Origin of the sequence: Microbacterium sp. Bi121, from assembly GCF_918698005.1 — a bacterium.
GTDB lineage: Bacteria > Actinomycetota > Actinomycetes > Actinomycetales > Microbacteriaceae > Microbacterium.
In genome coordinates, this window is sequence record NZ_CAKKLJ010000007.1 from 109,258 (window position 1) to 208,713 (window position 99,456).

Here is a 99,456-nt window from a genome sequence, read left to right on the forward strand (position 1 = left end):
AAGCTACGCCTCAGCCACCCGCTGGTATCGTCTGTGACATGGTGGACGGACTCGAGCAGCTGCTGCAGCTCATGCTGTCTGCGCTCGGGCTGGTCGCGATGCCCGATCTGGCTTCGCTCGACCTCGCCGCCCTCACCCTCGCCCTCGCCCTGCTGACGGTCGCCGCGCTCATCGTCGCGATCACGCTCGGCGTCGTAGGGGCTGGTCAGGGTTCGGCGCCGCATCCGCTCCGCGCCATCGGAGCATCCGTCCTGCTCGCCCAGAGCGATCCGGATGCCGACGGCCACCCTCGTCCGAGGGCGCCGGGAGTCGCGCGCACCGTGTGACCGTCCGTTCGTGACGGGAGCACGGCACACGCCGACCTTCCCGACACTCAGAACGGACTTTCCCTTGGACCTCTATGCCTTCCCGCCCATCGCGGCGATCCTCGACGCCGCATACGGCGCACTGACTGCGCTCTCCGCAGCGCTCGAGCCGATTACCGGCACCGCCGCGGCCGCGGCCGCCGTCATCCTCGTCACCCTCCTGATCCGCGCCGTCCTCATCCCGGTCGGCATCTCCCAGGCCAAAGCCGAGCAGACCCGCGCACGCCTCGCCCCGAAGCTGCGCGAACTGCAGAAGCGTCACAAGAAGAACCCCGAGCGGCTGCAGCGCGAGACGATGCAGCTCTACAAGGACGAGAACACCTCGCCCTTCGCCGGTTGTTTGCCGGTGCTGCTGCAGGCCCCCGTCGTCGGCATCCTGTACACGCTGTTCCTGCGCACCGACATCGCCGGCCACGCGAACGAGCTGCTCACACACGACCTGTTCGGGGCGACGCTGGGCACGAGCCTCGTGCACATGCTCTTCGCCGGCCCCTTCTCGCTGCCGACCCTGCTCGTCTATCTCGCACTCATCGCGATCATGATCGCCGTCGCCGAGGTCACACGCCGCGTCTTCCGCCCGACGCCGGTCGACGACTCCCCGCTCTCGTCCCCCTCGGTGCTGCGCATGATGAGCGCTCTGCACTACCTGACTGCGATGTTCGCGATCTTCGTACCGCTCGCGGCGTCGCTGTATCTGACGGTGACGGTGGCCTGGACGCTCGGGCAGCGGGTGATCCTGCGGCGGCGGTACCCGCTGCCGGTCGCCACCTGATCGCGGAGTCAGTTCGGGACGACGGGAATCGTCCCCGTGAACGGCGGCGGCTCCGCTCCCTTGGCATCACGCCGTGCGCCGAGGGCGGTGCCGACGCTGGCAGCGACGACGAGCCCGATCGCGAGGAGTTTCAACGGCGTCGCCGACTGGCCGAGCACCAGCCAACCCGCAAGCGTGGCGAACGCCGGCTCGAGACTCAGCAGCACGCCGAAGACGCGCTGCGGCAGGCGGCGGAGAGCGGCGAGTTCGAAGCTGTAGGGGATGACGGACGACAGCACCGCGGTCAGGAGCGCGAGCAGCAGCAGGCTCATGTCTCCCGATGCGCCGACAGCGGCGACCGTCGGGATGCCGACGGGGAGCAGGAGGACGGATGCCACGAGCAACCCCACGACGAGGCCACCGCTGCCGGGAATCGCTTCGCCGACGCGGGCGCTCATGCGGATGTAGAAAACCCAGAAGCCCGCAGCGATGAGGATGAAGAAGACGCCGAGGAGGTCGAGCGGCTCGGCACCGAGCATCCCATCGAGCCCGAGGAGCGCCATCCCGATCAGAGCGATCCCGACCCACATGCCGTCCAGGAGTCGGCGCGTGAGGACGGCCGCGAGGATGAGTGGACCGAGGAACTCGATCGCGACGGCCGGCCCGAGCGGCACTCGCTCGATCCCGGCGTAGAAGAAGCCGTTCATTCCAGCGAGCGAGACTCCGAACAGCACGGCCGCTCCCCACTGCCGCCTGGTCCACCCGCGCACCCGTGGGCGCACGAACACGAGCAGCAGCACAGCGGCGAGACCGATGCGCAGCGAGGTCACGCCCCACGCGCCGAGCGCGGGGAACAGCTGCGCGGCGACGGCCGCGCCGAACGGCAGCGACAGGCAGGATCCGACGACGAGCGCCACCCCGACGGCGGGGCGAGAAGACGGATTCGAGGCCACGTGACCAGCGTGCTGCCTACAGGCGTCGCCGTCCAATCGGCGACCCGACAGGCTCAGCGCGGGTTGATCCCCACGCGCAACGGCGCGTCCGGTGCGGAGGCTGCGGTGATCGCGGCATCCACCTCGGCGAGCGGATAGACAGCCCCGACCGCCTCCGTGAACGGATACGCGCGTCCCGTGCCGGTGAGGAAGGCGGCAGCGGCAGCGAGCTCGCGCCCTGTGTAGTTGTGAACGCCGGTGATCGTCAGCAGGCGCCGCACAGCATCTTCGGCGTCGAAGGGTACGGGTTCACCCGGGAAGACGCTCCCGACCAGCACGACCGTGCCTCCGACATCCGCCGCGGCGATCGCCTCGGCGACCGCGTGTCCGGATGCCTCGATCACGATGTCCGCCGGTCCTGTCGACGCCGTCACCGCGGTCCCCCCGAACCGCTGCGCGAACGCTCGTCGCACGGGTGACGGGTCGACGACCGTCACCTCGGCACCGGCATCCGCGGCGATGGCGACGGCCGACAGACCGACCAGGCCTGCGCCGTAGACCAGCACACGCCGCCCCTCCAGAACATGTCCGCCCGCTCCGCGGCTGACCGCGGCCCAGGCTGTCGCCGTCGCACAGGAGGCCGGTGCGAGCACGGTAGCCGGCAGTGCCTCGGGAACGCGCACGATCGAGGTTCCAGCCCGCAGATGCGCATGCGTTGCGAACCCTCCGGTGAGTTCCCATCGCGGGCCGATCCGTTCGTGACCGTACTTCTGCACGGTGCGGCACTTCTGCGTCACCCCCGCCATGCAGCGGTCGCAGTCTCCGCACGAGACGGTGACCGACCAGACGACGCGGTCCCCGATGCGCAGCTCGGTGCCGTCAACGGCCTTCACGCCGTCATCGCCGATTGCGATGATCCGGCCGACGCTCTCGTGCCCGAGCACCAGTGGCGTCGGCGCTGAGCGGTGCCCCGCGACCGTATGGACATCGGAGCCGCAGACCGTTGAGAGTTCGATCGCGATCAGCACGTCGGCATGGCCGAGGGCGACCCCGGGCACGGCGACCGTCTCGTGCTCCTGCCCGACGCCGAGCCACACCTTCGCGGTCGCTGCCGGTCTGAGATTGACGTCGTGCCGCTCTTCGTGCGGCGCAAGGACACGCATCTCACGACGTCCGTGCTGCAAGGACGGTACCGAGCAGACCCCGTTCGGCGAGCGCAGCGGGCAGTTCCGCGACGGTCTCGAGCACCGCATCGGCGCCGTCGAGCGCGGCACGATCATGCGCCCCCGAGAGCACTCCGGCGACGAAGCCCGCGCCGGCACGACGGCCGGTCTCGACATCGCTGCTCGTGTCGCCGGCGACGGCGACGGCCTGCACAGCCGACACTCCGGTGCGCAGCAGCGCCGTGAGCACGAGGTCGGGTGCAGGGCGTCCGCGGCCGGCATCCGCCGGGGACAGCGCGAGGTCGATGAGGTCTCGCCAGCCGAGGGCGTCGATGAGGGCATCGCGTGTGACCGGCGCGAATCCTGTCGTCAGTGCGACCTTGATGCCCGAGTCCCGAAGAACGGCGATCGCGTCGGCGGCCCCGGGGATCTCCTGGGCGCCCTGCTCGGCGATGATCTCGGCGTACGCGCCTTCGAACGCTGCTGTCGCAGCAGCGGCTGCGACCACGTCGCCGTCGGCGAGATGCGTGAAGACATCGATCTTGGAACGCCCCATCGTGTCCCGGACGTACTGCAGGGCTTCCGGCCATGGCATCCGATCAGCGACGCCCGTTCGTTCAGCCGCCCGCTGGAATGCCTGCTCCACGACACCGTCATCGCGGACGGTCGTCCCTGCCATGTCGAGGACGACGAGTTCGATGGCGTTCATGATGCTCCTTCTGCTGCGAGCTGCGGTGCTCGCTCGTATGCGGCTGTGGTCGCGGGGTCCGTGGTCGCGGACTCTGTAGTCGCGGAATCGGCGATCATGCGTTCGGCGAGACCGAGTCCGGTCGTCATGCCGATCCCCGTGGTCGCGGCGATGACGTGCAGGCCGGGCTCCGGTTGTTCGATGAGGAACTCCTCCGGCCCGGAGGCGTACACCCCCTGCCAGCGTTCGATGACCCGAACATCGTCTAGCTCCAGCAGCGCAGCAGCTTCTGCGATGAAAGCATCGAAGGCGGGCTCCGGCTGGAAAGGACCGGGTTGGATGCCGCGGACGTGGGAATCGCCCAGGATCAGCGAGCCGTCCGGCAGCTGCGTGTACATCTGGTTGAGGTCGAGGCCGGCGAGCTCAGGGCGCTCCGCGTACAGACGCTCGCGGAGCGCGACGGTCTCGGGGAATGCGGCGAAACGTCCGTAGCGAAGGAGCGACCAGGCGGTGAGCAACGGGGCGGCCAGCGGGCGAGGCGTCATGGCACTCACGCGCATCATGTCGAGGGCGCACCGGACGACACCGACTCTTTCGGCGATCTCGGGCAGCAGTTGATCGACGTCGTGATTCACGGCGACGACGACGCGTCCGCAGTCGATCGCGCCCCGCGTCGTCTCGACCCGGATGCTGGAGACCGCCGTCACCGCAGTGCGGAAGCGGAACTCCACGCCGAGCGCTACGAGGTGACGGACGATCGCACCCGCAGCCTCGCGCGGATTCGTCTGCAGATCAGTGCGAAGGCGCGCTCCGCCGGCGACTCCGACCCGCACGGGCGCGTGACTCCGGAGTTCTTCTGCCGTGAGGAGTTCGATGTCGCCGTCACGGTCGCCGTCACGCGCGGCGCGTTCGAGGACGGCGAGCTCGGTGGTGTCTCGAGCGGCGACGAGCGTTCCGGATTCGCGAAGCCAGAACCCGGCATCCGTGGCGAGTCGCAGCCAGATGTCACGGGACGCGTCGGCGAACTCGCGGGCGAGTCCGGTCTGCGCGCCGATGCAGATGTGACCGAAGTTCCGCACAGTGGCCCCGACGGGCGACGCCGTCCGGTCGACGACGATCACGCGAAGCCCTCGACGTGCGGCCGCGTATGCCGCACCCAGGCCCACGATGCCCGCGCCGACGACGACGACATCGGCGCGGTCCGAGGCCACAGGGTGACGCGACATGAGGGCCTTTCGCTCCGAGGGATCGAAGACCACTGTGACACTCGGCGTCAGGCGTTCCGCGCCGTTCTCGGAAGAGTTTGCCTCGCGTTTACCCGACCTTCGCCGAGGCGATTCGCGCATGAACGCGCGCTGAACTGGCGCGAATGGCGGCGTCGGAAAGCGTCCGAAACAAGAAATGACCGCGAGCGCGAAGAGTCAGAAATGGTCGCGCCCGCGGTCAGCGCTGGGGACGCTTTCTCTGGGGTAGTTCCGAAACTAGTGACTTGGCATGACAAGTCCAAGTAACGTACGTCGACAATGTGCTGGCCATTCGTCCAGTGCACTCGGCCGGCCCCGGGCAACTCACGTGATCGGCAGCTTCGCCGACACCTGCCAATCGCCGTCCACGGCCTGAGCGCTGAATGCGCCGCTCGCTCCTATTACCCGCTCGGCCATCCGGTTCAGGCCTGTCCCGCTCGAGGGCAGGTCGCGTCGAGGGGTGGCCGGGAGGGGGCTGCGGATCGAGAGGGCTGCGGCTTCGTCATCGACGTCGAGGTCGATGTGGACCGCACCGTGCCCTGCGTGCTTGAGGATGTTGGTGGCGGATTCGCGGACGATGCGCGCGAGGACGATCTCGGCGACGCGCGGCAGGCGCTCATCGCTCGGGTCCCCGGAGCTGACGACCGCGTGTCCAGCGGACTCGATCTCGGAGCGCGCCTCATCGATGGCTTCGGCGAGGTCTCCGGTCTGCACCGCGGAGGCGCGGGGTCCGTCATCGGCGAGTTCGATGACGAACCGGAGGTCGGCCATCGCCTTCTTCGCCGCGGACCGGATGGCCTCCTGCGAATCCTTGCTGATGGTCGGGTCGTCCAGCATCTGGACATGGAGCGCGACCACCGTGAGGTGGTGCGCGATGCTGTCGTGAAGCTCGCCGGCGATCCATCGCCGCTCGGCGAGTACTGCTTCTTTCTCCTGCTCGGCTTGAATGACGAGCTGCTGTTCGAGACGGTGTCCACGGGCCGAGGCGACCCGCAGGGCGAAGCCGATCGCGCCCGAAACGGTTGCGATGACGAGGTAGATACCCACGTTCACTGTCGCGCCACCGTCGGTGTACGCGATGATCGCCGTCGCCACGAGGAAGAACCCCGCGTAGGAGGCGATCAGTGCGGTTCGTCCCAGTCTCATGACTAGGCCGGCCGCGATCGCCGCCGCGACGATCACGTTGAACTGTGTACTGGTTGCGAAAGAGAGTGCGAAAAGAACCGCAAGCGAGGCAGAGGCGACCCAGGGTCGCCACAGGAACAGGGCGAATGACGCCGTGGCTGCGCTGCTGGTCAGGAACGCGATGGGATTGGCGAACGAGGAGGAAGAAATGTAGGTGAAAGTGTCCAGGGCTATGACGCCGCCGATCACCACCAGCATGACGATTCGCTCAAGGCGATTGAGGACTTCGTCACGCGCCAACCGCAACCCGCCTGGGTTGCTCTGGATGGACTGGCTTATTGCCATAGCTTTCGTATCTCCTATTCGCCAGGTACTCTAGCGATAGATACCAAGCGCACGGGCAAGCTGCTCCCAAAAAGTCATAGTTTTCACCACCTAGATTAGGTCTTTTGTCGGATGTCTGTATTCATCTTCTCGGCGATCCCCACGGCGCACATCTGACATCCGTTCACTCTTTGATAGCCAAACGTCTACATACGCCATATGGGCAGTAGTGCCCACCGTTAGGCTTCGTCCATGCCGCAGATCCGCGTTCTCATCGTCGACGACGACCCACTGGTGCGCACCGCGCTGTCCCACTTCGTTTCACGGGATGCCGAGGTCGACGTCATCGGCGAGGCCGAGACCGGGCTTGAGGCGATCGCGTTCGTCGAGAAGGATCGCCCCGACGTCGTGATGATGGACGTGCAGATGCCCGAGATGAACGGAATCGAGGCGACTGCGGCCATCTCCGAGCGCTGGCCAGAGGTGCGGATCCTCGCCGTCACCACGCTCGACGGCAGCGACACCGTGCTGCCGATGCTGAGCGCCGGCGCCTCGGGGTACATGCTCAAGGACTCGAGCGCCGAGAGCATCCTCGCCGCCGTTCGCGAGGTGAACAGCGGCGCGAGCTCGCTCTCACCCTCCATCGCCTCGCTGCTCATCAAGCACGTCCGCGACGAGACACCGTCCGGCGTCGGTGTGGAAGAGCTCGAGACTCTCACCGAGCGCGAGGGCGAGGTGCTCGAGTGCTTGGCACAGGGCATGTCGAATTCCGAGATCGCGCGCACGCTCATCGTGTCGGAGGGCACGGTCAAAGCGCACCTCGGCCGCATCATGTCGAAGTGGCACGTGCGCGATCGCGTGCAGATCCTCGTCACGGCCGCCCAGGCCGGTCTCGTGAACTTCCGCTGACGGCAACCATCAGCGGGCGAGGAGCACGATGCCCGCAACCACGATTCCAGATGCGACCAGTCGCGCGAGGGGTCTGCTCTCCTTGAGCGCGAAGACGCCGAACAGGCTGACCAGCACGACGCTGACCTCGCGCAATGGCGCCACCAGCGCGACGGGTGCGATCGTCACTGCGACGAGGATGAGGATGTAGGACAGCGGCGACAGGACTCCGAACGCGATCACCCGACGCCACTGGAACCGTGCGAATGCGACCGTCTCGCGCCATCTGCGCCGCAGCATGACGGAGTAGACGACGATCTCCACCACGCAGGTTCCGACCATGTACGGCACGGGCGCCAGGTGCCACTCGCGAACGGCATGGGTGTCCCAGATGGTGTACGTCGCGATCGCGAGCCCTGTCAACAGCCCGAACACGATCGACGGATCGACCCCGCTCCGGCCCTCGCCGCGGGGGCGTCGTTCGACGAGCCCGAGCGCGAGCACGCCGACGATGATCGCCAGCACCCCGGCGAGCGCCCAGCCGGACGGCCGCTCGTCGAGCAGCAGGATCGCTGCGAGAACCGACAGGAAGGGTCCGCTGCCGCGCGCCGTCGCATAGACCGTGGAGAGGTTTCCCACCCGGTAGCCCTGCTGCAGCACGAGCATGTACGCGACATGCAGGACGCCGGAGACGCCGACACCGATCATGAATCCCGGCAGATCGCTCCGTTGCATCCCACCGGTGAGCGGAATCGCCGCGCCCCAGATGACGGCGCCGGCGACGGCGCCGCACCAGAGGAACGGGATGCCGGCACGGCTGATGCCGTGAGCGAGGATGTTCCACGCCGCGTGCACGACAGCGGCGGAAAAGACGAGGACCAGAGCGAATGCCGACACGGGAGCCTTCTGTCCGTCAGCGGGCGCGACGAACGGGCTCCTCCGGGCTTTTGTCCTGTCAGATGACGACCGACCTGCGAAGGCCGACCGTGGTGCCGCTCGGACCAGTCGGGCGTGAGCCCCGGAACCCTAGGCACTGTCGCGCGACACCATAACACCCCGTTGTGAACAGGTGGGGGCCAAGCTGCGCGGATACGATCGAAGACATGGCCGTCACCCCCGCAGCTCTCTCCCACGCCGAGGATCTCGCCGACTTCGTCGCCGCCTCTCCCTCCAGCTACCACGCAGCCGCTGAAGTCGCCCGTCGCCTGGAGGAGACCGGATTCGTCCGACTCGACGAGGAGGCGGACTGGCCGGCACAGCCGGGCGGGCGCTTCGTCGTGGTGCGTGACGGCGCCGTGATCGCCTGGGTCGTGCCCGCGGACGCCGCGCCGACGACCCCTGCGCAGATCCTGGGCGCCCACACCGACTCCCCCGGATTCAAGCTGAAGCCGCAGCCGACGACCGGCTCGCGCGGCTGGCTGCAGGCCGGGGTGGAGATCTACGGCGGTCCGCTGCTGAACTCCTGGCTCGACCGCGAGCTGCGACTGGCGGGACGGCTCGCCCTCGCCGACGGCCGCGTCGTGCTCGCCGACACCGGAGCGCTCCTGCGCCTGCCCCAGCTCGCCATCCACCTCGACCGCGAGGCGAACAAGGCGCTGACCCTCGACAAGCAGATGCAGACGCAGCCGGTGTGGGGTCTCGGCGACCCGGTTGAGGAAGACCTGCTCGGTGAGCTCGCATCCTCGGCCGGCGTGAACGCGGCCGATGTGCGCGGCTTCGACGCCGTCGTGGCGGACTCCGCGCGCGGTGCGGTCTTCGGAAGGGACGACGCGTTCTTCGCGAGCGGGCGCCTGGATGACCTGGCATCCGTCCACGCGGGCGTCGTGGCGCTCGCGGCTGCATCGAAGGACACATCCACGAGCGGCAGCATCGCCGTCCTCGCGGCGTTCGATCACGAGGAGCTCGGCTCTGCGTCGCGCTCCGGCGCCGCCGGCCCGTTCCTCGAGGACGTGCTGGCGCGCGTGTACGCCGGCCTCGGGGCGGATGCCACCGAACAGCGCCGCGCGTTCGCGGCATCCTGGCATCTGTCGAGTGACGTCGGCCACTCGGTGCACCCGAACTACGTCTTCAAGCACGACCCGGTCGTCCAGCCGCTGCTCGGCTCCGGTCCGATCCTCAAGATCAACGCGAACCAGCGCTATGCGACGGATGCCGTCGGATCCGCCGCCTGGGCGCAGTGGTGCGATACCGCCGGGGTCGCCTCACAGGAATTCGTCTCGAACAACTCCGTGCCGTGCGGCTCGACGATCGGCCCGATCACAGCCACTCGTCTCGGCATCCGGACGGTCGACGTCGGCATCCCGATCCTGTCGATGCACTCGGCACGCGAGCTCGCCGGCGTCAGCGATCTGCACGACCTGACCCGCGTCGCGGAGGCGTTCTTCCGCGCCTGACGCACTCAAACCGTCCGCGGTGCCAATATGGGGGCATGTCAGACAAGATCGCGGCGGCTCCCGGGCTGATCGAGCGCGCCGGTATCGAGATCATTCCAGAGTCCGACCGGACGGCGAAGCCGCGCGACCTCTTCTGGCCGTGGTTCGCGGCGAACGTGTCGGTGTTCGGCATGTCCTATGGGGCGTTCGTGCTGGGTTTCGGCATCTCGTTCTGGCAGGCCACCCTCGTGTCGATCATCGGCATCGTCGTGTCTTTCGCCCTCTGCGGGCTGATCGCGATCGCAGGCAAACGCGGATCGGCGCCGACCATGGTCCTCTCCCGAGCGGCGTTCGGCGTGCACGGACAGAAGGTCCCTGGCATCGTGTCGTGGCTCACGTCGATCGGCTGGGAGACGTTCCTGTCGATCATGGCCGTGCTCGCCACTGCCACGGTCATCACGCAGCTCGGCGGCGACGGAGACAGCGTCGCACTGAAGATCATCGCCACCGTCGTGGTCGCGGCGCTCATCGTCGCGGCATCCGTTCTCGGGTATCACACGATCATGAAGATGCAGTCGGTGCTGACCTGGATCACGGGAGTCGTCACGATCCTCTACGTCATCCTGACGATCCCGCACATCGACTTCGCGGCCGTCATGGCGCGCCCGAGCGGCGGAATCGGCGCCGTGATCGGAGCCCTCGTCATGGTGATGACCGGCTTCGGACTGGGGTGGATCAACATCGCCGCGGACTGGTCGCGGTATCAGAAGCGCACGGCGTCCGACGGCGCGATCGTGTTCTGGAACACCTTCGGCGGCGCGATCGCCCCGGTTCTCCTCGTCGTGTTCGGCCTGCTGCTGGCGGGCTCGGACGATGCGCTGATGGATGCCGTCGGCGCCGACCCGATCGGCGCCCTCGCGACCCTGCTGCCGATCTGGGTGCTGGTCCCGTTCCTGCTCACCGCGGTTCTCGCGCTCGTCTCCGGCGCGGTGCTCGGTATCTACTCCTCCGGACTCACGCTGATCAGCCTCGGCATCCGCATCCCCCGACCATCGGCCGCGGCGATCGACGGAGTCATCCTTACCCTCGGGACGATCTGGGTGGTGTTCTTCGCCACCGACTTCCTGGGGCCGTTCCAGTCGTTCCTCATCACGCTCGGCGTTCCGCTGGCGTCGTGGGCCGGCATCCTCATCGCCGACATCCTGCGCCGCAAGAAGGACTACGACGAGGACGCCCTGTTCGACGCGAAGGGGCGCTACGGCGCCTGGGACTGGACGTCGATCATCACGATGGTCGTCGCATCGGTCATCGGATGGGGGCTCGTCGTGAATAACTTCGCCGATGCCGCCCCGTGGAACAACTGGCAGGGCTACCTGCTGTTCCTCATCGGAGGCCGTGATGGCGATTGGGCGTTTGCGAACCTCGGTGTCTTCTTCGCTCTGGTGCTGTCGTTCCTCGTGACGTGGTTCGCGCGCGCGTCGAAGATCCGGCAGCAGGAAGCGTGAGCGACGCTTCAACAGGCCCAACGGGCCCGGAGGAGTGGCTGGTCGTCATCGATCCGCAGAACATCTTCGCCTCTCCCGATTCGGCGTGGGGCTCGCCGTTCTTCGCGGAGGCGATGCCGCGCATCCGTGAGCTGGCCGACGCCTTCGGCGAGCGCGTGCTCGTCACTCGATGGATGCCGACCGCCGATCGCTCGACATCATGGGGCGAGTACTTCGCGGCGTGGCCGTTCGCGGATCAGCCTCCGACCGACGAGCTGTTCGACGTCGTGCCGGATGCCGTCGGCCTGGCATCCCGCGCGACCCTCGATCTGCCGACGTTCGGGAAGTGGGGGCCGGAGCTGGAGTCCGTCGTCGGCCACGGCGGCAGATTCGTGCTCGCCGGCGTCTCGACGGACTGCTGCGTGATCTCGACGGCTCTGGCCGCTGCGGACGCCGGCGCACGCGTGACGGTGGCGACCGACGCCTGCGCGGGTTCGACAGCCGAGAACCACGCCGCAGCCGTGCAGGTGATGGGGCTGTACCCGCCGCAGATCTCGCTCGCCACGACCGACGAGGTGCTCGCGAGACGCTGAGCCGCGCCCCGATCTGCGGAGGTTTCCCCGATCTGCGGGCGAGTTCCGACGAAACGTCCGCAGATCGGACGCATGTCCGCAGATCGTTCCCGTCAGGCGGCGCGAACAGCCGCCGCGATGTCTGCCGGCGTTCCGTGCCAGGGCGCCCCATGCCCCGGCAGCACCCAGGATGCCGACACTACGGCGAGCCGGTCGAGGGATGCCAGCGCCTCAGCCGGCTCGTCCGTGAACGGCGCCGGCTGCGCGCCTTCACGGCCGGTGAGGACGTGGCGGGTGGTGAGCGCGTCTCCGACGAAGACGGCATCCACGGCGGGGATGTGCACGGCGATGCTGCCCGGCGAGTGCCCAGGCATCCCGATCACGACCGGTGAACCGGGCAGTCCCAGGACGTCGCCGTCGGCGACCTCCACGACCTCCTGCACGTGACGCGTGCGCACCGCGTTCTTGCGCAGGCCGTAGGCGAAGAATTTCACCAGAGGCCCGAGATGGGCGGGGCCCATCGGCGTCTTCGGCTTCTCCCCCGTTCGCACCCGATGGGCGTCGGCCCGGTGGATGAACACGGGCACACCCGTCTTCTGCCGCAGGCGCTCCGCGAAGCCGATGTGGTCGCTGTCGCCGTGCGTGAGCACGAGACCGCGGACGTCGCTCAGCGGACGACCGATGACCTCGAGCTCGCGCTGCAGGTCTTTCCAGTGACCAGGCAGTCCGGCGTCCACGAGCGTGATGCCGTCCGGCAGGTCGATGAGGTACGAAGCGACGATGTCGTTGCCGAGGCGATGCAGATGCGGTGCGAGCTTCATGGCGTTCCCTTCGGGCTGGTTGCGATGGCTACAATACGTAGCTATCATGGCTAATGTCAATAGCCATGGAGGTTCGGATGCCGACACCCGAGCGCACGTCACTCGCCGAGATCATCGAAGCAGGCCGCGAGATCCTTGAAGATGCAGGGCCCGACGGGCTGACCATGCAGGCGGTCGCGATCCGTGTCGGCGTCCGCGCGCCCTCGCTGTACAAGCGCGTGCGTGGACGGGACGCCCTGCTTTCAGCCGTCGCGGAGGCGACCATCGCCGAGCTCGCCGAGCGACTGGACGCCGCCGGCCACAACCTCCCGGCTCTCGCAGGCGAGTTCCGGGCGTATGCGCACGAGCGCCCGGAGGGATTCCGGCTGATGTTCACGGCATCCGCACCGATCGACGCGCTCGACAGGGCCGCGGAACCGGTGCTTGCAACAGCCCGTGAGCTCGTCGGTGACGAACACGCGCTCGACGCCGCACGTCTGTTCACCGCCTGGGCGACCGGTTTCCTGCAGATGGAGCTGGCGGGGGCCTTCCGCCTCGGCGGTGACGTCGATGCGGCGTTCGCGTACGGACTCGACCACCTCCGTCGGGGCCTGCAGACAGCGGCGTGACCGCGAGCGCACGCCTCTGTCACACTGATTCCCGGAGGGGCATACATGACCGCGCACGAGCACGCCGAAGCACCCATCGATTCTGCATCCGGAGCGAGGAGGCCGCACCACCGGTGGCGGAAGACCCGGATCACCCTCGGGATCATCATCGTCATCGTGCTCGTCGTCGCGATCATCGGCGCGATCACGCCGTGGCCGTCGGCGATGGCCATCCGCGCCGTGTTCACCCAGGGCGGCGACGCGACCGCGGCCGAGATGGATGGACACGTCCCCGACACGAAGCTGACAGAGACCCTCGACGCCCCCTATGACGATGACGGCAGCGACACGACCATGGACGTCTTCACACCGGCATCCGCCACTGGGCCGCTGCCGACGATCGTGTGGATCCACGGCGGAGCGTGGATCTCCGGCTCGAAGGAGAACGTCGACCCTTACATGCGGATCCTCGCGGCCGAGGGCTACACGACAATCGCCGTCAACTACACGATCGGGCCGGAGGGCACCTATCCCACCGCCGTTCATCAGCTCAACACGGCCCTCGCCTACGTCGACGCCCATGCCGGTGAACTGAACGTCGACGCGTCGCAGATCGTGCTCGCCGGCGACTCGGCCGGTGGGCAGCTCGCCAGCCAGATGGCGACGATCATGACCAATCCCGACTACGCGGAGATCATGTCGATCGACCCCGCGCTGGACGCCGACCAGGTCGTCGCGACCGTGCTGAACTGCGGCGTCTACGACCTCGCAGCCCTGGCCGCGCTCCAGGGCGTCGCCGGCTGGGGCCTGAAGTCGGCCATGTGGGCATACGCGGGTTCCAAGAGCTGGGCCGAGAACTCGACGGGCGCGACGATGTCGACTGTCGACTGGGTCACGGCAGACTTCCCGACCACGTACATCTCGGGCGGGAACGGCGACGGGCTCACGTGGCTGCAGTCGATCCCGATGGCGCAGCGACTCGATGAGCTCGGCGTCGATGTCACGACCCTGTTCTGGCCTGCGGCGCACGAGCCGGCGCTGCCGCACGAGTACCAATTCCATCTCGACATGCCCGATGCGCAGACCGCTCTGCAGAAGACCATCGACTTCCTGGATGCGCACACGGACTGAGCCTGACGCCTGACCGATCGTTCAGGATATCCTCGGACATCATGGGCACAGACGCGACGGGCACGGCCGACTCCCCCGATTCCACCGGCAACGAGCGGCAGCTGGAGGAGACGATCGTCACCGATCTCTCCGGACGCATGACGTACGGGTCCTACCTCGAGCTCGACAAGCTGCTGGACGCGCAGCACCCGGTCTCGCGCCCTGAGCACCACGACGAGATGCTGTTCATCATCCAGCATCAGACCACGGAGCTGTGGCTCAAGCAGCTGCTGCATGAGCTGTCCTCCGCGCGCGATCTGCTGGCGAGCGACGACCTGCGCGAGGCGCTCAAGCGGGTCGCGCGCGTCAAGCGCATCCAGGACGTCATGACCCAGCAGTGGTCGGTGCTGGCGACGCTCACCCCGACCGAATACGCGCAGTTCCGCGGATCACTCGGCAACTCGTCCGGCTTCCAGTCCGTGCAGTATCGAGCCGTCGAGTTCGCGCTGGGCAACAAGAACGAGCGGATGCTGTCGGTGTTCCGCGACCACCCGGCGAACCTCGCGCTGCTCACCGCCGAGTTCGAACGGCCGACGCTGTACGACGAGTTCCTGCGCTACGCGTCACGGCGCGGTATCTCCATCCCTGCCGAGATCCTCGAGCGCGACGTGCGCGAGCCGTATCGTCCGCACTCGTCGCTGGTGCCGGCGATCCGCGAGATCTACGAGAACCCGCGCACCCACTGGGATCTGTACGAGGCGTGCGAGGACCTGGTCGATCTGGAGGACAACTTCCAGTTCTGGCGGTTCCGGCACCTGAAGACCGTGACCCGCACGATCGGGATGAAGCCGGGCACCGGCGGATCGAGCGGCGTCGGCTTCCTGCAGAGGGCGCTCGAACTGACCTTCTTCCCGGAGCTCTACACGGTCCGCACCGAGATCGGGGCGTGATGCGCAGGGCGGTCACCTGGTTCGATGGCGGCGACTGGCACGAGGGCGTGGTCGCTGCGGACGCCGACGGTGTTCGGCTGCTGCCGGGCGGGTCGACGGCAGGGCTGCCCCGGCTCGACGGCGTCGTCACGGGCGGCTTCACCGATCACCACGTGCACCTGCAGCTCGTCGATGCCGGGCTGCTCGCGGATTCGACGCTCGGCCGGGTCGTCGACCTCGGCGGGGACCCAGCCGTCCTGGCAGTGATAGCTCTGCACAACTCCGGAGTGTTGACGCGAACATGGCCCGATGCGGCCGAATACGCGCCGATCGGCGGAAAAACTCCGGAGTTACGCAGGTCGGCGGGCGTCGAGATCCTCTTCGCCGGCGCCTTCCTCACCCCGCCAGGGGGCTATCCGGGAGGCCGGGCATGGGCTCCGGCCGGCTCCGTGCGCGAGATCGCCGACGAGGATGCCGCCGAGCGCGGCATCCTCGAGATGAAGGATGCCGGTGCCGCACGCATCAAGGTCGCCAGCAACAGCACCGCGGGGCCCGTCTTCTCCGACGACATGCTCCGAACGATCATCAGGATGGCGGCATCCCACCGCATGCCGATCGTCGCCCATGCGGAGGGGCGGGGCGAAGCACAGCGCGTGGTCCGCCTGGGCGCCCAGCGCCTCGCGCACGCGCCCTTCACCGAGAGGCTTAGCGACGCCGAGACGGCAGCGCAAGTGGCATCCGCGTCCTGGATCTCGACGCTCGCCATCCACGGGGGCGAGGAGTACGACACCGCGGTCGACAACATCCGGAGCTTCCACACTGCCGGCGGCCGCGTGCTCTACGGCACGGACATGGGCAACGGCCCCACCCCCATCGGGCTGAATCCGCACGAGATCGCCGCTCTGCGCGATGCCGGGATCGACGGTTCGGATCTGTTGCAGTGCCTGGACCCGACTGATCCGCGCGACTCCGGATCCCGCCTGCTGTTCTTCCCCGGCGGATCGCCGGATGACGCCGATCCGCTCATCGCGCGCCCCCTCACCACCGCCGATCTGGAGGCATGACGTGTCAGACCTGCTCGCCCTCGCCCGCGACCTCGACGCCCGCGACCCGCTCGCTTCCCACCTCGACGCGTTCGTCGAGGCTCCGGGGGTCGCGGCGTATCTCGATGGGAACTCACTCGGCAGGCCCCTGCGCGAACTGCCCGACCGGCTCGCGGCATTCGTCCGCGAGGACTGGGGCACGCGCCTGATCCGCTCGTGGGACGAGCAGTGGATGGACCTGCCCACCGAGCTCGGCGATCGGATCGGCCGGGTCGCTCTCGGCGCCGCCGCCGGGCAGACGGTCGTCGCCGATTCGACCACGGTGCTGCTGTACAAGCTCATGCGCGCTGCGGTCGACGCACAGGCGGGTCGAGCGGAGATCGTGATCGAGGAGGGCAACTTCCCCACCGATCGGTTCGTCGCCGAGGGCATCGCCGCCGAGCGCGGGATGACGCTGCATTGGATCGCTGCCGACCAGATCGCCGGCGTGCAGGTCGCCGACATCGAGGCGGTCGTGAACGAGAACACCGCGCTCGTCGTGCTCAGTCATGTCGATTACCGCTCGGGTGCGCTGGCGGACATGAGGGCGATCACGGATGCCGTGCACGAGGCAGGGGGCCTGGTGCTATGGGACCTGTGCCACTCGGTCGGCGTCATCCCGACCGAGCTCGACGCATGCGGCGTCGATCTCGCCGTCGGCTGCACGTACAAGTACCTGAACGGCGGGCCGGGCTCCCCCGCATTCGCGTACGTCAACGCGCGCCATCACGGCGTGCTGCGCCAGCCGATCCAGGGCTGGATGGGAGCGGGCGACGTGTTCGCGATGGGCTCCGCCTACGCACCGGCCGGCGGTATCCGCCAGTTCATCAGCGGCACCCCACCGGTGCTCGGGATGCTCGCCATGCAGGGGATGCTCGACCTGATCGAGGCCGCATCGATCGGTGCGGTGCGCGAGAAGTCGAAGACTCTCACCGGCCTCGCCGTGCAGGCATTCGATGAGGAGCTCGCGCCGCTCGGGGTGCGACTGCTCAGCCCTCGGGATGCCGCGCAGCGCGGCGGCCACGTCACGATCGGCCACCCGGACTTCGCCGAGGTGACGAAGACGCTCTGGGCGGACGGCGTGATCCCCGACTTCCGGTTCCCTGACGGTATCCGCCTCGGGCTGTCGCCGCTGAGCACCTCGCATGAAGAGGTACTCAGCGGCGTGCTCGCCGTGCGCGACGCGCTGGGATGAGCGTGTCCGTTTCGACTCGCTGACGCTCGCTCAACGCGTTTCGTCTTCGGGCTTCGCCCTCCGCTCAACGCCCCGCGGAAACAGCTGTTGCGGGCCCTTGAGCTTGCGGGGCGTTGAGCGAGCGGAGCGAGACGAAACGGGCTGAGCGAGCGAAGCGAGTCGAAGCCTTGCCTCACCCGGCGACGGCCCGCAGGAACGCGCGTACGTTCTCTCCGAGCCGCGCGATGCGCTGCTCGCGCGCGGCTTCACGGTCGAAGCCTTCGTACGCCAGCGGCGGCAGCCGCCGGACGTTGTGCGAGCACCCGAACTCCGAGCACGCGAGGGTGCCGACCGTGTCGCCGTTGCGACCGGCTGTGCCGGCCTTGCGCGCCGTGAACATCTGCACATCGTTCCGGAGGGTGACGTCATCGCACCACGAGCACTGCGCTCGGGAGAGGACGCGCTGCTCGGCACGCTGCAGCATGACGCCGGTCAGAACCCCGTCGACCTCGGTGACGACGTACGCACGGCGAGCGAACTTCTGGTCCGACCAGCCGAGGTAGTCGAGCCGGTCGAAGTCGAGCTCGGCGAAGTCGGACGGCAGTGACAGGGACGAGACCTCTTTGCGGGAGGCGTTGATGAAGGATGCGCGGATCTCGCGCTCGGTAAGGGGACGCATGATGATGCTTTCTGTTCAGACGTGAGAGGAATACGGCATCGCTCAGATGGATGCCGGGTACGGCGAACTGCCGGCGACGGGGATCCGCCTCCGGCCGATGCTCAGCCTCTGCCGCCGGCGCGATGAGCGCCTGTGACCGCCTTCCGCGCCCGCGGGGCGCTTTCCGTGAACAGCACCCGGCGAGTTTACCCGTCGGATCGGCGTGTGTCACGGCGGGGAGTGTTGCGCTGTGTTTCGGGCGTCGTTGGCCCTTCGCCTGCGGCTGCGTACCGTGAGGACACAGCATCCGCTGAACTCGGCCGTCCGAACCCGGCCATCCAAGCTCAGGAGTCCCATCGTGTCCACCGCGCACCGCACAGCATCCGCCCTCGAGGTGAGCGGGCGTGCGGCGTGCATGTGCGACCACGGCGATGTCTGCTCATCGTTCGCTCCTGGCCACGCTCTGCACCTGATCCAGGCTCGCCTCGCGTCGGCGACGCCTAGCGAGTGGGTCGACGGGATCGTCGAGCGAGCGGATGCCGCCACCGGCGAAGTGCGCATTCATACACTGAACGGTGAGGAGTGGGCGCTCTGGAGCGCCCAGGGTGCTGCGCTGGAGGCGACCCCGGGAACGCCGGTCGCCCTGCATACGCGGTACCACGTGCTCGCCGTCGGGCGCGTGCGGTTCAACGTCGCCGTCTGAGGGAGTCTCGGCTTCGACTCGCTGCGCTCGCTCAGCCCGTTTCGTCTTCGGCGCTGCGCGCCTCCGCTCAACGACCCGCCCGCCGCCTCCGCTCAACGGCCCGCGGGTTGAGCCCGCGGGGTCAGGCGGCCGCCATCATCATCTTCTTCATGTCCATGCAGGCGTCCATGCAGGCCTTGCAGGACTGAGCGCACATCTTGCAGACCTCGCTGTGGTCGGCGTGCTCCATGCAGGCGTCCATGCACAGCTGACACATGGCGATGCAGGCATCCAGCATCGACATCATCACCGCCGGCGTCATGCCCTGCATCCGCAGCATCGATCGCATCATCGTGTTGCACATGTCGGCGCAGTTCATGCAGGCCGGCGCGCAGTCCATCATCTGCATCGAGCACACGGTGCAGGCCTGTTCGCAGGCCGCGCACGCGTCCATGCACGCCTGCATGACGGCCATGTCAATCATCTCCATGCCGCCGCTCATCGACTTCATGTCCTGGGACATGGCACCCATCATCATCGAGTCCATCCGCACACCTCGCTCCGGATCGTGGCCGAGCCTCCGCACGACTCGCGCCGGGACGGCGGGCCGATCAACCCGCCTGACGCCAGGGTAAACCCCTCGTCGTCGTGCGTCGATGGTGATCTCGTGAAGCCCGACCCTCACCCCTCGGCCAGGGCGTAGTCTCATCCTCGTGCCAGCCTTCTCCGCCCTGCAGCGGCTCGTCATCACGATCGCCGTGCTCGCGTCCTTCGTGACCTTCCTGGACGGCACGGTGGTGACCGTGGCCCTTCCCGCCATCAGGGACGAGCTCGGCGGCGGCATCGCGACGCAGCAGTGGGTGGTCGATGCGTACCTCATCACCCTCAGCGCGCTGATCCTGCTCGCCGGGTCGCTGTCGGACGCCTACGGGCGCGTGCGGATCATGCGCATCGGGCTCATCGCCTTCGGCATCGCATCCATCGCGGTCGCCGCGGCCCCCGAACCGCTCACCCTCATCATCGCCCGCGCGCTTCAGGGCGCAGCGGGTGCGCTGCTGGTGCCGAGTTCGCTCGCGCTCATCATGGCCACGATGCGCGGCGAGCTTCAGTCCCGCGCGATCGGCGTCTGGACAGCGTTCACCACGGGCGCGCAGATCGCCGGCCCGCTGCTGGGCGGACTGTTCGTCGATCTGTTGTCGTGGCGCTTCGTGTTCCTCATCAATGTCATCCCCATCGGCATCACGCTGGTCCTGCTCGCCCGCCTGCAACTGCCGGATCATCCGCGCGGAGTGCGCGTCGACTGGTGGAGCGGGTTGCTGTGCGCCGTCGGTCTCGGAGCTGTGGTGTTCGCACTCATCGAGCAGCCGAATCTCGGGTGGGGCTCGCCGGCGATCTGGATCCCCGCTGTCGCCGGAGTCGCCCTGTTCGTCGGATTCCTGCTGCGCCAGCGCACGTCGGATGCTCCGCTGATGCCGCTGTCGCTCTTCAACGCCCGCAACTTCGCGTGGGGCAACCTCGCGACGCTCTTCATCTATGCGGCGCTCTCGCTCAACGGCTTCGTCATCGGCGTCTACCTGCAGGAGGGTGCGGGCCTTCCCGCGACGGTCGCGGGGCTCGCCAGCCTGCCGATCACGATCTTGATGATCCTGCTCAGCTCGCAGGCCGGAGCGTGGGCGGGCAAGCTCGGGCCGCGCCTGTTCATGACCGTCGGCCCTCTGCTCATGGCGGCCGGGGCCCTGCTGCTCCTGACCGTGGCACCCGACTTCAGCTACTGGTGGCAGGTGCTTCCCGCGATGATCGTGCTCGGCCTCGGTCTCTCACTGACGGTCGCGCCGCTGACCTCGGCCGTCTTGGGAGCGATCGACGAGAATCGCTCCGGCATCGCCTCCGCCGTGAACAACGCCATCTCGCGTGTGGCCGGGCTCATCGTCGTCGCGATGCTGTCGACGATCGTCGGCGGCACGCTCGATCTCGACGGTTTCCACAGTGCGGCCTGGGTGACGGCGGCACTGATGGCTGCCGGCGGGATCGTCTCGTGGATCGGCATCCGCAAGTCCACGCCGGTCGACGTCGACGAGCCTGTCTGACCCGGGCTCGAATTCAACCGGACGCGAAGAAGGGCCGTGAGAGCCGACCTGCGCTCCCACGGCCCTTCCTGCGTCGTTACGGAGTGGCCGCTCCGAGAGTGAACTTCAGGGTCGTCGCGTTGCCTGCGACGTCGTACACCACCAGGGTGTTCTCCCCCTCGGCGGCTCCGAACCGACCCGGTGCGACGAAGTCGAGGTCGGACCAGACGTTGTCCGTGAGGTCCTTGCCCTTTCCGTTGAGCGTGAGACGCGAGACCTTGCCCGCGTCATTCAGCTTGAACGACACCTTGCTGTAGACGCCGTCCGCGCCCACCGTGAACTGCTCACCCTCCTTCACGGTCACCGTCGGCGCCGTCACGTCGAGGGTGAACGTGATCGTCGTGGCGTTGCCGGCGACGTCGTAGACCACCAGGGTGTTCTTGCCTGCCACCGCTCCGAACTGACCCGGGGTGACGGAATTGAGGTCAGACCAGACGTCATCCGTCAGATCCTTCTCGACGCCGTTGAGGGTGAGTCGTGAGACTTTGCCCTCGTCGTGCAGTTTGAACGACACCTTGCTGTAGACGCCGCCGCTGCCCACTGTGAACTCCGCGCCCTCCTTCACGGTCACCGCGGGGGCGGTGGCGTCTTCGAGCGCGGGGGTGACGGTGAGGTTGCGGATCCGTCCGAAGTTGTCGAACGACCCGAAGCCGACCCTCCCCTCGCCGAACGTGTCATCGTTCGCCGTGAACAACGGGGTGTCGAGACCGTCGACGTACACCGCGATGTCTCCGCTGTCCACGCATCTGACGACGCGCACGTCGTGCCACTGCTCGTCCGTGACGGCCGGTGGTGCTCCCACCTTGCCGTCCCATTGGTCGTCGATCCGCTCACGATCCGCGTTGTTGACCTTGAAGATGCCGTTGTGGGCGTAGATCGTGTTGTCCTGGGACAGATGCGTGTAGTAGTACTCCGTGTCGGACTTCCAGCCGAACACCAGGATGACGTCGCGGTTGTTCACGGATGCCGGTTCGTCCAGCCGGACCTGCGCGGAGAGGTCGAAGGAACCGAGCTCGGGCCCCTCGTCGAGGACGGCGTACTCGAACGGACGGCGGATGCCGTCATTCGGGTCGGTGCCCGCTTCTGTGAGAACGACTTCATCCCCGGGGAAGTCCCACTTGGCCGGGGTTCGAGGCGTCCAGTCGTCCGCAGCCATCACGTCGGTGATCGGCGTCCCCGCCGGTGTGCAGGTCGGGGGCACGGGGCCCTCGGTCGGCGGCACGGCGAACAGCGCGTACTGCGCCGCGATCTGCTCGGCCGTGGGGACGGTGTCGAGGATCGCGATGTCGTCCATCCGTCCGTTGAACGGATTGGCCTCACGGTCGTTCTGCGGGAAGCTCCCGCCGATCTTGATTCCAGCGGGGGCCGACGCGGATACCGGGCCCGACCCCCACGGGTTGGATGCCGTATACGTGCCGGCGAGCTCCTCGCCGTTCATGTAGAGCTTCATCTCCCCTGCGGTGAAGTCGAATGTGGCTGCGAGGTGCACCCACTTGCCCTTCTGCAGGATCTCGTCCCAGGGTTTGTCCGCGGCGAACGTCCACGACCCCTGACCGTCCACGCGACGCCCGAGAGCGACGAGTTTGAGCTCGCCGTTCACGGTGATGACCTCGAGCAGCGCACGGACGTCATGTCCGTTCGACGTGCCGGTGAGCACGCCGGCCAGGCCGATCGCGTTGTACACGTCATCCGGATTCTCCGTCCCGGAGTTCGGCGCCGGGTGATCGCCCGTCGGCTTGAACCATCCCATGACGGAGATCTTGTCGGTATCGCCGAGCGCTTTCAGCGAGTCGACTCCTGACGCGTCGTAGACGCCGGCCTTCCAATCGTCGTTCGACGCGGTGCTCGGGCTCATCTGCTGCGTCTGCAGAGCCTCGCCCGCACCGGGGTACGCCCGATCGGCGACGCGCATCTCGACCCCGCCGTTGACGAGCGAGATGTCCGTTCCCGACCGGCCCTGGTCGGTCTCGAATGCGGCCGCGCCGGCGGACGGGTGGTCGAAGTCGTACCGCGTGACGAGGTTCTCGGCGAGCTCAGGGAGCACGAACGGCGACGGGTCGACCGTCTTCGCTCCGGTGACCTTCCAGATCTTTCCGTTCGCCTTGGCGATCAGATAGAGCTCGCCATCGGCATCCGACCCGAATCGCAGGTCGACGCGCTTGTCTCCGACCAGCTCCTGGAACGTCGTCTCCTGCCCGTCGACGAACACGCGCAGTTCCTCGATCGGGGCGAGATCGTCGATGTCTCCGTCGTTGCGCACCATCTCATCGGAGTCTGCGGACAGCACCCATCCGCGCACGAGGTCGGTGAAGAGGTAGCGGCCCTGCAGCTCGGGGATGTCGCCGCGGTAGACGAAGCCGCCGTTGACGGCCACGCCGGCGTCGCCGGTCTGACCGGGGTCGCGATTGTGATCGTACGCGGCGACGGGATACGTGTAGCCGTTCTCGGCGTCGTCAGCCGGCAGCGGATAGATCTGGCGGTTCTCCGCGAGGAACGGGCCCTCACGTTCGGACCAGCCGAAGTTGTCGCCCGGCTCGACGGCGTAGATCGACTCGACCTGCCACTCGCCGATGTGTGCGAGGTACATGGTGTGATCGCCCTCTGGATCCCAGCTGATGCGGTGCGGATCGCGCATGCCGACGGCGTAGATCTCGGGGAGCGCATCGGCGTCGTCCACGAACGGGTTGTCCGTCGGCACACCGTACTCGCCGTTGGCGCTGTTGTCGCCGGAGGGGGTGATCCGCATGATCTTGCCCTGCGGCGTCGCGAGGTCCTGCGGGTTGCCGTTTCCGACACCCGTACCGCCGTCGCCGACGAGCACGTAGAGGTTGCCGTAGTCGGCATCCCCTGGCTTCACCGTCGGGTTGAAGGCGATCTGCTGGACCGTGTGCACCCGGCCGCCGAACGGGATGCGCATGATCTCGCGGTGGCTGCCGGTGAAGGTCGCCGCCGACGGGTCATCCGCCGTCCACTCCGTGATCACGCTGTGGAACTCGGTGTTCCCGAACTCGGGGAAGTCAGGGGTGTCCTCCGTGATGGCGGTCCCGCCCTCGGTGTGGACGGTGTAGAACTTTCCGTTGTCGGCGAAGTCGGGGTCGAACTCCGCTGCGCCGAGCCCGGTGCCGAGGCCCGCGCTGTTGTGGAAGTTGTCGAGGAACTCGTCACGGACGTCGAGGTACGGGACGTAGTCGCCGGTCTTCTTGTCGACCAGGTAGAGCGTGCCGTTGTTGTCCGGGACCATCAGGCGACCGGTTCCGTCCGGCACCTCATCGAGGTGCGTGATCCGGTTGTGGCGCACCAGCCGTTGGTCCTGCGTGGCCGGGGTCGTGTGCGACTCCGGGAGCTGCGCGAGCTCGGTCACCTCGATTCCCAGGTCGGATCGCGGCGGGTCGGGCAGCGGGTTCAGCAGCGGATCGGTCGGAGTCTCGCCGGGGGCGCAGTCGCCGGGGTTGCCCGTCGCGATCGCGAGGTTCTCGCCGGTGGTGTCGACCGCGACGTCGTCGAGCATGAGGCGACCGGTGCTGGACGCGCCGTTCTTCCAGAAGAAGCGGTCCAGCGCACCGTTCACCGCCTGCCGGAATCCGAACTGCTGCTCGGCGCCCTCGGGCAGACGGGTGATCTCCTCATACGGCCCGCCCTGGCTGTAGACGGAGACCTTGTCCGCTGCGTTGTCAGCGACGATCCAAACGCACTGCCAGCTGTCCTTGGACCAGGCGCCGGCCGGTGTGAACTTGCCGCCGTCGCGGACGAGCATGACGTTGTCGTTCTGGTTGTTGATGTATGCGCGGCTGTTCGCGTAGTCGTTCGGAGCATCCACGTCCGTCAGCCCGAAGGACGTGTCAACGCTGCCCGTGCGCATGAACCGGAAGAACAGCGTGCCGGTATCCCCCTCGTCGATCGCCGGGATCGTCCGGTAGGCCTGTTGTCCCCCGCCGACCGATTCGAGCACCTGGTTGTTTCCGTTGAGCGGATCGGCGATGACGCGCAGGGCGCCGGATGCCGTCCAGCCGTCCTGTCCGTCGAGGGCTGTGCGCTCGTACTGCTCGAAGCTGAGCACCTCGGTGAACGACTCTGCTGCAGCCGCGGGCATCGCCGTCAATGCCGATCCGACGACGGCGAGCGCGACGATGCCTGCCGCTGCCCGTCTGCCGGCGGCCCGAGAGTCACCCGGCCCGCTCGTGTCCGTCGTTCTCGTGGTTCGTTCGTACATCAAAGACCTCTCAACGTCCTCGGTGATGGTGATGTGCCGATGCGATGTACTGCCACTCGTCCGGGGTGGCACTGCGACGGGCGAGCCTTACGAAAGCGCTTACGTAAGCGCTTTCGTCACTATAGTGGGGCTTCAAGGACGAAAGCAACGGTCCTCCCTCCGAGAGGAACACACGTGAAGGGTGCTGGTGCTCCACGATTGACCGACGTGGCCGAAGCCGCGGGGGTCTCGCTGGCGAGCGCATCCCGCGCCATCACCGGCCGATCGGGCATCTCGCCCGAGGTCGCAGCTCACGTCCGCCGCGTCGCCGAGCAGCTCGGGTACGAGCCGAACATGCACGCACGAGGACTCGCCGGCGGGCTCGTGCCGACCATCGGGCTCGTCGTGCACGAGATCGGCGACCCGTACTTCGCGGACATCGCCAGTGGCGTGATCCACAGCGCGTCGCTCGAGTCGAGGTCCGTCCAGATCGCCCAGGCCGAGCGCACCCCGGACAGCGAACTCGCCCAGGTGCAGTCCCTCGTGCGCCAGCGGATCGGCTCGATCATCATCGCGGGTTCCGGCTACGCCGATGCCACGCGCGAGCGCACGATGGAGCACGCGCTCGCCGACTTCACGCGCGCTGGAGGACGTGTCGCCGTGATCGGACGCCATCACCTTCCGGTGGATGCCGTGCTCCCGGACAATCACGCTGCCGGCGTCTCGGTGGGGCGCCACCTGGCAGAGCTCGGTCATCGCCGGATCGGCGTCGTCGCGGGCCCCTCGGATCTCAGCACCGTCGCCGATCGCCTGGCAGGGCTGCGCGAGGGCGTCAGCTCGAGCGATGTGGCGCTGACCGTCGTCTCGCAGGAGTTCACGCGCGAGGGCGGCATCGTCGGCACCCGCGAACTGCTCGACACCGACGTCACCGCGATCATCGGCCTGAACGACGCCATGGCCATCGGCATCCTCAGCGAGCTTCGCAGGCACGGCGTCCGAGTCCCGGAGGACCTGTCCGTCGTGGGCTTCGACGACGTCGCCGTCGCGGCGGATGTCGCTCCGGCTCTCACGACCGCGCGCATTCCGATGTTCGACATGGGGCGCGAGGCCGTCGCCCTCATCGTCCGCCCTGCGAGCGATGAGCCGCGGACGATCATCACCACGCATGAGCTGATCGTGCGTCAGTCGTCCGGACCGCCGCCGCGCTGATCAGCGCCCGAGCGCGCCGAGCAGATCCACGAAGTGATCGAGGTCGGCTGCCGACCACGCGTGCAGTCGCTCCTTGATGCGCGTCTCGTATCCTGCCCTGGCGACCGCGATGCGCTCCTGCGCGAGCTCGGTGGCGACCAGTACACGGGCGCGCCGGTCCTCCGGGTCGGGAACGCTCTCGACGAGGCCGAGCTCCTCGAGCTGACGCACATGCCGGCTCACCGCCGACTTGTCGGTCTGCAGGCGCTCGATGATCGCGCCGGCCGACGTCGCCTTGCCGCTCGCGATGGATGTGAGCACCTGGTAGCCGAGCGGCTGGAGGTCGGGATGCACCGTCGCGGCGGCCTCCCGCCAGCTCACGCGGATGCGCGCGAACAGCCGTCCCAGCTCCTGCTCGACCCTCGCGACAGCCATGTCAAGGTCGGGGCCTTCGCCGATGCCGCCGAGGCTGCCGCCGCCGGCATCCTCCGGTGCGGACCCGGTATCCGACCCAGCGGACGACACACTCATGCTCGCCAGTTTAGGGCGAAGCCCCGCCGCTCCCGGCGGCGGGGCTTGCTCAGTCGGCATCAGATCTCGGCGATGAGCCGGAAGACCTTGGACGCGGCGCGGATCTCCTCGGGCGTCAGCTCGGACAGCGTCTGGCGCAGCCGCTCCGCATGGTCTCGTCGCAGATCGGCGAGAGTCTCGCACGCGGCTGGCGTCGCGGTGAGCACGCGCTGGCGTCCATCGGCATCATCGGGGCGGGATTCGAGGAAACCGAGGTCCTCCAGCATCCGCACCTGACGGCTGACGACCGACTTGTCCATCTCGAAGGTGTCGGCCAGCCGATGAGCGTTCGCACTGCCCGCGCGGGCGATGAACGTCAGCAGCTTGTAGCCGGCGGGCTGCAGCTCGGGGTGGAGCCGCGCGGCCGACTCCTTCCAGAGCGTCCGCGCCCTCGCGAAGATCAGGTTCAGATGACCCTGAAACTCTGCGAGCGCGTCATCGACGTCATCCGGCACCGCGGTCTCTGCGGCCGCCATGCTCAGTCGCCTCGTTCCCGATCTTCACGCTCGAGCACCGTCACCGAACTCGTCGACGGGCTCGCGTTCTCGAGGTTCGCGATCCGGATGCTGCCGGTCGCCGTCGTCGCGCCGACCTCGGCCTCGCCGACTGCGATCGCCGATTCCTCGGCCTGATCGCGCAGCTGCTCGGCGGCGTTCTTGGTCGACAGCGGCTTGTTCTTGATGAACGCGATCGCGAGGATCGCGATGACGGCGAGCGGGATGGCGATGATGAACGAATCGGCGATGCCGTGGCCGTACGCGCTCTCGACGACCGTCCGGATGGCATCGGGCAGTTCATTGACCTTCGGCACGTTGCCGGATGCCAGGTGCTTCAGAGCCTCGATCTCCTCAGGACTGGTCGGGGTGAACGTCGACAGGCCACCCTTGACATAGTCCGCGACGCTGGTCGACATGAGCGATCCCATGATCGTCACGCCGATGGTGCCGGCGATGGTGCGGAAGAAGTTGACGTTCGAGGACGCGGCGCCCAGCTGCGTCGGGGGCGTGTCGTTCTGCACGATCAGGGTGAGGTTCTGCATGACCATGCCGAGGCCGGCGCCGAGCACGAACATGTACACGGCGACGAGCGTGAACGGGGTGTCGTAGCGCAGCGTCGCCATGAGGCTGACGCCGACGGTCGTGAGCACGGAGCCCAGGAGCATCCAGCCCTTCCACTTGCCGAACCGGCTCACGAGCTGGCCGATGATGATCGAAGCGCCCATCTGGCCGACGATCATCGGGATGGTCATGAGACCCGACTCGGTGGGCGTGGCGCCACGCGCCAGCTGGAAGTACTGCGCGAGGAACACCGAGGTCGCGAACATCGAGACGCCGATGGCGATCGACGCGACGACGGACAGCGTGAACGTTCGATTGCGGAACAGCGACATCGGCACGATCGGCTCTTTCACGAAGAACTCGACCGCGATGAAGGCGGCGATGGCGGCACCGGCGACGATCGCGAGGGTGATGCTCGTCGACGAGTCCCACTCGAACTGGCTGCCGCCCATCGACACCCAGATCAGCAGCGTGGAGACACCGACCGCGAGGAGTACGATGCCGAAGTAGTCGATCGACACCTTCGCCTTCTGCGGCTTCGGCAGGTGCAGGGTGAACTGCAGCAGGACGAGCGCGACGATCGCGAACGGAACACCGACGAAGAAGTTGGCTCGCCAGCCCCAGGCGTCGGTGAGGAGTCCGCCCAGCAGCGGGCCGCCGATGGTGGCGAGCGCCATGATGCCACCCACGACACCCATGTACTTGCCGCGCTCGCGCGGCGAGATGATGAGGGCCACGGCGATCATGACCAGCGACATGAGGCCGCCGACGCCGATGCCCTGGACGACGCGCACCGCGATGAGCATGTTCGTGTCGGTCGAGAAGCCGGCGATGACCGTGCCGACCGTGAACAGGATGAGCGAGATCTGCACGAGGACCTTGCGGTCGACGAGGTCGGCGAGCTTGCCCCAGATCGGGGTCGAGACGGCCGTCGCCAGCAGGCTCGCGGTGATGACCCAGGTGTACTGCGACTGGGTGCCGCCGAGATCGGCGATGATGACGGGCAACGAAGTCGACACGACGGTGCCCGAGAGCACGGCGACGAACATGCCGACGACGAGGCCGGAGATCGCGGTGAAGACCTCGCGCGCCGAGCGCTGGGTCTCCGGAACGGAGGAGGAAGAGTGAGTCAAAGTGGGAGTGCTCCTGAATAGGAAAGTTGATACCGGTCAACTATAAGGCTTTAGTTGCTTATGGTCAACTGTCGCGTAAAAGCAACTATTCCCCCGATGCCCGGATCGGCTAGATTGTGCGCACCGACGAAAGGGCAACGGATGCCGGACACCACCTGCCACATGTCGATCTCACTCGACGGGTTCGTCGCCGGCCCGAGCCAGAGTCGCGACCATCCCCTCGGTGTCCGAGGGATCGAATTGCATCGCTGGCACATCGGAGACGAGCGAGCGACCGACGCCGACGCCGTCGCGGCGGACTGGCTCATGCGTCCCAGGGGCGCGTACATCATGGGGCGGAACATGTTCGGCCCCATCCGCGGCGAGTGGGATGAGGACTGGCGCGGATGGTGGGGCGATGAACCGCCCTACCATGCCCCGGTGTTCGTGCTCACGAACTACGCGCACGAACCGATCGCGATGGAGGGCGGGACCACGTTCCACTTCGTCACCGACGGCTTCGACGCGGCCTACACTCAGGCGCTCGAGGTCGCGGGCGAGCGCGGCGTCGACATCGCCGGTGGTGCATCCACCGTCCGGCAGGCACTGGATGCCGGGGTCATCGATGAACTCACCCTCGACATCGCTCCTGTGCTGCTGGGGTCGGGCGAGCGCATCTTCGACGGCAGCCGGTTCGACTTCGAGCCCGTCGAAGTGCTGCACTCACCCCTGGCGACGCACATCCGCTACCGGCGGGCGTGAATGCGACGGAGGGGGCCCGGCAGCGCCGAGACCCCCTCCGTGATCGCGAGCGATCAGCTGAACTGGTTCATCGTGTTGTCCTTGCCGCCGGCCTTGAGAGCTGCGTCGCCGGCGAAGTACTCCTTGTGGTTGTCGCCGATGTCGCTGCCTGCCATGTTCTGGTGCTTGACCGTGGCGATGCCCTCACGGATCTCGCGGCGCTGCACGCCCTTCACGTAGGCGAGCATGCCCTGGTCGGCGAAGTAGCCCTTGGCCAGGTCATCCGTCGACAGAGCCGCCGTGTGGTAGGTCGGCAGCGTGATGAGGTGGTGGAAGATGCCGGCGCGCGCCGATCCGTCGCGCTGGAAGGTGCGGATCATCTCGTCAGCGACCTCGGCCAGCTCTGTCTCGTCGTACTCGACGCTCATGAGCGCCTTGCGGTCGTACGCCGAGACGTCCCTGCCCTCCTTCTCGAACAGATCGTACGCCTGCTGGCGGAAGTTGAGGGTCCAGTTGAACGACGGGCTGTTGTTGTAGACCAGCTTCGCGTTCGGGATGACCTCGCGGACCTTGTCCATCATTCCGGCGATCTGCTCGACGTGCGGCTTCTCGGTCTCGATCCACAGCAGGTCGGCGCCGTTCTGCAGCGACGTGATGCTGTCGAGCACGCAGCGCTCCTCGCCGGTGCCGGCGCGGAACTGGAACAGGTTGCTCGCGAGGCGCTTCGGACGCAGCAGCTTGCCGTCGCGCTTGATGATGACGTCGCCGTTGCCCAGCTCGTCCTCTGAGATCTCCTCGACATCGAGGAACGAGTTGTACTGGTCGCCGAGATCGCCGGGCACGTTGGTGACGGCGAGCTTCTGCGTGAGGCCGGCGCCGAGCGAGTCGGTACGGGCGACGATCACGCCGTTCTCGATGCCGAGCTCGAGGAATGCGTAGCGGACCGCGTTGATCTTCGCGACGAAGTCCTCGTGCGGCACGGTGACCTTGCCGTCCTGGTGGCCGCACTGCTTCTCGTCCGAGACCTGGTTCTCGATCTGGATCGCGCACGCACCGGCCTCGATCATCTTCTTGGCCAGCAGGTACGTCGCCTCGGGGTTGCCGAAGCCGGCGTCGATGTCGGCGATGATCGGCACGACGTGCGTCTCGTAGTTGTCGATCTGCGACTGGATGAATTCCGCTGCCGTGTCGTCGCCGGCCGCGCGGGCGTCGTCGAGCTTCGTGAACAGCAGGTCGAGCTCACGGGCATCGGCCTGACGCAGGAACGTGTAGAGCTCTTCGATGAGCGCGGGAACGGCGGTCTTCTCGTGCATCGACTGGTCGGGAAGCGGCCCGAACTCGGAGCGGAGGGCGGCGACCATCCATCCGGACAGGTACAGGTAGCGCTTGTTGGTGGTCTTCAGGTGCTTCTTGATCGAGATGAGCTTCTGCTGACCGATGAAGCCGTGCCAGACACCGAGCGACTGCGTGTAGACCGAGTGGTCGGCGTCGTACTCGCCCATGTCTCGGCGCATGATGTCTGCGGTGTACTGGGCGATCTCGAGCCCGGTCTTGAAGCGGTTCTGTGCACGCATGCGGGCGACCGACTCGGGGTTGATCGCGTCCCAGCTGGACCCGGCCTCTGCCTTGAGAGCCTGGATGGCGTCGATGTCGTCTTGATAGGCGGTCATGATGTTTCCTTTGCTGTGTGGACGGTGGCGATACCTCCACTCTTGGGCAAGAAAACGACGTCCTCGTACCAATCAGCTTGTGAAATTCACGCGATCTTCTGCGCTGGAGAAGAGATCAGCCCTCCAATCTCGCCAGCGACGCGACCAGCTCCTGGGTGTACGGGTGCGCGGGTGCGTGGAAGATCTGGTCGGACTCCCCCTCTTCGACCACGACGCCGTCCTTCATCACCAGCACCCGGTCGCTCATGTGGTGGATGACTCCGAGGTCGTGCGAGATGAAGAGGTAGCTGAGGCCGTACTCGTCCTGCCGGTCGACCAGCAGGTCGAGGATCTGGGCCTGCACGGAGACGTCCAGTGCGGAGACGGCCTCGTCGAGGACGAGGATCTCGGGCGACGTGGCGAGCGCCCGCGCGATCGCGATGCGCTGGCGCTGACCGCCTGACAGCCGCAACGGGAACCTCTCGGCGACGACAGCGGGAAGCGCCACCTGCGCCAGCAGGTCACGCACCCGCTGCACCCGCTGAGCCCGATTCAGTCCGAGATCGGCCGGGATCGCGTCGAGCAGGATCCGCTCGACGTTCCAGCGAGGGTCGAATGAGCTCAGCGGGTCCTGGTAGACGACGCCGATGCGCGGCCGCAGCGCCCGGCGCCGCGGCTCTGATATCGCCGACCACGGCTGTCCGAGCAGCGCGACCTCACCGGCATCCGCCGTCTCGAGGGCGAGCGCGATGCGCGCGGTCGTGCTCTTGCCCGACCCGGACTCCCCCACGATCCCCAGGGTCTCTCCTCGGTGCAGGGTGAACGAGACCTGATCGACCGCACGGGTGAGCCGACCATCCGGCGTGACGAAGTTCTTCACGAGATCGCGCGCCACGAGCACGGGCTCGCCGCGCCCGCCTGCGCCGTGATCGACTGCGCCTTGATCGAAAGCGCCTTGATCGGCGCTGTGCGAGCGGGCGAGGTGCAGGTTCGGCACTGTGCTGGCCTGCGGCGCGAGGCGCTCCCCTCGGGTGTGCCCGCCGGGCACCGCATCGACCAGGCTCTGCGTGTACGGATGCTGAGGAGAGGCCAGGACGGCCGCGGCATCCCCCTGCTCGACGACCTCGCCACCGCGCATCACGAGGATGTCGTCGGCGAGGTTGGCGACCACGGACAGATCGTGGCTGATCAGGATGATCGAGGTGCCGCGCACCTTCGCGTCGTGCAGCAGCGAGAGCACCTGGGCCTGCACTGTGACGTCGAGCGCGGTGGTCGGCTCGTCCGCGATGATGACCTCCGGGTCGAGTGCCAGCGCCGACGCGATCAGCGCCCGCTGGCGCAGGCCGCCGGAGAGCTCTCCAGGCCGCTGGCTGGCACGAAGCTCGGGGTTCGGGACATCGACGCTCGCGAGCAGCTCGACCACCTTGCGTCTGCGGGCGACGCGATCGTTCCAGCCGTGCAGGCGCAGCGCCTCGCCGATCTCCGCACCCACCGGGCGGAGCGGATCGAGAGAGACGAGGGCGTCCTGCTGGACGAATCCGATTCGCCGGCCCCGGATGCCGCGCCAGGTGCGGTCGGTCTGAGCGGTCAGATCGGCATCGCCGAGCATGATCGAAGCCGCCTCCACGACGGCATCCGCGCCCGTCAGCCCCACGAGCGTGCGCGCGGTGACGCTCTTGCCCGATCCGGACTCCCCGACGATCGCGACGCAGCGCCCCGGTCCGAGGTCGAACGTGACCCCGTGCACGACCTGGCGCGTCTGACCGCCCTTGGCGAATCCGACCCGCAGATCGCGCACGCTCAGGCGCGGAGTCGCGGTCTCGACGACGATGGGAGTCTCGACCAGTTGCGTGCTCATGTCATTCGCCCTTCTCGAGGCTGTTCTGGATGTGCTTTCCGAGCGACGTGGCCGTCAGCGCGAGGACGAGGATCACGAGTCCGGGGACGAAGGTGAGCCACGGCGCCTGCAGGATGTATGCGCGTCCGGCGTCGAGCAGGGCGCCCCACTCCGACGACGGCGGTGCGACACCGAGGCCGAGGAACGCGAGACCGGATGCCCAGACGATCGACTGCCCGACGGCCATCGTGAACACCGCCACCAGGGGGCGGACGGCGTTCGGCAGCACATGCCTGGCGAGGATGCGGCGACGACTGTGCCCGAGGGCCCGCGCAGCTTCGACGTATCCGGCGTTCTTGGCGGCGAGGATCTGACCTCGCACCATGCGCGCGTACCCCGGCGCTGTACTGACGCCGACCGCGATGACCTGGGTCCAGGCCGAGGCTCCCAGGATCGACACGAGCAGCAGCGCGAGCAGCAGGATGGGGAAGGCGAAGACGACCTCGATGCCGCGGTTGACGATCGCCGAGGTGAACCGGTCGCCGAGCGCTGCCAGCGAACCGAGGACGAGCGCCACGACCAGAGCGATCCCCGCGGCGCCGATGCCGATCAGCAGCGACTCCCTGGTGCCGAAGATCACCCGGCTGTACAGATCGCGGCCGGACTCGTCCGTTCCGAACCAGTGGTCGAACGATGGCGGCCGCAGGGCGTCGGCGAAGCTCTGCGCCGTGGGCTCGGCGGTTGCCAGCAGCGAAGGGACGATGGCGGCGAGCGCGAAGAACGCGGTCAGCACGATCGCGACGACGAGGCCGGGGTCGACCCGACGGCGCTCGGTGGCCGTCGTGGTCAGAACCGGTGCGGTGTCGGTCATGACTTCTCCAATCGCGGGTCGATCAGCGTGTAGACGACGTCGACGAGCAGGTTCGCCAGTACGTACGCCAGCGCGACCATGATCACGATTCCGGTGACGACAGGAAGGTCCTGCGCCCCTACCGCGGAGACCAGGGTCTTCCCTATTCCCGGCCGGGAGTAGATCTGCTCGACGATCACGGCGCCCGAGATCGTCGCTCCGATCGCCCAGCCGGTCAGCGTCACCGCCGGCAGCGATGCGTGGCGCAGTACGTGCCGAAGCCGGATCTGCAGGTCGCCCATGCCGCGCATCCGCGCGCTCAGCACGAACGGCTGCTCGAGCGCCCGCTCGTACTCGGCGCGCACGGACTGCCCCATGAAGCCCGCGAGCGGAATGGCCAGCGTGAGCGCCGGCAGAACGATGCCGATGATGCCGGTGCCGCCCATCACAGGGAACCAGCGCAGGTTCAGGGCGAAGACGAGCAGCAGCAGAATGCCGAGCCAGTACGGCGGGAGAGCTGCGGCGACCGTGTCGGCGATCGACCCGAATGCGCTCACTCGGCGGCTGCGTCCGGCGGTGAGGGTGACCCAGACGACCATGATCACCCAGGCCAGCGCGATCGCGACCAGGCTGAGGACGAACGTCGCCCCCAGCTGCTCGCCGATCAGGTCCCATACCGGCCGGAACTGCTGGTACGACGTCCCCAGGTCGCCTCGCAGAAGACCGGTGATGTAGTGCAGGTACTGCACGAGGACCGGGTCGTGGAGCCCATAGGCCTCGATGATCGGGGCCAGCTCGTCCGGCGTACGCTCCTGCGCCTGACCGGTGCGGATGTTGAGGATCGCCGTGGCCCTGTCCCCGGGGAGGGCGACCTGGGCGAGGAAGGCGGCGGTCGCCGCACCCCAGAGCACCACCACCGCTCCGATCAGGCGGGAGACGATGCGCCGGGCCTGTTGAGACCGGCGGCGGGCGGCGGTGGCGGCATCCCGTGCCGGTTTGCCCGGAACCGCCGCGGCGCCCCCACCGGATGCCGGGGCCCCCACCCCGGCATCCGGATTCTGAATCACGTCACTCGACGAAGTACGCGTCATAGAACGTCGGTCCTCCCTGTGCGTTCTCCTGCCAGACGTCCCGCAGGTGCGGGCTGACACCGAGAGTGCTGAGCCGGTCGTAGAGGCCGAAGGCCGTGGCGTGCTCGGCGATGTACTCCTGCGCCTGCTCGTAGAGCGCGTTCTGCTCGTCGATGTCAGCGGTCGAGTTGGCATCGAGGATGATCTGCTCCAGCTCCGGGTCGTTGTAGAAGGCGCTGTTGGAGAAGTTCGGGTTGTCCTCGGTGCTCTGACGCCAGTTGATGTAGAGGATGCCGGCGTTGACCGACGTCCAGTACCCCGCCGAGATGTCGTAGGTGTCGGGGCCGGCGTACTTGCCCGCCCAGGTCTCGGACGGCGGCACCGGGATGAGCTTCACCTTGAACCCGGTCGCCTTCGCCTGCTCCTGCACGGCCTGGAAGATCGCTGCGCCGTCGGCGTTGATGATCGTTCCGGCGTTGTAGGGGAAGACGACGTCGAGGGTCTTGCCGTCCTTGACGCGGTATCCGTCGGCGTCGCGGTCGGTCCATCCGGCCTCGTCGAGCAGGCTGTTCGCCTCGTCCGGGTCGTAGTCGTAGAAGTCCGCGGCCTTCTCGCTGTAACCCGGCGTCGCCTGGCTCACGCCGCCGTTGCCCTCGTAAGGGATCACACCGTGGCCGATGGTTTCGACGATCGTCTTGCGGTCGAGGCTGTAGATGAAGGCTTTGCGGAGGCTCTCATCGTCAAACGGCGCGCGCGTCGTGTTGAACGAGATCTGCTGCGGGCGGCCTGGCGTGACGTACTTGAGCAGGTCCCACTCCTCGCTCTCGAGGCCCGCCCATTCCAGGGCGGGGACGTCGTAGATCGCGTCGGCCTCGCCGGAGCGGAGAGCCGAGACACGGGTCACGCCGTCGGCGACGAAGCGCCAGTCGATCGCGTCGACGTATGCAGCGCCGGTGTGCTTGGCGTTGGCCGGCGGCGAGGTGTAGTCGTCGTTGCGGGTGAGCAGGACGTTCTCGCCGCGGTTCCACTCCTTGACCTTGAAAGCACCCGAGCCGATGGGCTGCTCGCAGTTCTCCTCGTCTGTCCTGGTCTCGAGCGCGTGCTGCGACTGGATGCCGAAGTACGACTGGCTGAGGTTCTCGAGGAAACGCGTGTAGGGCTTGCTCAGGTGGATGGCGACCGTCAGGTCGTCGAGCGCCTCGGCCGACTCGTAATATCCGCCGAGCCAGACGGCGGCCGTGCTGTTGCCGCCGGCGACCCAGTAGTCGAAGTTGTAGGCGACGGCCTCGGCATCGACCGGGGTGTCGTCGGTGAACTTCACGCCGTCCTTGAGCTTCAGCGTGTAGGTGAGTCCGTCGGCGGACGCCTCCCAGCTGTCGGCGAGCCACGGGACGACCTCGCCGTCCTCATCGAGCGAGACGAGGTTGTCGATGAACTGGTACGAGATGTACGCCTGCTCGATCCAGCCGCCGAAGAGGCACTGCGGCTCCTGCTGGTGGGCGTAGACGATGGTGCCGCCATCGACCCGCTCGGCGTCTGCCGCCGGGGTGGCAGCCGACGACGTGCCGCAGGCGGTCAGTGCCATCATCGCGGCGGCTGCGATCGCTGCGATCGGAGCGAGTCTGCGGGTGCGGTGAGTGGTCATCGTGCGGATGCCTTTCGTGGATGCCGTATGTCTCAGATGCTGGTGGGCGCTGGATGCTGCCCAACGGAACGAGACCGAGCATGGCGAGGTCTTCGCGCCGTGGGAAGGGGCCGCGTCATGCGACGCCGCGAAGCGTCACAGTTCGTCATGTCGCGGAGCATTTCGTCATGAGACGGGTGCTGCGCCTGCGCGGGCGGCAGTATCGACCTCGGCTCGCATGCGGCGGGCTCGGAAGGAGCATCCCCCGCCATGTCTGATCCGAAGCGTCTCATCCTCAACCTGTTCGAGATGAACTGCGTCAGCCACATCACGCATGGCCTGTGGCGGCTTCCCGGCAACAGCCGCACCCGGTTCAACGACATCGAGTACTGGACCGAGCTGGCGCAGCTGCTCGAGGCGGGCGGGTTCGACGCCGTGTTCCTGGCCGATGTGATCGGCGCGTACGACGTGTTCCGCGGCGGGCCGGAGACGGCGATACGTGAGGGGCTGCAGATCCCCAGCAACGACCCGATGCTCGTAGTGCCGGCGATGGCGGCCGTGACGAAGAACCTCGCCTTCGGCATCACGTTCTCGACGACCTACGAGCCGCCGTTCGCATTCGCCCGGCGGATGTCGACGCTCGATCACCTCACCAAGGGTCGTGTCGGATGGAACATCGTCACCTCGTACCTGCCGAACGCCGCGCGCAACTTCGGGCTGACGGGAGAGGTCGATCACGACACCCGCTACGAGATCGCTGACGAGTACCTGGACGTGCTCTACAAGCTGTGGGAGGGGTCGTGGGATGACGACGCCGTGATCGAGGATCGCGAGCGAGGCGTCTATGCGGATCCGTCGAAGATCCGGTACATCGATCACGAGGGACCGCGGTTCTCGGTCGCCGGCCCGCACCTGTCGTCGCCGTCTCTGCAGCGGACGCCGTTCCTCATCCAGGCGACGCAGTCATCGCGCGGCATCGAGTTCGCCGGCCGCCACGCAGAGCTCATCTTCACCGGCGGAACGTCCTTCGAGCAGGTGAGCGGGACGATCGGTCGCATTCGTGACGAGCTGGAGCGTCAGGGGCGGCCGCGCGATGCGATCAAGTTCGTCGTCGGTGCGACGGTCATCGTGGCTGCGACGCGAGCCGAGGCCGAGCGGAAACTGGCAGAGTACGAGGAGTACGCCAGCATCGACGGCGTCCTCGCGCATGCGAGCCTGCCGTTCGACCCGACCGCCCACGACAGCGACATCACGATCGGCGAGGCGTTGCGAAGGGAGGGCCGGGGTGACGACGTGCAGGCGGCGTTCCTGCCGCAGGATGTGACGATCGCGGACTTCTTGAAGAACATGAAGGGCTTCCACCGCAAACCGTTCATGGCTGTGGGTTCGGCGACTGAGGTCGCCGACGAGATCGAGAGCTGGCTCGACGATCACGACATCGACGGCATCAATCTTGTGCAGTACCACTCGTACGACACCGCGAAGGATTTCATCGAGCACGCGGTGCCCGAACTGCGGCGGCGCGGACGACTGCGCGAGGCGTACACGCCCGGCGAGACGCTGCGCGAGCGCGTGCACGGGGCAGGGCCGCGGGTCGCGGAGTCGCATCCGGCCGCGCGGTTCCGCGGTGGCCGTGGGCTGACGGCGGAGGAGGAGCTCGTCTCGGCTCCGGCATCCGCCGCTCGGTGACGCGCGCCGCGGGCTTGCCGTCGCTGAGGATGCCGTCGTTGAGGATGCCGTATCAGTTGCGTCGGTTCTGAGCGCGGAGAACCGACCGTATCGATACAGCATCTCGCGTTGAGCCGTCCGCCCGGAACGTCGAGGCGCTGATACGGTGACCTTCGATACTGTTGCGCCCGCCGGGGCCGGCCGAGGCGGAGGACACTCGAGATGAAGCGGATGCCCCGTTGGCGTTTCACGGGCCTCGCCATGCTCGCGACGGTGGCCGTCCTCATCGGGATCATCCCCTCGCTCACGACGGCGGTTCCGGCGTCGGCGGCGACGGACGGGCAGATGGTCTACCCGGCATCCGGGACCATCCAGTCCAGGGTGGGGGACGGATGCCGCGGCACGAGCAGACCAGCTCATGACGGCATCGACATCTCGGGTCAGGGCGGCACGCCCATCCTCGCCGCGTACGACGGCGTCATCAAGACGCGCGCGTACAGCAGCGGCTACGGCTACTACGTCGACGTCCAGCACATCGGCGGATACGTCACGCGGTACGCGCACATGGTCTCGCAAGGGACGGTCGCCCCGGGTGTGCGCGTGGTGCGCGGCCAGCAGATCGGAGTCGTCGGGAGCACCGGCAACTCGACGGGCGCCCACCTGCACTTCGAGGTGTGGCGGAACGGATCCGTGTACACCGCGGTCAATAACGGGTTCGTCTGCCTGTCCACCGTCACGCGCGGCAAGCCTCTTCCCCTGGTGTTCCCGGGTCTACGCACTGTGCCGATCTCGCCGGTGTCCTCGGCCGACTTCAACGGTGACGGCAAGGCCGACCTGCTCGGCATCGCCGGCGACAGCGATCTCCAGCTCCTAGCCGGCAACGGCAGCGGGGGTTTGCTTCCTGCCTCGGTCATCACCAGCGGGTGGGGTCTCTACCGCCATCTGACGCACACCGATCTGAACGCCGACGGCAGGGCCGACATGCTCGCTGTGCGCAGCGACGGCCTGCTCGAGTACTACGCCGGAGGCGCCGGCGGCGGCTTCGACCGGTACGACCGCCTCGAACTCGGGTGGTACGACATGCTGCACGTGGCGTCGGGCGCGGACTACTCCGGCGACGGCCTTCAGGATGTGCTCGGCGTATCGGCGAGCGGCGTTCTCACCATCTACAGCGGCGACGGCAGCGGAACGCTCTCCGGGCCGCGCATCACCGTCGGCAGCGGGTGGGACACCATGAAGTTCATCGCCGGCGGCGATTTCAACGGCGACGGCATCGGCGACATCATGGCAGTGTCGAAGGACGGCACGCTCTACTTCTACCGCGGTCTCGGAGGTCGCTTCAGCGCGCGGGTAGCCGTCGGAGCAGGCTGGGGTTCGTTCACCGCATTCACCGGCGGCGTCGACTACAACGGAGACAAGCACGTCGACATCGTCGCGCGCAACGCGGCGGGCAACCTCTACCTGTATCCAGGAGACGGAACGGGCAGGCTCAAGGCCAACACCCTCATCGGCTCCGGCTGGGGCGGATATTCGCAACTGGAGTGACGGCAGAGGCATCCTGTGGCCTGATCTCCCTCAGCTGGGACGGAGAGCACTGATACCGTCGGGGCGTGGGAACGGAAGCGAAGGCGACACCGAGGACCGATGAGGAGCCGATGGCCTTCTCTCGTGCTGAATTCTTTCGCGGAGCGATCGCCTCGTGGTTGTGGTTCATCGTCGTCCATCAGCTCTGCCTGCTCCTCACCATGGGCGGCTACGGCGTCGTAGTCCTGTCGCTCACGCTCCCGTGGTCGTTCGGCGCCCTCCTCATCGGCTCGCCGCTGGCATACCTGATCGGACGCGCGCTGCGCGGCGAGCGCCGCCGATGGGTGCACGAGCTGATCTTCGGATTGTTCGGGCTCGTCGTCGGCGTGCTCACCACGGCGCTCGCCGTGTGGCTGACGGGTGATGGTCTGGGAGACCCGGCAGGGTGGTGGCCGATCGCTGCGATCATGGCTGCATCCGCATGCCCAGCCGTCGTCCTCGGCTGGCGATTCGGCGCACGCGAGACACGCGGACCGGAAACAAGACGAAGGCCGCGTCGGCGCGTGGACCCGGATGCCGAGCACGAGGATTCCGCGACCGCTGAGAACAGCAGGCACTGACCGGGGCGAGATTCTCGCCCCTCAGACTCACCTCACGAGGCAGGTGACGTAGTTCGCCAGGTGCACGACGATCATCTCGCTGAGGTGCGGCCCGGTTTCACGAACGTCCATGAGGCCTCTCGAAGAACCTGTCGGCCTGAGCGCGCTGTTCCGCGATGGTCACCGTCATGCCCGGATCGATCGGTGCGAATGTGTCGACGAGATCCCCTGCGCCTTGGGGAGTCAGGCGATAGGCCCGCAGCCCACCGCCCTGATCGCGAGCCATGCCGCTCGGCCATACGTTCGGGAGCGCACCGGCGACCCCGATGTGCCATCCCAGCGGCTCCAGCTCCTCCCGGATGAGACACAGCGCTTCGAACGCGTCGTCAGCGCTCACCTGCATCGTCCCGAACCCGTCCGAGCGGATCGTGACCGTCCAGACGGGGTACGCGTGACTCCACGACACCGTCGCCTCGCGATGGATGCCCTCACGTGCGACCTGAACGGTCTGCGAGCCCTGCATCATTTCGGCGCTCCGGCTCGTGGCGACTCAAGGATCACGTTGTCCACCCTCCATCGTCCACCTCAGACAGGGTAGTTGTTCGGGTCATCGAATACGGAAAAACCCCCGATCTCTCGGGGGTTTCCATGGCGGTGACGGTGGGATTTGAACCCACGGTAGGGGTGAACCTACACAACATTTCGAGTGTTGCACCTTCGGCCGCTCGGACACGTCACCGCGGAAGAGTTTACGCGACGCCGGCCGCTCGCGCGAATCGAGAGGCGCCCGCCCGAGTCACCAGGCCGCGGCAACCTCGGCGTGGGTGCGGAGGATGCCCTCCGTCGTTCCATCCGGCGCGCGTCCGATGCCGCATTCCGTGGCGACGCCGAAGGATGGCACGACGGCGGATGCCGCGGCGATCCGCCGCTGCGCGCCCTCGGCGCCGTCCTCCCGATGCACGAGCCCGAGATACAGCTCGGCAACGGGCGTCAGGGAAGCCAGCGCCGCGAAGTACGCCGCGTCATCCCGCTCGATCGGCACCGGCAGGTGCAGCCACGACAGCGACCGCGACGCCCCCGCGATCACGGCGTTCGCGAAGCGCACGAGGGTCGCGGCATCCCGCGGTTCGACGAAGTGCTTCTCCCCGGCATCGCCGTAACAGAGATGGATGCCGTCCTCGACATCGCTCGGCACCGCGTCGACCAGCGACACCAGACGAGCGACGAGTCCGTCGAAGGGGTCGCCCTCCCACCAGGCACCCATCACCGCGCCGTATCCCGGCGCCCGCTCGACAATGCCCAGCTCGCTGGCGACATCCCACTGGATGGCCAGATCCTCATGGGGGATCGCGTCCAGGATCCGCGCGAGCTCGTCGACCAGCGCGGTGGTGTACACGGGCTCGATCGCGGCACGATCGTCACCCGAGAAGAACGACGAGATGATCGCGACCGGCGTCGGCAGCGACACCTGGAAACGGATGCTCGCGGGCACCGCTCCCTCGTCACGGAGCCGCGTGAACACCCGGTACGACTCGATCGCGGCATCCGCGTAGCCCAGCGGCGGAAGCGTGATGGATGCCGCATCCACCCCGTCGCCGATGCGAAGGGGGCGCGCATCCAGGCCGGCCGGGAACGGGATCGGCTCATCACCCACCCGTTCGATGCCGTCCGCCTGCCCCAGCACATCGGGTTGGAACATGATCCAATGGAACCGCTTGCCCACCTCGCCGTCGGGGATCCGCTTCAGGTGGCCGCGCAGAAGAGAGGCGGCGGTGCGGATCGTCGTCTCGGCGTCGTCATAGTTCACACTGCCCACGAGGAGGGCACCCTGCGGCTGAGTCATGCGCCCAGAGTAGCCACGCGACCCGCAGCTGAATATCCCCGGCGACACATCCCGTCACGGACCACCGCGCTGGTTAGGATGACCTTACGGAGGTTGTTCCCATGAGCTTCATCACGTCGGCTGCGCTGGCAGAGACCGGCTACGTCGTCCTGTCCCCTCTCGAGCGCCCGATCGATCCGGCCGAATGGCGCGAGCTCGAATACATCGGATGGCGGTCGTCCGGCGTCACCCGTTTCGCCCCGCTGGCGAGTTACGCCGGCGAGATCGAGTGCAACGGCTTCTGGAATCAGACTCCCCCGCGCACCGACAAGGACGGCATCTGGATCCCCTCGCAGGTCGAGAAGGCCCCGACGCTGACCAGGCTCGCTCAGGAGCCGGGCGCGAACGTCGGCCGCTGCCGTGTGATCGAGCTGCAGCCGAACACGTACGCCGACGCGGTCTACAACCTCCACCAGGACGACAACAACCGCCTCAACGACGAAGGCACCGGCTGGGTGGTCCGTTCGTACGTCAACCTCACCGACGACTCGGACTCGCTGCTCATCCTCCGCGAAGACCGCTTCGACCCGGCGACCGAACAGCGGCTCGCCCTTCCCGCCGGCACCCGCATGGTCGTCGACACGCAGCGCTTCTGGCATGCGGTCTGGCACCGCGGCAGCACGCCGCGATACTCGCTGATCACCTCGCTGACATCAGGGCCCGAACTCGATGCGTACATCGCCGCAGGCGGCGGAACGCCGCACGTCGAGAGCGTTCCGCTCGACCCAGCACTGATCGATGAGGCGCAGGTCGAGCAGCATCGCCGCATCGAGGAGCGCCGCCGCGCCTTCGAGGCGCAGGGCATCGTGATGGAGCCGCCGGTCGAGCTGTACTAGGGCTCCCCTACGATGAGGCCATGACCCGCATCCGAACCGTCGCCCTCGTCCCTGCCGCTCTGCTGCTTCTCGTCGGCGGATCGCTCGCGGGGTGCGCACCGGAGCCCTCGCCGACGCCGACCGCGGAGCAGACCACCTCGACACCGACTCCGACGGCGACCACCGGCCGCACGTCCACGCCGACACCCATGACGTCCACGCAGCCCTCCGCTCCGCCGGCGGCATTCACCACGGATGAACTGGTGCAGATCTGTATCGACGTGACCACGTCGGCATACGACACCGATGTCGTATTCGAGCCCGCCGGGGCGCGCATCGAGAAGCGCACCGTGACGCCCGAATGGCTGGTGCTCGTGCCGGCCAAGACCAACGGCTACGACGCGGAATCCGTCTGTACGATCGGCGGGTCGCCGTCCGATCCCGACGTCGAGCTGTCATCAGCATCCGTCCAGCCGCTGCCGGAGGAGCAGATCCAGAGGCTCATCCGCGGGGAGAACGAGGGCGGAACGGAGTAACGAACCACCTGGCGGACGCGCGTCCGCTCAGACCGTGCGCCCCGCCTCGATCCGGACGACGCGGTCGACCGTCCCCTCCGGCGGCGCGACGTGCGAGATGAGCAGCACCGACTGCTCTCCCGCGGCACCCAGCAGATCGCGCAGCAGCGCGTCGGACGCCTCGGGGTCGACGCCGGCCGTCGGCTCGTCGAGCACGAGCACCGGGAAGCCCCGCAGCAGCGCCCTCGCCAGCGCTATGCGCTGCGCCTGACCGCCGGAGACCAGGGCCCCGCGGTCACCCACTCGGGCGTCGAGCCCGCCGCGTTCGCGCACCCATCCGCCGAGGCCCACGCGTTCGAGCACGGCCATCAACTCGTCGTCGCTCGCCGTGTCGCGCGCGAACAGCAGGTTCTGCCGGATGTCCTCGTCGAAGAGCTGCGGATGCTGCTCGCACAGCCCGATCGTGCGCCGGAGCGCCGGGCCGCTGAGGGTCGCAGCATCCGTCCCGCCGATCGTGAACTCCCCTTCGCTTCGGAGGAATCCGACGAGCACCGAAGCGAGTGAGCTCTTGCCTGCGCCGCTGGGGCCGGAGACGAGCACGCGCTCCCCCGGTGCGACATCCAGCGTGACGTCGCGCAGCGCGGGCGCGCCGCCGGGCCACGTCGCACGCACGTCGCGCAGGTGCAGGGCCGTGCCGGACGGCGCCTCTTCGGCGCCGTCATCCGGTCGGAGTTCGTCGGGAACAGATGCGGGCAGCACGTCGACGACCCGCTGCGCACTGGCGCGAACGCTCCGCCAGGACGCCGCGGCGACCGGCACGGCGCCGAAGACCTCGAACACGACCATCGGCACGAGTACGACCACAGCGAGCCATGGGCCGTCGATCGCGCCCGTGTCCAGTCCTGGGGATGCCGCCGCCACCGCCCACGCCGACGCGACTCCCGCGAGCACGGAGACGACGCCGGCAGCGATCGCCTGTGAGACCGAGGCTCGCGTCACGGTGCGGCGGACCGCGGTATCGGCACGCTCGATGCGCTCGCGTGCCGCCGGCTCGGCGCCGTACGCGAGCAGGACGTCGAGGCTGCCGAAGTAGTCGACGAGGGATGCCGAGAGTTCGGCCCTGTCGTGCGAGACCCGAGCTTCGGCGCGAGCGCCGAACACCCACCCGAGCCCGATCGCCAAAGCGGCGGCGACGATCAGGCAGATGGCAAGGGAGAGAGCGGCCGGCGGCGAGATGATGCCGACGAACACGATGGCTCCCACCGCGACGACACCCGCGACGGCGAGGGGCTGAACCACCCGCAGCGGAAGATTCTGCAGATTCTCGACATCATCGACCAGGGCCGACAGCACCGCTCCGCGGTCGGTGCGGCCGAGGCCTGCCGGCGAGAGCGGGATGAGCCGGCGCACCATGTCGGAGCGGGTCGTCGCGAGCTGGCGCAGCGCGGCGTCGTGCCCGGACAGGCGCTCGAGATAGCGGAACACCGCCCGTGACACAGCGAAGAACCGGACGCCGACCACCGCGACCGACAGCGGAACGAGCGAGTCGACGATCGAGGCGCTGACGATCAGCCAGCCGCTGACTGCGAGCAGTGAGACGGCGGCGGTCGCCGAGAACACACCCCAGATGAGCCCGGGGAGGAACCGCCGCAGCGGCGGCTGCGCGAGGCGCAGGATGTCTCGGACGCGGGTGGACTGGACGTTCACGCGCTCACCCCGTCCCTGAATCTGTCGAAAGAGAGACGATCTCGTCGGCGATCTCGCGTGCCGTGCGACGGTGCGAGACCAGCAGGATCGTGGCTCCGGCATCCGCCCGCTGACGCAGCGTCGCCCACAGGCGCGCCTCGGTGCCGGCATCCAGCGCGCTCGACGGCTCGTCGAGCACGAGCACGCGCCGCGGATCTTGGGAATGGCGGTACAGGGCGCGGGCGACGGCGACCCGCTGCGCCTGACCGCCGGAGAGTCCGCTCCCCTGAACGCCGAGCTCATGCTCCGGGTCGAGGTCCTCGGCGCACGCGGCATCCAATGCGCGGCGGATGCCGGCGGCGTCTGCCTCGGCGCCGAGTGAGACGTTCGCCGCGATCGTGCCGCGGATCAGGCCAGGAGCCTGGCCGGCCCAGGCGAGCCAGTCGAGGGTGAGCCGGCCGATATCGGTGTCGCCGAGCGTCGCGGTTCCGTCGAAGGGCGCGGCGCCGCGGAGTGCGGCGATGACGCTGGACTTTCCGGAGCCGCTCGGACCCTCGATCAGGGTGATGGTGCCGGGCTCGGCCGTGAACGAGACCGGAGGGAGGTCGCGGACGCGGAGGTTCTCGACGCATAACTCAGGAGAAACTGCCTCGGGCGAGCGACCGTGACCCGAGAAAACAACGTTCTGAGGAAAAACTCCGGAGTTGTGCGGGGTGGCCCGTGCAGCTGTCGCCTCATCCAGCACGCCGAAAACGTCCTCCGTCGCCGCTACACCTTCTGACGCGGCGTGGAACTGCACTCCGACCTGACGGATCGGCAAGAACGCCTCGGGCGCCAGCAGCAGCACGAACAGCCCGACCTCGAGCGACATGTCCCCCGCAAGCAGCCGGAACCCCACCGCCACCGCGATCAGCGCGACGGCGAGCGACGAGAGCAACTCCATCGCGAAGCCCGACAGGAATGAGAACCGCAGCACCTTCATCGTCTCGCGCCGGTACTGATCAGCGGTCGCCTCGATCTGTGTCGCGGCGCGACGCTCGCGCCCGAACAGCCGCAGCGTCGCCAGCCCCTGCACGGTGTCGGCGAAACGTGCGGCCAGATGCTGCAGCGTCTGCCATTGCTTGCGCTGCACGGTGCGCGTGGCCATGCCGATGAGGATCATGAAGATCGGGATCAGCGGCAGGGTTATGACCGCGGTCAGTCCGCTCGGCCAGTCCTGCCACCACATGACGATGACGATCACGGGCGTCGCGATCACCGTGAGCACCAACTGGGGCAGGTACTTCGCGAAGTACTGATCGAGCGCCTCGAGTCCGTGCCCCGCGGTCACCGCGAGGGATGCCTGGTTGCGCGATGCGAGCCATCCGGGGCCGAGCCGCCGGACAGCGAGGATCAGCGCCCGACGCAGTTGCGTCCCCGTCGCAGCCGCCGCTCGCATCCCCGCGAAATCGGATGCCGCGATGAGCGCGCCGCGCAGCAGCGCGAGTGCCAGCATCCACACCAGCGAAAGGACCACAGAGCGCCCCGCGAGCGCGCCGGACACGGCATCCGTCAGGAACCAGGCGAACGCGATCACGACCGCCGTCTGCAGAACACCGATCGCCGCTGCGAGAACGAAGAATCCTCGCGCGGCGCCGGCGTACTTCAGAAGGCGCGGGTCGACGGGTTTCACGCGTGGACCGGCGCCCCCTCGATCGAGGCACGGGTGACGCGTTTGCGGAAGATCCAGTACGTCCACCCCTGATAGAGCATGACCAGCGGCAGAGCGACCAGCGCCGTCCACGACATGATCGTCAGCGTGTACTGCGTGCTCGAGGCGTTCGCGATCGTGAGGCTGAACGCCGGATCGATCGTCGACGGCAGCACGTTCGGGAACAGCGCGGCGAACAGCGTGACCACGGCGAACAGCGTCGTGGCCGCGCCGAACGTGAACGCCCAGCCCTCGCGACCTCGGAGGTTCGCCCCGATGGACAGCACCAGCGACACCGCGGCGAGCACGGCGAGCACGAGGACGGCGATCGAGAAGTGCGCGACGACCGTCCAGACGAGGAAGACGGCCGCGACCACGAGGGTCACGACTCCGGCGCGGAAGGCGAGGCGACGGGCATCCGACCGCAACTGCCCGTCGGTCTTGAGCGCGATGAACGTGGCGCCGTGCGTGAAGAAGAGGAGCAGCGTCGTGAGTCCGCCGAGCACCCCGTAGCCGTTGAACAGGTCGAACACGGTGCCGATGAAGACGTGGCGCTCGTCCAGTGCGACGCCCTGGACGATGTTGGCGAAGGCGACACCCCAGAGGAACGCCGGCGCGGCTGAGCCGATCACGATCATGCGGTCGAAGCCGGCCTTCCACTTCTCCGACTTGCCCTGGTGGCGGTACTCGAACGAGACGCCGCGCATGATGAGCGTGAGCAGGATGATCAGGAGTGCGAGGTAGAAGCCGCTGAACAGCGAGGCGTACCACTCGGGGAACGACGCGAACAGGCAGGCGCCGGCGACGATGAGCCATGTCTCGTTGAGGTCCCACACAGGGCCGATCGTGTTGATGATCTGCCGCCGTGTCACATCGTCGCGGTTCTTGCCGACGCCGCCGAGGAACGGCAGCGACATGCCGACGCCGAAGTCGAAGCCGTCGAGCACGAAGTAGCCGACGAACAGGAAGGCGATGATTCCGAACCACAGGGTTGGGAGATCCAGTGTTGCGAGATCCATGGTGTTCGCCTTTCTCAGTACACGACCGACGGCAGCTGGGCCGTCTCGTCTGCGGGCTTCTCGTCGGTGTCGGGCCCCTTCTGCGCGGCCTTCACGATCAGCCGGACCTCGACCACGGCGAGGGCGGCGTAGATCACGGTGAACGAGATCAGCGAGATGAGGACCTCGAGCCCCGAGGTGCCGGGCGAGACGCCGTCGCGGGTCGACATGAGGCCGAACACCAGCCACGGCTGGCGCCCCATCTCGGTGAAGACCCATCCGACGATGTTCGCGAGCAGAGCGAGGGGGAACGACCAGATCGCGATCTTCCACATCCACTTCGCCACCGGCCGCTTCGCGCCCTTGCGCGTGACCCACAGACCGACGAGGGCGATGAAAGCGTGCAGCATGCCCAGCCCGATCATCCAGCGGAACGCCCAGTACGTGATCCACAGCACCGGTGCGAAGTTGTCGATCCCGAGATCTGCGTATGTCGTGGCGTATTCGGCGTTCAGGTCGTTGATGCCGTGCACGCAGGCGTCGAGCGTGTGCGTCGACAGCAGCGACAGCAGGTAGGGGACGCGGATCGAGAACAGCTCGGACGAGCCGTCCGGTGTGCCGAGCGTGAACAGGCTGAAGGACGCATCGGCGCCGCAGACGGTGTTGAACGTCGCCTCCGCCGCGGCCATCTTCATCGGCTGCGCGGCGTACATGGCCAGCCCCAGCTGGTCACCGGTGAGGGCGACGCCGGCGGTGGAGACGAGCATGCCCCACAGGCCGAACTTCAGCGAGACGCGCATGGTGTCGAGGTGCTGCCCGCGGTAGATGTGCCAGGCGGAGACCGAGATGATGACCCCTGCCGCGAACATGAGCGCGCCGAAGATCGTGTGCGGGAACGCGGCGAGCGCCACAGGGTTCGTCAGCAGCGCCCAGAAGTCGACGAGCTCGGCGCGGTTCGTGACCGGGTTGTACTCGTAGCCGACCGGGTTCTGCATGAACGCGTTGGCGGCGATGATGAAGTACGCCGACAGGATGCTGCCGATCGCGACGAACCAGATGCTCATCAGGTGCAGCTTCTTCGGCAGCTTGTCCCAGCCGAAGATCCACACGCCGATGAACGTCGCCTCGAAGAAGAACGCGAACAGACCCTCGAAGGCGAGCGGGGCACCGAAGACGTCGCCGACGAATCGGGAGTAGTCCGACCAGTTCATGCCGAACTGGAACTCCTGCACGATGCCGGTCACGACGCCCATGGCGAAGTTGATGAGGAAGATCTTGCCGAAGAAGCGCGTCAGGTGCAGGTAGTGGATCTTCGCCGTGCGCACCCACGCGGTCTGGAAGATCGCCGCCGCGAGCGCCATGCCGATCGTCAGCGGCACGAACAGGTAGTGGTAAACGGTCGTCAGACCGAACTGCCACCTGGCCAATGCAAGCGGATCCAGCCACTCCATCAGATGACTCCCTCTCTCAGACGGCGATCAGGCCGCGGTGTCCCTCAGCTGTACAGTGCTCGTCAACTGCACGGTGCTCGTCAACTGCACAGTGCACTCCTCAGGCAGCGCGGGGTCGCGCACGAAGCCGGCGGCGAGTGGGCCGCCCGCCTGCGTGAGCACCCCTTGCATGAGACCGAGATGCACCCGGCACAGCACAGGGCGGTCCTCGGGCCGGGCCGCGGCATGCGGGCACGGCGTGAGGTCGATCGTGAGCTTCCGGTCGTCGATGACGGGCTCGAATCCGCTTTCTTCGAGGTGCTCGACGAGGGCGTCGAGCTGATAGGTGGCCTGCCGGCCGAGATCGGATGCCGTGGCCGGCAGCGCACGACGCATGAGGTCGCCGCGGCGAGCCGCGGCCGTCACCTTGTCGCGGGCGACGGGACTGGATGCCTCGGGGGTGCCGGTGGCCGCGCTGTACAGCGTGCGGGGCCGTCCGCGCGTGGTGCGGTGCTCGGTCTCGACGATGACGTAGCCGCCTTCGACGAGGCGCTGCAGGTGCTCGCGGATCGTGTTCTGATGGAGACCGGTCGCCTCGCACAGTTCGCCGATCGTGCGGCGGGATCGCGACTGCACCAGGTGCAGGATCTGCACCCGGGAGTAGGTCGAGATCGGGCCGCATGCGGGCCGGGCGGTAGCCATACTTCGATTATTGCTACCTCCTGGTCAGCTGTGGTTTTCGGGGCCGTGAATAATGCCTTTCGGTGATAGGGATGTCGGATCCCGTCGATAGCCTTGCTACATGGCAACTCGTCGTCCGGCTCCCGCCCCGTTCAAATGCTCCGAATGCGGGTGGACGACGTCGAAGTGGGTCGGCCGCTGCGGCGAGTGCCAGCAGTGGGGAACCGTCGAGGAGGCATCGACCGTCGTGCCGCGTGTGAGCGCCGTCGCACCAGGCCTCGATCGAGCCGCCCGGCCGATCACGCAGGTGACGACCACGGACACGCCGCGCCGATCGAGCGGTGTCGGCGAGTTCGATCGAGTTCTCGGTGGCGGCATCGTGCCCGGCGCAGCGATCCTGCTCAGCGGCGAGCCCGGCGTCGGCAAGTCGACTCTGCTCCTCGAGGTGGCCGCTCAAGCGGCCCGTGGCGGGCGGCGGGTTCTCTATGCGAGCGCGGAGGAATCCCAGGCACAGGTGCGACTGCGGGCTGAGCGCACCGGTGCGCTGCACGACGAACTGTATCTGGCGAGCGAGACAGACCTGGCGACGATCCTCGGGCACATCGATGAGGTGAAGCCGCAGCTGGTGATCGTCGACTCGGTGCAGACCGTGTCGTCCTCGCTGTCCGACGGCGCGGCCGGCCAGCCGAGCCAGGTGCGCGAGGTGGCTGCGACCCTCATCCGCGTGGCGAAGGAACGGCATCTGCCGATCATCATCGTCGGTCACGTGACGAAGGACGGGCAGGTGGCCGGCCCTCGCATCCTCGAGCACCTCGTCGACGTCGTGTGCCATTTCGAGGGCGATCGACAGACGGCACTGCGGTTCATTCGCGCGCTGAAGAACAGGTTCGGGCCCACGGATGAGGTCGGATGCTTCGAGATGACCGGCGACGGCATCGCCGAGGTTCCCGACCCGTCGGGGCTGTTCCTCGGCCATGGTTCCACCGAGCCGGGCACGTGCGTGGCCATCGCGATGGAGGGGCGCAGAGCAATGCCCGTCGAGGTGCAGGCCCTGACCGTCGAGACCTCGGCGCCGAATCCGCGTCGCGTGGTGTCGGGGCTGGATTCTGCGCGTGTCGCGATGGTGCTGGCGATCCTCGAGAAGCGGGGACGCATCGCCACGTCCAAGCTCGACGTCTACGTCTCGACGGTGGGCGGGGTGCGCTTCACCGAGCCGGCCGCAGACCTGGCGATCGCGATCGCCGTGGCCGGTGCCATCACCGGGGTGTCGGTGCCGCGCACCACCGCCGCGGTGGGCGAGCTGTCGCTCGCGGGCGAGATCCGGCCAGTGACGCAGGCGGCTCAGCGTCGCAGTGAAGCGGCGAGGCTCGGCTACACACGCGTCGTCGACGAACGCTCCGAGAAGCTGGCGGATGCTCTGGACGCAGTGCGGATGCGCATCCCCCGGTCAGCGCCCGCCGCGCCTCGTCGTCACGAGGATGCCATCCCCCCGTTCTGAGTGCGCACGGCTTCCCCGCCGCCGGACGTTGAGCGGAGCGGCCGACGGCCGCGCAGATGAAACGGGTTGAGCGAGCGCAGCGAGTCGAACCCGCTACCCCAACGCCTTCAGCAGGTCATCGGGCGACGCCTGCATCGGGTGGGGGCCTGCGATGTCGAGGAACACGGTCGTGATCGTCTCACCGTGCTGGGTGAGGAACTGCCGCAGCCACTCCGGCGAGTAGATCCCGACGCCCGGTGGCAGATTCGTCGGCTTGTTCTTCGCGTCGCTGAACAGCAGCAGGGCGACGTCCCCCGTGTTCGGGTCGCGGAACGTCCAGACCTCGCCCCCGTCGAGCGGGTTGTCCCGGACACCGGCGCGCAGCAGCGGGACGACGGTGTTGCCGTGGCGCAGTGCCAGTGCGACCGCCGCTACGTCCTGCTTCTCGAGCGCCTGAGCGAGCGCTTCAGAGCGGAATTCCTCTGGACGGGGCTTGGGGGACTTCTTCGCTGCCATGTCTTCAAGCATAAAGTGGGGCCCTTTCGGGCCATCCATTGGGGATTGGACGACTCGAAAGGGCCCTCGGACTCTCGATCCGCGAAATGTCGAAGCGCTGGGGACGCTGAATACGACGCCACTGGGGATGGTCTTCGCCGATGTATGCCGAGAGTCGATCAATCCTAACCCAGATGGATCAGTAGAGCAGGATCTGTCGCGTATTCACGGCATCGAACCCGCCAATCGACACCGCAACGTGATACGAAGCTCCGCCACCGGGGGCTCGCGGCCGGTTCTTCTCTTCGCAGGTGGAGGTGCTGGAGCGGGTGCGATCCCAGGTGATCGGCTCAGCGCTCGTGGCCTCCTGGCCCGCTTTCAGCGTCACGACCATGCTGCTCGGATTCTCCTGGCAGTCAGTCGAACGCCACCACACGTCGTCACCGCTGGAAACCGTGAACACCTGCGTCGCGGAGCCGACATCGATCGTGCAGTCGGCCGAGCTGCTGTTCTTCAGCGAGATCGAGAGTCTGGGGTTCGTGCCCGCTTGGTAGCTCTCCGCGTCGGTGACCGCTTCGATCACGACGTCGGCCGAGCGACAAGGGGCCGTCCCCGCCGCGGTTTCAGTGGGCTCGGGGCCGGGCGTGTCAGTGGTAGCCGTCGGTGCCGGGGTCTCGGAGTCGGAGGCAGTCGGACTCGCCGACGGCGTCTTGGCCGGATCAGGGTCGCCGCTCGCGGCGTCTGCCCATGGCTGGGCGATGATGAGCCATACGGCGACGGCGATCGCCACGAGCAGCAACAGGATCCCGCTGAAGAAGAAGAGTCGTCTGCGCCGGTAGACGGCTTTGCTCGGGGTCATGTGCTCTGCACCATCACAGATTCTTCAGCATCCGGGTGTTGCCGAGCGTGTTCGGCTTCACGTGGGCGAGATCGAGGAACTCGGCAACGCCCTCATCGGGGCTGCGTAGCAACTGCGAGTAGACGTCGGGGTCGACGACCTGCTCGCCGATCTGCGAGAAGCCTCGCCTGGTGAAGAAGTCCACCTCGAACGTCAGGCAGAACAGCCTTGTCAGCCCCAGCTCGTCGGCGCGAGACTCGAGAGCCTCGACGATCGCGCGGCCGACGCCGTGTCGCAGCCAGTCGTCGCGCACGATGAGCGTGCGGATCTCGCCGAGGTCCTCCCACATGACGTGCAGTGCGCCGCATCCGATGAGCTGACCGTCCTTCTCGGCGACGACGAACTCCTGTACGGCGCCGTAGAGCACCGCCAGGTCCTTGCCGAGCAGGATGCGTCGCTCGACCAGGGGCGACAGCAGGTGATGGATGCCGAGGATGTCGGCGCTGCGCGCTGGGCGGACGGTGTAGCTCACCCCTCAAGCCTAGAACTCGCCGCCGCGAGACCCTGTGCGCCGCGTCGATGGAGCACAGCTTCGGATGCCAGGAACGACGCGCCGTGTGACAGCGGGAATCCGCGGCGTGTCGCGCCTCGGGTCCGCAGTTGTGCCCCGGCACGGGCACACGAGAGGGGGCGGATGCCGAAGCATCCGCCCCCTCTCGTCAATGCGTCACTCGCCCGAGGCTGCCGCCAGGTCGGGTGTCGCGGTGATCGCGCCGCCGTTGGTGTTGATTCCGACAGCGACCTTCTCGCCGCGCGGACCGGTCTCGAACAGGAACTGTCCGTTCGCGGCATCCACCTTCACGTGGTCGCCGGGGTTCAGCTCGCCGTGCAGGATCTTCTCCGACAGCTGGTCCTCGATCTCGCGCTGCATCGCACGGCGCAGCGGCCTGGCGCCGAGCGCCGGGTCGAAGCCGATCTCGATGAGCCGCTCCTTGGCCGCCTGAGTCAGCTCCACCGTCATGTCGCGGTCGAGCAGACGGTCGCCGAGGCGCTTCACGAACAGATCGACGATCTGGACGAGCTCGTCCTTCGACAGCTGCGGGAAGACGATGACGTCGTCGACGCGGTTGAGGAACTCGGGCTTGAAGTGGCGCTTCAGCTCTTCGTCGACCTTGCCCTTCATCCGCTCGTAGCTGGTCTGGGCGTTGCCCTCGATCTGGAAGCCGACGGGGCCGCCGGCGATCGCGGACGAACCGAGGTTCGTGGTCATGATGATGACCGTGTTCTTGAAGTCCACGACGCGACCCTGGCCGTCGGTGAGGCGACCCTCTTCGAGGATCTGCAGCAGCGAGTTGAAGATGTCGGGGTGTGCCTTCTCGATCTCGTCGAACAGCACGACCGAGAACGGCTTGCGGCGCACCTTCTCCGTCAGCTGACCACCCTCTTCGAATCCGACGAATCCGGGAGGGGCACCGAACAGACGCGAGACGGTGTGCTTCTCGCCGAACTCGCTCATGTCGAGCGAGATGAGCGCGGCTTCGTCGTCGAACAGGAACTCGGCGAGCGCCTTGGCGAGCTCGGTCTTTCCGACACCGGTCGGGCCGGCGAAGATGAACGAGCCGGAAGGACGCTTCGGGTCCTTCAGACCGGCGCGCTGACGACGAATCGTGCGGGACAGGGCGGCGATCGCCTCTTCCTGACCGACGACGCGCTGGTGCAGTGCCTTCTCCATGAAGACGAGTCGGCTGGACTCCTCTTCGGTGAGCTTGAACACCGGGATGCCGGTGGCCTGCGCGAGAACCTCGGCGATCAGGCCCTCGTCGACGACCGCGTGGGTGGCGACGTCGCCGCTTCTCCACTGCTTCTCCAGGCGCAGACGCTCGGCGAGGAGGCTCTTCTCCTCGTCGCGCAGGGCTGCGGCCTTCTCGAAGTCCTGCTCCTCGGAGGCCGCTTCCTTCTGCTCGCGGACCTTGGCGATCTTGTCGTCGAACTCGCGCAGCTCGGGCGGGCTGGACAGGATCGACAGGCGCAGGCGGGCCCCTGCCTCATCGATCAGGTCGATGGCCTTGTCAGGCAGGAAGCGGTCGGAGACGTAGCGGTCGGCGAGGTTCGCCGCTGCGACGAGAGCGCCGTCGGTGATCTGCACCTTGTGGTGCGCCTCGTAGCGGTCGCGCAGCCCCTTGAGGATGTTGATCGCGTGCGGGAGCGTCGGCTCGTTCACCTGCACCGGCTGGAAGCGGCGCTCGAGCGCGGCATCCTTCTCGAAGTGCTTGCGGTACTCGTCGAGCGTCGTGGCGCCGATCGTCTGCAGCTCGCCGCGTGCGAGGAGCGGCTTCAGGATGCTGGCGGCGTCGATCGCGCCCTCGGCGGCACCTGCACCGACAAGGGTGTGGATCTCGTCGATGAAGACGATGATGTCGCCGCGAGTGCGGATCTCCTTGGTGACCTTCTTGAGACGCTCTTCGAAGTCGCCGCGGTAGCGGGATCCGGCGATGAGCGAACCGAGGTCGAGCGAGTACAGCTGCTTGTCCTTCAGCGTCTCGGGAACGTCGCCCTTGACGATGGCCTGGGCGAGACCCTCGACGACGGCGGTCTTGCCGACGCCGGGCTCGCCGATCAGGACGGGGTTGTTCTTGGAGCGGCGCGAGAGGATCTGCATGACCCGCTCGGCCTCCTTCTCGCGGCCGATGACCGGGTCGAGCTTGTTGTCGCGCGCCGCCTGGGTGAGGTTGCGTCCGAACTGGTCGAGGACGGCCGATCCGCCCTGGGCGCCGCTCTGGGCGTTGTCGTGCGCCTGCGCGCCGACGGCGGCCGGCTCGCGACCGGGGGCGCCGGAGAGCAGCTGGATGACCTGCTGGCGCACCTTGTTCAGGTCGGCGCCGAGCTTGACGAGTACCTGTGCGGCTACGCCCTCGCCCTCGCGGATGAGGCCGAGGAGGATGTGCTCGGTGCCGATGTAGTTGTGGCCGAGCTGCAGTGCCTCACGGAGGCTGAGCTCGAGCACCTTCTTGGCGCGCGGGGTGAAGGGGATGTGGCCGGTCGGCTGCTGCTGACCCTGGCCGATGATGTCCTGCACCTGCTCGCGCACGGCGTCGAGGGAGATGCCGAGACTCTCGAGGGCCTTGGCTGCGACGCCCTCACCCTCGTGGATGAGGCCGAGCAGGATGTGCTCGGTGCCGATGTAGTTGTGGTTGAGCATCTTCGCCTCTTCTTGGGCGAGGACGACCACACGACGGGCTCGGTCCGTGAATCTCTCGAACATGTCAACTCCTTTGGGCACTCTCCGGTCCGGGAGTGCTTGGTTACGAGAGTAACTATCCGGTGCGCCGCTTGAGGCCGTGTTCGCCGTCGGCATACCCGACCCTTGACGCAGTTATCGAGAGTCGTTATGTTAACGAGCATCGATAACAACGAATGTCGATATGGAGGCTTCTGATGGGCATGTTCCTGTGGTTCGCCGCTGCCGCGCTCGTCGTCGCGCTGTGCATCGCGGTGATCGTCCTGTTCCTCCGTCCGAGTGCGCGCAGACGCATGCTGCCGGATGGCGTCCCCTCGCTCGTTCGCGTGACTCTTGCCGTCGCGGTGCTGTGGGCGGGAATCGCGCTGGTCGGCGCGATCGTCACGACGATCACGACGCTGGTTCAGACGGCAGTGCCGATCACCGTCCCGACGCAGACCTACTGGCCGACGTTGCCCGACGGCGCGTTCGTGGAGGGGACGACGGCGACGCGAGAGGGCGGTGGGTTCGTGTCCGCCGACGTGGTCGTGAACGGTCTGAGCTTCGGGGCGCGCATCTGCTGGGCGATCGGCCAGGCACTGTGGTGGATCCTGCCGGGTGCGATCGCGAGCATGGTCGCTCTCGCCTGCTTCCAGTTGATCCGCGGGCGCGCCTTCGCTCCGGTCCTGGCGCAGGCGTCGATGGTGATCGCGGTCATCGTCAGCGCAGGCGGCGTCGCCGCTCAGGTGCTGTCGGACATCGCCGGGAGCATGGCGTCGGCAGAGCTGCTCTCGTATTCCGGCGGAGGCTATGAGGAGGTGGCCGGCGTGGAGGACGTGCTCGCTGCGTGGTGGCCGCAGGAGGCGTTCGTCGTGAACTTCCCGTTCTGGCCGATCGCGGCAGGCCTCGCATTCGCTGCTCTCGCGGCGGTCCTGCGTCACGGCGCGCATCTGCAGCGCGAGACGGAAGGGCTGGTCTGATGAACACGACGACCTCTCGGCCGGGGCGCAGCGGCGCACTGATCGTCGCGCTGGTACTCGGCGGGATGCTGCTGCTCGGTTCGGCGATCAGCAGCATCCCGAGGATCACCGGCTTCTTCACGAGCTACTGGACAGGGCGCAGCGATCTGCTCACCGGGCGGGAGCCGTCGATCAGCTCTACCGGCCCGGTGAGCGACGTCGACCGCGTCGACTACAGCGGAGTCGTCATCGTCAGCGACCAGCCGCTGCTGCTGCCGCGCGTGCTGCAGGCGGCTGCGGAGGGGCTGGGCGTCCTGGTGATCATCGCCGGTGGTGCGCTGGCGGTGATGCTCGCGGTGCGGATGCTGCGCGGCAGGCCGTTCGTGCGCATGCTGGCGTGGGGTCTCGGCTCGGTCGGCGTGTTGACGATGCTCGCAGGCGCGATCGCCCCGCAGCTGCACGCCTGGGCTGTCGATGCGGCCGTACGTGCACTCGGTTACGAGGTGTCGGTCGCCGCCGACGGCACGCTGACTGCTGACGGTCCGGAGATGATCGTGCTGCCGCAATGGGACGTGCTGTGGGTGCTCGATCGCGTCGATGTGACACTGCTGCTCCTCGGCGTCATCATCGCGATCGTCGGGATGATGGTCGCCGACGGCGCGAGGCTGCAGAAGGACACGGAGGGGTTGGTATGACCCCGGCGGCTTCGGACGAGGAGGAGACCGGCATCCACTGCCGGCTCGATGAGCTGCTCGCCGAGCGGGGCATGACACTCACGGAACTGAGCGCGCGGGTGGGCGTCTCGATCGTTAATCTGTCGGTGCTGAAGAACGATCGAGCTCGGGCAATCCGGTACTCGACGCTGCGAGCGATCTGCGACGCGTTGCAGTGCGAAGTGGGCGAGCTGCTCGTGCTGGCACCGGCTTCTGGGACCGTGGACTGATGAGCACAGCACACGGGTTCGAATACGAGGTGCGCGGCGACACCGTGACCATCACGCACCACGGCCGCAAGGCGACTGTTCTTCGCGGCGCTCGCGCCGAAGAGTTCCTCCAAGACGTGAGCTCCGACCCGCAGGGCGCGATGGCTCGCTGGACGGGCAACTACAAGCGCGGGAACGAGCGCGCGGCCAAGCAGCATCCAAGCAATTCGCGTTAGCCGCCACAAAAACATCACCCGGATACCCCTACCCATCGACGCACCGGTCGCGGCCGCCTACCGTTGACGCCATGAACAGCAACCTGCGCACTCGCACCCGCCTGCTCCTCGCCCTTCCTGTGGCGGCCGTGGCGATTTCCCTCACGGCGTGCTCCGGCGGCGGCGCAGGCCGTCCTTCAGCCGACGAACTCAGCGACGGAATCGCATCGATCCTCGAAGAGGCAGGCCAGGGCGACGCCCTCACCGACGAGCAGCTCGACTGCGTCGCCGACGCGTTCCTCGAATCCGAGGTATCAGACCAGGACCTCGCGAACCTCGCCGAGGGCAAGGACCTGCAGACGTCGCAGGACGCCAAGGACCTCGTTTCTCAGACGATGGCCGAGTCGTTCACCACCTGCGCGAGCTGACGGCGCGCACCCAGAGCTACGCCCGCCCCGGCGTCCGCGTCGCACCGCGGGTGTCGAGCGCAAGCTCTTCGGCATCGATCGCCGTCATGAGCTCACGCATCAGCTCCTCGTCGAGGTTGTCGGCGTCGCGCTCGGCGAGGAGAACCTCGCGCCGCACGTGCAGCCACCCCTTCGACAGCGCCACGAGGTCCTCATATGACGGCTTGGGCATCGAATCCTCGACCTCCTGCGCCTGATCCGTGTCGGTCTCCACCCGCGTCATCCGCGACGCGAACATGTCGAACGCTTTCATCTCCGCCTCGCCGTACTTGCCCGCCCAAACCTTACGCTGCGACGCCAGGAACGCCTTGCCCGCCTCCCTGCTCCGCGCGCGCACGGCAGCCATGGCCGCGGCATCCGCTTCTTCATCCGCATCCCCCGCGACACCCAGCCGACGGATCAGCAGAGGCAGCGTCAGCCCCTGCAGCAGAAGCGTCGCGACGGTCACGATGAAGGCGACGATCACGATCGCGTGCGAGGGTCCGGTCGGCAGCTCGGCGATATCGGCCGCGGCGAGCGCCGTCGCCAAGGTCACGACGCCTCGCATGCCCGCCCACGAGATGACGGCATTGTCCTTCCAGTCCAGCGCCGGCTCGGTGAGCCGCGCCTTCATCTGCTCCGCGGTGACCGGAGGGCGCCCCGGTCTCTGCCGGCTCTCATCGAACCGCCCTGCGGCCACCGCTCGATCCCAGCGGCGCAATCGTGCTCGCTCCTGCCAGCGAGCGAGCGCGTGAGCCGGATAGATGTACAGCGGCCGCACCAGCAGCACGACCAGCAGCACAGCCCCCGACAGCAGCAGGATGTGCCACACCGACTCGTCGCCCAGGTCGCTCAGCACGCGCTTGAACTGCAGGCCGATGTACGCGAAGACGAAGCTCTCCAGCAGCAGATCCGCCGACAACCACAGCGGCGCCTCCTGCTGCCTGGTCGTGTAGTCGGTGCGCGGCGCGTTGAACCCGACGTACAGCCCCATCGCGACCACGGCCAGCACGCCCGACCCGCCCAGGTGTTCGGCGATCGCATATGCCCCGAACGGCACGAGCAGTCCGAACGTTCCGATGACGACCGGATCAGCCACTCGCATCCGCAACTGATGCAGGATGATGCCGAACACCAGTCCGATGACGACGCCGACCACTACGGCCAGAGCGAACTGCCAGATGCCGTCCCACACCGTGAGCGTCGCACCCGCGATGATCGCCGCGAACACCCGATACAGCGTCAGCGAGGTGGCGTCGTTGATGAGGCTCTCCCCCGACAGCACCGTCATGATGCGTCTGGGCAATCCGAGCTTTCGGCCGATGGCGGCGGCCGACACGGCATCCGGCGGCGCCACGATCGCTCCCAGCAGCAGCGCCCCGGGAAGCGTCAGAGCCGGGAAGATCAGCCAGGCGACGAGTCCGGCGGCGGCCGCCGTGATCAGCACCAGCCAGATCCCGAGCCGCCGGATCTGCGGCAGACTCCGCTTGAAGCCCACGAACGACACATCCAACGCCGCCGAATACAGCAGCGGCGGCAGAACCAGGTTCAGCAGCAGATGGCCGTCGAGATCCAGGTCGGGGATGAACGGCAGAAAGGATGCCGCGAGCGCCACGACCGTGACCAGCAAGGGTGCGGGCCACCCGCGCCACCGCGCGATGGCCGCCACGATCACTGCGCCGACGAGAACGTAGAAGAGCATGGCGTCCATGCGCAAAGACTACGCGGGGGAATGCCCGCGCTCGCCGCCGGGTTGCCAGAAGTGATGACTGCTGCAGCCCCCGCCCTGTCCGTGCTCGACCTCGTCCCGGTGCGCACCGGCCAGACCAGCGCCGAGGCGATCGCCGCCTCCATGTCGCTCGCCGAGACCGCTGACCGCCTCGGCTACCGCCGCTACTGGTTCGCCGAGCACCACAACATGCCTGCCGTGGCATCCACCTCTCCACCTGTTCTCATCGCGGCAGCCGCGACGCGGACGAAGACGATGCGACTCGGCTCAGGCGGCGTCATGCTGCCGAACCACGCCCCCCTCATCGTCGCCGAGCAGTTCGCCGCCCTCGAGGCGATCGCTCCGGGGCGCATCGACCTCGGCCTCGGCCGCGCCCCCGGCAGCGACCCGGTCATCACCCAGCTGCTGCGGACCGCGGGCACAACCAGCGACGTCGAGCAGTTCCCCCGTCACGTCCAGGACATCTCCCTGCTCCTCGGCAGCGAAGGCGCGACCCTGCGCTTCACGTCAGGCGGCGAGTACAACGTCCACGCGACGCCCGCCGCTGTCGGCGTCCCCGAGGTGTGGCTGCTCGGCTCCAGCGACTACTCGGCGCAGCTCGCGGCATCCCAGGGCCTCCCCTACGTCTTCGCCAATCACTTCTCCGGCCAGGGGCTCGAACGCGCGCTCAATCTCTACCGCGCCGGCTACCAGCCGAGCGAGGCGCACCCCGAGCCGCGGACCTTCCTTACCGTCAACGTCGTCGCAGCCCCCACGGCAGAGGAGGCGGAGCAGCGCGCCCTCCCGCAGCTGCGCATGATGTCCCGCCTGCGATTGAACAAGCCGCTCGTCGCGCTCGAGACGGTCGACGAGGCGCGTGCAGCGGCATCCGATCCCGCCACCGACCAGGTGGTCGAAGCCGCACGCTCGCGCTGGTTCGTCGGCACCGGTGAGTCCGTCGCCGCGGAGCTCCGCGACTTCGCGACGAAGCTCGGCGTCGACGAGGTCATGCTCTCTCCTGTCGCCGGCGCGTACGACGCCGAGGCGATGGATGCCGCGACCGGCCGCGCTCAGACCCTCGAGCTCGTCACCGCCGCCCTGTAGCGCCCCGTCGCGCTCTCCATCGCCGACGCTGCGCCGTCGCCGATGCCGTATCGGTTCGGTCGGTTCTGAGCGCTCGCAACCGACCGAAGTGATACGGCACGTGGGGCGCGAGCGAACAGAGGGCTGGCCGGAACGCGCGGGCGGGAGTACGGTCGGCTTACCGGTGAGGGAAGGAGTTCGATGATGAGCACCACGCAGACGCGCGGCCTCTGGGTCGCGTACGGGACGAACGGGGTCGTCGGCAGCATCCGTCACGAGGACGAGGACTACATCGTCGTGATGGCGGCAGCGGATGCCGAGACCGGGCGCTATCCGAGCCTCGAAGTCGCCAAGGGCGCCCTGTACTCGCACATGTCGCCTGGCAGCTCCTGGCCGAGGTACGAAGAGCACTGAGCGGACCGCGGCCCCCGCTCGACGACCGGCAGCGCCTCAGGCGTCGGGCTCACCCGTGATGAGCCCGCGCAGCCAGTCGCGCGCCTCGACGAACACGTCGTCGGCGTAGCGGTCCGGATACTGCACGACCCGGCGATCGGCCCGGGGGTACGACCCGAGGAACACCACCCGAGGGCTGAATCGGCGGATGCCGAGCAGCGCGTCAGCCATGCGCTCGTCCGCCACGTGCCCATCGGCGTCGATCACGAAACGGTAGCGTCCGAGAGCGTCGCCGATCGGACGCGACTCGATCAACGAGAGATTGATCCCTCTGGTTGAGAACTGCTCGAGCATGTCGAGCAGAGCACCGGGGTGATCGTGCGGCAGCTCGACGATGAGCGAGGTCTTGTCGGCGCCGGTCGGTTCCGGCGGCATGGCGGTGCGCGTCACGAGGACGAACCGCGTGACGGCCGACGTGTTGTCGCCGATCTCCGATGCGAGCACGTCCACGTCGTAGTGCTGCACGATCCCTGGGGGCGCGATCGCCGCCTGAGCGGGCGAGGATCCGTCGAGCACGCCGATGGCGGATGCCACGTTGCTGGCTGCCGGAACATGGGAGTGCCTCGGCAGGTGCTCGCCGAGCCAGCCGTGGCACTGAGCGTACGCGACGGGATGAGCTGCGATGACCGTGACGTCCTCGAGTTTCGTCCCCCGCGGCGCGACGAGCACGAAGTTCACCTTCACCAGGTACTCGCCGACGATTCGGAGCCCTGGGAGTGTCGCCAGCGCATCCTGGGTCGTCGAGACCCCGCCCTCGATCGAGTTCTCGATCGCGATCATCGCGGCGTGGCTGCGCCCCTCGAGCACATCCCCCAGCGCTTCACCGACGTTGTGGACGGGGCGCCAATCCTGCCCCCGAGCCTCGGCGACCTGGTCCAGTGCCGCTTCGGTGAAAGTGCCCGCAGGGCCCAGGTAGCTGTAGGTGCGCCGTTCAGTCACGCGTTTCACCCTAGCCCTGTGTCGGGCTTCCGTCTGCGTCACGCAGGGTGCGCACGAGCCGAGATCGGGGCACACTGGACCCATGACCAGCCGTGCCGGCCTCCCCGCGGAGGAAAGTGACCTCATCGATGTCGACGAACTGATCGCCGCGTACTACGACCGGCATCCTGACCCGTCCGACCCGGCACAGCGCGTCGTCTTCGGCACGAGCGGCCACCGCGGCTCCTCGCTCTCCGGTAGCTTCAACGAGAATCACATCCTCGCCACCACCCAGGCGATCGTGGACTACCGGCGCGAGCAGGGCATCACCGGCCCGCTGTTCCTCGGCCGGGACACCCACGCCCTCTCGCTCCCCGCCGAGCGCAGCGCGATCGAGGTGCTCGTCGCCAACGGCGTCGACATCCGCGTCGACTCCCGCGACTCGTGGGTGCCGACCCCGGCGCTCAGCCACGCCATCCTGACGTACAACCGCACGCTGGCTCCGGATGCGGCTGAGCGAGCCGACGGCATCGTCGTCACCCCGTCGCACAACCCTCCCCGCGACGGCGGCTTCAAGTACAACCCCCCGCACGGCGGGCCGGCGGACACCGACGCCACGAGCTGGATCGCCGACCGCGCGAACGAGCTGATCGAGGGCGGCCTCGAAGGCGTCAAGGCCCAGAGCTTCGCCGACATCGACTGGGATGCCCTGCCGAGCTACGACTTCCGGGACGCCTACGTCCGCGATCTGCCGTCGATCATCGACGTCGAGGCGATCAAGAACGCCGGCGTCCGCATCGGCGCCGACCCGCTCGGCGGAGCATCCGTCGACTACTGGGCACTCATCAAGGAGATGCACGGCCTCGACCTGACAGTCGTCAACCCCGAGGTCGATCCGACCTGGCGCTTCATGACCCTGGACTGGGACGAGAAGATCCGGATGGATCCGTCCTCGCCCTCGGCCATGGCATCCCTCGTCGCGAAGAAGGGCGACTTCGACGTCCTCACCGGCAATGATGCGGATGCCGACCGCCACGGCATCGTGACGCCGGATGCCGGCCTGATGAACCCCAACCACTACCTCGCCGTCGCCATCGATTACCTCTTCTCGCACCGCGCGGACTGGCCGCGGGATGCCGCGATCGGCAAGACACTGGTGTCGTCGATGATCATCGATCGCGTCGCCGAGTCGCTCGGCCGCAGACTGCTCGAGGTCCCCGTCGGCTTCAAGTGGTTCGTCCCTGGCCTGCTCGACGGCTCCGTGGCGTTCGGAGGTGAGGAATCGGCCGGAGCGTCGTTCCTGCGCCGAGACGGCAGCGCGTGGACGACCGACAAGGACGGCATCCTTCTCTGCCTTCTCGCGGCCGAGATCATCGCCGTCACCGGCAAGTCCCCGTCAGAGCGCTACCGGGAGCTGGAGCAGGCGTTCGGAGCATCCGCCTACCAGCGGGTCGACGCACCGGCCACGCCCGAGCAGAAGTCGACGCTGTCGAAGCTCGCACCCGAGTCCGTCACGGCGACGACGCTCGCCGGCGAGGAGATCAGCGCGAAGCTGTCGCACGCGCCGGGCAACGGAGCCGCGATCGGCGGGCTGAAGGTGCAGACCGAGCACGCCTGGTTCGCGGCCCGCCCGTCCGGCACCGAGGACGTCTACAAGCTGTACGCCGAGAGCCTGAAGGGCTCGGAGCATCTCGCCGAGGTGCAGGCGGAGGCCCGCGCCGTCGTGTCGGCGGCTCTCGGAGGCTGAAGAGGCTTCGATTCGCTCCGCTCGCTCGACGACCCGCGAGTCAGTCGGCGACCGCTGGTGCCCCGAGCAGCTCGCGCACGCGGCTGGAGACGCGGTGGAACTCGGGCGTCTCCAGCGTGCCGGCGTAGTCGCGCTGCCCCGGCAGGTCGATGCGGTGCTCCTCGAGGATGCGTCCTGGACGCGGGCTCATCACGATGACACGACTGGCGAGGTAGACGGCCTCGGCGACGCTGTGCGTGACGAGCAGGACCGTGGTGCCGGTCTGGCTCCAGATGCGATTCAGCTCGACGTTCATCCGTTCGCGGGTGAGGGCGTCCAGTGCACCGAACGGCTCGTCCATGAGCAGGACGCGCGGCTCGTGCAGCAGGGCGCGGCACAGTGACACGCGCTGCTGCATTCCGCCGGACAGCTCGTGCGGAAGAGCCTTCTCGAATCCGGTCAGCCCGGTCATCTCGATGAGCTCGTCCGCACGGGCCTGCGCCTTGCGCATGTCCATGCCGCGCATCTCCGCCTGCAGCAGGATGTTGCCGCGGACGCTGCGCCACTCCAGCAGGGCTGCGCGCTGGAAGACGTAGCCGATGTCCTGCCGCGGGCCCTTGACCTCGTCGCCGCGCAGCCGCACCGAGCCGGCGCTCGGGGTCGTGAGGCCGGCAACCGCCTTCAGGAGCGTCGACTTTCCGCACCCCGACGGGCCGGCGATCGTGATGAACTCGCCCTCCTGGACGTCGAGGTCGACCCCCTCGAGGGCGGTGACCTCCCCGCGCTTGGATGCGAAACGGATCGCGAGGTCGGTGATCTGCAGCACGGAGTCCGTGCCCGGTGTCGCCATCATCTGTTCTTTCTCCTGAATCTGCGGTGCCGGCATCCCGATGCCCCTTACTCGCCTGGCGCGAACGACGCGTCGAAGTAGGTGTCGACGTCGCCGTCACCCGAGATGAGACCGGCGTCCGAGAGCACCGAGAGCGTTGCCTCCCAGTCCTCGGTCGCGTTGGTGCCGGGGGCCTTGCCCTCTGTGGCCGCGGTGCTGAGCAGCTTGATGGTCTCCTGCCACTGGTCCAGCAGCACGTCCTTCGCCGGCATCTGCGGGTCCTTGCCGTCCATGGCCGCGACCGCGGCCTCCGGGTCCTCCTGCGCGGCGGTGAACGCCTCGGAGGTCGCGGCGACCAGCTCCTTGACGAGCTCGGGGTCGCTCTCGATCGTGCTCGTGGGCGCGACGAGGCCATTGCTGAAGAAGTTCAGCCCGGCGTCCGAGTAGCGGAGGTACCGCATCTCCTTGCCGCTCTTGGCCGCGATGGTCGGGCCCTGGTCGTGTGCGAAGCCGATCAGTCCGTCGACCTGACCGGAGAGCACGGCTGCGATCTTGCCGGCGGCATCGAGGTTCTGCTGCTTGACGTCGGACTCCTTGAGACCCACGGCATCCAGGTAGACCGGGAAGGTCGTGGTCGGCGCATCGCCGGCGGACACGGCGATCGTCTTGCCCTTGAGATCCTCAGGACTCTCGATGCCCGAGTCGGCGAACACCTGCACAGCGGAAGGCGTCGTCTGCAGGAAGACGCCGACGCTCTTGATCGCGACGCCCTTGTCGATGTTGGCCAGCACGGCGGGGGTGTCGGCCCACCCGAAGTCGACCTGTCCCTGTCCGACGGCCTGGGCAGTCTTCGTCGAGCCCTGCCCCGCCTTGATCGTGAGGTTGATGCCGTGGTCCTCGAAGATGCCCTGTTCGACGCCGTAGTAGAACGCCGCGTGCTCGCCGTACGGGTACCAGTTGAGCATCAGGGTCACGTCGGTCATCTCGCCGCCGGCGTCCCCCTCCGATGCCGGGGTCTCGCTCGCCCCGCCGCAGCCGGTGAGGGCGAGGGCGGATGCCGTGAGCAGCGCTGCGACGGAGAGGATGTTGCCTGACTTCTTCATCAGTGTGTTCCTGCTTTCGTTGGGGGTTTCAGAGACGGACGGTGTCTACAGCCGAACGGTGGCTGCGGCCACGTCGCGCTTGGACGAGTGCCACGGGATGAGGAACTTCTCGGCGATCTGGATGATCGCGAACAGCACGACTCCCATGAGCGACATGATGATGAGCGCCGCGAACAGCATCGCGGTGTCGAGGTTGCCGTTGGCCTGGAGGATGACGTAGCCGAGCCCCTCGTTGGCCCCGACGAACTCGCCGACGACCGCGCCGGTGACGGCGAGGGTCGCTGCCACCTTCAGCCCGGAGAGCAGCTCGGGAAGGGACGCAGGGAGCCGGACCTTCAGGAACGTCTTGAACTTGCCCGCCCCCATGGTCGAGGTCAGCTGCAGGATCTCCGGGTCGACGGTGCGGAGCCCGGCGAGGCCCGAGATGACGACGGGGAAGAACGCCATGAGCACGGCGACGAGGATCTTCGGCGATGCGCCGAAACCCAGCCAGACGACGAACAGCGGGGCGATCGCGATCTTGGGGATGACCTGCGCGAACAGGATGACGGGGTACAGCGTCTGCTCGAGCCCCTTCGAGTAGACCATCACCACGGCGACGAAGAGGCCGACCACCACGGCGATGACGAAGCCGATCACGGTCTCGTACGTCGTCACCCAGGTGTGCTGCATCAGGTACGGCACGTTGTCGGCGAAGGCGTTCCACGTGTCGCCCGGCGACGGGATGATGAACGGCTGGACCCACTTCAGCGCGGTCGCCACCCACCAGAGCGCCAGCACCGCGACGACGAAGACCACGGGGTGCCAGTTGCGCGACCACCACCGGGCGAAGCCATTGGGTTCGGTGCGCTCCTGAGCCAGCGCCAGGGTCATCGTTGCGTTCTGCTGCGTTGCCGACATGGGTCCTCTGCATCTTCGTCGGAGGAAGTGGGAAAGCGTATTCCCAACTCGTTCTGCGAGTCTATGGCCGCCGTCTCACGATGTCAACGCGAGGGCGCCGCCACGTGCTCTGGCCGTGGGAATCGTGCCCGTCGAGCACTCACGCAATGAGCGTGCGAGCCAGCGCAGCACCCGCCGCCCGCAGGTGCCGTGCAGGCCCAGCGAGCGCGGCATCCGACGATCCAGCGAGCTCGGTCAGCGACACCACCGCCGCGAACGGCCCCGTGTCGGCATCCGGGGTGACGCGACCGGCAGCGAGCGCCGCACGCGCGCCCACGGCATCTCCGAGCCCCGCGACGTACGAGGGGACCTTGCCGTCCCCCGACTGGCCGTCGTACGACCCTTCACCGGTCACGACGACGTCGGCGCCCTCGAGGGTCCCTGCGAGATCGACCAGGCGCGCGACCTCCTGCGCACCGGACGCCAGCACCGCCCCCCATGCGACGAGCGCGCCGCCGACGCCTCCCGCAGCGCCGGAGCCCTGGAGGTCCGGATCCAGATCCATCAGCCGAGCGAGCCTGGCCAGCGAGGCATCCACCGCCTTGATGTCGGATTGCGCGGTCAGACCCTTCTGCGGCCCGAACACCGCGGCTGCACCGCGGTGGCCGGTCAACGGATTGGTCACGTCCGTGAGGACGAGAGTGTCCGGTGCCGCGCGCAGTGCAGTGACGTCCACCTCAGCGATGTCCGCGAGGCCCCGGGCACCAGGCTCGACCGGTGCCCCATCGCTGTCGAGGAATCGCGCACCGAGCGCGGTGAGCATGCCGGTGCCGCCGTCGGTCGAGGCGCTGGAACCGATCCCCAGCACGAGCCGCGAGACACCATGATCGAGGGCAGCGGCGATCGCCTGCCCGAACCCCGAGCTGTCGGCTTCGAACGGGCGCAGTTCATCGAGCAGCTCGATCCCCGACGTCGAGGCGAGATCGATCACCCCCGTACCGTGCGGAGCATCCGACGTCGGCGGCAGCAGCAGCCACGCCGTCTGCACGGGGACGCCGGCCGGACCATCCACGGTCACCGGCATCCGCTCCGACCCGGTCACGGCGGCTGCGAACGCCTCGACGGTGCCCTCGCCGCCGTCCGCCATCGGACGCAGCACGATGTGGGCCGTCGGATCCACCGACGTCCAGCCGTCGGCGAGGGCCGCAGCGGCGTCGGCCGCCGTGATCGAGCCCTTGAAGCTGTCCGGCGCGAACACGACCCTCATGCCGCGCGTCCCGGTGTCGAGTCGCGGACGACGATCTGCAGCGGAAGCGGCTCAGCCGTCCAATCGTCATCGACCGTCGCCCGGAACGCCTGGTACCCGACATCGCTGAGCGGCACGCGCACGGTCGTCAGCTGGGGCGTCACGTCTCCGCTCGATGGCACATCGTCGAACCCGCACACCGCGATGTCCTCGCCGATCGCGCGGCCCGCGTCCCTGATCGCCGACATCGCGCCGATCGCGACCACATCGCTCATCCCGAAGACGAGCGTGCCAGGGTCCACACCGGCGCGCAGCGCGCGCGCCATCGACTCGTAGCCGGACTCCCGCTGGAAGTCGCCCCGTTCGATCCGCTCCACGACACCGCCGTCGGCCTCGAAGCCCTCGGTGAAGCCGCGGACGCGATCGTCCGAGGTCAGCACGCCGTCGGCCGCCGCGAGCACGACCGCCGATCGGTAACCCAGGGCAGCCATCTCCGCACCCAGCATCCTGGCGCCCTTCGCGTTGTCGATGCTCACCGTCCGTTCGCCGGCGACGCTGCTGCCGAACGTGACGACACGGCCGCCGAGGGCCTCGAACGCACGGATCTCTTCGGCCGTCGCGCTCTCCTCACCGCCACGGGATGCCGCGAGGATGAGCCCGCGCGGACGCTGCCCACGCAGCGTCCTGACGATCTCGCGCTCCCGCGCCGCATCGCGCTCGGTGACCGCGATCGTCACGATCAGTCCGCGTTCATCCGCTCCGCGGGCGACACCGGAGGCGATGAGACCGAAGTACGGGTCGGCGATGTCTGCGACGAGCAGAGCGATCACGGCCGAGGTGCCCCGAGCCGTGGCCTGGGCCGAGGCGTTCGCGGTGTACCCGAGCTTCTCCGCCGCGCCCTCCACCCGCTCACGGAACGATTCGGCGACCTTGCGCGCGGAGCCGTTCAGGACTCGAGAGGCGGTGGCCAGCGAGACCCCGGCCTCGCGTGCGACGTCGTGAAGAGTCGGCGCCGACCCCCGACCCGCTCTGGTCGGCTGAGATGTCATGGATCAGAGCCTACTGTCCGCGTTTTCGGATTCGCGCAGGCGCCCGTCCGCGCGCAGCGCGCGCATCACAGGTGCGGTGCGACAGCGGAACTGAACCCGGCCGCTGTACGCCGCACCGCCTCGAGCGGATCGGTGGCCCAGATCTGCTCGTTGAAGATCTCGACCTCGATGTCGCCGGTGTATCCGGCATCCACGACCGCACGGGTGAGCGATTCGAAGTCGATGACCCCGTCGCCCGGATAGTGGCGCCCCAGCAGCACGTCCGCGGGGAGCGGTGTCTTCCAGTCGCACACCTGATAGGTCGCCAGGCGCCCTTCTCGGCCGGCGCGGGCGATCTGGGTCAGGACGTCCGGATCCCAGAAGATGTGGAACGTGTCGACGGTCGCCCCGACCGCTTTCGCGTCGAAGTCGCCGGCGATGTCGAGCGCCTGACCGAGCGTGGACACGACGCAGCGATCGGAGACGTACATCGGATGCAGCGGCTCGATCGCCAGCGTGACCCCGGCGGCGAGCGCGTCGGGGACCAGCTCGCCGATCGCATCGCGGACGCGCTCGCGCGCACCTGCGAGATCGCGCGATCCCTCTGGCAGACCGCCGGCGACGAGCACGAGAATGGCGGTGGAGCCGTCGGCCCCTGCGGCGGCGAGCGCGGCGGTCTCCTCGATCGCACGCCTGTTGTCGTCGAGCGCCTTCTGGCGATCGGGCCCGTCGGGGATCGTGAAGAATCCGCCGCGGCAGTGCGTGGTGAACCGCAGCCCCGAGTCGGTGAGCATGCGCGCAGCCACGTCGAGGCCGACCTCGTTCACAGGCTCGCGCCAGAGCCCGATCGCCTCGACGCCCGCCTCGGCGGTCACCCTCAGGGCGGTCTCGAGATCGGCATGCTTGATGGTCGCCTGGTTGATCGAGAGGCGCGGGTGCGGGGCGGTCATGCGTCCAGCCTTCCTGTTTCGATGCCGTTCAGTCGCAGCATCCCGTGCCAGCGCTGAAGGGCCAGCTCCGGCTTCTCCAGCGCCAGTGACGTGTTGGCGAGCTCGACGATCCTGCTCAGATGAGGCAGGCTGCGCGCCGAGTGCAATCCCCCGACCATCTGGAATGCGGGCTGGTGGCCGTTCAGCCAGGACAGGAACGCGACGCCCGTCTTGTAGTAGAAGGTCGGAGCGGCGAACACCTGACGGCTGAGCTCTTCGGTCGGGCCGAGAATGCGCTCGTAGGCGGCCTGGTCACCGGCATCCAGCGCCTGAATCGCCGCCGAGGCGACCGGCGTGATCGCGGCGAACGCGCCGAGCAGCGCGTCGGAGTACGACCGCTCCCCCACGCCGGAATCGCCGATCAGCGAGACGTAATTGAAGTCGTCGCCCGTGAACATGCGCACGCTCTCGGGGAGGCGCTCGCGAACCGAGATCTCGCTCTCGGCGTTCAACAGGCTCATCTTCACGCCGGCGACCTTGTCGACGCTCTCGGCGATGACGTCGAGCAGCACGCCGGAGGCCGTCTGCCAGTCGGATGCTCCGAAGTAGCCCTCGAGTTCCGGATCGAAGGCCGTACCGAGCCAGTGCAGCACGACGGGCACGGTGGCGCTGGCGAGCACCTCGCGATAGACGCGGCGGTAGTCGTCCGCGCTCGTCGCGACACGAGCGAGGTGCCGGGAGGCCATCAGCACGGGGCCGGCGCCCTGCTCCTCGGCGAAGTGCAGCTGCTGCTTGTAGGCGTCGATCACCTCGTCGAGGGTGATGCGGTCATCGTCGACATGGTCGGTGTTGACGCCCACGACCACCGAGCCGCCCTCCTCGCGGGCGACCTGCGCGCTGCGCGAGATGAGCTCACGGGTCGCCGCGGCATCCAGACCCATGTTGCGCTGCGCGGTATCCATGGCGTCGGCGACGCCGAGACCCCATGAGTAGGCGTTGCGGCGGAACGCGAGCGTGGCATCCCAGTCGATGTCGGCCGGCTGCCCCGGCGTGTTGTCGGCGTGCACGCGGGGGACGACGTGCGCCGCCGCATAGGCGACGCGACTCCGCAGCGGCGAGGTCGGCCGAGTGTAGGCGCCGGTCTCGTTCAGCGGAGCATCCGACAGCTCACCGTCGGCGGAGATGAGACGAAGCGTGCTCATCGATCAGTCCAGGCTCAGCGCGTCGAGAACGATCTTGCGGCCCTCGGCGCTCGAGGCGAGTCCCGCCTCGGCGAACTGCACGCCCTTGGCACCGGCGAGCAGGTCGAAGGCGTACTCGGTGCCTTCCACGTAAGAGGCGAGGTACTCCTCCCACTGCTGGCGGAAGCCGTTGAGGAAGACGTCATTGGTCGGGACGTCCTGCCAGTCGTCGTCGTAGTCGTGGCTGTCCTCGAGGTCGGGATTCCACACCGGCTTGGGAGTGGCATTGCGAGGCTGGATCTTGGCCCCGAAGAGGCCGACCACGGCGGACCCGTGCGTGCCGTCGACCTGGAACTCGACGAGCTCGTCGCGGTTCACCCGGACGGTCCACGACGAGTTGATCTCGGCGACGATACCGCCTTCGAGCTCGAAGATGCCGTATGCGGCGTCCTCGGCCGTGGCGGTGTACTTCTCGCCCTTCTCGTCCCAGCGCTCCGGGATGTGCGTCGCGGCCTGCGCGTAGACGCTCTTCACCTCGCCGAACAGATTCTCGAGCACGTAGTTCCAGTGCGGGAACATGTCGCTGATGATTCCGCCGCCGTCCTCGGTGCGGTAGTTCCAGCTCGGACGCTGGGCTGGTTGCCAGTCGCCCTCGAACACCCAGTATCCGAACTCGCCGCGGACGGAGAGGATGCGACCGAAGAATCCGGAGTCGATCAGGCGCTTGAGCTTCTGCAGCCCGGGAAGGTACAGCTTGTCGTGCACGACGCCGGTCTTGACACCGGCATCCTTCGCGAGGCGGGCCAACTCGAGCGCCTCCTCGAGCGACTCCGCCGTGGGCTTCTCGGTGTAGATCGCCTTGCCGGCGGCGATCGCCCTGCGGATGGCGGAAGCCCGGGCCTTGGTGACCAGGAAGTCGGCGTAGATCTCCCACTGCGGGTCGGCGAGCGCCGCGTCGAGGTCGGTGGTGTAGTCGGCGATGTCGTGCTGAGCGGCGAGTTCTGCGAGCTTCTGCTCGCTGCGACCGACGAGGATCGGTTTCACGGTGACCTTGGTGCCGTCGGAGAGTTCGATCCCTCCCTCATCGCGGATGGCGAGGATCGAACGGACCAGGTGCTGCCGGTAGCCCATGCGCCCGGAGACGCCGTTCATGATGATGCCGATCTCGCGGGTCGTCGCCTGTGACATGTGTGATCCGTTCTGTCTGTCTACCGTCGTTGGTGGGTAAGCGCTTTCCCGTATCATTGCACGACATCAGGATGAAGGCAACCGGAGGGCGACGAGGACGTCGGCCACCCTGACGGCCTTGCAGCCGCAGGGGTGGCGCCTACGCGCGCTTGGTGCTGAGTCGCTCGATCAGGCGCGTGGCGACGAGGCGCGGGTCGGATGCCGTCGTGGCAGTGGTGTGGACCGATCCCCCGCCTTCGACCGCACCGCCGCCCTCGATGTCGGCGATGAGTGTCGAGACGGCCGCCTCGGCCAGAACGGTGAAGTCCTGCTGGATCGTCGTGAGCGGCGGGCGGTAGTTCGCGGCATCCGGCACGTCATCGAAGCCGACGACGCTCACGTCGTCCGGCACCGCGCGGCCACGGTCGGCGAAGCCGCGGATGAGACCGAGCGCCATCTGATCGTTCGCGACGAAGACCGCGGTCGCACCCTCGAGCAGCGCGGCCGCGGCGTGGCCGGATTCCGAAGACCAGTCGCCCCGCGCGACCCGCGGCACCTCGGCACCTGCCGCAGTCAGCGCAGCGCGCCACCCGCGCTCGCGCTCGACGGCGGCGAACGAGTCGGCCGGGCCGGCCACGTGATGCACTGTGGCGTGCCCGAGCCTCAGCAGATGCTCAGTCGCGGCGACTGCGCCACCCGCATGATCGCTGCGCACGCCCCGGAACCCCTCTTCGGCGGCAGCGTCCACGAGCACCAGCCGCAGCCCGGCGGGAAGATCGGCCGCGTGCGTGAGCGCGGACGCCTCATTCAGGACGATCGCCCCGTCGACACCCTGATCCTGCAGACGGGCGAAGGCGTCGGCGACATCCGAGGACGCGGTCACGACCATGAGGGTGTATCCGCGCCGATCGGCCGCTTCGGCTGCGGCCTGCAGCATCCGGGAGTTGCCGATCGTCGCGAGCGTCGTCGCGACGATCCCGAGCATCTGCGAACGACCGGTGCGCAGTGCCCTGGCTGCGCGATGCGGGCGGTATCCGAGCTCGGCCATGGCCTGCTCGACCCGCGCTCGCGTCGCCGGGTCCACACGAGGGCTGTCATTGACGACGCGGGAGACGGTCTGCCCGGAGACCCCGGCGCGGCCGGCGACCATCGCCATCGACACGCGGCCGGACGGAGTGCTGCGGCGCGGCGGTCGCGGCGGCACGAGGCCTGACAGATCGTCGGTCACCGGCGCCCCCGTTCATCACTTCTTGTCGCGCACAACTCCGGAATGTTGACGTTATCACTCCGGGACAGCTACCGTGTTTACGTGAACATGGAAGATTCTCCGGAGTTGCGCACCACTCGACCCGACGCGACCAAGCCCGACGCGACCAAGCCCGACGCGACCAAGCTCGGCGCGACGAAGCTCGGCGCCGGCGTCATCAAGCGCGCCACGCGCCTCGCGGACGGGCGCGAGCTCATCTACTACGACGACCCGGGCACGACCCTCGGCCCGGACCGCTCGGTCGACGCTCGCACGCTGGATCCGCGACCTGGCACAGCGAACATGCGCCTCGACGTGCTCACCGGCGACTGGATCACGGTCGCCGCGAACCGGCAGAACCGCGTCATGATGCCAGGCGCCGACGCCGATCCGCTCGCACCGCAGTCGCCGACCAACCCTTCCGAGGTCCCGTCGAACTACGACGTCGCCGTGTTCGAGAACCGCTCCCCCGCGTTCGGCCCCGCTCTTGCTGAGGCCACGGGCGACGAGTCCGCCGCAGCGGACGCACCGCGCGGACTCGACGACCTCGCCGCGCTCGATCTCGGCCGCACACGCACCGCCGTCGGCCGATGCGAGGTCGTCTGCTTCAGCCCCGATCACGCAGGGTCCTTCGGCACCCAGACCGTCACCCGCGCTCGCACGGTCATCGAAGCCTGGGCCGACCGCACCGCGGCGCTCTCGCAGCTGCCGGGGATCGAGCAGATCTTCCCGTTCGAGAACCGCGGTGAGGCCATCGGCGTGACGCTGCCGCATCCGCATGGCCAGATCTACGCGTATCCGTATGTCACGCCGCGAACCACGCGGCTGCTGCAGAGCATCGAGAGCACGGGGGCCGACCTGTTCCAGCGCATCCTCGAGCACGAGCAGAACGATGCCCGTGTCGTCCTCCGCGGCGAGCACTGGACGGCGTTCGTGCCCTTCGCCGCTCGCTGGCCGCTCGAGGTCCACCTCATGCCGAACCGTCACGTGCCGGATCTCGCCGAGACCACAGCCGCCGAACGCGACGAACTCGCCCCGCTGTACCTGAAGCTGCTGCGCGGCGTCGACGCTCTGTATGACACGCCCACCCCGTACATCGCGGCGTGGCACCAGGCCCCTGTGCACGTCGGGCGCGACAGCGTCCGCCTGCACCTGCAGTTGACCAGTCCGCGGCGCGCGGCCGACAAGCTGAAGTTCCTCGCGGGTTCCGAGGCCGCGATGTGGGCCTGGGCCGCCGAGGTCACCCCCGAGCAGGGAGCCGAGCGACTGCGCGACGCCATCGCCCGCGCCGAGAGCGCCTCCGCATGACGACGCAGGATGCCGCAGCCCGGCTGTTCCACGACCTCACCGGCCACGCCCCCGACGGCATCTGGTCCGCGCCGGGACGCGTCAACCTGATCGGCGAGCACACCGACTACAACGACGGCTTCGTTCTGCCGTTCGCGATCCCGCACCGCACCTGTGCCGCGGTCGGCATTCGCTCGGATGATCGCATCCGGGTCGCTTCGACGTTCGCGGACGCTCCCGTCGAGGTCTCTCTCGATGAGCTGCCATCACTGTTCCCGACGACCGCGGAGGCCCAGCCGGCCGTCGCCGAATGGGCCGCGTATCCGCTCGGCGTCGCGTGGGCTCTGCAGCTCGCCGGCGCGACGGCGCACGGTGTCGAGCACGGTGCGCAGCACGGGGTCGACATCGCGATCGCCTCGGACGTACCCGTCGGAGCCGGCCTGTCATCCTCCGCCGCGATCGAGGGGGCGACGGCATCCGCCCTGAACGAGCTCTGGACGGCGGGCCTCGACCGCACTGCCCTGGCCGGCATCGGCCGCCGAGCCGAGAACGAGGCAGTCGGCGCCCCCACCGGGATCATGGATCAGATGGCATCCATGCTCGGCGAAGCGGATGCGGCGCTGTTCCTCGACTGCCGATCCCTCGAGGCGCAGACCGTCGGACTCAGCATGGCCGAAGCCGGTCTCGCGATCCTCGTGATCGACACCCGCGTCTCGCACGCGCACTCCACCGGCGGCTACCGCGAGCGCCGCGCATCGTGCGAACTCGGAGCGCGGATCATGGGCGTCCCGGCGCTGCGCGATGTATCGGTCGACGACCTCCCCCGCGCGCAGGGACTCATGGACGACGTCACGTTCCGCCGCGTGCGTCACATCGTGACCGAGAATCAACGCGTCCTCGACACCGTACAGACGCTGCGAGAGAGCGGCGCGCGCGCGATCGGCGATCTCCTCGTCGCTTCGCACGTCTCGATGCGCGACGACTTCGAGATCTCGGTGGCCGAACTCGACACCGCCGTGCAGGCTGCGCTGGATGTCGGGGCGCTCGGGGCCCGGATGACCGGGGGCGGTTTCGGGGGAGCAGCGATCGCGCTCGTCGAACAGCACGCGGCGCCGACCGTGACGGATGCCGTGACCGCCGCCTTCACGGCATCCGGGTTCACCGCCCCTCACATCTTCCCGGTCACGCCATCCGCCGGAGCCGCGCGCGACGCCTGACACCGCTCGCGCACGCTCGCACGTGCCGCGCCGCACGCATCGCGCCCCGCGGTCACGTTCAGGTCGCGAAATCTGTTGCTCTGAGCAGGCGAGAACGACCGTTTCTGCGACCCGGACGCCGGGCGGACGCGTGCGAGGATGGAACGGACCGAGAAAGAGGAGCCACATGTCTTGGATCGTCACCGGCGGCGCCGGCTACATCGGTGCGCACGTCGTACGCGCACTCGCCCAGGCCGGACTCACTCCTGTCGTCCTGGACGACCTGTCCAGCGGCGTCCCGTCGTTCGTCCCCGGTGACGTGGCCCTCGTCGAGGGCAGCATCCTCGACCGCGAGCTCGTCGAGAACACGCTGCGCGAGTACGACGCCGAGGGCGTCATCCATGTCGCCGGCTTCAAGTACGCCGGCGTCTCCGTCCAGCGCCCGCTGCACACCTACGCCCAGAACGTAGAGGGCACGCGCGTGATCCTGGAGGCCATGCAGGCCGCCGGCGTCCGCAACATCGTGTTCTCGTCATCCGCCGCCGTGTTCGGAACGCCCGATGTGCCGCTGGTCGTCGAGGGCACCGCCAAGAAGCCGGCCAGCCCGTACGGCGAGTCGAAGCTCATCGGCGAGTGGATGCTGCGCGACCAGGCGATCGCGACGGCCGAATCCGATCGTCCGCTGCGTCACACGTCGCTGCGCTACTTCAACGTCGTCGGCTCGGCTGACCCGAACGTCTACGACGTCAGCCCGCACAACCTCTTCCCGATCGTGTTCGAGAAGCTGCTCGCCGGTGAGACGCCGGCGATCTTCGGCGACGACTACGACACTCCTGACGGCACGAACGTCCGCGACTACGTGCACGTCGGCGACATCGCCGCAGCCCACGTCGCGGCGGCCCAGCGCCTGTCCGGCGGACAGAGCATCGAGCCCGCCTACAACCTCGGGTCGGGCGACGGCCTGTCCGTGAAGCAGATCATGGATGCCATGGTCCGCGTCACCGGCATCGACTTCGTCCCCGAGATCGGCCCCCGCCGGCCGGGCGACCCCGACCGGATCGTCGCCACTGGCGAGCTCGCCGCCCGCGATCTCGATTGGAAGATGCGCTACACCGTCGACGAGATGGTGCAGACGGGCTGGGAAGCCCGCCGCAGCGCCGGCTGAGCGATGCACGTCCGCGCCGCTGCTCTCACCGATGCCGACGGCATCGCAGCGGTCCACGTGCGATCGTGGCAGGCTGCGTACCGCGGCCTCATGCCGCAGGAGGTCCTAGACGGGCTGTCCGTCGAGGAGCGAGCAGACGGCTGGCGGAGCATCCTCGCCGATCCGGAGCGGATCTCACGGACCCTGGTCGCAGAGCACGACGGGCGCGTCGTCGGCTGGGCCGGCTTCGGAGACGCGCGCGATGAAGACGCCCCCGGCACCGGAGAGCTCTGGGGCATCTACGCGCTCCCCGACTCATGGTCGTCCGGTGTCGGGCACGCTCTGATCACCGCCGTCGAGCGCGAGCTCGCCGATGCCGGGCACGCCGTCGCCTATCTGTGGGTGCTCGAGGGAAACGAGCGCGCGGGCGCATTCTACGAACGCCACGGCTGGGCCGCGGACGGCGCCGCCAAGGTCGAGAATCGCCCCGGTCTCGTGCTCCACGAGCGCCGGCACGTGAAGACGCTGAAGGATGCCGTCGGATGATCGACTCCCCCATCGTCGACACGGCATCCGGCCCGGTGCGCGGCTTCTGGCGCGGGCACGGCACGCCCGACGCTTCGGCCGCGTTCCTCGGCATCCCGTTCGCGAAGCCGCCGGTCGGAAAGCTCCGGTTCGCGGCTCCCGCCCCTCCCGACCCGTGGACAGAACCGCTGGACGCCACGACTTACGGCGCCACACCGTTGCGCATCACGGGGGAGGAGAACCTCATCCCCGAGCCGGCCGTCCCCGGCAAGAGCACGCTGAACGTCAACGTCTTCACGCCCGCCACGGGCGGTTCCCTGCCCGTGCTGGTCTGGATCCACGGCGGCGGGTACACGGAGGGGTCGCCGGCGAGCCCCTGGTACGACGGCGCCCGGTTCAACCGCGACGGCGTCGTGACCGTCTCGATCTCGTACCGGCTCGGATTCGACGGCTTCGGGTGCATCGAGGGCGCCCCGGCCAACCGCGGAGTGCTCGACTGGATCGCCGCCCTCGAGTGGGTGCAGCAGAACATCGCGGCCTTCGGCGGCGACCCGTCACGCGTCACGATCGGCGGACAGTCCGCCGGCGGAGGCGCTGTACTCACGCTGCTCGGGATGCCGCAGGCGCAGCACCTGTTTCATCGGGCGATGTCGTTCTCCGGCGCTCTCGCCGACGTCCCGCTGGTCACCGCGAAGGCGCGCGCCGACCGCATCGCCGCGCTCGGGGAGGTCACCCCGGATGTCGCGGGGTTCCGCGCCCTCACAGAGCGCCGCATCCGCCAGCTGCAGCCGAAGGCCGCGACTCCCCGTGCGGGCATCGGCATGGTCCTGGATCTGCTGAACGACGGGCTGCCCTGGGGGCCGATGGTGGACGGCGAGCTGCTCAGGCATCCGACCGTGGACTCACTCACAACCGGCACCGGATCGGACAAGCCGCTCCTGCTCGGCTCGACCGACGACGAGTTCACGATGGTCGCCGAGCGCGAGGGCGGCCGGTTTCGCAGGATGCCGTCCGGCATCCTGCTGCTGCCGTTCCTGCACGGCCGCTCGACCCGCCGTGCGTATCTCAGAGCCAATCGTCCACAGCGCAAGAAGGGTGGCGCCGCGATGGTCGGGCGCTTCATCAGCGATCACGTCTTCCGCGTGCTGGTCCCTCGCGTCGCCGAAGCGCGAAGCGGGGCGGATGCCGAGACCTGGGCCTACCGGTTCTCGTGGGTGTCCCCCGTCAAGGGCTGGGCCTGCCACTGCCTCGACGTGCCGTTCTGGTTCGACGGACTCGACCGTGAGAAGGTCGCGAATCTCGCAGGCGTCGCTCCGCCGCAGGCCCTGGCGGACGACATGCACGGGGCCGCCGTGGCGTTCATCGTCGGTGGAGATCCGGGTTGGCCTGCATGGTCGAAGGAACCCGGGACGGCGCGAGTGTTCGACGCCCCGGCATCCGGGACGCATCGGGATGCCTACGCGAGCGTGCTGCCGCTCGTGTGAGGGAGCGGCAAGACCGATGCGAGAAGGGTTTCGCGGCTCCGATGCATCCGGAAGCCGGGAGATCCTTCTTCTATCGAGCCGTCAGCGCGCGAGCCGCTCCACGATCTCCGTGACGAGCTCGTCCGGCGCGCGGTCGACCGTCACGTCGAACCCGGCCTCGTCGGCACCCAGGTCCTCGAGAGTGTCGAGCTGCGAGTCGAGCAGCGACGCCGGCATGAAGTGATCGGTCCGGGCCGACGCCCGCGACGTGAGCAGCTCACGCGATCCGGTCAGGTGGACGAACACCGCGTCGGGTGACACCGAGCGGATGCGGTCACGATACACGCGCCGCAGCGCGCTGCAGGCCATGACGAGCCCGGTGTCCGCCGCGGCGACGAATGCACCACCGACCGCGTCGAGCCACGGCCAACGATCATCGTCGGTCAGCGGCGTCCCGGCGTTCATCTTCGCCCGGTTGGCGTCGGAATGCAGGCTGTCGGCATCCGCGAACGGCACGCCCAGCGTCTCGGCGAGGGCGATGCCGACGGTGGACTTGCCCGCCGCCGACACCCCCATGACGCAGATCAGCGGGGCGCTCTCGCCCACCAGTCGTGGCCTCTCACCAATCATGCACAGTTCCGTCAGCGAGACGGTTGTACGGCAGGTATGCCTGCTCGTACGGGTACTTGCCCGCCTCGTCCATGTTGAGCTCGACGCCGATACCGGGGTTGTCGCCCGGGTGCAGCAGGCCGTCCTTCCACGTGAACGACTGCTCGAACACCTGGTCGGTCCTCGCGCCGTGCTGCATGTACTCCTGGATGCCGAAGTTGTGGATCGCGAGGCCCAGGTGCATCTGGGCGGCCATGCCGACCGGCGAGATATCGGTCGGGCCGTGGAAGCCTGACTTGACCTGGTAGATCGCCGCGTAATCCATGGTCTTCTTCAGCGGAGTGATGCCGCCCATGTGGGTGACGGCGCCGCGCATGTAGTCGATGAGCTGGTCGCGGATGAGGTCCTTGAAGTCCCAGATCGTGTTGAAGATCTCGCCGATCGCGAGCGGCTGGGTGGTGTGCTGACGGACGAGCTTCAGCGCCTCCTGGTTCTCGGCCGGGGTGCAGTCCTCGAGCCAGAAGAGGTCGTAGGGCTCGAGCGACTTGCCGAGCTTCGCGGCCTGCAGCGGCGTCATCCGGTGGTGGCCGTCGTGCAGTAGCGGCATCTCGGGGCCGAACTCGTTGCGGACAGCCTCGAAGACGCCGGGCAGATGACGGAGGTACGCGCGGGTGTCCCAGTCCTCCTGGACTGGCTTCGCTCCACGACGGGCGGGCTCGTGGTCGTAGCGGGCCTCGCCGCCGCCGGTGTCGGCCGCCTGCGACGCGATGCCGTAGATGGCCTTAAGTCCCGGCACGCCGGTCTGCACGCGGATCGCGCGGTAGCCCTGCTCCTGGTGCGAGCGGATCGAGTCGAACAGCTCGGGAAGCTCTTTGCCCGACGCGTGGCCGTACGCGAGCAGACCGGAGCGCGATGCGCCGCCGAGCAACTGGTACAGCGGCATTCCAGCCGCCTTGGCCTTGATATCCCACAGCGCCATGTCGACGGCGGCGATCGCAGCCATCGTGACTGGTCCACGGCGCCAGTACGCCGAGCGGTACAGGAACTGCCAGGTGTCCTCGATGCGCGAGGCATCCGAGCCGACCAGCAGCGGCACGACGTGCTCCTGCAGGTACGCCACGACCGACAGTTCGCGTCCGTTCAACGTGGCGTCTCCGAGGCCGGTGAGGCCCTCGTTCGTCGTCAGCTTCAGGGTGACGAAGTTGCGATCGGGGCTGGTGACGATGACTTCGGCCTTGTCGATGATCATGATGTTCCTTATGCGGAGTATTCGTACGGGATGGGTTGCGGTCAGTCGATCCGCACGTTGCCGCCGGCAGGGCGGTGCGACTGGAAGGATGCCGTCGACAGATCGGGGCTCATCGGGTCGTCGATGTGGTTGATCTTACGGCGCGCGGCGATCTCGGCGACGATCGCGCGGTGGCGCTCGTCGGTGAGCGGGTACCAGAACATGACCGCCATCGCCACGACTGAGCAGACGAGAGGGATGAGGCCGGCTCCGGCTCGGATGCCGAGCTCTGCCTGCGCCGTCTGCTCTGCCGCACCGGCGACGTACCCTCCCCAGGACAACGCGAACGCGGCGAGCGCGCCGCCGACCGCCTGGCCGGTCTTGCGGGTGAAGGAGAACAGCGCGTAGATGATGCCCTCGGAGCGCACGCCTGTCTTCCACTCGCCGTACTCGACGGTGTCGGCCTCGAGCGTCCACACGAGCATGTTGACGAGCACGATGCCGAGCTGCGCGAACAGAAGACCGGTGAACCCGAGCCACACCACGTCGGACGGGCTGAAGAACATGATCGCTCCGCCGATGGCCATGATGATGCCGCCGGCGATGTAGCCCGATCGCTTGCCCCAGGTCCGGACGATCTTGGGCATGAAGGCGGCGAGCGCGAACGCCATGAGGATCTGCGCGCCCGAGACGACGGCGTACAGCGGCAGCGCGTGCAGCACGTCGCGCAGGTAGTACAGCTGCACGGTGCTCAGAGCCAGCATGCCGGTGAGGAAGATGAACGAGCTCACGCACAGCATCAGCAGCGGGCGGTTGCTCTTCAGCGTCGCGAAGCTCTGCTTCATGGTGACGTGCTGAACATCGCGGATGACCCGTTCCTTGGCGGTGAAAGCCGTGAACAGGTACAGCGCTGTTCCGACGACCACGAAGCCGAGCGTCATGAAGGTGAACAGCGCCTGGAGGTCGGCTCCGGGAACGATCAGCGGAGCGACGAAGATGCCGAGGCCGGCGCCGACGACCATGGCGCCGATCGACCGCGCGCTGGCGAGCTTCGCCCGCTCACCGGCATCCTGCGTCATCGCGCCGGCGAGCGAGCCGTACGGGATGTTGACGAGGCTGTACGCGAGGCCGAGCGCCGCATAGGTGAGGTACGCGTAGAGCAGCATTCCGCTCTCGCCGATCTGCGGCACGGAGAACGTGGCGACCGAGAGGAGGAGGAGCGGCACCGACCCGAACATGATGAAGGGCCGGAACTTTCCGAACCGCTTCGTGTAGGTCTTGTCGACGATGCGGCCGGCGAAGATGTCCGCGAAGGCGTCGAACACGCGCACCACGAGCAGCAGCGTTCCGGCCGCGGCGGCCGAGATGCCTGCCACGTCGGTGTAGTACACCAGGAGGAACATCGTCGCCGTCGTGAACGCGAGGTTGTTCGCCGCGTCGCCTGCGCCGTACCCGATGACGCTCAGCTTGCTGAGCCGATCGGAGTCCTTCACCTGGACCACCGTCGTGTGTGAATGAGGCATGAGACCTTCCTTCGCTTCTTCGCGGGCTGCACCCTTGCGCATCTCACTGGCCGATGAACACAGTAAATCACGTCGGCAACATTTTGGCAAGCGATTGCCATCCTGTGAATGACCTGATGGTGAGCAGTTCGGTATCGTCGACGCCAACAGAAAGCAACCGATTGCCAACAGCTGTACGGCGTGTCAGACTGAGGTCAGATCACACCAACACCCACGCGGCCGATGAAGGCCGGTTCCAACGAAGGAGAACAAGGTGACGAAGATCGGCGTCCAAGCCATGATGCTCAAGGACAGCTTCACCGAGGTCGGCGCGTTCGAGACGCTCAAGAAGATCACCGACATCGGGTACCACGCCGTCGAGATCTCGCAGATCCCGATGACCGAGGCCAATGTCACCGAACTCGAACGGTCGCGCGACGAGCTCGGCATGGACATCGCCTCGCTCTCGACCGGCCTCCGCTCCATCGGCATGCCGATGGACACACTGACGGAGGACTACGACAAGATCGTCGCCGACTGCAAGCGTCTGGACACCACCATGGTGCGCATCGGGATGCTGCCGTTCGACTCCATGGCATCGCTCGAGAAGGTGCTCGCGTTCGCCGATGAGACCAACGAGTACGCCAAGCGACTCGCCGACGACGGCATCCGCCTGTACTACCACAACCATCACATCGAGTTCGCGAAGTACGACGGCAAGCTGCTGCTCGACATCATCGCCGAGCGCGCGCCGCAGGTCGGCCTCGAGCTCGACGTGCACTGGATCCAGCGCGGTGGCAAGGACCCTGTGGCGACGATCCGCAAGTACCGTGATCGGGTCGCGATGATCCATCTCAAGGACTACCGCATCGGTCAGATGCCCGACGACGCGTTCACGTCGCTGGAGAAGGGCGACTTCGCGGCCTTCATGAGCGCGTTCACCGGCGTCGTGCAGTTCGCCGAGGTCGGCGAGGGGAACCTCGAGTTCGGCGAGATCATCGACGAGGCCGTCGCCAGCGACGCCGAGTACCTGCTCGTCGAGCAGGACGACCTGTACGGTCGCGACGTGTTCGACTGCCTGCAGACCTCCTACGACAACCTGGTGGCGCTGGGGCGCAGCGACCTGTTCTGAGAACGCTCGCCGATACGAAGAAGGGGTGGTGCCGTTCGGCACCACCCCTTCTTCGTATACCAACTTCTAGGCTTCTCGCGCCGGACCTGTCGAGCCGCGGATGATCAGCTCGGTCTCGAGCTCCTGCTCCGGGATCGGTGCACCGGCCGACCCCGGGGCGGCTCCGATCAGTTCCAGCGCCCGGGTGACCGCGATCTCGCCGGCCTCCGCGAGAGGCGAGCGGACGGTCGTGAGCGGAGGCGTCGTGAAGTCGGAGCCGAAGCTGTCATCGAACCCGATGATGCTGAACCGGCCGGGCACCGCGATGTCCTGTGCACCGGCCGCACGCAGCAGGCCGATCGCCATGATGTCGTTGAAGGCGACGACCGCCGTCGCCTGCGAGGCGATGACACGCGACAGCGTGGCCTGCCCCCCGTCGAGCGTCGGCTGGTTGGGGCCGATCGACGTGATCGTCATGCCGCGCTCCGCCGCGCCCTTCTGGAGTGCTTCCCACCTTCGCGTGCTGATCCAGGACCCCGCTGGTCCGGCGAGGAACAGAACGGACTCGTGCCCGAGCAGTTTGAGGTGCGCCAAGGCCTGGTCGACGCCCGGCTCGAGATTCGGCATGACGCACGCCACGCCCTCGATCAGCCGGTTCAGCGCCACGAGCGGCTTCGCCTCCGCGAGCGCCACGATCTGCGAATCGGCCAGACGCGAGGTCCCCAGGATCAGAGCATCGACGGCGGGCTGGATGCGTTCGGCCGATTTCGCCTCGACCTCGCCCGACTCCTGCGATTCCGTGATGACCAGCGTGTAGCCGTTCGCCGTGGCGGCCTTCTCCGCGCCTCGGACGATTCCGAAGATCACCGGGTTGGTGATGTCCGCGATCAGCAGTCCGAGTGTGTTCGTGCGCCCCGTCGGCAGAGCGCGCGCCATCGGATTGAGTCGGTACTTGAGCTCTTTCGCGGCCGCGTGGATCTTCGCCTCGGTCTTGACGTTGATGCGCCCCGGTTGGCTCAGCGCGCGCGAGACCGTCGAGGGGTTCACTCCCGCGAGTTTCGCGACGTCATAGATCGTCGGCGCGGACCCTGCGCGCTTCCTGCGCACCGGCGCGGTGTCTGCATTGTCAGCTGCCACGCTGGTGCTCCTTCCTGTACAGGGAAGTCTCGGGGAGAGCGGTCCCCTGAGACCTCGATCTACCGTAATACACTGCGAACGGTGCCAGTCGGGGCCTCCGTCGGGTGGTAGGCGCTCTGGCCCGCCATCTCGGCGGCGAGGCGACGCCGGTCCTGCCGACGCTTCTGCTGCCGGTCGGGATCGGGCACAGGAGCGGCGAGCAGCAGCTTCTGCGTGTACGGATGCTGCGGATCCGTCGTGACCTGGGCGGCTTCGCCCTGTTCGACGATCTCGCCCCGGTACATCACCGCGACGCGGTGACTGATGTGACGCACGACGTCGAGGTCGTGCGAGATGAACAGGTACGACACCCCGGTGTCGCGCTGGATCTGCAGGGACAGGTCGAGCACGGTCGCCTGCGTCGTCAGGTCGAGCGCCGAGACCGGCTCATCGCAGACGATGAGCTTCGGCGAGAGCGCGAGCGCACGGGCGATCGCCACACGCTGACGCTGACCGCCGGAGAACTCCCGGGGCTGACGATGCAGCGCGTCGCTGGGCAGGTTCACCTGGTCGAGCAGCTCCTTGACCCGCTTGCGCGATTCGGCCTTGCCGATGCCCTGGATGCCGAGCGGCTCGGCGAGGATGTCGCCGATCTCCATGGCGGGATTCAGGGACGTGTACGGATCCTGGAACACCACCTGCAGGTCGCGGCTCAGCTTCTGCCGCTGCTTGCGCGAGGCATGACTGATGTCCTTGCCCTCGAACGTGATCGAGCCGGCCGTCACCGGCGCGAGTCCGAGCACAGCGCGTCCGAGCGTCGTCTTGCCCGAGCCGGACTCCCCCACGAGCCCCAGGGTCTCCCCCGCACCGATCTCGATCGAGATGTCGGTGAGCGCGCGGAACGGCCGGGCGCGGAAACCCTTGCCCTGGTACTCGACGACGAGGTTGTCGACATCGAGCAGTGCGCGGGCGTCTGTCGAAGCAGTCATGACTGCGAGCCTCCTTCTGCGGTCACGAGCATCTTCATGGGCTCCTTGCCCTCGAGCATCGAGGACAACAGCCTGATCGTGTACGGATCCTTCGGATTGCGCAGCACCTCGCGCACCTCGCCGCTCTCGACGAGCCGACCGTTCTGCATCACGACCACGCGGTCGCACAGGTCGGCGACGACGCCGAAGTTGTGCGTCACGAGGATCACGCCGACACCCAGACGCACCTGCAGGTCGCGGATGAGGTCGAGCACCTCGGCCTGAACCGTGACATCGAGCGCGGTGGTCGGCTCGTCGGCGATGATGAGGTCGGGTTCGCAGCTGATGGCGCCGGCGATCAGGACGCGCTGTGCCATACCGCCCGAGACCTCGTGCGGATACGCGGCGAATGTGCGGTCGGGGTTCACGATGCCGACATCGGCCAGCAGCTTCAGCGCCCGCCCCCTCGCCTCCGACCTGCTGATGCCCAGCACCCGCATCATCGGCGCCACGAGCTGTGAGCCGATCGTGTAGGCCGGGTCGAGGTTCGACATCGGCTCCTGCGGAATGTACGAGATGCGCGTGCCGCGCAGCTTCGACAGCCGCGACTGGTTGACGGTCTCGTCGCCGGGAGCGACGGTGTACTCGCCGTCGAATTTGATCGCACCCGACACGATGCGCGCCTCCGGCGGGAGCAGCCCCAGGATCGAGAACGCGGTCTGCGACTTGCCCGAGCCGGACTCGCCGACGATGCCGAGCACCTCACCCCGAGCGACCGTGAATGAGACGTCGCGCACGACCTCCTTGACGACCCCTTCGGCCTGCGGGTAGCCGACGGCCAGGTTCGAGACCGATACGAGGTGGTCGCCTTCCGGCTCCACGATCTCGGTCTTGCGCGGTGCGACCGGCCTGGCCCCCTTGGTCGCCTTGACCTTCTCGCGGTCCTCGAGCGCATCGCGCACGGCGTTGCCGAGCAGCACGAGCGCACCGATGGCGAGCCCCATGGCGACCGCCGGCCAGACCAGCAGCAACGGGTTGAGGTAGACGTTCTTGAACCCCTCGGCGAGCATGACGCCCCAGGTGGCGACGGCGGGGTCGCCGAGACCGAGGAACTCGAGTCCGGATTGAACGGTGATCGCCACACCGCAGACGATCGCCGTCTGGATGATGATCGGCGCCCGAACCACCGAGAAGATGTGGCGGGAGATGATGCGGCTGTCGCTCAGGCCGGAGACGCGCGCCGCGTCGACGTACAGCTCGTTGCGGACCGACTGCACCGCGGTGCGGGTCAAGCGGAAATAGCCGGGGCTGATGAGGATGCCGAACGCGATCATCGAGATCCACACCGAGGGCCCGAACGCCGCACGGATCGTCAGCAGCAGGATGATGCCCGGGATGGCCATGAGGACGTTGACGACCCAGTTCGACATCGAGTCGAACAGACCGGCGTAGTACCCGGCGATGAGTCCGGACGGCAGACCGAGCACGATCGCGACCACCGCGCACAGCAGTGCGGACAGCAACGTCGTCTGGGTGCCGAGCACGAGGCGGCTGAAAGTGTCGCGACCGGCGCTGTCCGTGCCCAGCAGGTTCACCGAATCGGGAGACGACAGCGTCTTGGAGATGTTGGCGAAGTTCGCATCGAACGGCGCGATCAGCTGCGCGAAGACCGCGACGAGCACGAGGACGGCGAGCACGATCAGCGCGGTGAGCCCCATGGGGTTGCGGATGATGCGTTTGAAGACGTGCGTGCGGGCGATGGTCGCCTGCGACGCCTTCACCTCGACGACGGGGACAGGTTCGCTCATGAGACACGCACCTTCGGATTGAGCCATCCGTTCGCGAGATCCACGAGCAGGTTGACGATGATGACGATGATGACGGTGTACATGACGACACCCATGACCAGGGGCGTGTCGCCCAGGGTGGTCGACTGCACCGCGAGTGCGCCCATGCCGGGCAGCGCGAAGATCTGCTCGATGATGACGACGCCGCCGAGCATTCCGATGAAGCGGAGACTCAGGACGGTGAGCCCGGCCGGCGCGGCACTGCGCAGGACGTGCTTGAACAGGATGACCGGCTCGGGGATGCCGCGGCTACGGAGTGTTCGGACGTAGTCCTTCTCGAGCTGCGCGATCACGGCACTGCGGATCTGCTGCGCGCTGCTGGTGAGCCCGTTGACGACGATCGCGATCACCGGCAGGGTCAGCGAGGCGATCCAGGCGGCGTCGAGGAGACCGGGTTGGATGCTGCTTGTCGCGGGGAACCATCCGAGCTGGATCGCGAAGACGGTGACGAGGATGATCGCGAGCACGAACTCGGGGATCGCCTCGCCGATGACGGCTCCGATCTGCACGACGCGGTCGATCCAGCCGCGCTGCACTGCGGCGGCCACACCGATGAGCGTGGCGATGATCGCGATGCCGATGATGGAGACGATGACGAGTGTCAGGGTGACCGGCAGTCGCAGCATGAGCGACTGGGCGACGGGCTGACTCGTGATCCAGGAGGTGCCGAGGTCGCCGGTTATCGCGTGACCCGCCCACTGGAAGAACCGGACGAACAGCGGCTGGTCGAGACCGAGCTCGTGCTCCTTCGCGACGATCTGATCCTGAGTGGCGAATTCGCCGAGGATGTTGCGCGCGATGTTCGAGCTCGAGAAGTAGAGGAGGAAGAAGGTCGCCACCGAGATGGCGACCAACACGGTGACGCCCGCCAAGAGGCGTTTGAGGATGAAGGTCAGCATGGTGTCATTTCGATCCGTTGATTGATCCGGGATCGTGGGGGGAGGCGTCTGCCTCCCCCCACTCATCCGTCAGGATGCCGGCGAGTAGTTGTACAGGTTCGGCACGGCCTGCTGGACCTGCGGCACGAGCGTGACCTTCGAGTCGTCGCTGTAGTACAGCTGGTTCACCCGGTAGAAGGGCGCGAACCATGCCTCATCGGTGACGTACTGGTTCACCTTCTGGGCGAGTTCGCCGCTCTCCTCGCCACCGGTCTGCACGGCGTCGATGTCGGCCTGCAGCTCGGACGAGGTCGTCTTGAACGGGTTGTACGCGGAATCCGTCGCGATCATCTGGCGGATCGCAACCCACGGCTCGCCCTGGAAGACGCTGAACCAGGCGGTCGGGAACTTGCCGGCGATGATGTCGGGCACGTAGGTGTCCTGGGGCGAGGTCGCGAGGTTCACCGTGATGCCCACATCGGCCAGCTGCTGCTTGACCATGGCCATGATGCTCTCGGTGCCAGGAAGCATCGGGATGTTGAGCGTGAAGCCGCCCTCGTAGCCGGCCTCGGCGAGCAGCTCCTTCGCCTTCTCGGGGTCGTACGAGTAGGCGTCGTCGAGCTCAGGGATGTACGCGTCGTTCGTCTTCCCGAACACCTGAGCGGTGACCTCGCCCTCGCCGAACTGCAGCTCCTTGAGCATGGTCTCGCGGTCGAACGCGTAGTTGATCGCCTGCCGCACGCGAACGTCGGCGAGCTCGGGAACAATGGCACCCTCGCGATCGAACAGGAAGAGTCCCTGCCAGTCGACCGTGTACGCGGTCTTCTTCAGTCCCGCCTTGTCCGCCTGGCTGATCGTCGTCGCGTCGAGCAGCACGGCATCCACCTGACCGGAGACGACGGCGTTCACGCGTGCAGTCGGGTCCTGGAGCACCTTGAAGACGACCTTGCCGTACTTCTGCAGATCCTTGTTCCAGTAGTCCTTGTTCGCCGTGAACGAGAACTGCGAACCGTTGACCGAACTGGCCGTGTCGAGCGTGTACGGACCAGAACCGACCGGGTCGGTCTTGATGCCTTCGGAACCGAGGGCATCCGGGCTTCCCATCAGGCCGGGGGCCTGGCTGAGGTAATACGTCATCGCCGGGTCGGCTGCCGTGAGGTTGACGTCGATCGTGTCTTCGTCGACGACGTCGACGGACTCGATGGACTTGGCCTGGTTCGCGTCCGGGCCGTTCGCCTCGAGGAAGTGATCGAGGTTGGCCTTGGCAGCCTCGGCGTCGAACTTCGCGCCGTCGGTGAAGGTGACGTCGGTGCGCAGATCCATCGTGAGGACGGTGTTGTCGTCGTTGTAGGTCCAGTCGGTGGCCAGCATCGGCGAGAGCGTGCCGTCGGGCTCGCGCAGGATGAGCGTGTCGTACGCCGCCTGGTAGATCGGCATCTGGTGGCCCAGGTGCGCCTGCGCCGGATCGAACGACGTGATGTTCGAGACCGAGCCGAGCGTCAGAGTGCCGCCGGTGGAACCTGATCCGCCGTCGCCGTCGCCGGCGTTCCCGGCATTGCCGGCGCAGCCGCTGAGGACGAGCGCTGTTGCTGTGATGGCGGTCAACGAGACCGCTAGGGGACGAAACTTCATTGTTCTCTCCTTGAAAGGATTCTCAACACTGAGGTGCAATTGACCAAGAGGTGCAATCGGTTGCCACGCGGGGTAGGTCGCGGCGGCAAGGCCAACGCTAGAGCACCAGATGCGCAATGGCAACCGATTGACAAAAATGTGACATCCCCGAGACAAACACTTCGGAATACGACAAACGCCCCGTGCGCTCCGCATCGCGGAACGCACGGGGCGTCAGTGGAGGAATCGTCAGTTGCGCTCGGCGAACGTGCCCTCTGCGCGGATGCGCGCGTTCAGCTCATCGAGGTAGCGCTGCTCGTCGAAGTCGACCATGTCGACCTCTTCGCCCGTCCACGCGGACAGGTGCATGGCGTTCGCGAGGCGCACGCCGTTGATGCCGTCGGGGCCCGGCGCGATCAGCGGTGTGCCGTCGAGGATGTTCGCCGCGAAGTTCTCCATCACGGTCGCGTGCTGGAGACCCCAGACCGATTCGTACTCCTTGGTCTCGGTCTCGTACAGCTCTGCGCTGTTCAACTGGCCCATGAAGAGCTTCATGACGTCTTCCATTGTCATGTCCTTCGACAGCACCTGCTCGGTGTCCTTCAGGCGCGTGATGGTGACCGTCTTGGAGTTGTCGACGACGATCTTTCCCTTGTCGAAGAGGATCTCGAGGCGATCGGTGCCCACGAGATCGTGGGTCGCCGTCATGAAGTGACCGGTGGCTCCGTCTCCGAAGTCGACGATCGCGTTGACCTCGTCCTCCACCGCGATGTCGCGGCGGAAACCGAAACCGAGCTTCGCGAAGGCCGCCTTGGGCACTCCGCACATCCACTGCCAGAGGTCGAGCTGATGGGGCGCCTGGTTGACCAGAACACCGCCGCCCTCGCCGCCCCAGGTGGCGCGCCAGTCCGACTGGTCGTAATAGCCCTGCGGACGCCACCAGTTGGTGATGATCCAGGATGTGTGGCGGAGGGCTCCGAGCTCGCCGGAGTCGATGAGCACCTTCAGGTCGACGTACAGCGGATTCGTGCGCTGGTTGAAGAACACGCCGAACGTGAGCTCGGGCTTGGATGCTGCGAAGTCGATGACCTCGCGCGCCTGCTTCGTGTAGACGCCGACCGGCTTCTCCAGCAGCGTGTGCACCCCCCGCTCGAGGGCGGCGATGCCCATCTCGGGGTGCAGGTAGTGCGGTACGCAGGTGACGATGGCGTCCACATCACCGGACTCGATCATTGCGATGTAGTCCTCGTAGAACGCGACGCCGTAGTCGGCGGCTGCTGCCTTCTTCTCGGGCAGGATGTCGCTGATCGCGCCGATCTCCATGTTGGGTACCTTGCCCTCGGAGATCAGCTTGGCGTACATGCCGCCCTCTGCTCCCAGGCCGATGATGCCCAGGCGAACCTTCTTGTCCGTCATTGGTGTACTCCGTTTCGTGTGAGCTGTGCGGTCTGCTCGGGGTAGGACCCTCGATAGACCTCGTGGATGATGTCGACCAGACGCGCGCCGTCGGCCGGCGTGATCCAGAACGGCTCAGGGTCGTCGAGGCGCGAGTAGAAGTCGGCGATGAGGCGTTCGTGCGACACGCCCCAGTACGCGCGCTCACCGGTGGCGAGAGTCTCCTCGGCGACCGTCTCGACGCGCCCGTCCGCATACGTCACGGTGAGTTCGTCGCGCAGGCTCAGCAGCCCGTTCTCGGCGATGATGTCGACCGTGATCGGTGCGTTCGCCGCGTGCGTGTTGGTTGCGTAGAACACGGAGCGGATGCCGCCCGCGTGCGTGAGGGTGAGCTCAGCGGTGTCTTCGACGTCGATCGGCAGGGCGCGGGTGGATGCCGTGCCGGCGACCGACGACACCGGGCCCACCAGCCAGCGCAGCAGGTCGAGGGTGTGGATGGCCTGGTTCATCAGGAGTCCGCCGCCACCGCCCTCCCACGTCCCGCGCCAGGGGGCGGCTTCGTAGTACGCCGGAGTGCGATGCCAGATGACGGTCGCCGAGGCTCCACTGATCGCACCCAGCGCACCCGATTCGAGCAGCTCCTTGGCGGCCTTCACCGGAGTGTTGTAGCGATTCTGGAAGCACACCGCGATCTTCGCGCTGCTGCGCTCCGCTGCGGCTTCGACTGCTGCGGCCTGCTGCGGGTCGCGGGCGATCGGCTTCTCGACGATGACATTGATGCCGGCATCCAGAGCGTCGATGACCGCCGCAGCGTGCTCGGAGTGCGGCGTCGTGATGTGCACGACATCGGGCTTCTCGACGGCGAACAGCTCGCGGTGGTCGGCGTAGGCCGGTACGCCGAGGCGCTCGGCTCCCGCCGCTGCGCGGTCAGCATCCACGTCGCAGACGGCGACGAGCTCCACATCGCCGAGGAGCTCGATCGCGGCGAGGTGCAGCGCGGAGATGTCACCGAGCCCGATGACGGCCGCACGCACGGTCATCGCGTTGCCACGCCCGACTGGGCGAGGAGACCTGCGAAGGCACGGGCGGCCTCGCCGAATGCGGCTGGTCCCGAGAATCCGCCCAGCGCGTGCGCCTCGTCGAGGTGCGGCTCGAGCGACGCGAAGCCGGAGTAGCTGTCGGCCGCGAGCGCCTGGATCGTCTGGAGCACCTGCCCGTCTCCCTGGCCGGCCGGAACGACGCTGCCGGTCTCGGCCACGGCATCCTTCACCTGCAGGTAATCGAGGTACGGGCGCAGCTTCGCGAAGCCGTCGTCGTGCGGGTGGGCGACGCCGACCTGCACGAAGTTCGCGCTGTCCCAGGCCAGACGCAGGGCCGATGACCCGACGGTCTCGACGAGGTCGAGGACGCGCTCGGGTGTGTCGCCGTAGATGTCCTTCTCGTTTTCGTGCAGCAGCGTGACCTTCTCGCGCTCCGCCTCATCGGCGAGGGCGCGCATGCGCAGCATCACGGCGTCGCGCGTGCTCTCGACGGGTACGTCCTCGCCGCGGAAGAACGAGAAGATCCGGATGCTGGGGGTCTCCAGCGCGTGCGCGACGCGGATGATGCGCCGCAGCCGCTCGACCTCGAGCTCGGCGTCGAGGGAGATGTCGACCTTGCCGATCGGGGATGCGACGGCGGAGACGCCCATACCGGCATCCTTCAGCAGCTTCGCGAGATCGGCGAGCTGCTCGTCGCTCAGGTCGACGACGTTCACCCCCCACGCACTGCGGACCTCGATGTGCTCGGCGCCGAGTGCCTTGAGCACCGCCACCTGAACATGAGGATCGGGATCGATCTCGTCGCCGAATCCGGAGAGGGTCCAGGTCACCGTCGTGTCAGCCATTGACTACCGCCTTCGCTCGTTCGCAGCCTTGGGAACCTTGCGTGGCAAGGGAACAGGGTCAGCTTAGGTACATCCCTCGCGTTTCGCAACCGCTTGCCAAACCCCGACTCGCTGATACCGTCTTCGCCAACAGCCCCGTGAGATGTTGGCCGTCGACTCTTTGGCAACCGATTGACAAACATCGGACGGGACGACAGAATGGCTCTTACCGATCCCGCGGACGAAATCAAGGACAACATCATGGTCGATCTGTCTCACGCCCCATTCAACCTCGATCGCGACGCCATCGACTGGGTCGAGATCACCATCGCGTCGATGACGCTGGACGAGAAGATCGGTCAGCTTTTCATCAACCTCAACGTCTCGTTCGACGAGAAGTACCTCGACGACGTGGTGGGCAGGCACGGCGTGGGCGGCATCCGTTTCATGGGTGCCGATTCGGCCACTGTGCAGCAGCACATCCGCTACGCGCAGTCCGTCGCCAAGGTGCCGCTCCTCGTGGCCTCGAACCCCGAGATGGGCGGCGCCGGCAGCATCGACGACGGCACCCTCGTCACCACCCACCTCGGCGCCGGCTCCAGCCCCGACCCGGATGACGCCTACCGCCTCGGTCTCGTCGGCGGACGCGAGACGGCGGCCATCGGCTGCAACTGGGCGTTCGCGCCGATCGTCGACATCCACCGCAACTGGCGCAACACCGTGATCGGCACCCGCTCGTTCGGCGACAACGCCGACATCGTCATCGAGCGTGCCAAGCGCTACTTCGACGGTCTGTCCGAGACCGGCTCCGCCGCCGCCATGAAGCACTTCCCCGGCGACGGCGTCGACGAGCGGGACCAGCACGTCGTAACGACCTACAACACGCTCGGCTACGACGAGTGGGACGAGAGCTACGGCCGTGTCTACCGCGAGTTGATCGCGCACGGCGTCCAGTCGATCATGATCGGTCACATCGGTGCGCCCGAGCTGTCACGCCGGTTCCGCCCCGAGCTGACGGATGCCGAGATCCTCCCGGCGACGCTCGCTCCCGAGCTGCTGCAGGATCTGCTGCGCGGCGAACTCGGCTTCAACGGGCTGATCCTGACCGACGCGTCGATGATGATCGGCATGACCCAGGCGATGAAGCGCAGCGACGCCGTGCCTGCAGCGATCGCCGCCGGCTGCGACATGTTCCTCTTCTTCCGCGACGCCGAAGAAGACCTCGGCTACCTGCGAGCGGGCATCGAGAGCGGTGTCGTCAGCGAAGCACGCCTGCACGAGGCGCTGACCCGCATCCTCGGCCTGAAGGCCTCGCTCGGCCTGCACACCGCGCCGCGCGAACAGCTCGTTCCACCCGCCTCGGCGCTCAAGACCATCGGCAGCGACGAGCACCGCGCGATCGCGGCCGAGGTCGCAGACCGCACCATCACCCTCGTCAAGGACACCCAGAGCGCACTGCCGCTGAGCCCGTCCACGCACCCGCGCATCCGCCTGTACGGCGTCACGGGACAGTCGGACTTCACCGGCACGGATCCGAGCGGCTACCTCGACGTGGCCCGCGAAGAGCTCGAGCGCGCCGGCTTCGAGGTCCACGTCTTCAAGAACGCTCTGCAGCGTCAGGCCGAGGGCGAAGAGGGCGTCTACTTCCACACCGTCATGGCCGAGGAGGCCAACGGCGGCTACGCCGACCTGTACGACGCCGCGATCGTGTTCGCGAACGTCTCGGGCTTCGCGCAGGAGGCCACGGTTCGCATCCGCTGGTCGACGCCGATGGCCTCGGAGATCCCGTGGTACGTCACAGAGGTGCCCACCGTGTTCGTCTCGCTCCAGCAGCCGAACCACCTGGTCGACGTGCCGATGGTGAAGACGATGATCCACTCCTACGCGCCGTCGCGCGAGGCCATCCGCGCCACCGTCGAGAAGATCACCGGAGCATCCGAGTTCACCGGGTCGTTCAACGAGAACGTCTGGTGCGGCGACATCTGGGGCACCCGACTGTGACGAATCCGCGAACCATTCCATCCAGCAAGGAAGCACCAATGGAACTGCACTCCGACCCCGACCGCCTGCTGCCGGTCGACCCGCGCACACGCGACATCGCCCGCGGCCTCTACGAAAGCGTCGCGGACCTGCCGATCATCTCCCCGCACGGTCACGTCGATCCTGGCCTGCTGCTCGACGATGAGGCGTTCCCGAACCCGACCGAGCTGCTGCTGCGCTACGACCATTACGTGACCAGGCTGCTGCACGCCTCCGGCATCCCGCTGAACGAGCTGTCGATCCCCGACCGTTCCGGCGGCGCTCCCACGGCAGACCCTCGGGCGGCATGGCGCCGATTCTGCGAGAACTGGCACCTGTTCTCGGGCACAGCATCCGGCTACTGGCTGCGCCACGAGTTCACCGAGCTGTTCGGCCTCACCGAGCAGCCGGATGCCTCGAACGCCGACGCGATCTACGACCGCATCCAGGAGGTGCTCGAACGGGACAGCTTCCGCCCGCGCGCACTGTTCGACGAGTTCGGCATCGAGTTCCTCGCCACCACCGACGACCCGCTGGATGACCTCGCGCCCCACCAGGCGCTCGCCGCCGACCCGTCGTTCACCGGCCGCGTCGCCCCGACATTCCGCCCCGACGCGTACCTGAACCCCGCGAACCCGGCCTTCGTCGGGAACATCGAGCGGCTCGCGGCGTGGAGCGGCTCGGCCGTCGACGACTATGCCGGCTACATCTCCGCGCTCGAGGAGCGCCGTGCGCACTTCGTCGCGAACGGCGCGGTCTCGGCCGATCACGGCGTACTGCAGCCGCTCACCTACGACCTCGACGCGAGCGACGCCGCCGCTCTGTTCGCCCGTGCCGTGCGCGGCGAGCTGACGGATGCCGAGAGCACCGTGTTCCAGGGACACATGCTGCTGGAGTCCGCGCGCATGTCCGTCGAGGACGGCCTGGTCATGACCGTGCACCCTGGTGTGTACCGCAACCACAGCGGCGCCACGTTCGATCAGTTCGGACCGGACACCGGCCATGACATCCCGGTCGCCACGACCTACGTCGACGCCCTGCGTCCGCTGCTGCAGCGCTACGGCAACATCCCCGACTTCCACCTCGTGCTGTTCAGCGTCGATGAGACGTCCTACTCGCGCGAGATCGCCCCGCTCGCCGGCTTCTACCAGAGCCTGTACATCGGCGCCCCGTGGTGGTTCCTGGATGCACCGGATGCGGTGCTGCGCTTCCGTGCTGCAGTGACCGAGACCGCCGGTTTCTACCGCAGCTCCGGGTTCATCGACGACACGCGCGCCTTCCTGTCGATCCCGGCCCGCCACGACATGTCCCGCCGGCTCGACTCCGCCTTCCTTGCACGCCTGGTGGCCGAGGGCCGCATCGACGAGCCGATGGCGCGCAAGATCGCCCACGACCTCGTGGACGCCCAGCCTCGAAAGGTCTTCAAGCTGTGACCATGACCACCACCGCCCTCAGCCGCAGCGCGGTTCTCGGCGACACCGCAACCGTCGAGCCCCGGATCGTCCACATCGGCCTCGGCGCCTTCCACCGCGCCCACCAGGCCTGGTACACCGCGCGGGCCGAGGATGCCGCGGACTGGGGCATCGCCGCGTTCACGGGTCGCAGCCCGCAGGCCGCCGAGGAGCTCGCCTCGCAGGACGGCCTGTACACGCTCATCGAGCGTGCAGCGGACGGCGACAGCGCGGAGATCATGACGGTGCTCGTCGAGGCGGATGCCGGCTCCGACGTCGCACGCCTGAAGGAGCTGCTCGCAGCCCCCCAGACCGCCATCGTCACGCTGACCGTGACCGAGACGGCGTACCGCCTCGGTCAGGACGGCGCCCCGGACCTCACCGACCCCGTGGTCGCCGCCGACATCGAGGCGCTCCGCGCCGGCCGCGATCCGGAGTCCGTCCTCGGGCGCCTGATCGCCGGCCTCGCCGCGCGTCGTTCATCAGGGTCCGGCGGCCTCGCCGTCGTGCCGTGCGACAACATCCCCGACAACGGGCCGTTCGTCGGCACCGGCGTGCTCGGGCTCGCCGAAGCCGTCGATCCGTCGCTTGCCGAGTGGATCGAAGCCGAAGTGTCGTTCGTGTCGACCTCGGTCGACCGCATCACCCCGCGGACGACCGACGCCGACCGCGCCACCGCCGAGGACCTCACCGGCTGGCAGGACGTCTCACCCGTCGTCACCGAGCCGTTCTCGGACTGGGTGCTCAGCGGCGCCTTCCCGAACGGACGCCCCAAGTGGGAGACTGCGGGGGCGCGCTTCGTCGACGACATCGAGCCGTACGAGCGGCGGAAGCTCTGGCTGCTGAACGGCGCACACACGCTGCTCGCCTGCGCCGGACTTCTGCGCGGGCACCAGACTGTGGCCGACGCGATGGCCGATCCGGAGTGCCGTGCCTGGGTCGAAGAACTCTGGGACGAGGACGTGCGTCACCTGCCCGAGTCGCTCGAGTTGCCCGAGTACCGTCGCAAGCTGTCTGAGCGCTTCGACAACGGGCGCATCGCCCACCACCTCGCGCAGATCGCCATGGAGAGCGCGACCAAGCTCGGCGTCCGCATCGCACCGGTGGTGCTCGCGGAGCGGGCCGCCGGTCGGGACGGCGCAGCATCCATGCGCGCGCTCGTCGCGTGGATCCGGCTGCAGCAGACCGGCGCCGGCATCGGCGTTGGAATCGAAGATGCCAAGCAGAAGGCCATCGATGAGGCGCTCCGCGCGACCGACCCGGTTCGCGCGCTGCTCGCCGTCGTCGACCCCGCACTCGCCGCTGACGACGACATCGTCGACGCTGTGACCGCACAGCTCAAGAAGGAGACCGCATGACCACCGCCACAGCGAATATCGGAGTTGTTGGACTCGCCGTCATGGGTTCGAATCTGGCGCGTAATCTCGCCAGCCGTGAGGGGAACACGGTGGCGGTGTTCAATCGGAGTTTCGAGAAGACGCAGGCGGTCCTCGATGCGCACCCCGAGGCCGGGTTCGTTCCGGCGTCCACGTACCAGGAGTTCGCGGACAGTCTGGTGAAGCCGCGGACGGCGATCATCATGGTCAAGGCCGGTGGTCCGACGGATGCGGTGATCGATGCGCTGGTGGAGGTGTTCGAGCCGGGCGACATCATCGTCGATGGGGGCAACGCGTACTTCCCCGACACGATCCGCCGGGAGAAGCAGGTCCGCGAGACGGGGATCA

General features: G+C 67.7%; 90 protein-coding genes and 1 tRNA gene. 39 read left to right on the forward strand and 52 right to left on the reverse strand.

Annotated features, from left to right (window positions below; translation table 11 throughout):
* The first annotated feature begins 38 nt into the window (after nt 1-38).
* Both LQZ87_RS12465 and LQZ87_RS12470 read left to right on the forward strand, forming a co-directional pair.
* Nucleotides 39-326: a DUF6412 domain-containing protein gene (locus LQZ87_RS12465; protein WP_230103759.1), complete on the forward strand. Its 288-nt coding sequence runs from the start codon at nt 39-41 to the stop codon at nt 324-326.
* Between the two features lie 64 nt (nt 327-390).
* Nucleotides 391-1,137: a YidC/Oxa1 family membrane protein insertase gene (locus LQZ87_RS12470; protein WP_230103760.1), complete on the forward strand. Its 747-nt coding sequence runs from the start codon at nt 391-393 to the stop codon at nt 1,135-1,137.
* 8 nt (nt 1,138-1,145) lie between these two features.
* On the opposite strand, the gene LQZ87_RS12475 is transcribed toward LQZ87_RS12470, so the two are convergent.
* The 5 genes from LQZ87_RS12475 to LQZ87_RS12495 all read right to left on the reverse strand — a co-directional run bounded on the left by LQZ87_RS12475 (nt 1,146) and on the right by LQZ87_RS12495 (nt 6,613).
* Nucleotides 1,146-2,069, reverse strand: a complete 924-nt coding sequence (locus LQZ87_RS12475; protein ID WP_230103761.1) for an EamA family transporter — start codon at nt 2,067-2,069, stop codon at nt 1,146-1,148.
* Nucleotides 2,070-2,122: 53 nt separating this feature from the next.
* A complete protein-coding gene (locus LQZ87_RS12480) occupies nt 2,123-3,211 on the reverse strand; it encodes an alcohol dehydrogenase catalytic domain-containing protein (protein WP_230103762.1) in 1,089 nt (362 codons plus the stop codon).
* 1 nt (nt 3,212) lies between these two features.
* Nucleotides 3,213-3,920, reverse strand: coding sequence for a phosphonatase-like hydrolase (locus tag LQZ87_RS12485; RefSeq protein ID WP_325472011.1), 708 nt, complete (start codon nt 3,918-3,920; stop codon nt 3,213-3,215).
* Nucleotides 3,917-5,110 (reverse strand): TIGR03364 family FAD-dependent oxidoreductase, encoded by a 1,194-nt coding sequence (locus LQZ87_RS12490; protein ID WP_230103763.1) that lies wholly within the window; start codon nt 5,108-5,110, stop codon nt 3,917-3,919. Before LQZ87_RS12490 ends, LQZ87_RS12485 begins: the two co-directional genes overlap by 4 nt.
* Nucleotides 5,111-5,467: 357 nt before the next feature.
* On the reverse strand, nt 5,468-6,613 hold the full coding sequence (locus LQZ87_RS12495) for a histidine kinase (RefSeq protein ID WP_230103764.1): 1,146 nt from the start codon (nt 6,611-6,613) through the stop codon (nt 5,468-5,470).
* A 231-nt stretch (nt 6,614-6,844) separates the two neighbouring features.
* Between LQZ87_RS12495 and LQZ87_RS12500 the strand changes: the two genes are divergently transcribed.
* Complete coding sequence (locus LQZ87_RS12500; protein ID WP_230103765.1) at nt 6,845-7,501, forward strand: response regulator transcription factor; 657 nt, start codon at nt 6,845-6,847, stop codon at nt 7,499-7,501.
* A gap of 9 nt (nt 7,502-7,510) precedes the next feature.
* Here LQZ87_RS12500 and LQZ87_RS12505 read toward each other — a convergent pair whose 3' ends face one another.
* The gene (locus LQZ87_RS12505) at nt 7,511-8,377 is read right to left on the reverse strand and encodes an EamA family transporter (protein ID WP_230103766.1); all 867 of its coding nucleotides are present in this window, start codon (nt 8,375-8,377) and stop codon (nt 7,511-7,513) included.
* Nucleotides 8,378-8,583: 206 nt separating this feature from the next.
* Between LQZ87_RS12505 and LQZ87_RS12510 the strand changes: the two genes are divergently transcribed.
* The 3 genes from LQZ87_RS12510 to LQZ87_RS12520 are packed head-to-tail and all read left to right on the forward strand — an operon-like array spanning nt 8,584 to nt 11,929.
* Nucleotides 8,584-9,873: a M18 family aminopeptidase gene (locus LQZ87_RS12510; protein ID WP_230103767.1), complete on the forward strand. Its 1,290-nt coding sequence runs from the start codon at nt 8,584-8,586 to the stop codon at nt 9,871-9,873.
* Nucleotides 9,874-9,908: 35 nt separating this feature from the next.
* Nucleotides 9,909-11,357, forward strand: a complete 1,449-nt coding sequence (locus tag LQZ87_RS12515) for a cytosine permease (RefSeq protein WP_230103768.1) — start codon at nt 9,909-9,911, stop codon at nt 11,355-11,357.
* Nucleotides 11,354-11,929, forward strand: coding sequence for an isochorismatase family protein (locus tag LQZ87_RS12520; protein WP_230103769.1), 576 nt, complete (start codon nt 11,354-11,356; stop codon nt 11,927-11,929). Before LQZ87_RS12515 ends, LQZ87_RS12520 begins: the two co-directional genes overlap by 4 nt.
* A 92-nt stretch (nt 11,930-12,021) precedes the next feature.
* Here the strand turns inward: LQZ87_RS12520 and LQZ87_RS12525 are convergent, their stop codons facing one another.
* On the reverse strand, nt 12,022-12,729 hold the full coding sequence (locus LQZ87_RS12525) for an MBL fold metallo-hydrolase (RefSeq protein ID WP_230103770.1): 708 nt from the start codon (nt 12,727-12,729) through the stop codon (nt 12,022-12,024).
* Between the two features lie 77 nt (nt 12,730-12,806).
* Between LQZ87_RS12525 and LQZ87_RS12530 the strand changes: the two genes are divergently transcribed.
* From LQZ87_RS12530 to LQZ87_RS12550, 5 genes are read left to right on the forward strand one after another with little or no spacing between them, the layout of a single operon-like run.
* Nucleotides 12,807-13,337: a TetR/AcrR family transcriptional regulator gene (locus tag LQZ87_RS12530; protein WP_230103771.1), complete on the forward strand. Its 531-nt coding sequence runs from the start codon at nt 12,807-12,809 to the stop codon at nt 13,335-13,337.
* 45 nt (nt 13,338-13,382) lie between these two features.
* On the forward strand, nt 13,383-14,447 hold the full coding sequence (locus LQZ87_RS12535; RefSeq protein ID WP_230103772.1) for an alpha/beta hydrolase: 1,065 nt from the start codon (nt 13,383-13,385) through the stop codon (nt 14,445-14,447).
* Nucleotides 14,448-14,488: 41 nt separating this feature from the next.
* Nucleotides 14,489-15,376, forward strand: a complete 888-nt coding sequence (locus tag LQZ87_RS12540) for a tryptophan 2,3-dioxygenase family protein (protein WP_230103773.1) — start codon at nt 14,489-14,491, stop codon at nt 15,374-15,376.
* A complete protein-coding gene (locus tag LQZ87_RS12545; RefSeq protein WP_230103774.1) occupies nt 15,373-16,419 on the forward strand; it encodes a hydrolase in 1,047 nt (348 codons plus the stop codon). Before LQZ87_RS12540 ends, LQZ87_RS12545 begins: the two co-directional genes overlap by 4 nt.
* Nucleotide 16,420: 1 nt before the next feature.
* Nucleotides 16,421-17,632: an aminotransferase class V-fold PLP-dependent enzyme gene (locus LQZ87_RS12550; RefSeq protein ID WP_230103775.1), complete on the forward strand. Its 1,212-nt coding sequence runs from the start codon at nt 16,421-16,423 to the stop codon at nt 17,630-17,632.
* Between the two features lie 172 nt (nt 17,633-17,804).
* Here LQZ87_RS12550 and LQZ87_RS12555 read toward each other — a convergent pair whose 3' ends face one another.
* A complete protein-coding gene (locus tag LQZ87_RS12555) occupies nt 17,805-18,290 on the reverse strand; it encodes an FBP domain-containing protein (RefSeq protein ID WP_230103776.1) in 486 nt (161 codons plus the stop codon).
* 337 nt (nt 18,291-18,627) lie between these two features.
* Here LQZ87_RS12555 and LQZ87_RS12560 point away from each other — a divergent pair, with 337 nt between their 5' ends.
* On the forward strand, nt 18,628-18,972 hold the full coding sequence (locus LQZ87_RS12560; RefSeq protein ID WP_230103777.1) for a hypothetical protein: 345 nt from the start codon (nt 18,628-18,630) through the stop codon (nt 18,970-18,972).
* A 121-nt stretch (nt 18,973-19,093) separates the two neighbouring features.
* On the opposite strand, the gene LQZ87_RS12565 is transcribed toward LQZ87_RS12560, so the two are convergent.
* Complete coding sequence (locus LQZ87_RS12565; protein ID WP_230103778.1) at nt 19,094-19,498, reverse strand: hypothetical protein; 405 nt, start codon at nt 19,496-19,498, stop codon at nt 19,094-19,096.
* A gap of 166 nt (nt 19,499-19,664) precedes the next feature.
* Here LQZ87_RS12565 and LQZ87_RS12570 point away from each other — a divergent pair, with 166 nt between their 5' ends.
* Complete coding sequence (locus LQZ87_RS12570; RefSeq protein WP_230103779.1) at nt 19,665-21,038, forward strand: DHA2 family efflux MFS transporter permease subunit; 1,374 nt, start codon at nt 19,665-19,667, stop codon at nt 21,036-21,038.
* Between the two features lie 76 nt (nt 21,039-21,114).
* Here the strand turns inward: LQZ87_RS12570 and LQZ87_RS12575 are convergent, their stop codons facing one another.
* The gene (locus tag LQZ87_RS12575; RefSeq protein WP_230103780.1) at nt 21,115-25,287 is read right to left on the reverse strand and encodes a PQQ-dependent sugar dehydrogenase; all 4,173 of its coding nucleotides are present in this window, start codon (nt 25,285-25,287) and stop codon (nt 21,115-21,117) included.
* A gap of 207 nt (nt 25,288-25,494) precedes the next feature.
* On the opposite strand from LQZ87_RS12575, the gene LQZ87_RS12580 reads away from it, so the two are divergent.
* The gene (locus LQZ87_RS12580; protein ID WP_230103781.1) at nt 25,495-26,475 is read left to right on the forward strand and encodes a LacI family DNA-binding transcriptional regulator; all 981 of its coding nucleotides are present in this window, start codon (nt 25,495-25,497) and stop codon (nt 26,473-26,475) included.
* On the opposite strand, the gene LQZ87_RS12585 is transcribed toward LQZ87_RS12580, so the two are convergent.
* Genes LQZ87_RS12585 through LQZ87_RS12595 form a run of 3 tightly spaced genes read right to left on the reverse strand, consistent with a single transcriptional unit; the run spans nt 26,476 to nt 29,215 of the window.
* Nucleotides 26,476-26,985 carry a MarR family transcriptional regulator gene (locus tag LQZ87_RS12585; protein WP_230103782.1) on the reverse strand — a complete coding sequence of 170 codons (510 nt, stop codon included), beginning with the start codon at nt 26,983-26,985 and terminating at the stop codon, nt 26,476-26,478.
* Nucleotides 26,986-27,044: 59 nt separating this feature from the next.
* A complete protein-coding gene (locus tag LQZ87_RS12590) occupies nt 27,045-27,500 on the reverse strand; it encodes a MarR family transcriptional regulator (protein WP_230103783.1) in 456 nt (151 codons plus the stop codon).
* 2 nt (nt 27,501-27,502) lie between these two features.
* Nucleotides 27,503-29,215, reverse strand: coding sequence for an MDR family MFS transporter (locus LQZ87_RS12595; protein WP_230103784.1), 1,713 nt, complete (start codon nt 29,213-29,215; stop codon nt 27,503-27,505).
* A 141-nt stretch (nt 29,216-29,356) separates the two neighbouring features.
* Here LQZ87_RS12595 and LQZ87_RS12600 point away from each other — a divergent pair, with 141 nt between their 5' ends.
* A complete protein-coding gene (locus LQZ87_RS12600) occupies nt 29,357-29,956 on the forward strand; it encodes a dihydrofolate reductase family protein (protein ID WP_230103785.1) in 600 nt (199 codons plus the stop codon).
* Nucleotides 29,957-30,009: 53 nt separating this feature from the next.
* Here the strand turns inward: LQZ87_RS12600 and LQZ87_RS12605 are convergent, their stop codons facing one another.
* The 5 genes from LQZ87_RS12605 to LQZ87_RS12625 form a co-directional block, all read right to left on the reverse strand.
* Entirely contained in the window at nt 30,010-31,605 is a 1,596-nt protein-coding gene (locus LQZ87_RS12605; RefSeq protein ID WP_230103786.1) for an isocitrate lyase, read from the reverse strand.
* Nucleotides 31,606-31,720: 115 nt separating this feature from the next.
* A complete protein-coding gene (locus LQZ87_RS12610) occupies nt 31,721-33,442 on the reverse strand; it encodes an ABC transporter ATP-binding protein (RefSeq protein ID WP_230103787.1) in 1,722 nt (573 codons plus the stop codon).
* Between the two features lies 1 nt (nt 33,443).
* On the reverse strand, nt 33,444-34,292 hold the full coding sequence (locus LQZ87_RS12615; protein ID WP_230103788.1) for an ABC transporter permease: 849 nt from the start codon (nt 34,290-34,292) through the stop codon (nt 33,444-33,446).
* Nucleotides 34,289-35,338 (reverse strand): ABC transporter permease, encoded by a 1,050-nt coding sequence (locus LQZ87_RS12620; protein ID WP_230103789.1) that lies wholly within the window; start codon nt 35,336-35,338, stop codon nt 34,289-34,291. The genes LQZ87_RS12615 and LQZ87_RS12620 overlap by 4 nt, the downstream gene beginning before the upstream one ends.
* A gap of 1 nt (nt 35,339) precedes the next feature.
* Nucleotides 35,340-36,986, reverse strand: a complete 1,647-nt coding sequence (locus tag LQZ87_RS12625; protein ID WP_230103790.1) for an ABC transporter substrate-binding protein — start codon at nt 36,984-36,986, stop codon at nt 35,340-35,342.
* A gap of 249 nt (nt 36,987-37,235) precedes the next feature.
* Between LQZ87_RS12625 and LQZ87_RS12630 the strand changes: the two genes are divergently transcribed.
* The 3 genes from LQZ87_RS12630 to LQZ87_RS12640 all read left to right on the forward strand — a co-directional run bounded on the left by LQZ87_RS12630 (nt 37,236) and on the right by LQZ87_RS12640 (nt 40,777).
* Nucleotides 37,236-38,654: an NtaA/DmoA family FMN-dependent monooxygenase gene (locus tag LQZ87_RS12630; protein ID WP_230103791.1), complete on the forward strand. Its 1,419-nt coding sequence runs from the start codon at nt 37,236-37,238 to the stop codon at nt 38,652-38,654.
* 210 nt (nt 38,655-38,864) lie between these two features.
* Nucleotides 38,865-40,178 carry a VCBS repeat domain-containing M23 family metallopeptidase gene (locus LQZ87_RS12635; protein WP_230103792.1) on the forward strand — a complete coding sequence of 438 codons (1,314 nt, stop codon included), beginning with the start codon at nt 38,865-38,867 and terminating at the stop codon, nt 40,176-40,178.
* Between the two features lie 65 nt (nt 40,179-40,243).
* Nucleotides 40,244-40,777, forward strand: a complete 534-nt coding sequence (locus tag LQZ87_RS12640; protein ID WP_230103793.1) for a hypothetical protein — start codon at nt 40,244-40,246, stop codon at nt 40,775-40,777.
* 97 nt (nt 40,778-40,874) lie between these two features.
* On the opposite strand, the gene LQZ87_RS12645 is transcribed toward LQZ87_RS12640, so the two are convergent.
* From LQZ87_RS12645 to LQZ87_RS12655, 3 genes are all read right to left on the reverse strand, one after another.
* Nucleotides 40,875-41,282, reverse strand: coding sequence for a hypothetical protein (locus LQZ87_RS12645; protein ID WP_230103794.1), 408 nt, complete (start codon nt 41,280-41,282; stop codon nt 40,875-40,877).
* A gap of 123 nt (nt 41,283-41,405) precedes the next feature.
* Nucleotides 41,406-41,495, reverse strand: a tRNA-Ser gene (locus tag LQZ87_RS12650).
* A 57-nt stretch (nt 41,496-41,552) separates the two neighbouring features.
* Nucleotides 41,553-42,599 (reverse strand): hypothetical protein, encoded by a 1,047-nt coding sequence (locus tag LQZ87_RS12655; protein ID WP_230103795.1) that lies wholly within the window; start codon nt 42,597-42,599, stop codon nt 41,553-41,555.
* Between the two features lie 101 nt (nt 42,600-42,700).
* Here LQZ87_RS12655 and LQZ87_RS12660 point away from each other — a divergent pair, with 101 nt between their 5' ends.
* Both LQZ87_RS12660 and LQZ87_RS12665 read left to right on the forward strand, forming a co-directional pair.
* Nucleotides 42,701-43,474, forward strand: a complete 774-nt coding sequence (locus tag LQZ87_RS12660; protein ID WP_230103796.1) for an aspartyl/asparaginyl beta-hydroxylase domain-containing protein — start codon at nt 42,701-42,703, stop codon at nt 43,472-43,474.
* 20 nt (nt 43,475-43,494) lie between these two features.
* The gene (locus tag LQZ87_RS12665) at nt 43,495-43,989 is read left to right on the forward strand and encodes a hypothetical protein (RefSeq protein WP_230103797.1); all 495 of its coding nucleotides are present in this window, start codon (nt 43,495-43,497) and stop codon (nt 43,987-43,989) included.
* 27 nt (nt 43,990-44,016) lie between these two features.
* Here the strand turns inward: LQZ87_RS12665 and cydC are convergent, their stop codons facing one another.
* The 5 genes from cydC to LQZ87_RS12690 are packed head-to-tail and all read right to left on the reverse strand — an operon-like array spanning nt 44,017 to nt 50,474.
* Complete coding sequence (gene cydC, locus LQZ87_RS12670) at nt 44,017-45,675, reverse strand: thiol reductant ABC exporter subunit CydC (RefSeq protein WP_230103798.1); 1,659 nt, start codon at nt 45,673-45,675, stop codon at nt 44,017-44,019.
* Nucleotides 45,676-45,679: 4 nt separating this feature from the next.
* Nucleotides 45,680-47,326 carry a thiol reductant ABC exporter subunit CydD gene (gene cydD, locus LQZ87_RS12675; protein WP_230103799.1) on the reverse strand — a complete coding sequence of 549 codons (1,647 nt, stop codon included), beginning with the start codon at nt 47,324-47,326 and terminating at the stop codon, nt 45,680-45,682.
* On the reverse strand, nt 47,323-48,348 hold the full coding sequence (gene cydB / locus LQZ87_RS12680) for a cytochrome d ubiquinol oxidase subunit II (protein WP_230103851.1): 1,026 nt from the start codon (nt 48,346-48,348) through the stop codon (nt 47,323-47,325). The genes cydD and cydB overlap by 4 nt, the downstream gene beginning before the upstream one ends.
* Before the next feature lie 29 nt (nt 48,349-48,377).
* Nucleotides 48,378-49,793 (reverse strand): cytochrome ubiquinol oxidase subunit I, encoded by a 1,416-nt coding sequence (locus LQZ87_RS12685; protein WP_230103800.1) that lies wholly within the window; start codon nt 49,791-49,793, stop codon nt 48,378-48,380.
* Between the two features lie 27 nt (nt 49,794-49,820).
* Nucleotides 49,821-50,474 (reverse strand): ArsR family transcriptional regulator, encoded by a 654-nt coding sequence (locus LQZ87_RS12690; RefSeq protein WP_230103801.1) that lies wholly within the window; start codon nt 50,472-50,474, stop codon nt 49,821-49,823.
* A gap of 100 nt (nt 50,475-50,574) precedes the next feature.
* Here LQZ87_RS12690 and radA point away from each other — a divergent pair, with 100 nt between their 5' ends.
* Nucleotides 50,575-51,951, forward strand: coding sequence for a DNA repair protein RadA (radA, locus tag LQZ87_RS12695; protein WP_230103802.1), 1,377 nt, complete (start codon nt 50,575-50,577; stop codon nt 51,949-51,951).
* A 93-nt stretch (nt 51,952-52,044) separates the two neighbouring features.
* Here radA and LQZ87_RS12700 read toward each other — a convergent pair whose 3' ends face one another.
* The 4 genes from LQZ87_RS12700 to LQZ87_RS12715 all read right to left on the reverse strand — a co-directional run bounded on the left by LQZ87_RS12700 (nt 52,045) and on the right by LQZ87_RS12715 (nt 56,525).
* Nucleotides 52,045-52,446: a dehydrogenase gene (locus LQZ87_RS12700; protein WP_230103803.1), complete on the reverse strand. Its 402-nt coding sequence runs from the start codon at nt 52,444-52,446 to the stop codon at nt 52,045-52,047.
* Between the two features lie 178 nt (nt 52,447-52,624).
* Nucleotides 52,625-53,284 (reverse strand): hypothetical protein, encoded by a 660-nt coding sequence (locus tag LQZ87_RS12705; protein ID WP_230103804.1) that lies wholly within the window; start codon nt 53,282-53,284, stop codon nt 52,625-52,627.
* A 13-nt stretch (nt 53,285-53,297) separates the two neighbouring features.
* Nucleotides 53,298-53,795, reverse strand: a complete 498-nt coding sequence (locus tag LQZ87_RS12710; RefSeq protein ID WP_230103805.1) for an amino-acid N-acetyltransferase — start codon at nt 53,793-53,795, stop codon at nt 53,298-53,300.
* A 195-nt stretch (nt 53,796-53,990) separates the two neighbouring features.
* Complete coding sequence (locus tag LQZ87_RS12715; protein WP_230103806.1) at nt 53,991-56,525, reverse strand: ATP-dependent Clp protease ATP-binding subunit; 2,535 nt, start codon at nt 56,523-56,525, stop codon at nt 53,991-53,993.
* 173 nt (nt 56,526-56,698) lie between these two features.
* On the opposite strand from LQZ87_RS12715, the gene LQZ87_RS12720 reads away from it, so the two are divergent.
* The 5 genes from LQZ87_RS12720 to LQZ87_RS12740 all read left to right on the forward strand — a co-directional run bounded on the left by LQZ87_RS12720 (nt 56,699) and on the right by LQZ87_RS12740 (nt 59,004).
* Nucleotides 56,699-57,460, forward strand: coding sequence for a hypothetical protein (locus LQZ87_RS12720; protein ID WP_230103807.1), 762 nt, complete (start codon nt 56,699-56,701; stop codon nt 57,458-57,460).
* Nucleotides 57,460-58,134 (forward strand): hypothetical protein, encoded by a 675-nt coding sequence (locus tag LQZ87_RS12725; protein ID WP_230103808.1) that lies wholly within the window; start codon nt 57,460-57,462, stop codon nt 58,132-58,134. The genes LQZ87_RS12720 and LQZ87_RS12725 overlap by 1 nt, the downstream gene beginning before the upstream one ends.
* Nucleotides 58,131-58,382 carry a helix-turn-helix transcriptional regulator gene (locus LQZ87_RS12730; protein ID WP_230103809.1) on the forward strand — a complete coding sequence of 84 codons (252 nt, stop codon included), beginning with the start codon at nt 58,131-58,133 and terminating at the stop codon, nt 58,380-58,382. Before LQZ87_RS12725 ends, LQZ87_RS12730 begins: the two co-directional genes overlap by 4 nt.
* Nucleotides 58,382-58,597 (forward strand): hypothetical protein, encoded by a 216-nt coding sequence (locus LQZ87_RS12735; protein WP_230103810.1) that lies wholly within the window; start codon nt 58,382-58,384, stop codon nt 58,595-58,597. The genes LQZ87_RS12730 and LQZ87_RS12735 overlap by 1 nt, the downstream gene beginning before the upstream one ends.
* A 71-nt stretch (nt 58,598-58,668) precedes the next feature.
* Nucleotides 58,669-59,004, forward strand: coding sequence for a hypothetical protein (locus tag LQZ87_RS12740; RefSeq protein WP_230103811.1), 336 nt, complete (start codon nt 58,669-58,671; stop codon nt 59,002-59,004).
* A 16-nt stretch (nt 59,005-59,020) separates the two neighbouring features.
* Here LQZ87_RS12740 and LQZ87_RS12745 read toward each other — a convergent pair whose 3' ends face one another.
* Nucleotides 59,021-60,733, reverse strand: coding sequence for a cation:proton antiporter (locus tag LQZ87_RS12745; RefSeq protein WP_230103812.1), 1,713 nt, complete (start codon nt 60,731-60,733; stop codon nt 59,021-59,023).
* 54 nt (nt 60,734-60,787) lie between these two features.
* On the opposite strand from LQZ87_RS12745, the gene LQZ87_RS12750 reads away from it, so the two are divergent.
* Together LQZ87_RS12750 and LQZ87_RS12755 are read left to right on the forward strand one after the other, a co-directional pair.
* Nucleotides 60,788-61,834: an LLM class flavin-dependent oxidoreductase gene (locus LQZ87_RS12750; RefSeq protein WP_230103813.1), complete on the forward strand. Its 1,047-nt coding sequence runs from the start codon at nt 60,788-60,790 to the stop codon at nt 61,832-61,834.
* A gap of 183 nt (nt 61,835-62,017) precedes the next feature.
* Nucleotides 62,018-62,227, forward strand: coding sequence for a methyltransferase (locus tag LQZ87_RS12755; RefSeq protein ID WP_230103814.1), 210 nt, complete (start codon nt 62,018-62,020; stop codon nt 62,225-62,227).
* 36 nt (nt 62,228-62,263) lie between these two features.
* On the opposite strand, the gene pheA is transcribed toward LQZ87_RS12755, so the two are convergent.
* Nucleotides 62,264-63,214 carry a prephenate dehydratase gene (gene pheA, locus LQZ87_RS12760; protein ID WP_230103815.1) on the reverse strand — a complete coding sequence of 317 codons (951 nt, stop codon included), beginning with the start codon at nt 63,212-63,214 and terminating at the stop codon, nt 62,264-62,266.
* A 73-nt stretch (nt 63,215-63,287) separates the two neighbouring features.
* Here pheA and pgm point away from each other — a divergent pair, with 73 nt between their 5' ends.
* Complete coding sequence (gene pgm / locus LQZ87_RS12765; protein ID WP_230103816.1) at nt 63,288-64,931, forward strand: phosphoglucomutase (alpha-D-glucose-1,6-bisphosphate-dependent); 1,644 nt, start codon at nt 63,288-63,290, stop codon at nt 64,929-64,931.
* A gap of 40 nt (nt 64,932-64,971) precedes the next feature.
* Here pgm and LQZ87_RS12770 read toward each other — a convergent pair whose 3' ends face one another.
* From LQZ87_RS12770 to LQZ87_RS12810, 9 genes are all read right to left on the reverse strand, one after another.
* On the reverse strand, nt 64,972-65,763 hold the full coding sequence (locus LQZ87_RS12770; protein WP_230103817.1) for an ABC transporter ATP-binding protein: 792 nt from the start codon (nt 65,761-65,763) through the stop codon (nt 64,972-64,974).
* 44 nt (nt 65,764-65,807) lie between these two features.
* Entirely contained in the window at nt 65,808-66,842 is a 1,035-nt protein-coding gene (locus tag LQZ87_RS12775) for an ABC transporter substrate-binding protein (protein ID WP_230103818.1), read from the reverse strand.
* Nucleotides 66,843-66,887: 45 nt separating this feature from the next.
* Nucleotides 66,888-67,742, reverse strand: a complete 855-nt coding sequence (locus LQZ87_RS12780; RefSeq protein ID WP_230103819.1) for an ABC transporter permease — start codon at nt 67,740-67,742, stop codon at nt 66,888-66,890.
* Nucleotides 67,743-67,881: 139 nt separating this feature from the next.
* Complete coding sequence (locus LQZ87_RS12785; RefSeq protein ID WP_230103820.1) at nt 67,882-68,988, reverse strand: glycerate kinase; 1,107 nt, start codon at nt 68,986-68,988, stop codon at nt 67,882-67,884.
* Nucleotides 68,985-70,016 (reverse strand): LacI family DNA-binding transcriptional regulator, encoded by a 1,032-nt coding sequence (locus tag LQZ87_RS12790; protein WP_230103821.1) that lies wholly within the window; start codon nt 70,014-70,016, stop codon nt 68,985-68,987. Before LQZ87_RS12790 ends, LQZ87_RS12785 begins: the two co-directional genes overlap by 4 nt.
* A 65-nt stretch (nt 70,017-70,081) precedes the next feature.
* The gene (locus tag LQZ87_RS12795; protein WP_230103822.1) at nt 70,082-70,945 is read right to left on the reverse strand and encodes a sugar phosphate isomerase/epimerase family protein; all 864 of its coding nucleotides are present in this window, start codon (nt 70,943-70,945) and stop codon (nt 70,082-70,084) included.
* Nucleotides 70,942-72,126 carry a dihydrodipicolinate synthase family protein gene (locus LQZ87_RS12800; protein WP_230103823.1) on the reverse strand — a complete coding sequence of 395 codons (1,185 nt, stop codon included), beginning with the start codon at nt 72,124-72,126 and terminating at the stop codon, nt 70,942-70,944. The genes LQZ87_RS12795 and LQZ87_RS12800 overlap by 4 nt, the downstream gene beginning before the upstream one ends.
* A 3-nt stretch (nt 72,127-72,129) precedes the next feature.
* Nucleotides 72,130-73,293 (reverse strand): Gfo/Idh/MocA family oxidoreductase, encoded by a 1,164-nt coding sequence (locus LQZ87_RS12805; RefSeq protein ID WP_230103824.1) that lies wholly within the window; start codon nt 73,291-73,293, stop codon nt 72,130-72,132.
* A gap of 139 nt (nt 73,294-73,432) precedes the next feature.
* Nucleotides 73,433-74,428, reverse strand: a complete 996-nt coding sequence (locus LQZ87_RS12810; RefSeq protein WP_230103852.1) for a LacI family DNA-binding transcriptional regulator — start codon at nt 74,426-74,428, stop codon at nt 73,433-73,435.
* Between the two features lie 153 nt (nt 74,429-74,581).
* Between LQZ87_RS12810 and galT the strand changes: the two genes are divergently transcribed.
* The 5 genes from galT (at nt 74,582) to LQZ87_RS12835 (ending at nt 80,154) form a co-directional block, all read left to right on the forward strand.
* On the forward strand, nt 74,582-75,826 hold the full coding sequence (gene galT / locus LQZ87_RS12815; RefSeq protein ID WP_230103825.1) for a galactose-1-phosphate uridylyltransferase: 1,245 nt from the start codon (nt 74,582-74,584) through the stop codon (nt 75,824-75,826).
* The gene (gene galK, locus LQZ87_RS12820; protein WP_230103826.1) at nt 75,823-77,022 is read left to right on the forward strand and encodes a galactokinase; all 1,200 of its coding nucleotides are present in this window, start codon (nt 75,823-75,825) and stop codon (nt 77,020-77,022) included. The genes galT and galK overlap by 4 nt, the downstream gene beginning before the upstream one ends.
* A 166-nt stretch (nt 77,023-77,188) precedes the next feature.
* Entirely contained in the window at nt 77,189-78,166 is a 978-nt protein-coding gene (gene galE / locus LQZ87_RS12825; protein ID WP_230103827.1) for a UDP-glucose 4-epimerase GalE, read from the forward strand.
* Between the two features lie 3 nt (nt 78,167-78,169).
* Complete coding sequence (locus LQZ87_RS12830; RefSeq protein WP_230103828.1) at nt 78,170-78,691, forward strand: GNAT family N-acetyltransferase; 522 nt, start codon at nt 78,170-78,172, stop codon at nt 78,689-78,691.
* Nucleotides 78,688-80,154, forward strand: coding sequence for a carboxylesterase family protein (locus LQZ87_RS12835; protein WP_230103829.1), 1,467 nt, complete (start codon nt 78,688-78,690; stop codon nt 80,152-80,154). The genes LQZ87_RS12830 and LQZ87_RS12835 overlap by 4 nt, the downstream gene beginning before the upstream one ends.
* Nucleotides 80,155-80,235: 81 nt before the next feature.
* Here LQZ87_RS12835 and LQZ87_RS12840 read toward each other — a convergent pair whose 3' ends face one another.
* Genes LQZ87_RS12840 through uidB form a run of 3 tightly spaced genes read right to left on the reverse strand, consistent with a single transcriptional unit; the run spans nt 80,236 to nt 83,493 of the window.
* Nucleotides 80,236-80,763 carry a gluconokinase gene (locus tag LQZ87_RS12840; RefSeq protein WP_230103830.1) on the reverse strand — a complete coding sequence of 176 codons (528 nt, stop codon included), beginning with the start codon at nt 80,761-80,763 and terminating at the stop codon, nt 80,236-80,238.
* Nucleotides 80,753-81,991, reverse strand: a complete 1,239-nt coding sequence (gene manD / locus LQZ87_RS12845) for a D-mannonate dehydratase ManD (protein ID WP_230103831.1) — start codon at nt 81,989-81,991, stop codon at nt 80,753-80,755. The genes LQZ87_RS12840 and manD overlap by 11 nt, the downstream gene beginning before the upstream one ends.
* Before the next feature lie 41 nt (nt 81,992-82,032).
* Nucleotides 82,033-83,493: a glucuronide transporter gene (gene uidB / locus LQZ87_RS12850; protein ID WP_230103832.1), complete on the reverse strand. Its 1,461-nt coding sequence runs from the start codon at nt 83,491-83,493 to the stop codon at nt 82,033-82,035.
* Nucleotides 83,494-83,746: 253 nt separating this feature from the next.
* Here uidB and LQZ87_RS12855 point away from each other — a divergent pair, with 253 nt between their 5' ends.
* A complete protein-coding gene (locus tag LQZ87_RS12855) occupies nt 83,747-84,604 on the forward strand; it encodes a sugar phosphate isomerase/epimerase (RefSeq protein ID WP_230103833.1) in 858 nt (285 codons plus the stop codon).
* A 66-nt stretch (nt 84,605-84,670) separates the two neighbouring features.
* Here LQZ87_RS12855 and LQZ87_RS12860 read toward each other — a convergent pair whose 3' ends face one another.
* From LQZ87_RS12860 to LQZ87_RS12895, 8 genes are all read right to left on the reverse strand, one after another.
* On the reverse strand, nt 84,671-85,720 hold the full coding sequence (locus LQZ87_RS12860) for a LacI family DNA-binding transcriptional regulator (protein ID WP_230103834.1): 1,050 nt from the start codon (nt 85,718-85,720) through the stop codon (nt 84,671-84,673).
* A 59-nt stretch (nt 85,721-85,779) separates the two neighbouring features.
* Nucleotides 85,780-86,688 carry an ATP-binding cassette domain-containing protein gene (locus LQZ87_RS12865; RefSeq protein ID WP_230103835.1) on the reverse strand — a complete coding sequence of 303 codons (909 nt, stop codon included), beginning with the start codon at nt 86,686-86,688 and terminating at the stop codon, nt 85,780-85,782.
* Nucleotides 86,685-88,475: a dipeptide/oligopeptide/nickel ABC transporter permease/ATP-binding protein gene (locus tag LQZ87_RS12870; protein WP_230103836.1), complete on the reverse strand. Its 1,791-nt coding sequence runs from the start codon at nt 88,473-88,475 to the stop codon at nt 86,685-86,687. Before LQZ87_RS12870 ends, LQZ87_RS12865 begins: the two co-directional genes overlap by 4 nt.
* A complete protein-coding gene (locus tag LQZ87_RS12875; RefSeq protein WP_230103837.1) occupies nt 88,472-89,413 on the reverse strand; it encodes an ABC transporter permease in 942 nt (313 codons plus the stop codon). The genes LQZ87_RS12870 and LQZ87_RS12875 overlap by 4 nt, the downstream gene beginning before the upstream one ends.
* Nucleotides 89,414-89,482: 69 nt before the next feature.
* Nucleotides 89,483-91,024 carry an ABC transporter substrate-binding protein gene (locus tag LQZ87_RS12880; RefSeq protein WP_230103838.1) on the reverse strand — a complete coding sequence of 514 codons (1,542 nt, stop codon included), beginning with the start codon at nt 91,022-91,024 and terminating at the stop codon, nt 89,483-89,485.
* Nucleotides 91,025-91,252: 228 nt separating this feature from the next.
* Nucleotides 91,253-92,419, reverse strand: a complete 1,167-nt coding sequence (locus LQZ87_RS12885; RefSeq protein WP_230103839.1) for a Gfo/Idh/MocA family oxidoreductase — start codon at nt 92,417-92,419, stop codon at nt 91,253-91,255.
* The gene (locus tag LQZ87_RS12890) at nt 92,416-93,438 is read right to left on the reverse strand and encodes a Gfo/Idh/MocA family oxidoreductase (protein WP_230103840.1); all 1,023 of its coding nucleotides are present in this window, start codon (nt 93,436-93,438) and stop codon (nt 92,416-92,418) included. The genes LQZ87_RS12885 and LQZ87_RS12890 overlap by 4 nt, the downstream gene beginning before the upstream one ends.
* The gene (locus LQZ87_RS12895) at nt 93,435-94,283 is read right to left on the reverse strand and encodes a sugar phosphate isomerase/epimerase family protein (RefSeq protein WP_230103841.1); all 849 of its coding nucleotides are present in this window, start codon (nt 94,281-94,283) and stop codon (nt 93,435-93,437) included. Before LQZ87_RS12895 ends, LQZ87_RS12890 begins: the two co-directional genes overlap by 4 nt.
* Before the next feature lie 240 nt (nt 94,284-94,523).
* Here LQZ87_RS12895 and LQZ87_RS12900 point away from each other — a divergent pair, with 240 nt between their 5' ends.
* The 4 genes from LQZ87_RS12900 to LQZ87_RS12915 form a co-directional block, all read left to right on the forward strand.
* Nucleotides 94,524-96,263 (forward strand): glycoside hydrolase family 3 N-terminal domain-containing protein, encoded by a 1,740-nt coding sequence (locus LQZ87_RS12900; protein ID WP_230103842.1) that lies wholly within the window; start codon nt 94,524-94,526, stop codon nt 96,261-96,263.
* Between the two features lie 38 nt (nt 96,264-96,301).
* Entirely contained in the window at nt 96,302-97,714 is a 1,413-nt protein-coding gene (gene uxaC, locus LQZ87_RS12905; protein WP_230103843.1) for a glucuronate isomerase, read from the forward strand.
* Between the two features lie 2 nt (nt 97,715-97,716).
* The gene (locus tag LQZ87_RS12910) at nt 97,717-99,090 is read left to right on the forward strand and encodes a mannitol dehydrogenase family protein (RefSeq protein ID WP_230103844.1); all 1,374 of its coding nucleotides are present in this window, start codon (nt 97,717-97,719) and stop codon (nt 99,088-99,090) included.
* On the forward strand, nt 99,087-99,456 hold a 370-nt coding region (locus LQZ87_RS12915; protein WP_230103845.1), incomplete at its 3' end, for an NAD(P)-binding domain-containing protein. The genes LQZ87_RS12910 and LQZ87_RS12915, both read left to right, overlap by 4 nt.

Coding starts and splice junctions, on each gene's coding strand:
- LQZ87_RS12715 (WP_230103806.1), bottom strand. CDS start 56,525: ATGTTCGAGAGATTCACGGACCGAGCCCGTCGTGTGGTCGTCCTCGCC.
- LQZ87_RS12655 (WP_230103795.1), bottom strand. CDS start 42,599: ATGACTCAGCCGCAGGGTGCCCTCCTCGTGGGCAGTGTGAACTATGAC.
- LQZ87_RS12730 (WP_230103809.1), top strand. CDS start 58,131: ATGACCCCGGCGGCTTCGGACGAGGAGGAGACCGGCATCCACTGCCGG.
- LQZ87_RS12865 (WP_230103835.1), bottom strand. CDS start 86,688: ATGACTGCTTCGACAGACGCCCGCGCACTGCTCGATGTCGACAACCTC.
- LQZ87_RS12590 (WP_230103783.1), bottom strand. CDS start 27,500: ATGGCGGCCGCAGAGACCGCGGTGCCGGATGACGTCGATGACGCGCTC.
- LQZ87_RS12465 (WP_230103759.1), top strand. CDS start 39: ATGGTGGACGGACTCGAGCAGCTGCTGCAGCTCATGCTGTCTGCGCTC.
- LQZ87_RS12750 (WP_230103813.1), top strand. CDS start 60,788: ATGACTGCTGCAGCCCCCGCCCTGTCCGTGCTCGACCTCGTCCCGGTG.
- LQZ87_RS12690 (WP_230103801.1), bottom strand. CDS start 50,474: ATGGCTACCGCCCGGCCCGCATGCGGCCCGATCTCGACCTACTCCCGG.
- LQZ87_RS12830 (WP_230103828.1), top strand. CDS start 78,170: ATGCACGTCCGCGCCGCTGCTCTCACCGATGCCGACGGCATCGCAGCG.
- LQZ87_RS12785 (WP_230103820.1), bottom strand. CDS start 68,988: ATGAGGGTCGTGTTCGCGCCGGACAGCTTCAAGGGCTCGATCACGGCG.
- uxaC (WP_230103843.1), top strand. CDS start 96,302: ATGGAACTGCACTCCGACCCCGACCGCCTGCTGCCGGTCGACCCGCGC.
- LQZ87_RS12635 (WP_230103792.1), top strand. CDS start 38,865: ATGCCCCGTTGGCGTTTCACGGGCCTCGCCATGCTCGCGACGGTGGCC.
- LQZ87_RS12610 (WP_230103787.1), bottom strand. CDS start 33,442: ATGAGCACGCAACTGGTCGAGACTCCCATCGTCGTCGAGACCGCGACT.
- LQZ87_RS12555 (WP_230103776.1), bottom strand. CDS start 18,290: ATGCGTCCCCTTACCGAGCGCGAGATCCGCGCATCCTTCATCAACGCC.
- LQZ87_RS12645 (WP_230103794.1), bottom strand. CDS start 41,282: ATGATGCAGGGCTCGCAGACCGTTCAGGTCGCACGTGAGGGCATCCAT.
- LQZ87_RS12770 (WP_230103817.1), bottom strand. CDS start 65,763: ATGATGGCGACACCGGGCACGGACTCCGTGCTGCAGATCACCGACCTC.
- LQZ87_RS12685 (WP_230103800.1), bottom strand. CDS start 49,793: ATGGAGTGGCTGGATCCGCTTGCATTGGCCAGGTGGCAGTTCGGTCTG.
- LQZ87_RS12530 (WP_230103771.1), top strand. CDS start 12,807: ATGCCGACACCCGAGCGCACGTCACTCGCCGAGATCATCGAAGCAGGC.
- LQZ87_RS12605 (WP_230103786.1), bottom strand. CDS start 31,605: ATGACCGCCTATCAAGACGACATCGACGCCATCCAGGCTCTCAAGGCA.
- LQZ87_RS12740 (WP_230103811.1), top strand. CDS start 58,669: ATGAACAGCAACCTGCGCACTCGCACCCGCCTGCTCCTCGCCCTTCCT.
- LQZ87_RS12630 (WP_230103791.1), top strand. CDS start 37,236: ATGTCTGATCCGAAGCGTCTCATCCTCAACCTGTTCGAGATGAACTGC.
- LQZ87_RS12875 (WP_230103837.1), bottom strand. CDS start 89,413: ATGCTGACCTTCATCCTCAAACGCCTCTTGGCGGGCGTCACCGTGTTG.
- pgm (WP_230103816.1), top strand. CDS start 63,288: ATGACCAGCCGTGCCGGCCTCCCCGCGGAGGAAAGTGACCTCATCGAT.
- LQZ87_RS12700 (WP_230103803.1), bottom strand. CDS start 52,446: ATGGCAGCGAAGAAGTCCCCCAAGCCCCGTCCAGAGGAATTCCGCTCT.
- LQZ87_RS12910 (WP_230103844.1), top strand. CDS start 97,717: ATGACCACCACCGCCCTCAGCCGCAGCGCGGTTCTCGGCGACACCGCA.
- LQZ87_RS12705 (WP_230103804.1), bottom strand. CDS start 53,284: ATGACCCCGAGCAAAGCCGTCTACCGGCGCAGACGACTCTTCTTCTTC.
- LQZ87_RS12835 (WP_230103829.1), top strand. CDS start 78,688: ATGATCGACTCCCCCATCGTCGACACGGCATCCGGCCCGGTGCGCGGC.
- LQZ87_RS12800 (WP_230103823.1), bottom strand. CDS start 72,126: ATGAGCACGCTTCGTCTCATCTCCGCCGACGGTGAGCTGTCGGATGCT.
- galE (WP_230103827.1), top strand. CDS start 77,189: ATGTCTTGGATCGTCACCGGCGGCGCCGGCTACATCGGTGCGCACGTC.
- LQZ87_RS12660 (WP_230103796.1), top strand. CDS start 42,701: ATGAGCTTCATCACGTCGGCTGCGCTGGCAGAGACCGGCTACGTCGTC.
- LQZ87_RS12900 (WP_230103842.1), top strand. CDS start 94,524: ATGGTCGATCTGTCTCACGCCCCATTCAACCTCGATCGCGACGCCATC.
- LQZ87_RS12805 (WP_230103824.1), bottom strand. CDS start 73,293: ATGTCACAGGCGACGACCCGCGAGATCGGCATCATCATGAACGGCGTC.
- LQZ87_RS12565 (WP_230103778.1), bottom strand. CDS start 19,498: ATGGACTCGATGATGATGGGTGCCATGTCCCAGGACATGAAGTCGATG.
- radA (WP_230103802.1), top strand. CDS start 50,575: ATGGCAACTCGTCGTCCGGCTCCCGCCCCGTTCAAATGCTCCGAATGC.
- LQZ87_RS12725 (WP_230103808.1), top strand. CDS start 57,460: ATGAACACGACGACCTCTCGGCCGGGGCGCAGCGGCGCACTGATCGTC.
- LQZ87_RS12665 (WP_230103797.1), top strand. CDS start 43,495: ATGACCCGCATCCGAACCGTCGCCCTCGTCCCTGCCGCTCTGCTGCTT.
- LQZ87_RS12515 (WP_230103768.1), top strand. CDS start 9,909: ATGTCAGACAAGATCGCGGCGGCTCCCGGGCTGATCGAGCGCGCCGGT.
- LQZ87_RS12485 (WP_325472011.1), bottom strand. CDS start 3,920: ATGAACGCCATCGAACTCGTCGTCCTCGACATGGCAGGGACGACCGTC.
- LQZ87_RS12885 (WP_230103839.1), bottom strand. CDS start 92,419: ATGACGGACAAGAAGGTTCGCCTGGGCATCATCGGCCTGGGAGCAGAG.
- galK (WP_230103826.1), top strand. CDS start 75,823: ATGACGACGCAGGATGCCGCAGCCCGGCTGTTCCACGACCTCACCGGC.
- LQZ87_RS12540 (WP_230103773.1), top strand. CDS start 14,489: ATGGGCACAGACGCGACGGGCACGGCCGACTCCCCCGATTCCACCGGC.
- LQZ87_RS12890 (WP_230103840.1), bottom strand. CDS start 93,438: ATGACCGTGCGTGCGGCCGTCATCGGGCTCGGTGACATCTCCGCGCTG.
- LQZ87_RS12880 (WP_230103838.1), bottom strand. CDS start 91,024: ATGAAGTTTCGTCCCCTAGCGGTCTCGTTGACCGCCATCACAGCAACA.
- LQZ87_RS12810 (WP_230103852.1), bottom strand. CDS start 74,428: ATGGCGATGGTCGCCGGCCGCGCCGGGGTCTCCGGGCAGACCGTCTCC.
- LQZ87_RS12535 (WP_230103772.1), top strand. CDS start 13,383: ATGACCGCGCACGAGCACGCCGAAGCACCCATCGATTCTGCATCCGGA.
- LQZ87_RS12525 (WP_230103770.1), bottom strand. CDS start 12,729: ATGAAGCTCGCACCGCATCTGCATCGCCTCGGCAACGACATCGTCGCT.
- LQZ87_RS12755 (WP_230103814.1), top strand. CDS start 62,018: ATGAGCACCACGCAGACGCGCGGCCTCTGGGTCGCGTACGGGACGAAC.
- LQZ87_RS12795 (WP_230103822.1), bottom strand. CDS start 70,945: ATGACCGCCCCGCACCCGCGCCTCTCGATCAACCAGGCGACCATCAAG.
- LQZ87_RS12790 (WP_230103821.1), bottom strand. CDS start 70,016: ATGACATCTCAGCCGACCAGAGCGGGTCGGGGGTCGGCGCCGACTCTT.
- LQZ87_RS12775 (WP_230103818.1), bottom strand. CDS start 66,842: ATGAAGAAGTCAGGCAACATCCTCTCCGTCGCAGCGCTGCTCACGGCA.
- LQZ87_RS12735 (WP_230103810.1), top strand. CDS start 58,382: ATGAGCACAGCACACGGGTTCGAATACGAGGTGCGCGGCGACACCGTG.
- LQZ87_RS12500 (WP_230103765.1), top strand. CDS start 6,845: ATGCCGCAGATCCGCGTTCTCATCGTCGACGACGACCCACTGGTGCGC.
- LQZ87_RS12575 (WP_230103780.1), bottom strand. CDS start 25,287: ATGTACGAACGAACCACGAGAACGACGGACACGAGCGGGCCGGGTGAC.
- LQZ87_RS12745 (WP_230103812.1), bottom strand. CDS start 60,733: ATGGACGCCATGCTCTTCTACGTTCTCGTCGGCGCAGTGATCGTGGCG.
- LQZ87_RS12780 (WP_230103819.1), bottom strand. CDS start 67,742: ATGTCGGCAACGCAGCAGAACGCAACGATGACCCTGGCGCTGGCTCAG.
- LQZ87_RS12495 (WP_230103764.1), bottom strand. CDS start 6,613: ATGGCAATAAGCCAGTCCATCCAGAGCAACCCAGGCGGGTTGCGGTTG.
- LQZ87_RS12720 (WP_230103807.1), top strand. CDS start 56,699: ATGGGCATGTTCCTGTGGTTCGCCGCTGCCGCGCTCGTCGTCGCGCTG.
- LQZ87_RS12480 (WP_230103762.1), bottom strand. CDS start 3,211: ATGCGTGTCCTTGCGCCGCACGAAGAGCGGCACGACGTCAATCTCAGA.
- LQZ87_RS12510 (WP_230103767.1), top strand. CDS start 8,584: ATGGCCGTCACCCCCGCAGCTCTCTCCCACGCCGAGGATCTCGCCGAC.
- LQZ87_RS12615 (WP_230103788.1), bottom strand. CDS start 34,292: ATGACCGACACCGCACCGGTTCTGACCACGACGGCCACCGAGCGCCGT.
- LQZ87_RS12625 (WP_230103790.1), bottom strand. CDS start 36,986: ATGACCACTCACCGCACCCGCAGACTCGCTCCGATCGCAGCGATCGCA.
- manD (WP_230103831.1), bottom strand. CDS start 81,991: ATGATCATCGACAAGGCCGAAGTCATCGTCACCAGCCCCGATCGCAAC.
- uidB (WP_230103832.1), bottom strand. CDS start 83,493: ATGCCTCATTCACACACGACGGTGGTCCAGGTGAAGGACTCCGATCGG.
- LQZ87_RS12585 (WP_230103782.1), bottom strand. CDS start 26,985: ATGAGTGTGTCGTCCGCTGGGTCGGATACCGGGTCCGCACCGGAGGAT.
- LQZ87_RS12895 (WP_230103841.1), bottom strand. CDS start 94,283: ATGGCTGACACGACGGTGACCTGGACCCTCTCCGGATTCGGCGACGAG.
- LQZ87_RS12840 (WP_230103830.1), bottom strand. CDS start 80,763: ATGATTGGTGAGAGGCCACGACTGGTGGGCGAGAGCGCCCCGCTGATC.
- LQZ87_RS12600 (WP_230103785.1), top strand. CDS start 29,357: ATGCCGGACACCACCTGCCACATGTCGATCTCACTCGACGGGTTCGTC.
- LQZ87_RS12870 (WP_230103836.1), bottom strand. CDS start 88,475: ATGAGCGAACCTGTCCCCGTCGTCGAGGTGAAGGCGTCGCAGGCGACC.